The sequence below is a fragment of the Paraburkholderia lycopersici genome, from assembly GCF_900096975.1.
Taxonomy (GTDB): Bacteria; Pseudomonadota; Gammaproteobacteria; order Burkholderiales; family Burkholderiaceae; genus Paraburkholderia; species Paraburkholderia lycopersici.
Window position 1 is genome coordinate 1 of the sequence record NZ_FMYQ01000031.1, and the last position, 99,922, is coordinate 99,922.

89 protein-coding genes and 8 pseudogenes are annotated in these 99,922 nt (G+C 64.3%); 66 read left to right on the plus strand and 31 right to left on the minus strand.

Annotated elements, in window-relative coordinates:
• From BLU17_RS32680 to BLU17_RS26480, 21 genes and pseudogenes are all read left to right on the plus strand, one after another.
• Positions 1 to 144 (plus strand): annotated as a pseudogene (locus BLU17_RS32680) (electron transfer flavoprotein subunit alpha/FixB family protein); the annotation flags it as partial.
• Positions 145 to 221: 77 nt separating this feature from the next.
• Positions 222 to 1,382 carry a fumarylacetoacetate hydrolase family protein gene (locus BLU17_RS26390; protein ID WP_092003634.1) on the plus strand — a complete coding sequence of 387 codons (1,161 nt, stop codon included), beginning with the start codon at positions 222 to 224 and terminating at the stop codon, positions 1,380 to 1,382.
• Positions 1,383 to 1,720: 338 nt separating this feature from the next.
• The gene (locus tag BLU17_RS26395; protein WP_092003637.1) at positions 1,721 to 2,896 is read left to right on the plus strand and encodes an ABC transporter substrate-binding protein; all 1,176 of its coding nucleotides are present in this window, start codon (positions 1,721 to 1,723) and stop codon (positions 2,894 to 2,896) included.
• A 51-nt stretch (positions 2,897 to 2,947) separates the two neighbouring features.
• A complete protein-coding gene (locus BLU17_RS26400; protein ID WP_245747020.1) occupies positions 2,948 to 3,775 on the plus strand; it encodes a branched-chain amino acid ABC transporter permease in 828 nt (275 codons plus the stop codon).
• Positions 3,776 to 4,813: a branched-chain amino acid ABC transporter permease gene (locus BLU17_RS26405; protein ID WP_092003645.1), complete on the plus strand. Its 1,038-nt coding sequence runs from the start codon at positions 3,776 to 3,778 to the stop codon at positions 4,811 to 4,813.
• Positions 4,800 to 5,588 carry an ABC transporter ATP-binding protein gene (locus tag BLU17_RS26410; protein WP_092003648.1) on the plus strand — a complete coding sequence of 263 codons (789 nt, stop codon included), beginning with the start codon at positions 4,800 to 4,802 and terminating at the stop codon, positions 5,586 to 5,588. Before BLU17_RS26405 ends, BLU17_RS26410 begins: the two co-directional genes overlap by 14 nt.
• On the plus strand, positions 5,575 to 6,267 hold the full coding sequence (locus tag BLU17_RS26415; RefSeq protein ID WP_092003651.1) for an ABC transporter ATP-binding protein: 693 nt from the start codon (positions 5,575 to 5,577) through the stop codon (positions 6,265 to 6,267). Before BLU17_RS26410 ends, BLU17_RS26415 begins: the two co-directional genes overlap by 14 nt.
• 95 nt (positions 6,268 to 6,362) lie before the next feature.
• The gene (locus BLU17_RS26420; protein ID WP_092003654.1) at positions 6,363 to 7,538 is read left to right on the plus strand and encodes a CaiB/BaiF CoA transferase family protein; all 1,176 of its coding nucleotides are present in this window, start codon (positions 6,363 to 6,365) and stop codon (positions 7,536 to 7,538) included.
• A 10-nt stretch (positions 7,539 to 7,548) separates the two neighbouring features.
• Complete coding sequence (locus tag BLU17_RS26425) at positions 7,549 to 8,343, plus strand: enoyl-CoA hydratase/isomerase family protein (RefSeq protein WP_092003657.1); 795 nt, start codon at positions 7,549 to 7,551, stop codon at positions 8,341 to 8,343.
• Between the two features lie 9 nt (positions 8,344 to 8,352).
• Positions 8,353 to 9,276 (plus strand): hydroxymethylglutaryl-CoA lyase, encoded by a 924-nt coding sequence (locus tag BLU17_RS26430; protein WP_092003661.1) that lies wholly within the window; start codon positions 8,353 to 8,355, stop codon positions 9,274 to 9,276.
• Between the two features lie 34 nt (positions 9,277 to 9,310).
• Entirely contained in the window at positions 9,311 to 10,513 is a 1,203-nt protein-coding gene (locus BLU17_RS26435) for an acyl-CoA dehydrogenase family protein (RefSeq protein ID WP_092003664.1), read from the plus strand.
• A gap of 195 nt (positions 10,514 to 10,708) precedes the next feature.
• Positions 10,709 to 11,770 carry an amidohydrolase family protein gene (locus BLU17_RS26440; RefSeq protein WP_342713869.1) on the plus strand — a complete coding sequence of 354 codons (1,062 nt, stop codon included), beginning with the start codon at positions 10,709 to 10,711 and terminating at the stop codon, positions 11,768 to 11,770.
• A gap of 100 nt (positions 11,771 to 11,870) precedes the next feature.
• Positions 11,871 to 12,803, plus strand: a complete 933-nt coding sequence (locus BLU17_RS26445; RefSeq protein ID WP_218137046.1) for a dihydrodipicolinate synthase family protein — start codon at positions 11,871 to 11,873, stop codon at positions 12,801 to 12,803.
• Between the two features lie 35 nt (positions 12,804 to 12,838).
• A complete protein-coding gene (locus tag BLU17_RS26450; protein ID WP_092003670.1) occupies positions 12,839 to 14,422 on the plus strand; it encodes an aldehyde dehydrogenase (NADP(+)) in 1,584 nt (527 codons plus the stop codon).
• Between the two features lie 146 nt (positions 14,423 to 14,568).
• Positions 14,569 to 15,720: an NADH:flavin oxidoreductase/NADH oxidase gene (locus tag BLU17_RS26455; protein ID WP_092003673.1), complete on the plus strand. Its 1,152-nt coding sequence runs from the start codon at positions 14,569 to 14,571 to the stop codon at positions 15,718 to 15,720.
• 179 nt (positions 15,721 to 15,899) lie between these two features.
• Positions 15,900 to 17,285, plus strand: coding sequence for an MmgE/PrpD family protein (locus BLU17_RS26460; RefSeq protein WP_092003676.1), 1,386 nt, complete (start codon positions 15,900 to 15,902; stop codon positions 17,283 to 17,285).
• Between the two features lie 99 nt (positions 17,286 to 17,384).
• Positions 17,385 to 17,495 (plus strand): annotated as a pseudogene (locus BLU17_RS33995) (IS3 family transposase); the annotation flags it as partial.
• A 214-nt stretch (positions 17,496 to 17,709) separates the two neighbouring features.
• Positions 17,710 to 17,961 (plus strand): hypothetical protein, encoded by a 252-nt coding sequence (locus tag BLU17_RS33335; RefSeq protein ID WP_092003680.1) that lies wholly within the window; start codon positions 17,710 to 17,712, stop codon positions 17,959 to 17,961.
• 17 nt (positions 17,962 to 17,978) lie between these two features.
• Complete coding sequence (locus BLU17_RS26470) at positions 17,979 to 19,328, plus strand: MFS transporter (RefSeq protein ID WP_092003683.1); 1,350 nt, start codon at positions 17,979 to 17,981, stop codon at positions 19,326 to 19,328.
• Between the two features lie 134 nt (positions 19,329 to 19,462).
• Entirely contained in the window at positions 19,463 to 19,828 is a 366-nt protein-coding gene (locus BLU17_RS34465) for a hypothetical protein (RefSeq protein ID WP_092003686.1), read from the plus strand.
• 202 nt (positions 19,829 to 20,030) lie between these two features.
• Positions 20,031 to 20,768 carry an aspartate/glutamate racemase family protein gene (locus tag BLU17_RS26480; RefSeq protein WP_143189344.1) on the plus strand — a complete coding sequence of 246 codons (738 nt, stop codon included), beginning with the start codon at positions 20,031 to 20,033 and terminating at the stop codon, positions 20,766 to 20,768.
• Between the two features lie 1,005 nt (positions 20,769 to 21,773).
• Here the strand turns inward: BLU17_RS26480 and BLU17_RS26485 are convergent.
• Positions 21,774 to 22,342, minus strand: a pseudogene (locus tag BLU17_RS26485) (transposase); the annotation flags it as partial.
• Between the two features lie 171 nt (positions 22,343 to 22,513).
• Between BLU17_RS26485 and BLU17_RS26490 the strand changes: the two are divergent.
• The 9 genes from BLU17_RS26490 (at position 22,514) to BLU17_RS33340 (ending at position 31,085) form a co-directional block, all read left to right on the plus strand.
• Positions 22,514 to 24,022 (plus strand): amidase, encoded by a 1,509-nt coding sequence (locus BLU17_RS26490; RefSeq protein WP_092003692.1) that lies wholly within the window; start codon positions 22,514 to 22,516, stop codon positions 24,020 to 24,022.
• A 34-nt stretch (positions 24,023 to 24,056) separates the two neighbouring features.
• Complete coding sequence (locus tag BLU17_RS26495; protein WP_092003695.1) at positions 24,057 to 25,382, plus strand: MFS transporter; 1,326 nt, start codon at positions 24,057 to 24,059, stop codon at positions 25,380 to 25,382.
• A 465-nt stretch (positions 25,383 to 25,847) separates the two neighbouring features.
• Positions 25,848 to 26,066 (plus strand): hypothetical protein, encoded by a 219-nt coding sequence (locus BLU17_RS26500; RefSeq protein ID WP_176929202.1) that lies wholly within the window; start codon positions 25,848 to 25,850, stop codon positions 26,064 to 26,066.
• A 127-nt stretch (positions 26,067 to 26,193) separates the two neighbouring features.
• Positions 26,194 to 26,925 (plus strand): iron-containing redox enzyme family protein, encoded by a 732-nt coding sequence (locus tag BLU17_RS26505; protein WP_092003699.1) that lies wholly within the window; start codon positions 26,194 to 26,196, stop codon positions 26,923 to 26,925.
• Between the two features lie 101 nt (positions 26,926 to 27,026).
• Positions 27,027 to 28,481: an aldehyde dehydrogenase family protein gene (locus tag BLU17_RS26510; RefSeq protein ID WP_092003702.1), complete on the plus strand. Its 1,455-nt coding sequence runs from the start codon at positions 27,027 to 27,029 to the stop codon at positions 28,479 to 28,481.
• 55 nt (positions 28,482 to 28,536) lie between these two features.
• The gene (locus BLU17_RS26515; protein WP_092003706.1) at positions 28,537 to 29,016 is read left to right on the plus strand and encodes a GlcG/HbpS family heme-binding protein; all 480 of its coding nucleotides are present in this window, start codon (positions 28,537 to 28,539) and stop codon (positions 29,014 to 29,016) included.
• Between the two features lie 15 nt (positions 29,017 to 29,031).
• The gene (locus tag BLU17_RS26520; protein ID WP_092003708.1) at positions 29,032 to 30,060 is read left to right on the plus strand and encodes a 2Fe-2S iron-sulfur cluster-binding protein; all 1,029 of its coding nucleotides are present in this window, start codon (positions 29,032 to 29,034) and stop codon (positions 30,058 to 30,060) included.
• Positions 30,061 to 30,300: 240 nt separating this feature from the next.
• Positions 30,301 to 30,684 (plus strand): hypothetical protein, encoded by a 384-nt coding sequence (locus BLU17_RS34470; RefSeq protein WP_342713870.1) that lies wholly within the window; start codon positions 30,301 to 30,303, stop codon positions 30,682 to 30,684.
• 236 nt (positions 30,685 to 30,920) lie between these two features.
• Positions 30,921 to 31,085 carry a hypothetical protein gene (locus BLU17_RS33340; RefSeq protein ID WP_176929203.1) on the plus strand — a complete coding sequence of 55 codons (165 nt, stop codon included), beginning with the start codon at positions 30,921 to 30,923 and terminating at the stop codon, positions 31,083 to 31,085.
• Positions 31,086 to 31,220: 135 nt separating this feature from the next.
• On the opposite strand, the gene BLU17_RS26530 is transcribed toward BLU17_RS33340, so the two are convergent.
• Entirely contained in the window at positions 31,221 to 32,159 is a 939-nt protein-coding gene (locus BLU17_RS26530) for an ornithine cyclodeaminase family protein (protein ID WP_092003711.1), read from the minus strand.
• Positions 32,160 to 32,413: 254 nt separating this feature from the next.
• On the opposite strand from BLU17_RS26530, the gene BLU17_RS26535 reads away from it, so the two are divergent.
• The 9 genes and pseudogenes from BLU17_RS26535 (at position 32,414) to BLU17_RS26575 (ending at position 39,118) form a co-directional block, all read left to right on the plus strand.
• Positions 32,414 to 32,722 carry a 2Fe-2S iron-sulfur cluster-binding protein gene (locus tag BLU17_RS26535; RefSeq protein ID WP_092003714.1) on the plus strand — a complete coding sequence of 103 codons (309 nt, stop codon included), beginning with the start codon at positions 32,414 to 32,416 and terminating at the stop codon, positions 32,720 to 32,722.
• A gap of 48 nt (positions 32,723 to 32,770) precedes the next feature.
• The gene (locus BLU17_RS26540; protein ID WP_092003717.1) at positions 32,771 to 33,097 is read left to right on the plus strand and encodes a hypothetical protein; all 327 of its coding nucleotides are present in this window, start codon (positions 32,771 to 32,773) and stop codon (positions 33,095 to 33,097) included.
• Between the two features lie 2 nt (positions 33,098 to 33,099).
• Positions 33,100 to 33,378, plus strand: a complete 279-nt coding sequence (locus tag BLU17_RS26545; RefSeq protein ID WP_092003720.1) for a 2Fe-2S iron-sulfur cluster-binding protein — start codon at positions 33,100 to 33,102, stop codon at positions 33,376 to 33,378.
• Positions 33,372 to 34,346: an alpha/beta hydrolase gene (locus BLU17_RS26550; protein ID WP_092003723.1), complete on the plus strand. Its 975-nt coding sequence runs from the start codon at positions 33,372 to 33,374 to the stop codon at positions 34,344 to 34,346. Before BLU17_RS26545 ends, BLU17_RS26550 begins: the two co-directional genes overlap by 7 nt.
• A 171-nt stretch (positions 34,347 to 34,517) precedes the next feature.
• Positions 34,518 to 35,210, plus strand: a complete 693-nt coding sequence (locus BLU17_RS26555) for a GntR family transcriptional regulator (protein ID WP_092003726.1) — start codon at positions 34,518 to 34,520, stop codon at positions 35,208 to 35,210.
• Between the two features lie 291 nt (positions 35,211 to 35,501).
• Positions 35,502 to 36,385 (plus strand): annotated as a pseudogene (locus tag BLU17_RS26560) (integrase core domain-containing protein).
• A 242-nt stretch (positions 36,386 to 36,627) separates the two neighbouring features.
• Entirely contained in the window at positions 36,628 to 37,308 is a 681-nt protein-coding gene (locus BLU17_RS34640) for an amidase family protein (protein ID WP_425434147.1), read from the plus strand.
• A gap of 109 nt (positions 37,309 to 37,417) precedes the next feature.
• Positions 37,418 to 38,500, plus strand: coding sequence for a porin (locus BLU17_RS26570; RefSeq protein ID WP_092003732.1), 1,083 nt, complete (start codon positions 37,418 to 37,420; stop codon positions 38,498 to 38,500).
• A 288-nt stretch (positions 38,501 to 38,788) separates the two neighbouring features.
• A complete protein-coding gene (locus BLU17_RS26575; protein ID WP_245747026.1) occupies positions 38,789 to 39,118 on the plus strand; it encodes a COG3415 family protein in 330 nt (109 codons plus the stop codon).
• Here BLU17_RS26575 and BLU17_RS34005 read toward each other — a convergent pair.
• The 3 genes and pseudogenes from BLU17_RS34005 to BLU17_RS26590 all read right to left on the minus strand — a co-directional run.
• Positions 39,105 to 39,315, minus strand: a pseudogene (locus BLU17_RS34005) (IS5/IS1182 family transposase); the annotation flags it as partial. The gene BLU17_RS26575 and the pseudogene BLU17_RS34005 sit on opposite strands and share 14 nt — an antisense overlap.
• Positions 39,316 to 39,399: 84 nt before the next feature.
• Positions 39,400 to 40,325: pseudogene (locus BLU17_RS26585) on the minus strand (phosphatidate cytidylyltransferase).
• A 35-nt stretch (positions 40,326 to 40,360) separates the two neighbouring features.
• Positions 40,361 to 40,990, minus strand: coding sequence for a lysophospholipid acyltransferase family protein (locus BLU17_RS26590; RefSeq protein WP_092003735.1), 630 nt, complete (start codon positions 40,988 to 40,990; stop codon positions 40,361 to 40,363).
• A gap of 299 nt (positions 40,991 to 41,289) precedes the next feature.
• Here BLU17_RS26590 and BLU17_RS26595 point away from each other — a divergent pair, with 299 nt between their 5' ends.
• From BLU17_RS26595 to BLU17_RS26625, 7 genes are all read left to right on the plus strand, one after another.
• The gene (locus tag BLU17_RS26595) at positions 41,290 to 41,895 is read left to right on the plus strand and encodes a CDP-alcohol phosphatidyltransferase family protein (protein WP_092003738.1); all 606 of its coding nucleotides are present in this window, start codon (positions 41,290 to 41,292) and stop codon (positions 41,893 to 41,895) included.
• Between the two features lie 293 nt (positions 41,896 to 42,188).
• Positions 42,189 to 44,018 carry a DUF2138 domain-containing protein gene (locus tag BLU17_RS26600; protein WP_092003741.1) on the plus strand — a complete coding sequence of 610 codons (1,830 nt, stop codon included), beginning with the start codon at positions 42,189 to 42,191 and terminating at the stop codon, positions 44,016 to 44,018.
• A 2-nt stretch (positions 44,019 to 44,020) separates the two neighbouring features.
• A complete protein-coding gene (locus BLU17_RS26605; RefSeq protein WP_092003744.1) occupies positions 44,021 to 44,698 on the plus strand; it encodes a DUF1175 domain-containing protein in 678 nt (225 codons plus the stop codon).
• A gap of 8 nt (positions 44,699 to 44,706) precedes the next feature.
• Positions 44,707 to 49,467 (plus strand): alpha-2-macroglobulin family protein, encoded by a 4,761-nt coding sequence (locus BLU17_RS26610; protein ID WP_092003747.1) that lies wholly within the window; start codon positions 44,707 to 44,709, stop codon positions 49,465 to 49,467.
• 44 nt (positions 49,468 to 49,511) lie between these two features.
• On the plus strand, positions 49,512 to 51,242 hold the full coding sequence (locus BLU17_RS26615; RefSeq protein WP_092003750.1) for a DUF2300 domain-containing protein: 1,731 nt from the start codon (positions 49,512 to 49,514) through the stop codon (positions 51,240 to 51,242).
• Complete coding sequence (locus tag BLU17_RS26620) at positions 51,242 to 52,063, plus strand: YfaP family protein (RefSeq protein ID WP_425434148.1); 822 nt, start codon at positions 51,242 to 51,244, stop codon at positions 52,061 to 52,063. The genes BLU17_RS26615 and BLU17_RS26620 overlap by 1 nt, the downstream gene beginning before the upstream one ends.
• 2 nt (positions 52,064 to 52,065) lie before the next feature.
• Positions 52,066 to 52,869 (plus strand): YfaP family protein, encoded by an 804-nt coding sequence (locus BLU17_RS26625; protein WP_092003864.1) that lies wholly within the window; start codon positions 52,066 to 52,068, stop codon positions 52,867 to 52,869.
• Positions 52,870 to 53,459: 590 nt separating this feature from the next.
• Here the strand turns inward: BLU17_RS26625 and BLU17_RS26630 are convergent.
• The 4 genes from BLU17_RS26630 to BLU17_RS26645 form a co-directional block, all read right to left on the minus strand.
• Positions 53,460 to 53,705, minus strand: coding sequence for a hypothetical protein (locus BLU17_RS26630; RefSeq protein ID WP_245747022.1), 246 nt, complete (start codon positions 53,703 to 53,705; stop codon positions 53,460 to 53,462).
• A gap of 537 nt (positions 53,706 to 54,242) precedes the next feature.
• Complete coding sequence (locus tag BLU17_RS26635; protein WP_092003760.1) at positions 54,243 to 54,836, minus strand: IMPACT family protein; 594 nt, start codon at positions 54,834 to 54,836, stop codon at positions 54,243 to 54,245.
• Between the two features lie 803 nt (positions 54,837 to 55,639).
• On the minus strand, positions 55,640 to 55,957 hold the full coding sequence (locus BLU17_RS26640) for a hypothetical protein (RefSeq protein ID WP_092003763.1): 318 nt from the start codon (positions 55,955 to 55,957) through the stop codon (positions 55,640 to 55,642).
• A gap of 317 nt (positions 55,958 to 56,274) precedes the next feature.
• On the minus strand, positions 56,275 to 57,945 hold the full coding sequence (locus tag BLU17_RS26645; RefSeq protein WP_092003766.1) for an acyl-CoA synthetase: 1,671 nt from the start codon (positions 57,943 to 57,945) through the stop codon (positions 56,275 to 56,277).
• A 173-nt stretch (positions 57,946 to 58,118) separates the two neighbouring features.
• Between BLU17_RS26645 and BLU17_RS26650 the strand changes: the two genes are divergently transcribed.
• On the plus strand, positions 58,119 to 58,994 hold the full coding sequence (locus BLU17_RS26650) for a Crp/Fnr family transcriptional regulator (RefSeq protein ID WP_092003769.1): 876 nt from the start codon (positions 58,119 to 58,121) through the stop codon (positions 58,992 to 58,994).
• A gap of 161 nt (positions 58,995 to 59,155) precedes the next feature.
• Positions 59,156 to 59,518, plus strand: coding sequence for a DUF4148 domain-containing protein (locus BLU17_RS26655; protein WP_092003867.1), 363 nt, complete (start codon positions 59,156 to 59,158; stop codon positions 59,516 to 59,518).
• A 32-nt stretch (positions 59,519 to 59,550) separates the two neighbouring features.
• Here the strand turns inward: BLU17_RS26655 and BLU17_RS26660 are convergent, their stop codons facing one another.
• The 3 genes from BLU17_RS26660 to BLU17_RS26670 form a co-directional block, all read right to left on the minus strand.
• Positions 59,551 to 60,174: a LysE family transporter gene (locus BLU17_RS26660; RefSeq protein ID WP_092003772.1), complete on the minus strand. Its 624-nt coding sequence runs from the start codon at positions 60,172 to 60,174 to the stop codon at positions 59,551 to 59,553.
• Positions 60,175 to 60,304: 130 nt separating this feature from the next.
• The gene (locus BLU17_RS26665; RefSeq protein ID WP_092003775.1) at positions 60,305 to 62,050 is read right to left on the minus strand and encodes a peptidoglycan D,D-transpeptidase FtsI family protein; all 1,746 of its coding nucleotides are present in this window, start codon (positions 62,048 to 62,050) and stop codon (positions 60,305 to 60,307) included.
• Positions 62,051 to 62,252: 202 nt separating this feature from the next.
• A complete protein-coding gene (locus tag BLU17_RS26670) occupies positions 62,253 to 63,800 on the minus strand; it encodes a methyl-accepting chemotaxis protein (protein ID WP_092003870.1) in 1,548 nt (515 codons plus the stop codon).
• A 348-nt stretch (positions 63,801 to 64,148) separates the two neighbouring features.
• Between BLU17_RS26670 and aepX the strand changes: the two genes are divergently transcribed.
• Genes aepX through BLU17_RS26685 form a run of 3 tightly spaced genes read left to right on the plus strand, consistent with a single transcriptional unit; the run spans position 64,149 to position 68,138 of the window.
• A complete protein-coding gene (gene aepX, locus BLU17_RS26675) occupies positions 64,149 to 65,876 on the plus strand; it encodes a phosphoenolpyruvate mutase (protein WP_092003778.1) in 1,728 nt (575 codons plus the stop codon).
• Positions 65,873 to 67,060, plus strand: a complete 1,188-nt coding sequence (gene aepY / locus BLU17_RS26680) for a phosphonopyruvate decarboxylase (RefSeq protein ID WP_092003781.1) — start codon at positions 65,873 to 65,875, stop codon at positions 67,058 to 67,060. Before aepX ends, aepY begins: the two co-directional genes overlap by 4 nt.
• A 10-nt stretch (positions 67,061 to 67,070) precedes the next feature.
• Complete coding sequence (locus BLU17_RS26685; RefSeq protein ID WP_092003784.1) at positions 67,071 to 68,138, plus strand: 2-aminoethylphosphonate aminotransferase; 1,068 nt, start codon at positions 67,071 to 67,073, stop codon at positions 68,136 to 68,138.
• Positions 68,139 to 68,267: 129 nt separating this feature from the next.
• Here BLU17_RS26685 and BLU17_RS26690 read toward each other — a convergent pair whose 3' ends face one another.
• From BLU17_RS26690 to BLU17_RS26710, 6 genes are all read right to left on the minus strand, one after another.
• The gene (locus BLU17_RS26690; RefSeq protein WP_092003873.1) at positions 68,268 to 69,497 is read right to left on the minus strand and encodes a PepSY-associated TM helix domain-containing protein; all 1,230 of its coding nucleotides are present in this window, start codon (positions 69,495 to 69,497) and stop codon (positions 68,268 to 68,270) included.
• Positions 69,498 to 69,758: 261 nt separating this feature from the next.
• Entirely contained in the window at positions 69,759 to 69,908 is a 150-nt protein-coding gene (locus BLU17_RS33345) for a hypothetical protein (RefSeq protein ID WP_176929205.1), read from the minus strand.
• 160 nt (positions 69,909 to 70,068) lie between these two features.
• Entirely contained in the window at positions 70,069 to 70,656 is a 588-nt protein-coding gene (locus BLU17_RS26695; RefSeq protein ID WP_092003876.1) for a nucleotidyltransferase family protein, read from the minus strand.
• Positions 70,657 to 70,806: 150 nt separating this feature from the next.
• Entirely contained in the window at positions 70,807 to 73,038 is a 2,232-nt protein-coding gene (locus BLU17_RS26700; RefSeq protein ID WP_092003787.1) for a xanthine dehydrogenase family protein molybdopterin-binding subunit, read from the minus strand.
• Positions 73,035 to 74,075, minus strand: a complete 1,041-nt coding sequence (locus BLU17_RS26705; RefSeq protein WP_092003790.1) for an FAD binding domain-containing protein — start codon at positions 74,073 to 74,075, stop codon at positions 73,035 to 73,037. The genes BLU17_RS26700 and BLU17_RS26705 overlap by 4 nt, the downstream gene beginning before the upstream one ends.
• 16 nt (positions 74,076 to 74,091) lie before the next feature.
• Entirely contained in the window at positions 74,092 to 74,820 is a 729-nt protein-coding gene (locus BLU17_RS26710) for a (2Fe-2S)-binding protein (protein ID WP_092003793.1), read from the minus strand.
• A gap of 151 nt (positions 74,821 to 74,971) precedes the next feature.
• On the opposite strand from BLU17_RS26710, the gene BLU17_RS32695 reads away from it, so the two are divergent.
• Positions 74,972 to 75,256, plus strand: coding sequence for a hypothetical protein (locus tag BLU17_RS32695; protein WP_143189346.1), 285 nt, complete (start codon positions 74,972 to 74,974; stop codon positions 75,254 to 75,256).
• A 56-nt stretch (positions 75,257 to 75,312) separates the two neighbouring features.
• Here BLU17_RS32695 and BLU17_RS26715 read toward each other — a convergent pair whose 3' ends face one another.
• From BLU17_RS26715 to BLU17_RS26735, 5 genes and pseudogenes are all read right to left on the minus strand, one after another.
• Positions 75,313 to 76,605: an aspartate carbamoyltransferase gene (locus tag BLU17_RS26715; RefSeq protein ID WP_092003796.1), complete on the minus strand. Its 1,293-nt coding sequence runs from the start codon at positions 76,603 to 76,605 to the stop codon at positions 75,313 to 75,315.
• A 484-nt stretch (positions 76,606 to 77,089) separates the two neighbouring features.
• A pseudogene (locus BLU17_RS26720) lies at positions 77,090 to 77,320 on the minus strand (DUF2866 domain-containing protein); the annotation flags it as partial.
• 223 nt (positions 77,321 to 77,543) lie between these two features.
• A complete protein-coding gene (locus BLU17_RS26725; protein WP_092003801.1) occupies positions 77,544 to 77,741 on the minus strand; it encodes a DUF3562 domain-containing protein in 198 nt (65 codons plus the stop codon).
• Between the two features lie 280 nt (positions 77,742 to 78,021).
• Complete coding sequence (locus BLU17_RS26730) at positions 78,022 to 79,083, minus strand: alkene reductase (RefSeq protein WP_092003804.1); 1,062 nt, start codon at positions 79,081 to 79,083, stop codon at positions 78,022 to 78,024.
• A 76-nt stretch (positions 79,084 to 79,159) separates the two neighbouring features.
• A complete protein-coding gene (locus BLU17_RS26735; RefSeq protein WP_092003807.1) occupies positions 79,160 to 79,489 on the minus strand; it encodes an ArsR/SmtB family transcription factor in 330 nt (109 codons plus the stop codon).
• Positions 79,490 to 79,695: 206 nt separating this feature from the next.
• Between BLU17_RS26735 and BLU17_RS26740 the strand changes: the two genes are divergently transcribed.
• Positions 79,696 to 80,133, plus strand: a complete 438-nt coding sequence (locus BLU17_RS26740) for a hypothetical protein (protein WP_092003811.1) — start codon at positions 79,696 to 79,698, stop codon at positions 80,131 to 80,133.
• A gap of 269 nt (positions 80,134 to 80,402) precedes the next feature.
• On the opposite strand, the gene BLU17_RS26745 is transcribed toward BLU17_RS26740, so the two are convergent.
• A complete protein-coding gene (locus tag BLU17_RS26745) occupies positions 80,403 to 81,236 on the minus strand; it encodes an isocitrate lyase/PEP mutase family protein (protein WP_092003814.1) in 834 nt (277 codons plus the stop codon).
• A 345-nt stretch (positions 81,237 to 81,581) separates the two neighbouring features.
• On the opposite strand from BLU17_RS26745, the gene BLU17_RS26750 reads away from it, so the two are divergent.
• Entirely contained in the window at positions 81,582 to 82,577 is a 996-nt protein-coding gene (locus tag BLU17_RS26750) for a LacI family DNA-binding transcriptional regulator (RefSeq protein ID WP_092003817.1), read from the plus strand.
• 247 nt (positions 82,578 to 82,824) lie between these two features.
• Positions 82,825 to 84,012, plus strand: a complete 1,188-nt coding sequence (locus BLU17_RS26755; RefSeq protein ID WP_092003819.1) for a pyridoxal phosphate-dependent aminotransferase — start codon at positions 82,825 to 82,827, stop codon at positions 84,010 to 84,012.
• On the opposite strand, the gene BLU17_RS26760 is transcribed toward BLU17_RS26755, so the two are convergent.
• The 3 genes from BLU17_RS26760 to BLU17_RS26770 are packed head-to-tail and all read right to left on the minus strand — an operon-like array spanning position 84,009 to position 85,205.
• Entirely contained in the window at positions 84,009 to 84,413 is a 405-nt protein-coding gene (locus BLU17_RS26760) for a nucleotide triphosphate diphosphatase NUDT15 (RefSeq protein ID WP_176929206.1), read from the minus strand. The two genes, BLU17_RS26755 and BLU17_RS26760, sit on opposite strands and share 4 nt — an antisense overlap.
• Positions 84,414 to 84,468: 55 nt before the next feature.
• Positions 84,469 to 84,702 carry a hypothetical protein gene (locus tag BLU17_RS26765; protein WP_092003825.1) on the minus strand — a complete coding sequence of 78 codons (234 nt, stop codon included), beginning with the start codon at positions 84,700 to 84,702 and terminating at the stop codon, positions 84,469 to 84,471.
• A gap of 38 nt (positions 84,703 to 84,740) precedes the next feature.
• Positions 84,741 to 85,205 (minus strand): Lrp/AsnC family transcriptional regulator, encoded by a 465-nt coding sequence (locus BLU17_RS26770; protein WP_092003828.1) that lies wholly within the window; start codon positions 85,203 to 85,205, stop codon positions 84,741 to 84,743.
• Positions 85,206 to 85,342: 137 nt separating this feature from the next.
• Between BLU17_RS26770 and BLU17_RS26775 the strand changes: the two genes are divergently transcribed.
• Positions 85,343 to 85,969, plus strand: coding sequence for a LysE family translocator (locus BLU17_RS26775; protein WP_092003831.1), 627 nt, complete (start codon positions 85,343 to 85,345; stop codon positions 85,967 to 85,969).
• Between the two features lie 73 nt (positions 85,970 to 86,042).
• On the opposite strand, the gene BLU17_RS26780 is transcribed toward BLU17_RS26775, so the two are convergent.
• Positions 86,043 to 86,549: a DUF1993 domain-containing protein gene (locus tag BLU17_RS26780; protein ID WP_092003834.1), complete on the minus strand. Its 507-nt coding sequence runs from the start codon at positions 86,547 to 86,549 to the stop codon at positions 86,043 to 86,045.
• Between the two features lie 268 nt (positions 86,550 to 86,817).
• Here BLU17_RS26780 and BLU17_RS26785 point away from each other — a divergent pair, with 268 nt between their 5' ends.
• Positions 86,818 to 87,525, plus strand: coding sequence for a hypothetical protein (locus BLU17_RS26785; protein WP_342713872.1), 708 nt, complete (start codon positions 86,818 to 86,820; stop codon positions 87,523 to 87,525).
• Positions 87,526 to 87,853: 328 nt separating this feature from the next.
• The gene (locus BLU17_RS26790; RefSeq protein ID WP_092003837.1) at positions 87,854 to 88,123 is read left to right on the plus strand and encodes a hypothetical protein; all 270 of its coding nucleotides are present in this window, start codon (positions 87,854 to 87,856) and stop codon (positions 88,121 to 88,123) included.
• 24 nt (positions 88,124 to 88,147) lie between these two features.
• On the opposite strand, the pseudogene nadE reads toward BLU17_RS26790, so the two are convergent.
• Positions 88,148 to 88,904, minus strand: a pseudogene (gene nadE / locus BLU17_RS26795) (NAD(+) synthase).
• 196 nt (positions 88,905 to 89,100) lie between these two features.
• Here nadE and BLU17_RS26800 point away from each other — a divergent pair.
• The gene (locus BLU17_RS26800; RefSeq protein ID WP_425434145.1) at positions 89,101 to 90,357 is read left to right on the plus strand and encodes a L,D-transpeptidase; all 1,257 of its coding nucleotides are present in this window, start codon (positions 89,101 to 89,103) and stop codon (positions 90,355 to 90,357) included.
• Between the two features lie 32 nt (positions 90,358 to 90,389).
• Here BLU17_RS26800 and BLU17_RS26805 read toward each other — a convergent pair whose 3' ends face one another.
• Both BLU17_RS26805 and BLU17_RS26810 read right to left on the minus strand, forming a co-directional pair.
• Complete coding sequence (locus BLU17_RS26805; RefSeq protein ID WP_092003840.1) at positions 90,390 to 91,310, minus strand: DMT family transporter; 921 nt, start codon at positions 91,308 to 91,310, stop codon at positions 90,390 to 90,392.
• Between the two features lie 219 nt (positions 91,311 to 91,529).
• A complete protein-coding gene (locus BLU17_RS26810) occupies positions 91,530 to 93,101 on the minus strand; it encodes an ABC1 kinase family protein (RefSeq protein ID WP_092003882.1) in 1,572 nt (523 codons plus the stop codon).
• A 192-nt stretch (positions 93,102 to 93,293) separates the two neighbouring features.
• On the opposite strand from BLU17_RS26810, the gene BLU17_RS26815 reads away from it, so the two are divergent.
• The 7 genes from BLU17_RS26815 to BLU17_RS26845 all read left to right on the plus strand — a co-directional run bounded on the left by BLU17_RS26815 (position 93,294) and on the right by BLU17_RS26845 (position 99,812).
• Positions 93,294 to 94,049 carry a DeoR/GlpR family DNA-binding transcription regulator gene (locus BLU17_RS26815; RefSeq protein ID WP_092003843.1) on the plus strand — a complete coding sequence of 252 codons (756 nt, stop codon included), beginning with the start codon at positions 93,294 to 93,296 and terminating at the stop codon, positions 94,047 to 94,049.
• 404 nt (positions 94,050 to 94,453) lie between these two features.
• The gene (phnS, locus tag BLU17_RS26820; RefSeq protein WP_092003846.1) at positions 94,454 to 95,536 is read left to right on the plus strand and encodes a 2-aminoethylphosphonate ABC transporter substrate-binding protein; all 1,083 of its coding nucleotides are present in this window, start codon (positions 94,454 to 94,456) and stop codon (positions 95,534 to 95,536) included.
• A 41-nt stretch (positions 95,537 to 95,577) separates the two neighbouring features.
• Positions 95,578 to 96,687, plus strand: a complete 1,110-nt coding sequence (gene phnT / locus BLU17_RS26825) for a 2-aminoethylphosphonate ABC transport system ATP-binding subunit PhnT (protein WP_425434146.1) — start codon at positions 95,578 to 95,580, stop codon at positions 96,685 to 96,687.
• Positions 96,665 to 97,579 (plus strand): 2-aminoethylphosphonate ABC transporter permease subunit, encoded by a 915-nt coding sequence (locus BLU17_RS26830; protein WP_092003849.1) that lies wholly within the window; start codon positions 96,665 to 96,667, stop codon positions 97,577 to 97,579. The genes phnT and BLU17_RS26830 overlap by 23 nt, the downstream gene beginning before the upstream one ends.
• Entirely contained in the window at positions 97,569 to 98,444 is an 876-nt protein-coding gene (gene phnV, locus BLU17_RS26835; RefSeq protein WP_092003852.1) for a 2-aminoethylphosphonate ABC transport system, membrane component PhnV, read from the plus strand. Before BLU17_RS26830 ends, phnV begins: the two co-directional genes overlap by 11 nt.
• Before the next feature lie 130 nt (positions 98,445 to 98,574).
• Entirely contained in the window at positions 98,575 to 99,201 is a 627-nt protein-coding gene (locus BLU17_RS26840; protein ID WP_245747025.1) for a GntR family transcriptional regulator, read from the plus strand.
• A gap of 56 nt (positions 99,202 to 99,257) precedes the next feature.
• Complete coding sequence (locus BLU17_RS26845) at positions 99,258 to 99,812, plus strand: phosphonate degradation HD-domain oxygenase (protein ID WP_092003858.1); 555 nt, start codon at positions 99,258 to 99,260, stop codon at positions 99,810 to 99,812.
• Positions 99,813 to 99,922: the final 110 nt, after the last annotated feature.

A 99,922-nucleotide genomic window follows, 5' to 3' on the forward strand; every position in this document is an offset into this window, starting at 1 on the left:
ATCCAGCATCTGGCCGGCATGAAGGACTCGAAGGTGATCGTCGCGATCAACAAGGACGAAGAGGCGCCGATCTTCAGCGTGGCCGACTATGGCCTGATCGGCGACCTCTTCGAGGTGGTGCCCGAGCTCGAAAAAATGTTGTGACCAAACATTTTTTTTCACATCTGAAAACATAGGTATCCGAACATATAAGCTGACTTGTAAAGAAAATTACATTCAAGATGAACTCTTTTCTTCCAGAGGATATCAACGATGCTCTGCTTGTTGGCCGGGTGTGGCGTAAAACGGCAACCTTCGAAGGCCCATGCGTGATTGTGATTCGGGACGGTGAGGTACTTGATATCACTGCAACCGTACCGACAACGGCGGACCTTTTCGATATGCCGGACGTCGCCTGCTTCGCGAGACGATGCGTAGGTGAACCCATTGGCGACGTTCGGGACATCGTTAAGGCCCAATTCTCTGACGCAGGTGGGGCAACGCTTAAGATGCTTGCTCCGTGCGATGTTCAGGCGATCAAGGCGTGCGGTGTTACGTTTGCTGTGAGTCTGATTGAACGGGTCATCGAAGAGCAGGCCGGTGGTGATCCGTCCAGAGCCGAGGAAATCAGGCGTACCGTGCGGGAGGCGTTGGGTTCGGATCTGGCGAGAATCGTTCCTGGGTCAGATGGGGCTTTGCGTTTGAAGGCAGCGTTGCAGCGGCGAGGCGCATGGTCCCAGTACATGGAAGTCGGGATTGGTCCGGATGCGGAAGTTTTCACCAAGTCCCAGCCAATGTCATCTGTTGGATTTGCCGACGAAGTGGGCTTGCTTCCGTCTTCAAAATGGAACAACCCTGAGCCCGAAATTGTGCTCGCGGTCAATTCCGGTGGAGTACCAGTAGGGGCGACGCTCGGCAATGACGTGAACCTTCGGGATATTGAGGGGCGATCCGCGTTGCTTTTAGGAAAATGCAAGGACAATAACGCTTCATGCGCGATAGGGCCGTTTATCCGGCTATTCGATGATGGCTTCACGATGGATAGTGTGCGAGGTGCTTCGGTGCGGCTGTTGGTTGAAGGCGAGGACGGTTTCGTACTGGATGCGGTCAGTCGAATGTCTGAGATAAGCCGGGACCCGACGGAACTGGTGAGGCAGGTATGGGGTGAGCATCATCAATATCCAGATGGCTTCATGCTTTTCCTGGGAACAATGTTCTCTCCTGTAAAGGATCGCGACGCGGTGGGGGCCGGTTTCACTCATCATCTCGGTGACCGGGTAACGATATCGACGCCCGCGCTAGGTGCGCTGGTAAATTTCGTCAGCTTATGTACGAAGACGAGCCCGTGGAATTTTGGAGTTCGTAGCCTTTACCGGAACCTCTCCTGTCGTGGGGTGTTATGAGCGTAGTGGCGAACGGTATAGGCCGAGGGCTGGTTGACGCGCGTTCATGACCGGGAGGCCAGCCGAGGGGACCCGGTGCCAGCCTATATTGCGCCAGCCCGCAGTTCTATCCGCCTGGCGACAGTGGTGATCCTGGTGGAGCATGCCGCTGCGGCATGTAATGAAGAAGTGCGTTGGAATACCCCGGGGGAGATCACTTCTGGTCTACGGGGCTCTGGCCAGGGTATTTCCTTAGTATAAAAATGAAACGTTTTATTGATCGCGCAGCCCAAAATCTATAGCATTCATGTGGCGATCACTACGAAAAAAAGTAACGATTTATAAAGGAGACGAGATCGATGGGCAATTTGAGATTCCGCGCCGCTGCGGTATTTGCGGTGCTTTCGTGTGCAGCGCTGCAGGCTCATGCAGCCGCATGCGAAGTCAAGATCGGCGTGGTTGCTGTCCTGTCGGGGCCAGCGGCAAATTGGGGGGAAGCGGACCGGGAGGCCGTGGCGTTCAGTGCTGCGGAGGCTAACGCCGCCGGTGGCCTGCAGGTCGGTCAAGAGCGCTGTCAGGTGACCTATGTTGCCATCGACAGTAAATATTCCACCGAAGCGGCTGCTGCGGCGACGAACCAGATCGCGAGTCAGGGCATCAACATCGTGATTGGTCCCGTCGGGTCGAACGAGGTCGCTGGCGTCAAGCCGATTGCGGTCCGAAATAACATGCTCGTCATGGCGAACAGCTACGGGAAACAGGTAATCGGCCCGAGCTGGCCACTGGTGTTCCACTTTGGCCCTGGTCCGAGCGGATGGGCCGATCCGATCATCAAGGCGGCAAAGGCCCGGTTCGGAATGAAGAAGGTCGCCGTCGTTGCCCCGAACGATCAAGGCGGGACGGATACCGGTTCAGTCGATGCCGAAATTTACAGGAAGAATGGCATCACGGCGACCGAAGAATATTACCAGCGGGGTACCACCAACTTCGCGCCGACGGTGCTGCGACTCCTTTCGTCGTCGCCTGACGCCGTTGAACTGGCGTCAACTCCTGCGGGCGATGCGGGCATTATCGTCAAGCAGCTCCGTCAGGCGGGTTTCAATGGCGCGATTGGCCGGCTCGGCGGCCCAAGCACCGGCGAAATCGCGCGCGTGGCGGGGGGGACTGACGTCATCAGGAACATGTACTGGTACGAACCCGTCGTGCTGGATGACCGGATCAAACAGATCGACGGACAGTACCGGCAGTTCTTCAAAAAGGACCCGCCACCCGTCACGCTTTTCTATCAGTGGATCGCGGCATCGCGCCTTGTTCTGAAGGCGATTACGGTCGCCGGTACGTCGACCGACACCGCGAAGATCGCGGTGGCCTTGCGCGCACTACCGATCGACGATCCGAACATGGGCAAGGGTCTCTGGATCGGCAAGGAGTTCTTTGGTGTCAACCAGGAAATTTCGTTGCCGTTCGGGATGGGTGTGATCGCCGATGGCAAGTACCTGCCGATTCAGCGTTTCGTGGCGGCGACCGGGAAATAGGGTGACGCGGAGATGGGCTCAATTATCGCAACTGGTCTGATCGGATTAAGCATGGGCGCTCAGTACGCGTTGCTCGCGCTCGGCTTCACCCTGATCTTCGGGATCGTCGGTGTCATGAATTTCGCGCACGGAGCGTTCTATGCGCTTGGCGGCTACGTGGCGTTTGCCACTGCGCACTATTGGGGGCTCCCGTATCCCGTCGCCGTGCTGGTTGCAGCAGTTGTTACGGGGGTGGCCGGATACCTGTTCGAACTGCTGTTTCTTGAGCGCACGATCAACGATGGGCTGGCCACGCTCATGTTGACGCTGGGGCTGTCGATGGTCATGACGACGGGTTTTGTGCTCGGATTCGGACCGGAGGCGCAGGAGTTTCAGTTTCCGGTTGCGAGCGTCCTCTCCTACGGCGGTATTTTCGTTCCGGTTGCCAATCTGATCATGATCGGAGTGAGTCTGGCGATCATCGGAGTTGTGTACCTGATGATGTACCGAACTGGACTGGGAAGAGCCCTGCGGGCGCTCGCCAGCGATCGGATGGTGGCGAGTTCCCTTGGTTTGAGAGCACGGTTGTTGTTTCCACTTGCGTTTGGCATCGCGACGGGCCTTGCGGGGATCACCGGTGCGCTTGTCACACCGATACTCTCGCTCGCGCCGCATATCGGTGAATCCGTACTGGCTACGTCGTTTATCGTCGTGATTCTCGGTGGTCTGGGAAGCATGTGGGGTGCAACGGTTGCCGCATTCATTGTGGGTCTCATCGAGGCGTACTCGAGCGTTTATCTGGGTGGCTCGAAGGGCGCGCTCGCGTTGTTTGTCATTGTCCTGGTGATTCTTGTCGTGAAGCCGTCGGGGCTGTTCGGACGTGAAGTGAGGGGTGCCTGAATGCGAACCCAGTTTGAGGGACGTCGGGAAAGTCGCGAGTGGGCGGCTCTGTTCGGTGTGGTTGCCGTTGCGCTGAGCGCGGCGGTTCCATGGCTATCATCCAGTCTCCTGGTCAACTCGATTACCAACCAGATTCTGGTCGCGGTTCCTGCCGCGCTCAGTATTTACCTCATGCTGCGGATGAATCTGATCAGCTTTGCTGCGCCAGCATTCATGTGCATTGGTGGCTATGCTGCTGGCGTGGCGGCGCTTGGTGGATTGACCAACGTGATCTTGCTCACAGGCATCAGTTTCATCGTGCCGGCATTGATCGCATTACCTCTTGGTGCATTGGTTTTACGTCTCAAGGGCGTGTACTTCGTTCTGGTGACGTACGTGTTTACCGAGATCGTGCAACTGCTGCTCCTCGAGTTTCCCGCCTGGACCGGTGGTTCGAACGGTCTGGCTGGGATTCCATCGACGACGCTGTTCCAATGGTCGTTCGTGGACAATCGCGCGGTATTGTCGGTCGCTGCTGTTATCGCCCTGTGCGCAACGCTCATCACGCTTGCAGTGACTGGAGCGTTTCGGCGGCAGTTTGGTGGAATCCAGGAAAACGAATTGCTAGCGCGAAGTCTCGGCCTGGTTGTCTGGCGCTACAAGGCACTCGGCTTTGTAGTAGCAGCAGGTCTTGCTGGACTCGCCGGCTTCTCGCTCGTCAACATGCTGCTCACGGCGAATCCGTCGTCTTTTTCGTCAGCCACAGCAGTCACGTATGTTGCCTATGCATTTGTCGGTGGCGCCGGAACGCTGCTCGGCCCGATTCTTGGGACGGCGGTTCTCGTGTGGGCGGCCAACTACTTCAGTATTGGCGGGGAGTATTCGCAGGGCCTGTTCGGTGTCTTTGTGATCCTTATCGTGCTGATCGCCCCTGGCGGCATTACAGGCCAGCTTGAACGCCTGATCATATGGTTCTGCCGTAGGCGACCGGGGCGTGGCTCCAGTGGCTCGAAGCTCGCGCCTACCTCTGTCCCGGGAGGACGCAATGTCGAAGGTTAAGGGCCCGTTGGAAGTGACGGCACCGAAAGGCTTCGATGACGGTCCGGTTCTCGAGGTTGTCGAGATGACGAAGCGCTTTGGAGGACTAACGGTATTCGAGAAAATATCGTTCAGCCTTGCCCGCGAGGAGACACTCGGAATCATCGGACCCAACGGTGCGGGTAAGACGACTCTCATCAATGTCCTGTGTGGTTCAACTTCGCCGACTTCCGGCGCCGTGAGGCTGCGCGGCCGGGAAATCGGTGGTGTGCCGCTTCACGAGATTAGCCGGCTCGGCTTGATGCGTTCGTTTCAGCAGACGAACATATTCGGAAGCGTGAGCGTCCGGGAGAACCTGCTTTTCGCGCTGGAGTTTTCCGGGCGGCGCGGTCTGGACGAGGGGCTGGAAGGCATGCTGGAGCGGTACGGACTGGCGGAGCGGCTGGAAGAGCGGGCAGACAGCCTGCCATACGGTCTTCAGAAGATGCTCGGCCTGGTTCTGGTCTATGCGTGTCGCCCGACGGTGCTCTTGCTGGACGAGCCTGCGGCAGGTCTTGAGGCACGTGAGCGTGCGAACATTGATGACTTCATCCAGCGCGCAAGGGAGCAGTTGAAGTGCAGTGTGCTGATCGTCGAGCACGACATAGATCTCATCAAGAGATTGTGCGGGCGGGCGATCGTTCTCGATGGAGGCCGGCTAATCGCGGACGGTACACCGTCCGACGTGCTTCAGCGTCCGGATGTACTTCGGGCATACCTTGGTGATTTCGAGGAAGCTACCGATGCTCAAAATTAAGGATCTCGAAGTTCGGTATGGCGGTGTATCAGCATTGCGGCGCGTTTCGATCGACATTGAACGCGGCGAGACGGTTCTGCTCATCGGCGCCAATGGGGCTGGCAAATCCAGCCTGATCAAGTCGATCATCGGCCTGGTTGGCCCGGCAGGCGGGCAGATCGAACTGCAAGGCCGGAATCTGCGTGGACTTCGCCCTGATCAGTGCGCCCGTGCCGGGGTCGGTTACTCTCCGGAGGGCAGACGGGTTTTTGCGGCCATGTCGGTGGGTGACAACGTCTTGGCCGGAGCGCTTACGATGTCGCGCAAAAAAAGCGCCGAAGTTTACGGATGGCTGGGCGAACTCTTTCCCATGCTCAACGAGCGGAAGGATCAACCCGCGGGTCAACTGAGCGGTGGCCAGCAGCAGATTGTTGCGTTCGCGCGCGCGTTAATGACGTCGCCTTCGCTGTTGTTGCTCGACGAGCCGTTTCTCGGTTTGGCTCCGGTCTGGATTTCGCGTATCAGCGACGCCGTACGGGAGATCCAGAGGCGCGGGACCACGATTCTGATGAGCGAGCAGATGGCAAGACCGGCGTTGAAGCTCGCGCACCGCGGATACGTCATCCGGGGTGGCGAAATCCGGCACTCGGGCAATGCGACAGAGCTTTCAGAGCTTGCACTCGATGAGGCATATCTCTGAAATGTCGCGGGAAGTGCATTAATTTTTACGTGAAATAAAACGTTTCATATTTATTGGATGGCGAGGTCCCGGTGAAGTCAGAAAGCAGGCAATTCATGGATAGCGGCGAGCAGGGCGTATGTAGCGATGCGCGGCGGCGTCCGCTCGAGGGCCTCACAGTTATCGAACTGGGGACGAGTGTGGCCGCGCCATATGCGTGCCTCGTCCTTGCGGACCTCGGTGCCCGCGTGATCAAGGTCGAAAATCCGGGCGCGGGTGACCATTCGCGCAGTTGGGGGCCCCCGTTCTGGCGCGGTACCTCCGCCCAGTTCTTTTCGCTCAACAGGGGCAAGGAGAGTGTGGCGATCGATCTTTCCACAGAGGATGGCCAGGCGCAACTGCGATCGCTGATCCTTGAGCAGGCCGACGCCGTTGTACAGAATTTGCGTCCGGGCCTTCTCGCAAAATTCGGGCTGACACCGGAGACGCTGCAGGCGGAGAAACCGTCGCTCATCTGGTGCGACATCGGTGCCTTCGGTCAGCGGGGGCCGCTGAGTTCCAAGCCGGGATACGATCCGCTGGCGCAGGCTACGTCGGGGATCATGAGTGTGACGGGAGAACCCAACCGGCCGCCGGTGCGGGTCGGCGTCTCTCTGGTGGACATGGGATCCGGCATGTGGACCGTGATCGGCCTGCTCGTGAAACTGCTCGAACTGCAGCGGACCGGCAGCGGTGGACGGGTGGAGACGTCGCTCTTCGAGACCGCACTCGCGTGGATGACCACGCCGATGGCTGTCTATCACGCATCCGGTGAGGTTCCAGAGCCTCAGGGGTCCGGTGCGCCACAGATCGTCCCGTATCAGGCATTCAGGACCGCAGACGAGTGGCTGATGATCGCGGCCGGCAACGATAACCTGTTCCGCAAGTTCTGTACGGCCATCGGCCGCGCCGAGCTTGCACAACTTCCGGCATATGCGATGAACGCCGCGCGCGTACAGAACAAGGACCCGTTGATCGCGGAACTGCAGGGGACCATATCGACGATCAGCGCGGCGGATCTTTCCGCAGCACTGGATGCTGTGGGTGTTCCCAACGCGCCTCTGCTGACGGTGGACAAGGCGGCGAGGCATCCGCAGACGCAGGCGCTCGGCATGGTGGGGCCCTGTGCGGGTGACAGCCTGCCGCTCATGGGTATCCCGATTTCTCTGGATGGCACGCGCCCGCGTTCCGATGGGCTGCCGCCGGAGTTGGGCGAACAGACGGAAAAGTGGGTGGGCGAAAAGGCACTGTGAGGACATTTGAATGAAGACCGAATTTGAAACGCTTCTTGTAACGAAGGAGTCGGAGCACGTACTGCTCGTAACGCTGAACAGGCCAGCGAGTGCCAATGCGGTCAATACGCAGATGGGATGCGACATGGTCGAATTCTTCGAGCAGTTCTCCGTGGCGTCCGGCGACGTTCGCTGCATCGTCCTGACGGGGGCCGGTGAGCGGGTGTTCTGCGCGGGGGGCGATCTGAAAGAACGCAAAGGGATGACCGACCAGCAATGGATGGCCCAGCACGCCATCTTCGAGCGCATGGTCCGTGCAATCGTTGCGTGTCCGGTTCCCGTCATTGCGGCGGTGAACGGAGCCGCCTATGGGGGGGGATGCGAATTTGTCGGTGTGTGCGATTTCGCCTATGCATCGACGCAGGCGCGGTTTGCGCTGACCGAGGTGACGCTTGGCATTATGCCTGGCGCCGGTGGTACGCAGACGCTGCCGCGGGCTGTTGGTGAGCGCCGGGCGAAAGAGATCGTCATGACCGGCACGCCGTTTTCGGCACAGGAAGCCCTTGCCTGGGGTTTCGTCAACAAGGTTTGCGAGCCGGCCGATCTGCTCCGTGAAGTTCTGGCCACGGCCGGGCGTATTGCGGGCAACGCACCGATAGCGGTGCGGCAGGCCAAGCAGTCGGTCCACCGGGGGCTTCAGATGTCACTGTCCGACGGGTTGGCGTTCGAGATCGAGGCCTACAACAGGATGGTGCCGACACAGGATCGCCTCGAAGGGGTGCTGGCCTATAACGAGAAGCGCAAGCCCAACTTCCGCGGTCATTGAGAGGCAGACATGAGCGAATTCGTTTCAGTCAGGGAAGTCGGCGTGCGAGACGGACTGCAGATGGTGAAGACGATTCTTCCCGCCGGCAGGAAGGTTGAATGGTGCCGCAGGGAAGCTGCGGCGGGCATCAGCCACATCGAGGTGACCTCGTTCGTGCCGCCGAAGATCGCGCCGCAGTTTGCAGACGCCGAGGAGGTCGCGGCCGGCGTGCTCCGGATCGAGGGGCTCCATGCCAGCGCATTGGTGCCCAACCTGCGGGGTGCCCAGAGGGCCATGGAGATCGGTCTGAAGAAGATCGACTATGTTCTCTCGGCAAGCAACGAACACAACATGAGGAATGTGAGGCGATCCACCGAGGAGTCGATTGAGGATTTTTCCCGCATCGTGTCATACCGCGACGAACTGGGGCGTGCCGATGTCGTCGTTGGTTCGGGAGTGGCGACGGCGTTCGGCTGCACGATTGCCGGAAAAGTGGAGCCGTCGACCGTACTCCAGATCGTTGAGCGGCTGCTCAAGATGGGTGCGGACGAGATCACGATTGCCGATACCGTCGGATACGCCAACCCGGGCCAGGTACGGGATCTGATGAGGGACGTGCTGCGACTGACGGGTGAGACGCCGGTGGCCTGCCACTTCCACGATACCAGGGGCATGGGAATGGCAAACGTCTATGCCGCGCTCGAGGTGGGTGTCAGGGCGTTCGATTCGTCTCTGGCCGGGCTGGGCGGTTGTCCTTTCGCACCCAATGCGACGGGCAATATCAACACCGAGGACTGCGTTTTTCTCCTCGAATCACAGGGATTGCGCACCGGGGTCGACATTAACGCTCTCATTGAACTCAGGCGTGATGTCGAGACGTGGTTACCCGGGGAGCCATTTGCCGGAGCCATTGCGAGGGCGGGGCTGCCCAAGGGCTTCGTTCCCGTCGCCTGACACGTATTGCATTGCTTAACGAGAGATCAACAGCATGAATTCAGCATCCACGACGATTTCCGATGACGAGATTTTTCTCTCGACGACCCGGGAGGATTTTCCCGAGCTCCGCGACGCCGTGCGGCGGATCTGCAAGGACTTTCCCGGCGAGTATTGGCGCAGTCTTGACGAGAAGTCCGGCTACCCGACGGAATTCGTCCAGGAACTGACGGACGCCGGCTTTCTGGGTGCGCTCATCCCCGAGGAGTATGGCGGCTCGGGCATGCCCTTGCGTGCGGCAGCGGTCATTCTCGAAGAGATCAACGCGAGCGGCTGTGTCGCGAGTCCGGCGCATGCCCAGATGTACATCATGGGTACGCTGCTCCGCCACGGGAGTGAAGAGCAGAAGCGCAAATACCTGCCCGCCATCGCGAGTGGGCAGCTTCGGCTGCAGGCATTTGGCGTGACTGAACCCACGTCCGGTTCCGATACAACGCAGTTGAAGACAAGGGCGGAACGACGGGGAGACGTCTACGTGGTCAACGGCCAGAAGGTCTGGACCTCGCGCGCCCTGCATTCCGATCTGATGTTGCTCCTGGTTCGTACAACGCCGCTTGACCAGTGCAAGAAGAAAACCGAAGGCCTGTCGACCCTGCTGGTCGATCTTCGGCAGGCGAAGGGCAACGGCATCGACATCCGGCCCATTCCGGCGATGCTCAATCACAACACGACGGAAGTTTTCATCGAAAACCTGGAAGTACCTGTTGAGAACCTCGTGGGAGAGGAGGGCAAGGGCTTCCGTTACATCCTCGATGGCATGAACGCCGAACGAATCCTGGTTGCCCAGGAGTGTATCGGCGACGGACGCTGGCTGCTCAAGAAGGGCGTCGACTATGCGAACGAACGTCGGGTGTTCGGACGGTCGATCGGACAGAATCAGGGCATCCAGTTTCCGCTCGCCCGAGCCTACATGGAGCTGGAAGCGGCTGACCTGATGTCGCGAAAGGCCGCTGCGCTCTTTCAGGCCGGACAGCCGTGCGGCGCGGAAGCGAACATGGCGAAGCTGCTTGCGTCCGAGGCGACCTGGCATGCGGCTGACACGACGCTTCAAACCCACGGGGGTTTCGGTTACGCGCGGGAGTACGACATCGAGCGCAAGTGGAGAGAGGTCCGCATCTATCAGACTGCCCCTGTCTCGACGAATCTGATTCTCGCTTTCCTCAGCGAGCACGTGCTGGGGTTGCCGCGCTCGTATTGAGAACAGCAGCCCCGCTCTTTGCGCGGCGCGGGCTAACGTCGGCGGCATCGCTGCGTATTCGTGCGCAAGCGAGTGGTTGCTAAAAAGTCGGCAACAAAGATAGTCTGGCACGAGTGGTCCATATCCTGCGCGCGGCGATTCGCGTCGCCGCGCGCATGCGGGCACAGAGGAAATCAAGCCTTGAAAGGAAACGTTGTGTCACTGTTCAATACGGCTGTTCAAGGGCGGCCTGCCAGATTTGGCAGCATCTTCGCGCCTGATTCGACGTGGCTCGCCTTGCAGCCTGCCGAACCGGTTATTGAGCCCGATATTCCCATCGTCGACGCACATCATCATTTGTGGGACCGGCCGCAGTCCGAATACCTGATCCGGCAATACGCGGAAGATGTGGCGGGTGGACACGCAGTTGTAAAGACCGTCTATCTCGAATCGGGTGCGATGTCCCGGGCGCATGGGCCGGCTTCGCTCAGGCCCGTCGGTGAGACGGAGTTTGCCGCCGGAATGGCGGCCATGAGCGAGAGCGGCGCCTATGGGCCGGCGAAGATCTGCGCGGGCATTGTCGGTTTCGCCGATTTGCGTCTGGGAGCCGCAGTGGAAGAGGTGCTGGCGGCGCATCTGGAGGCCGGCAACGGGCGCTTTCGGGGAGTCCGGTTTGCCGCCGGATGGGATGCCAGTCCGGAGGTTGGCAACAGTCATGACTGGTGCGAGTCTCAGATGATGCTGCGAGACGACGTCATTTCTGGCCTGCATGTTCTATCACGCATGGGGCTATCGCTTGACGCATGGGTGTTTCACCCCCAGCTCGGCGACGTTCAGGCGATTGCCGAAGCGCTCCCCGGCCTGGACATCGTCGTTGGCCATTGTGGTGGTCCGCTCGGGTACGGACCATATGCCGGACGCGAGAACGAGGTCTTCGAAGTCTGGCGCGCTTCGATGGCCAGGCTGGCGAAATACCCGAACGTCTCGGTCAAGCTTGGCGGCATGATGATGCGTCTGGCAGCGTTCGACTACCGGACGGCGCCGATCCCTCCATCTTCGGAATTGCTCGCATCCCTATGGCGGCCGTATGTCGAAACATGCGTTGACCTTTTCGGGGCTCAACGATGCATGTTCGAAAGCAACTTCCCGGTCGAGAAGATGGGCACCGGATACAACGTTTTCTGGAACGCCATGAAGCGGGTCGTCGGTGCCGCATCCGTGGACGAGAAGCGGGCGCTGTTCTCGGGCACTGCAAGCCGCTTCTACCGGCTGGATTGACGGGCGCGAGTTACGGAAGAGCTGGTACGACGGTAGTCGAACACACAAATGCGATCGCACGAGAGTCAGGCTCGGGCAACGCTGATCTGTATGCGATGTTATGGGGATAATCTTGGCTGACAAAATCTATCGGGGCGTGTTCCCCGTTGCGCCTACCATTTTCGATGCGAACGGTCGTGTCGATCTCGACGGTCAGCGTCGTGCAATCGACTTCATGATCGATGCGGGCTCCGACGGAATCTGTATTCTCGCCAATTTCTCCGAGCAGTTTGCCCTGACGGACGACGAGCGCGACATCGTCCAAACGACGGTACTCGAACACGTAGCGGGCCGCATACCGGTGATCGTGACGACCACGCACTTCAGTTCGCTCGTTTGCGCCGAACGTAGTCGTGCTGCGCAGGATGCCGGCGCGGCGATGGTGATGGTAATGCCGCCGTATCACGGCGCGACAATCCGCGTTGCCGAGCGCAACATCCATGAATTTTACGGCCGTGTATCGGATGCAATTGATATTCCGATCATGATCCAGGATGCGCCCGTCTCGGGCACACCGTTATCCGCTTCGTTTCTTGCGAAGCTCGCTCGCGAAGTCGCGAACGTATCGTATTTCAAGATCGAAACGGCGCAGGCGGCATCGAAGCTGAGGGAATTGATCGAGCTGGGCGGCGACGCGGTCGTTGGTCCTTGGGATGGCGAAGAGGCGATTACGCTGATGCCGGATCTCGACGCGGGTGCAACGGGCGCCATGACGGGAGGTGGGTACCCGGATGGTATCCGCAAGATCGTCGACGCGTACTTCGCCGGGGACGCAGAAAAGGCCGCTGATCTTTACCAGCAATGGTTGCCGCTCATCAATTACGAGAATCGCCAGTGTGGGCTTGCCGCATGCAAGGCGCTGATGAAGGAAGGCGGTGTGATCGGTTCGGATACGATTCGCCATCCGCTCGCGCCGATGCATCCCTCGGTGCGCGCGGGACTTCTGAAAGTAGCACGCCGCCTTGATCCGCTGGTCCTGCGCTGGGGCAAGTGATGGGTTCGTCACGTCTTTTTTTGGAGAAATCCCGGATGCAGATCGCAGGTAACCTTCTGATTGGACAGAAAGCTGTACGCGGGACAAACGGTTTGATCCGAGGGCTCGACGCCGCCACCGGCACAGCTCTGGAGCCGGCGTTCGGTGGCGCGACGCGTGCCGACCTCGATGCCGCGTGCGAGCTTGCGCGGTCGGCATTCGATATCTATCGGGAGGCGCCGCTCGAAGCACGAGCACGGTTTCTCGAGTCGATTGCACAAAACATCCTCGATCTCGGCGACAGCCTGATTGAGCGCTGCGTGGTGGAGAGCGGGCTGCCTCGCGCGCGCGTAGAGGGCGAACGCGGCCGCACGGTTGGTCAGTTGCGCCTGTTTGCAGCTGTTGTACGCGATGGACGTTTTCTCGGTGTACGTATCGACCCTGCACAGCCGGAGCGCAAACCATTGCCGCGTCCCGATCTGCGTTTGCGTCATATCGCGCTCGGTCCGGTAGCCGTGTTCGGTGCGAGCAATTTTCCACTCGCGTTTTCGGTGGTGGGGGGGGATACGGCATCGGCGCTTGCGGCCGGGTGTCCGGTGATCGTGAAGGCGCATTCGGCGCATCCCGGCACTTCGGAACTCGTTGGGCTGGCGACACAGAAGGCCGTTCGCGATTGCGGCATGCCGGAAGGCACGTTCTCGTTACTCTTCGACAGTGGCCTGGAGATTGGTCAAGCGCTTGTCGGGGATCGCCGGATCAAGGCGGTTGGGTTTACCGGATCGCGCGCCGGCGGCATGGCTCTCGTAAATGTCGCCGCCACGCGTTGCGAGCCGATTCCCGTATTCGCAGAGATGAGCAGTATCAATCCGGTGCTGCTTTTTCCAACGGCGTTGAAGCGTCGTGCGGAGGCGATTGGCGAGGCGTTCGCCGGCGCTCTGGTGCTCGGTGCCGGTCAATTCTGTACTAACCCCGGTCTGGTCCTTGCGGTGGACGGGCCCGACCTCGATCGTTTTGTGGCTGCAGCATCGGCGGCGCTGTCTGCAACGCCCGCCGCGACCATGCTCACTCCCGGCATCCGCAAGGCTTACGAGGCGGCTGTAGGCCGTGCTGCGCAACACGCCGGTGTGAGCGTGCTGGTGCATGGCGGTGAGGCAACCACACAGCATCAGGGCCAGGCGGTACTCTTCTCGACAACTGCGGATGCGTTTCGCCGGCATCCCGAGCTGCACGAGGAAATTTTCGGCGCATCGTCGCTCGTTGTGCGTTGTCCCGATATGGAGTCGATGCGCGACATCGTAGAGTCGCTGGAGGGACAATTGACGACTGCGCTGCATATCGACGATGCCGATCATGCGGACGCGCGCACTTTCCTGCCCGTGCTTGAACGTCGCGCCGGGCGCATTCTGGCTAATGGCTTTGGCACCGGTGTGGAAGTCGGGCATGCGATGGTGCACGGCGGTCCCTATCCGGCGACATCCGATAGTCGCTCGACGTCGGTAGGCAGTCTTGCAATACATCGATTCCTGCGACCGGTATGTTACCAGGACATGCCGGAGACGCTCCTGCCCGTCGAACTGCATCAGGAAAACCCGCTTGAGCTGCATCGATTGATAGACGGTCAACCGGAGACCCGTACGTAATTTCAGCACCGCGTTATCTGAACCCAGTTTGCGGATGCGAAAAGGGGGAGGGCCCGGGTCAATGTTCCCGGTTGCCTCGCCGCCTGAGGAAAAGCGGAGCGCCGATTGTCGAGTGCTCGAAGGTAAGCCAGTGAGAGGAGGCGGTAGTGAAGAAAGGGATCAAGCTGTTTCAGGAGCTGACGTTCCGGTCAGTGACACTGAAGAATCGGATTGTAGTTTCGCCAATGGGGATGTATTCGGCCGAGAACGGGTATGTCATGCCATTTCACCTCGCGCATTACGCGAAGTTTGCGATGGGGGGGGCAGGGCTGGTTTTTGTCGAGCAGACTGCCGTCACTCGCACCGGTCGAGTTTCGAATGGAGAACTGGGTCTTTGGGAAGACAGACAGATCGAAGGGATGCAGCAACTCGCGACGCTGATTAAATCGCAGGGTGCAAAGGCGGCTATCCAGATCGGTCATGGCGGACGAAAGGCAAGTCAGCAACGTGCGTTTCTGGGAAATGGCGAACTCACGGAATTCGATCTGGCAATCGGCGAGGAAAAGTGGGTTCCGGCAGGTCCATCGGCCATAGCCTTTGCCGACGGATGGCAGACGCCCGTGGCGATGTCCACCGACGCAATAAGGGGAATCGTTCACGCGTTTGTCGCGGCCGCACGGCGCGCGCTGCTGGCGGGGTTCGATATCATCGAACTTCACATGGCCCACGGTTATCTGTTGCAGAGCTTTCTGACTCCGCTGGCGAATCAAAGAACCGATGAGTATGGCGGCGCGCTGGAAAACCGCATGCGCCTTCCGCTCGAGGTTGCGCGGGCGGTGCGGTCAGCCATTCCCCATTCCACGCCCCTTTTTGTCCGGATTTCCGCGACGGACTGGATCGAAGGTGGCTGGACAATTGAGGATAGCCTGGTCCTGGCCGGAAAATTGAAGGCCGAAGGCGTCGATCTGATCGACTGTTCTTCGGGTGGGAACATGCAGTCCGGTGCTACCAATTCGAATCTGGCGAGAGGGCCGGGTTATCAGGTCGAATTTGCTCGCCGCATTCGTGCCGAAAAAGGCATCGCGACGGGAGCGGTCGGTCTTATCCGGACCCCAGAGCACGCCGAACGCATTCTCCAGGAAGACGATGCGGATCTTGTCTTTCTGGGGCGGCAGATGCTCTACGATCCGTTCTGGGCGCTGCATGCCGCTGAGCACTTCGGTCTGACCGGGAATTTTGAGGGCTGGCCCCAACAATACGGCTGGTGGTTGCATCGATGGGCGCGCGCCGTCCGAAACGGAGACGAACCGCTTCGTTAATCGCAGCAACCAATCATGGTGGGTTGAGCCCCGGTATTTCCTGGGGCGAAGAAAAAGGGACGCGGAGCGTCAGATTTCCACAGCGATTGAAATTATCGATAAGGATTGCGAAGCAATAATCATTGCTCGCAGGGATTCACATATCGAAGTCACTGTTTTTCATACCTTGAGGATGAGTCGTGGAAAACCAATCGGGCGTCGGCACGGCGGCGCACAAGCTGGGCAGGTTCATCGTGCGGTGTGCGCTGGACGAAATTCCCGAATCCGTTGCTGAAAAGGCGACATGCTGCATGCTCGACTCACTCGGACTGGCGGCCCTCGCAGCGGACGACGGCAGCGTGCGGGCACTTTCGGCGCTTGCGACAACCGTCGATGCTCGACCGGGAACGGCGCGCCTATGGACCGACGGCCGCCGGGTGCCGCTACAGGAGGCGGTGGCTGCCAATGCCTGCGCCGCTCACGCCCATTTTCATGATGATTCGGAATATTCATCATGGACTCATCCTGGCTCTCTTGTGGTGCCGGCAGCGGTATGTACCGGTGAGGCGCTGAACGCTTCGATCGCAACTGTCCTCAGGGCGCTCGTTGCCGGGTACGGTGCGGTGTCGTGGCTCGGCGCGAATGAGGAGGTAGCCATGGCACTGATCAGGCGCGGCGTACGCACGAGCCCGACGCTGGGTACGATCGCTGCGGCAGCCTCGACGGCCGTTCTGCTTGGCCTTGGTGAAGATCAGGCGGCACATGCCGTCTCGATCGCTACCAGTATCACGGGAGGGTTGCTGGAGCCGGTTCGCGCTGGCAGCGATGAATGGCGGCTGCAGAACGCCCATGCAGCACGTGGCGGCGTATTGGCGGCGCAGATGGCTGGTCAGGGAATGAGCGGCGCCCCAACTGCGCTGGAAGGGCCAAAGGGCTTGCTGCGTGCGTATGCGGAATTGAATTCGGAGCCACCATCCTGGGCGAATGAGCCAGACATGGCCGCCATCCTCGGCGTGGTGGCCAAACCTTTCGCAACGCTCGGCGACAACATGGCTGCCGCAATCGCCGCCAGGTTGCTGTTCGAGGATGGTGTTGACGTGGCGTCGGTTGAGCGTATCGACATCACGTTGTGGCGGCCGTATGCGGAGTACCCTGGAACCGGCTATAAGGGACCTTTTGAGCAGGTTGGACAGGCGCTTGCCAGTACGGCCTTCGCCGTTTCGGCAATGCTGGTTTTTGGAGAGCTCGAATACTGTGTCAATCGCGATCGTCGTAGCGACAGTCGCTTGCTGGAACTGGTGAGGTGCATGACGGTTCACGCCCAGGATGGTTGTGGACCCGAAGAAAGTACGGTAACGATCACCATGCGCGACGGATCCAGGCGTGCGCGGCGCGCTAAGGATGCCGCTCCGAATCTGCTGCGGCACGATCGCGGCACTGCTATGCGGTTGCTCGAGACCCGACTTGCGATTTTGGGGAGACCACTGGAATCTGCCGGGTTATTGGAAGCCGACGTATTCGATCGGAAAGTGTTTTCTTCGCCCGTAAATATTGCGGCAGTACTCGATAAGCTCCTGCCGACCTAAAGATAGACACTTTCCCTGTTGACCCTGACCCAGGAGCAGTCCGGTCCAAAAGTAGAGAAATTCGGTGCGATGTTTCCGATCGGACACGAAGGTCATGCCATGAAGACGAGCAGGTTTATGGATGGGCGGATTGCGTTTGCGCTGAAGCAGGCCAGGCTGGGTGCGAAGGTCGAAGAGATTTGTCGCAAGTTCGGAATCAGTGATGCGACGTGCTTGAAGAATCCATCAGCAAGTTGGGCGACGTGAATGCCGGTGATCGCACGATGCTCGGCGCGTTGCTTGCTCGCTGCGAACACCTTCAAAGAAGCGCTGAATGGAGGCAAGCCCGCGAGACAGGCATAGGATGCGGTGGTTCTGGCTGCGCAAAAGGGCGCGCAGATTCACGCTGATATGAATTCGCGCCAGACGGCCAGGCTATCTCGGCATGCAGGCCGATCTGCACACCGGGCTTTACGTGGAGATCGCAGCGTACAACCGCCTGATCCGGACGGCCGACCGGATCGAAGGCATCGGTGCCTATAACGGGAAGCGCCAGCCGTTTTCAACGGACGTTGAGCTTCGATGGCAGCCGACATGCGATGGACCGCTGGACCAGTTGTGGGTTCGGCTGAGGCAACTGTATGCAGCACCTGACGAGGCCACCAGCACAAGATCGGTGGTCCGTGATAACCCGTGAAAAACGGAGGAGACGGTATGAATCAGACTCAGACCAGCGACTTCGCGGAACGCACCTACAGGAAGGTCACGCTCCGGCTGATCCCGTTCCTGTTCCTGTGCTATACGTTCGCGTTTCTCGATCGCATCAACATCGGCATCGCGCAGTTGGAGATGAAGCACGACGTTGGCTTCAGCGACATGACTTACAGCATCGGGGCGGGGATCTTCTTTCTCGGATACGTGCTGATGGAAGTGCCCAGCAATCTGCTGCTCGCACGCATCGGCGTGAAGCGCACGTTCTCGCGCATCATGATCGTGTGGGGGATTCTCGCGGCGGCCACCGCGTTCGTGACGCTGCCGACGCATCTGTACGTGGTGCGCTTCCTGCTCGGGCTTGCCGAAGCGGGCCTGTATCCGGGGGTGATCTTCTATCTGACGCGCTGGTATCCGGTCGAGCGGCGCGCGAAGGTGATCGCGATCTTTACGTGCTCGACGGGCATTGCCGGTTTGCTCGGCGGTCCGATGTCCGGCCTGCTGATGACTTACCTGAGTGGCGCTGCCGGCTTGCACGGCTGGCAGTGGATGTTCATCGTGCAGGGGCTGCCCGCCAGCGTGCTCGGTATCGCCGCGTTCTTCTACCTGCAGGACGGACCGCAAGAGGCTGCTTGGCTCACCGCGCAGGAAAAGCAACTGGTGCTCGACAACTTGAAGCGAACGTCATCGGCCAGCGCGGCGCACGCGGAGCACACGTTCGGGCGTGCGCTGGTCGATCCGGGGGTCTATGTAATGGCGTTTGTCTGGTTCACGCAGATCGCCGGCGTGTTTGCGATCGGTTTCTGGTTGCCACAACTGATCAAGAGCGCTGGCGTCGGCACGCCGCTGGCCGTCGGTTCGTACTCCGCGATTCCGTACTTCGTGAGCTGGATCGCGCTGATCCTGATGAACCGCCATTCGGATCGCACAATGGAGCGCCGCTGGCACTGCGGGATCACGATGCTGTGCGGAGCCGCCGGACTGCTCGCGGCTGGCTTCGTCGGCGGGAATCTGGTGCTATCGCTGGTGGCCCTGTCTATCGCTACCGCTGGCATCCTTGCGCCGAATCCGCTGATCTGGGCGATCTCTACCGATCACCTGCGCGGGCGCGGCGCGGCAGGGGGCGTCGCCCTCGTGAATTGCCTCGGCATGCTCGGTGGATTTTTCAGTCCGATGATCATCGGCTCGATCAAAACGCTGACGAATAGCATGGCGGGCGGGCTCGGCGCGATTTCATTGCTGATGGTCGCGGGATCGGTGGCTGTAGTCGTGCTGGCGCCGCGCACGTCGGGTCGTACAGCGCAGGGAGATGCGGAGATCGGGCAGGGCGAGCCGGTCAATGTCGCGCCGTGAAGAGACGCGGTGCGATTTCGACGGATACGGTCATGACAGGTTCCTGTTTTTCAGGCTACTGCCGGACGACGCATCGTATGCGATGCTTGTTGGGCGCGTCTGGAGGCCGCAGCGGCACCCCGGGTCCGAGTGTCGTGACTGTGCGCAACGGTCTCGTGTACGACATCATTGCTAGCGTGCCGACCACGGTCGACCTGTCCGAGCGCGGCGACTCTCTCGAAGTTGTCTGCGGCGCACCCGGCGAGGCGCTTTGCCCTGTCGACGAACTGCTCGCTGCGAGCCTCTCCGACGCGCCCGCATATCCGGCGAGGACATCACGTTGCTGGCCAGGGGGCGGCGCTACCGGCGCGCTGGGCGGCGGCTATCCGGTTGGTATAGGCACGATCGTCGATGCATATCTGAGCGGTGATGTGGAAACGGCTGTCGCGCAATATCAGGCCTGGGTGCCGCGGATCAACCACGAAACCGTCAATGCGGCCTCGCGGTCTGCAAGGTTCTGATGAAGGAAGGCGCGGCGATTCGCTCGATGCGGTTTGTCATCCGCGTGCGAGTCTGCGTCCGGTGGTGCGCGCTGGGGGCGATAACTGAAGGGACTGGATAAGGTCCATTATTGCGGGGGATCATATGCGGATATGGCATCAATCAAGCACGGAAATCGATGGGCTCGGCGTCTACAAGCGTGCGTTATGCGAGCACGCACGCATGATCCTGGAACCGGGCGACTCGATCGAACTGCACGGTATTCCGCCCGGACGTTATCACGGGCGCGCGCCGTCAGATGCGCTCGGCAACGCGCTCGTTCATCACGTGGTGCTGGAACCGGTGCTGGCCAACGCATTGGCGGCCGAGGAGCAAGGGTTCGACGCGTTCGTGATCGGCTCGTTCAGCGAGCCGTTCTTGCGCGAATTGCGCTCGGCCGTGGACATTCCCGTGGTGTCGCTGACCGAAGCGAGCCTGCTGGTCGGCTGCTCGCTCGGCCGCTATAGCGCGGCGATTTCGAATGCGCCCACGACGGCATGGATGACCCGTACTTCGGTCGACACCCACGGGTTGTCGGGACGCGTGCTGTGTGTGCGCAGTGTCGATCCACCGCTCGACGAACCGGCTCTCGCGCGCAGTTTCGAGAACCCAGCCCCGGTCGTTGACGCGTTCCTGCGGACTGCGTCGGCCGCAGTGGCAGAGGGTGCGGACGTCGTGATTCCGGCGGAGGGTATGCTGGCCGAACTTTTGTATATGAACGGTGTGCGTTCGGTCGATGGCGCGCCGGTGCTCGACGTGTTTGGCACCACATGGGCGTATGCGGCAATGCTGGCGCGCCTGGCCCGTTGCAACGGTTTGAGGGTCGGTCGCCGCTGGCACTATCGAAGGGAGGATCCGCAACTGGTGCGCGAACTGCTCGGCGGGAGTGCCGTGCCAGCGAACGACCACGCGGGGTTGTGAGGCAGTGCGAAACAGGCCGCGCCGACTCGCCGAGCAAGCGACTTGGGGCTGAGGTTAGTGATTGTCCAATGTGCTGGTTGCGGTCGCCCATGAAGTCAAACATGTCGGGCCGCAGCAAATCAGCGCGCGGTTGCGGTGCCGCGAGCGTTGTAATATCACGACATCGCCATCCTGTTATCTCGACGAGAGCGACGACGTGAGACTTGTCGCTTTTTGCGGACCAGTTCCGTCTTGTTCTATCTTTCCGCGGGGGTAGATCGCCACATCGGCCAATCCTATACAGGACGGGCATCGGCGGCCACAATGAGAATCCCACCCGGCGCAACGCTATGGCATCGGTGGTCACCAATCTACAGACGGTAGACGAGAGAACAATTCGGTGTTCGCCACCGGCGAACGCGGAGATTGCTTGTTCATTCCAGTCCGCGCCGCGGGGGGCGGCCCACACGAACCTGCGCTCCTAGCGGAAGTGCCTGGAACGACCCCAAACTGCACCGAAGCTCTCCCGTGCACCGATGACCGGAGAGGTATCGGGTTTGCCACCGAAGTGTTTCTTCCTGAAGGCCTCGAGGTGGAAATTAAAATCGCGCGACCATCCGAGTACGCTTGAAGAAAATCTCGGAATGACGATTGGTCATCGCTTGAGTGCCCGACCGCCTTGTCGTATCCGCGGCTATTGACGACGAACCGCGAACGTTATCTCGACTATGTGCTAACCCATATCGCCGATCACAAATCAATCGCATTTGGTGTGAGGCCGGCAAGCTGCACACGCCAGCCAGTCCGCCAGATCCCTCTACCTGACCGGCAGTTCCAGTTCACCATCATGCTTCACGCGCACGAGAATGGACGAGCGGTCCAGCTGAGCCGCTTACGCGTATCCCGAGTCGGTTTGCATTGATTCGACCGACGGATCGATGGGAAGCGAGGGAGTTCAGTTCGATCGAGCGCCGTAGCGGGCTCGTTTTGTTCTATCGCTGTGCGGGGCTCATACCAGGCAGGTGTTCAAGTTTTCGTTTCTCGATCGAGGCGAGGGTTGTCACGTTGCATCTCGCTGTAGGCGGCCTGAGTCAGCGGGAACACCTGCTCGACTCGCTCGCGGCCACGATACATCACTTGACGAATCCGGCCGACCGTCTTGCCCCAGCCGAAGACCTGCTCGACGCATTTGCGCTTGCGCTGACTGATGGCGTAGCCGGCCCAGCGTGTCGTGCGACCGTCAATCGTCGAGCCACCCGTTTCAGCGCCACATGTGGCGTCGCACAGTTGGCGCGGCGACTCGCCACGAAGTCCGCCGCGTCGTAGTGCTTGTCGTCCCCAACCGTAATGGAGGGCGCAGGTTACTTGCGTTGCGTCTGCGAGCATCTTAGCCGCAGCGCTGTGTTCGGCAGTACCGCTGGCCTGCGTCACCTGCGCGTTCACCACGAGGCCATGCCGGTTGTCCGCGAGCAGGTGCCCGATGTAGCAAAGCAGCGCACCGATGCGCCGGCTCTTGCGAAACAGCTTCGCCTGGCTGTCCGTGCTCGATTCGTGAGTCTCGTTGTACGCCTCTCGCCGTGCCAGTTCTCGCACTCAGGCCATCGAACCAGTCAGCGAAACGCCGTGCTTGCTATTAGAAGCACGGCCAGAAGCACGGCCGGATAAGCCGGTTGCGCGCCCCGTTTGCCTGGCTTCCCCTTTTCTTTCTTGACAACATAAATTTGTCTTGAGACGGTATACAGCATACTAATAACCAAGGCAAAGCTATGTCCGAGTTTCTGGCCGCCGCCCGCCCCACGGGCGCGGCCCCGCAAACACAGCCCGGCGCAGCGCCGTGGCGCCATGCGACGATTGCCGCCGCCGCCGCCGCGATGCGCCGTCAAGAGGTCAGTTCGAGCGCGCTGGTCGACGCCTGCGAGGAGGCGTGGCGCGAGCAGAACCCCGCCATCAACGCCGTCGTGGTCAGCGATTTCGAACGCGCGCACGCCATCGCGCGCGAGCGCGATGCAGAACTGGCGGCGGGGCGCTCGCGCGGTCCGCTCCACGGCGTGCCGTTCACGATCAAGGAGTCGTTCGATGTGGCGGGCTGGCCCACCACGGTGGGCGACCCGGCGTTTCGCGGCAATTTCGCCGCGCGCCACGCGAGCGTGGTGCAGCGCCTGTGCGACGCGGGCGCCGTGCTGCTCGGCAAGACCAACGTGCCGCTCTGGCTGCGCGACTGGCAGAGTTACAACGACATCTACGGCACTACCCGCAACCCGCACGATCCGGCGCGCACGCCGGGCGGCTCGTCGGGCGGCAGCGCGGCCGCGGTGTGCGCGGGCATGGCGTATTTCGACGTGGGCTCCGATATCGGCTCGTCGATCCGCAATCCCGCGCACTATTGCGGCATCTTCTCGCACAAAAGCACGCACGGCCTCGTTTCGCTCGAAGGGCACGGCTTGCCCGGCGGCGTCGCGCTGCCCGACATCAATGTGGCGGGGCCGCTCGCCCGCAGCGCGGCCGACCTCGAACTCGTGCTGGCCGCCATCGCGGGACCGGACGCCGAGGCCGCCTGCGCCGTGCGCTACGAGTTGCCTCGTTGCGAGGCGATGGATCTTCGGCAGATTCGCTTCGGCATACTGAGTAATCATCCGGTGGCGGAAGTGGATGCGGAAGTCGAGCGGTGCATCGTCGCGCTGGGGCAGGCGCTGGCGCAGCGGGGCGCGCAAGTGGTCTGGGATGCGCGGCCGCAACTGGACGCCGCCGAGCTTCTGCGCACCTACACGCTGCTGTTGCGCGCCTCGACCTGCGGCTATCTCGGCGACGACGCCTACGCTGCCTCGCTGCTCGCGGCCGAAGCCGCGCCGCCGCACGACACGAGCTACGCCTCGCTTCAGCACGTGGGCGCTGCGCTGCGCCATCGCGACTGGCTCAAGCTCCAGCCGCTGCGCGAGCGCTATGCCGCCGCGTGGCGCGCGCTGTTCGAGCACGTGGACGTGCTGCTGTGCCCGGCCGCTGCTACGGCGGCGTTCCCGCTCGACGAAGCGCTTGCGCCGTGGCAGCGCACGCTGAGCGTCAACGGCAAGCCCCAGCCGCTTACCACGCAACTCTTCTGGGCCGGGCATTCCGGGCTATGCGGCCTGCCTTCGACGGTCGCGCCCGCCGGACGCACGGCGCTGGGCCTGCCGGTAGGCGTGCAGATCGTGGCGCCCCGCTATCACGACCTGCGCTCGATTCGTGTGGCGAGCCTGCTCGAAGCCGCCGGCTACGCTTACGCGCCGCCCGCGTGCTGACTCCATTTCCCGACTGCTAACGGAGCATACGCTCATGTCCTGGCTTACCTCTCTGTCGAAAAACGAAAAACGGGCTTTCGCCGGCGCATTCGTCGGTCATGCCGTGGACGTCTACGACTTCATGATCTATTCGTTCCTCATTCCCGTGCTGCTACAGACGTGGAACATGAGCAAAGCCACGGCGGGCAGCATCGTCACGTGGACGCTGATCGCCTCGCTGGTCGGCGCGATAGGCGCGGGACTGCTGGCGGACCGCTATGGACGCGTGCGCATCCTGCGCTGGACCATCGCGCTGTTCGCGATCTCGTGCTTCGCTTGCGGCTTCGCAAATTCCCCCACACAGTTCGCGATCCTGCGTGCGGTTCAGGGGCTGGGCTTTGGCGGCGAGTCGTCGCTGTGCATGGTGCTCGTGACGGAGATGATTCGCAATCCGGCACATCGCGGCAAGTTCTCGGCCTTCACGGCGAGCAGCTATTCGTTCGGCTGGGCTGCCGCCGCGCTCGCCTACAGCACGCTATTCAACTGGCTGCCGCCGCAGTGGGCGTGGCGCGTATGCCTGTTCGTAGGCATCTTGCCCGCGCTGCTCGTGATCTGGCTGCGGCGCAATCTCCAGGAACCCGAATCGTTTTCGCAGACGCTCGCGACGCGCTGCGCGGCCGGTCCCGGCAGTGCCTTGCGCACGGTGCTGAGTGGCCGCCTCGCCGCGCGCACGTTCTGGTGCAGCCTGCTTTCGGGCGGCATGCTCGGCGCGTACTACGCCATCGCCACGTGGATGCCGATGTGGCTCAAGACCGAGCGCGGTCTTTCGGTCACGGGCACAGGGGTGTGGCTCGCTGTGACGATAGGCGGGTCGATCGCGGGCTATGCGCTCGGCGCGTGGAGCACCGACCGCATCGGCCGCCGCCCGACCTACATTATTTTCGCGCTTGGCGCGTTTGTTCTGAGCATCGCCTACATGCGGGTCGACGCGCCCACGCCGGTCATGCTCGTGCTGGGCTTCCTGCTGGGCGTGCTCATGCAGGGCACGTTTTCGGGCGTGGCGGCGACCATCGCGGAGACCTATCCGCATGCGGTTCGGGCCACCGGCTATGGCGTAGCGTACAACGTGGGGCGTGTGATCGGCTCGGTGTTTCCGTTCACGGCGGGCTGGCTCGCAAGCGAGCATCTCACGCTCACATTCGCAATACCGCTCGTGGCGGGGGTGGGCTACGTCTTCGTCGTGCTCGCGGCATGGGTGCTGCCCGAGACGAATGGGATCGCGCTCGACGACATCGAACCTGTCGAGCCCGGCGAGGCCGAGCCGCATGCGCAGGCGGGCGGCCAGGCAGTCGCACAAGCGGTGCCGAACGCGCCGCGCTGAACTTTCACGCAAAAAAGCCCGGCGCTGAGGCTTCGAACTGAAGCCTCAGCGCCGGCTTGCGCCGCGAAGGGCGTCGCCCGTTTGCGGTTGCGTCTTCCGCTGGTTCGCCTCGTGGTGCCGAGCGCGAAATCTTTTTGTCGAATTGCGTGTCGCGTTTTTGCATACCGAATACGTAAATAAGTGGGGGCGCCTTGAAGCGAGGCGCTTGCGTCCTGTTGCGGCTCATCTTTCAGCGAAACAAGAATCCCGGATGAAAAGGACTTTCTGGAGTCAGGCAGGGCTCGGGTGCTTCGCGGAGACGACAGCGCATGCGCAGAGAAGGTCACGCTTTATGGCTTGATCGATGTTCCGGCGATCTGCACGAGCAATCAGGGCGGCGGGTTTTGAAGGGCAGGACGTCAACTTCATGAACTACGAAGTGAACGGCATGGTGTTCTTCACCCTGCGCTGTCGGCGGGCCTGGGCGTGACTTACGCGGACGGCTTCGTGGACGCGAACGACGGCGACCTGCGGTACCTCCAGTACAACGCCGCGCTCAATTACGCGCTCTCGAAGCGCACGCGGCGCTATGCGTTCGCCACGATGCAGCGCGCGCTGGGCGACGCGCAGGTCGCACAGTCCATCGCGGCGGCGAGCAGCAACAGGCAGTCGGCGGTAGCGATCGGCTTGCGCCATGCGTTCTAGCCGCACCTGGGATTTTTGCGGGGTTGGCTTCCCCGAGAATTATGTATACAGTGTACCGAAATGAATCGAGTCACTGATCCGCTGGCGTTGTGCGGCGGATTTCCAACCCTGAACGAAGGAGTCACACATGGCAGAGCTGATGGACCGCGAGACCTTCCGCGCGGCACTCGAAGAGGCAATCAAGGGCAAGAGCGCCAACAAGGCGCCGTTCAGCATCGCGTGGGCGAGCGGCAAGCTCACGCGCGCGCACCTCGCCCGATGGGCCGAAAACCATTACCACTATGTCGGGCCGTTCGCCGACTACCTCGGCTACCTCTATGCGCGCACGCCCGACCACATGACCGAGGCGAAGGATTTCCTGCTCGCCAACATGTACGAGGAAGAGATTGGCGGCGACCGCCACACCGACCTGCTGATCCGTTTCGCCGAAGCGTGCGGCACGACGCGCGAGCGCGTGGTCGATCCCGACAACATGTCGCCCACCACGCGCGGTCTCCAGGGCTGGTGCTATTCGACCGCGATGCGCGAAGACCCGGTGGTGGCGGTGGCGGCGCTGGTGGTGGGGCTCGAATCGCAGGTGCCGTCCATTTACCGCAGGCAGACGCCCACGCTGCGCGACCTGTACAAGTTCACCGACGAGGAAGTCGAATTCTTCGATCTCCATATCGTTTCCGACGAGATTCACGGCGAACGTGGTTATCAGATCGTGCTGGAGCATGCGAACACGCCGGAGCTTCAGCAGCGCTGCCTGAAGATCTGCGAGGTGGGGGCGCAAATGCGTCTGCTGTACACCACGGCGCTCTATTACGACTACGTCGAAAAGGAAATTCCGCTGCCGGAACTGGGCCTCGCGGCCTGAGCGCCACGCACGCGCCGGGCTGCCCGTGCGCCGCGCCATCGCGGCGCGAACGCGGCGGCCCGCGCGCGGTCAAGACCTTACTTTGCAGGACCGTTGCATTCATGACTAACGTTCCCACGTTTCTTAACTACATCGACGGCGAATGGTGCGCGAGCCTCGCGGGCGCCACATTCGACAACGTCAACCCCGCCGACACGCGCGACGTGGTGGGCCGCTTTCAGGCCAGCACCGAAGCGGACGCGCTCGCGGCCGTGCGCGCCGCGTCTTCGGCTTTCGGCGCGTGGAAGCGCCTCGCACCGGCCGCGCGCGCGAAGATCCTGCTCGACGCGGCGGCCTACCTCGAACACCACGCCGACCGCTTTGGAGAAGAACTCACGCGCGAGGAGGGCAAGCAAAAGGCGCTCGCGAAAGACGAATTCGTGCGTGCCGCGCAGACCCTGCGCTTCTATGCCGTCGAAGCGCAGTCATACGGCAGCGAAACTTATCCGAGCGACGACGCGGGCATGATGGTCTATACCGTGCGCGAACCGCTCGGCGTCGTGACCGTGATTTCTCCGTGGAATTTTCCGGTGTCGATTCCGGCGCGCAAGATCGCCCCCGCGCTCATCTGCGGCAACACCGTCGTGTTCAAGCCGGCATCGGACGCGCCCCTGAGCGGCCTGCGCCTCGCCGAGGCGTTCGTCGAGGCCGGCATTCCGAAGGGCGTGCTCAATTTCGTTACGGGCAGCGCAGGCGCGATCGGCTCTGCACTCGTCGGTGCGCGTGAAGTGCGGGCGATTTCCTTCACGGGATCGACGGCCGCGGGCGAGCAGATTCACCGCGCGGCCTCGCTTTCCACGCGCACGCAAATGGAGTTGGGCGGCAAGAATCCGCTCATCGTGCTCGACGCGGACGATATCGACCGTGCCGTCGATCTCACCGTCAAGGGCGGCTTTTCGCTCGCGGGCCAGGCCTGCACGGGCACGAGCCGCGTGCTGGTGGCGCGCGCCATCCGAGCGGAATTCGTCGAGCGTCTGGCGGCCAGGGCTACCGCGCTCGTGGTCGGCAACGGCATGACGCCGGGCGTCGACGTGGGCCCGCTCGCCACGGCCGGTCAGTTGCGAACCGTGCTCGACTATATCGCGGTAGGCATGAAGGAGGCCACGCTCGTGTGCGGTGGCGAGCAACTCAAGCACGGCGAATACGCACACGGTTACTTCGTCATGCCGACGATATTTTCCGGCGTGCCGCGCGACGCGCGCATTGCCCGCGAGGAGATCTTCGGGCCGGTGATCGCCGTGATCGACGTGGACGATTACGACGACGCCATTGCCGTGGCGAACGACAGCGAGTACGGGCTTGCCGCCGCGCTCGTCACGCGCGACGCGCAACTCATGCACCGCTTTGCGAACGACATCGAGGCGGGCACCGTGAAGATCAACCGCACGACCACGGGCAACCTCGTCAACGCGCCGTTTGGCGGGCTCAAGCGTTCGAGCACGGCCACGTTCCGCGAGTCGGGGCGCAACGGGCTCGAGTTCTATCTACAGACCAAGACCGTCTATCGCGGCGCGTAACAACGCGTCTGTCACGGTGCGTCACTCTTTTTCTCATCGATATCGTTACCCAGCCATGAAAGCATTTTTTAAACTCGAACTGGCCGAAGCCCGCCACATGATCGCAGCGGCGATCGCACGCTCGCAGCAGATCGGCGTGCTCGAGTCGATCTGCGTGGTCGACGAAGGCGGCTTTCCCCTCGCGCTCGAACGCATGGACGGCGGCCGCATCACCGGCCCGCAGATCGCCTGGAACAAGGCCTTCACGGCTGCGGGCCACAAGCGTTCCACGCATTTGTTCACCACGCCGCCCAACGGCCCCGCGCTGCCCGGCAACGAGGCGTTCGGCATTCAATGGAGCTTCGAAGGGCGCTTTGCGGCTTTCGTGGGCGGCTTTCCGATTGTCGTGGACCAGCAGGTGGTGGGCGGTGTGGGACTCTCGGGCGGCAACGGCGAGCAGGACACGCAGGCGGGTCTTGCCGCGCTCGGCGCGCTGCGCGACCTGTTGCGCGAAAGCGGCCGCGAAGTGCTCGTGCAACCTGACATCAAGCTTTGAGAAGCGAGGCCCGACGTGACGTCCACGAGCTTTCGTGTCACATGGATAGAGGCGCAGAGCAATTTCGTTGCATCCGCAACGGAAACGGTGCTCGAAGCCGCGCGGCGCGCGGGCGTGACGCTGCCGGCCGAATGCGAGTTTGGCGGCTGCGGCACCTGCCGTGTGAAACTGGTGCAGGGGCGCGTGCATTACGACGAGCCGCCGCTCGCGCTCGCCCCCGACGAGGCGGCGCAAGGTTACGCGCTCATGTGCCAGGCCCGCGCGCAAACGGATCTGGCGATCAGCACCGAGCGCGTGCTCGACGCGCCGGCACCCGCGCGGCGGCGCCGCGCAACGGTGGTGCGCACGCAAAAGTTGTGCGGCGACGTCACGCGCCTCGTGCTCGCCTTCGACGATGGCGCGCCTTTCGTCTTCCGGCCCGGCCAGTATCTGAACGTGCTGCTGGGGGAGGCCGGCTCGCGCAGCTTCTCGATGGCCTCGCAGCCCGGCGATACCCACATCGAGTTGCAGATTCGCGAGATCGAGGGCGGCTACTTCACGCAAACGCTCCTCGGCACGCTGCATGAGGGCGACGCGCTCGATGTCGAGGGGCCGCTCGGCGGTTTCGGCTATCACGAGGAGGACTATCGCCCGATCGTGATGGCGGCCACGGGCACGGGCGTGGCGCCGCTCGCCGGCATGCTTGCGGCGATTCTCGCAGCGGACGACGCACCGCCGGTGGATCTCTACTGGGGTGCGCGCACGCAAGCCGATCTCTATTTGCACGAGCACTTTTCGCAACTGGCCGCGCGTCACGAGGACTTTCGTTATGTGCCCGTGCTCTCGCGCGCGGGGGAGGCGTGGGCCGGCGCGCGCGGCTATGTGCAGGACGCCGTGCTCGCCGATCACACCGATCTCTCGGAGCACGCGCTGTACCTGTGCGGCTCGCCTGGCATGATCGCCGACGCGCGGCGCGCGTTTCTCGCGAATGGCGCGAGCGTGCGCTATCTGTACGCGGACAGCTTCACGTTCCAGCATCCGCAGCCCGCGCCGGCCGGGATTTGACACGCCGCGCGCGAAACATGAGGCGCGCTTCGCGCGCGGCGCCCCTTCGAACAAACGCAGCTCGCACGATTTTCGCGGCCGTTTTTTGGGGGGCCAGATGCAATGCCCATTGTATTGAAACCGCGCTCCATCGTCCCCGACACCATCACTAGCTGATGGCATCGTGTTTATTACTTTCCAGTCCTAATATAGTCTAAAAATTTTGGTTATCTGGCTGGCGTCGTCGCGATCATCGCGACGATGATCTTTCGCGCCAACGTCGTCGTGCCCGCGATTCTCGCGACCTTCGCGGTGGTGTTCGCGTGGTCCGGCAAGCTGCTCACCGGCTTTCAGGCCATCTTCATGGTCAGCCTGACCCCCGCTCACGAACTGTTCAATATCTCTCTCGTGGTCGCGCTCATGATGGCGCTGCTCACCGGCCTGCGCGCGCCCGGCGCCGACGTGCGCATGGTGCGCCCGTTCGCGTGCATCATGGTCAACGGGCATGTGGCGTTCTTCATTCTCGTGCTCATCACCTACCTCATCTCCCTGTTCTTCTGGCCAACGCCCGCCGTGCCGCTCGTGGTCGCGATCCTGATTCCGGCCGCCGTGTATGCGGGCTTGCCGCCGCGGCCGCCATCGTGATCGTGGGGCAGGGCATGGCGCTCTCGTCCGATTACGTGATCAAGGTCGCGCTGGCATCAGCGCGAGGGCGGCGGCAGCCGACATGCTCGCCGTGGCGAACACCGCATTCGGCCTCTCGCTCGGCTCGTGGTGAGCGCGGTCGCGCTCACGAGGTTCTTCGTGGTGCCCGGCCGCGTGAAGGCGCCCTCGGCGGCCAACCTCATCGCATGGGAGGCGGAGGATGCGGTCGATGAAGCGTGATCGAGCGTTTTCCGCTGACGATCTGGCTTGGTTCCGCGCTGCTCGGCTGGATGGCGGCCGGCATGCTGCTCGCCGATCCTCACGTGGCGCAGGCGCTGCGCGCGGCGGCGGACGCGCTCGGCGACGGTGCGGCAACGAGCGTTTCGCGCACTGGCTCCTGAGCATTGCGATGGCCGCGCTGGTGGTGTTCGTGCCATTCGCGCAGCGCATGGGCTTGCGGCGCTCGCGGGCCGGATGAGGAGGTGCCAGGGTGATCCGGGGCCGGCGGAAAGCGCCAGCCCGCTGCTTTTCAATTTCTACTTCGCGCGTGCCTCAAAGGCGCGATACGCCAGCGCCGCGAGCGCCGCATCCTGAAGCCCGATCCCCACCGCCTTATAGACGATGATTTCGTCGTCGCGCTGCCGGCCATGTGCGGCGTTCTCCAGCACGTCTCCTAGCTCGACGAGCTTCGAATCGTCCACCACGCCCGGCGCTGCCAGCACGAGATCGCCGGCTTCCTCGCGCGCCTGATCGCGCAACTCCACCACGATGCGGCTCGCGCGCGCGAGTGTCGTGTCGTCGAGTTCGCGAGCGTGCGGCAGGCTGGAGCCGATGGCGGCAACGAATGCGCCCGGCTTTAGCGCCAGGCCGTCGAAGAGCGGCGTGGTGGCGCGCGTGGCCGTGATGATGACATCGGCGTCGTCGAGGACCTCGGCTGCGCACCCGGCCTCGATCGCGCGAGCCTGCACGCCTTGCGCGCCATAAGCAGCGTTGAGTGCGTGAGCCAGTTCTGCGTGACCTTCCATGCCGACAATGCGCAGCGTCTTCAGGTTCGTGAAGCGTGCAATCGCATGCGCGTGGGCGCGCCCCTGTACGCCGGTGCCGAAGATCGTCGCCGTTTGCGCGTCGGTGCGCGCGAGGCGCTGGATAGCAAGCGTGGTAGTGGCGGCAGTGCGCAAGCGCGTGATGGCGTTGGCGTCGAGCGTGGCGAGGCATTGGCCGTCGGAGGCGCGAAACAGCACGATCACGAAATTGAACTGGCCGCGAAGGGTCGTGTAGACCTTGGCGGCTGCGACATCGGCTTCGGGCAGCACCGCACCCAGCGTGGAGAGTTTGGTCGCACCCGCTTCGGTGCGCACGCGCCGCTGTACCGCGGCGTTGCCACGGGCCTGGTCGCGAAAGGCACTTTCGAGGGCTGGCATGGCCTGCTCGAAGTCGATGAGTTCGTCGATCTGCCGATCGGTGACGTGAATCATGGGAGGAGGTCCTTGGTGGTGAGTGAATCAAGCGCGTTACATATGGGAATTTCGGTATGCGATATACGTAAATTGGAACAGTGGCGCCGAGGATAGACCCCTGTCGCGGTGACTGACGCGCGCGTGGCGCTTCGATTCGCACAAGCCAGGTTCCTTTTTTAATACAGTATACAGTGTTCGAATATAGGTTACACTGCGTCCGTGGCCCAAGCAACGGTGCGAGAGGGCCAGTTGCTTTGGTCCGAGGAGGATGCATGCCAGTCGTCGTGTTCCACAGGAACGGGGAAGCCTACAGAGGGGAAGTCAAGGAAAACACCAATCTGGTCGTTCGTGCGGGCATCAAGCAGTTTCCGTTTCCGCATTTGCGCTACGAGTGCGGCATGGGCAAATGCGCGCGCTGCGCGTGCCGCGTGCTCTCGGGCGGCGATCAGTTGCCCCCGCCCAACTGGAAGGAGAAAAAGCAGTTGGGCGAGCGGCTCGAAGCCGGTTACCGGCTGGCGTGCCAGCTATGGATCGAGCACGACATCGAACTGGAGCAGGACGAACTGCCCGTCGAGGCCTGAGCGCCGGGCGCACGGGCCCACAAGAACAGCGCAATAACCGGAGAGCGCATGTATATCGTACTCACGAGCCGGCCCGGCCAGTACCACAGCGAGCCGACCGACGGCATCACACCGATCGAAACGCACGACTACTTCTACGGCGCGCGCCACGTGGCGGCGTTCATGGTGGCGCGTCTGGATGGCGAGGCGCGTGTGCGCATCGTCGAGGAGTCCGCGCCTGGCAGCGGCGCGCAGGGCGTCAACCTCGTGCCCACCCGCTTCTTCGAGAAGTTCGCGAGCTTGCGCGAGGCGTTGGGCTCCATTCAGGACCTCACCGGACACGGGCACAACGAGGCGAAGCTGATTCGCCGTGAAAATCAAGGATTCCCGGATTAACAATGGTTCAGATTACTTTCCTGAGCAATGGCGGCAAGACGGTCGAGGCGCCGGAGAACAGCAACTTGCTGCGCGTGTCGCTGCGCGAGCAGGGCGGTATTCCATTCAAGTGCGGTGGCGGCCTGTGCGGCACCTGCAAGTGCAGGGTCGAGGCGGGCCGCGAGCACACCGACGAAGTCAAGCAAAAGGAGCGGCGCCACCTGAGCGCCGAAGAACTGGCGAGCGGCTACCGCATGGCGTGCCAGACCTTCATCAAAGGGAACGTGAGCGTGTCATGGTGACAGACGATCGAGACGAACAAAGCGAGCTCGCCGCGCACGAGCCGTTCAGCGCGCTGAGCGGCGTGCAGCGCAAGCAGTTGCTGGAGCTCGGCCCGCGCTGGAATGACGACATCGTCGGCAACCGCAAGATCGTGATCGATTGCTATACGCCGGTCGTGGCCGCCGCGCCGAGGGAGAGCACGCAGGTGGAGCGCGAGATCGCCTATGGGCCGAATGCGCGCCAGGTGCTCGACGTCTTTGCACCGGAGTACGCCGCGCACGAGGGCGGCGCACTGCGCGAGGCGGTGCTGTTCGTGCATGGCGGCGCGTTCGTGCGCGGCAGCAAGAGCGTGAACGGCGAGATTTACGACAACGTCTGCCACTGGTTCGCCCGCCAGGGCTGCGTGGCGGTGAACGTGGAATACCGGCTCGCCGACGAGGCTCCCTGGCCCGGCGGCGCCGAAGATGTGGCGTTGGCGCTGGCGTGGGTGCGCGAGCATGCCGCGCGCTGGCGCATCGACACGTCGCGCATCTTCCTGATCGGCCATTCGGCGGGCGGCGCGCATGCGGCGAGCTGCCTGTTCGATCCCGCGCTCACGCCAGGCGTGCCGCCGGAGAGCGTGGCGGGCCTCGTGCTCATCAGCGCGCGCCTGTATGCCGACGTCGATACGCGCAATCCGAACGCGGGCCCCGTGCGCCGGTATTTCGGCGAAGACGGATCGCGCTACGCCGAGCGCTCGCCGCTCACACACGCGGCCCGCTCCGCGGTGCCCGTGATGATCGCCGTGGCCGAGTACGAAAACCGCTTCCTCGACGACTACGGGGCGGCTTTTTTCCTCGCGCTGCTGCGCCATCGCGGCGTGCCGCCGCGCTTCGTGCAGATGCGCGGCCACAATCACACGTCGATCGTCGCGCACTTCAATTCCGGCGAAGAGACGCTCGGGCGGGAGATACTCGCGTTCATGGCGTCGACGCAGCGCGCAACGTAACCGGAAGAAGGAGAAAAAGCGGACCACAAATGCCGCCCGCGCAAATTTGACGTCGCGCAGGCAGAGCGTGCTTCGTATCATGTGTACAGTCTACGAAAACCCCGGGTGCTGCTAGAATTGCGCCAGCAGTTCGGGTGCAACAGTCTGATCGTGGATCGTGGAGAAAGGAACATGGTGCGGGGAGCCGTCGAGGCAAGCGGTGCGAGTGGGGCGGGCGGCCGCAAGCCGATCATGCACAAGCAGCTTTCGGAGCTGGTGATCGCCCGCCTGCGCGAGTCGATCACCTTGGGGCAGTACAAGCCGGGCGACCGGCTGGTCGAGGGCCGCATTGCCGAGGACCTGGACGTGTCGCGCGTGCCGGTGCGCGAGGCGCTACGCGCGCTCGCCGCCGAAGGGCTGGTCGAGGTGCGGCCTCGCCATGGCGCTGTGGTCGCGTCGCTCGACCCGTCGGCGGCGCGCGAAATGGTGCAGATCCGCGCCACGCTCGAAGGGCTCAATGCGCGGCTTGCCGCCGAGCATTGCACGCCAGAACTGGTCAGGCAGATCGGCGAGGTGCTTCAAGCCGGCAACGCCAAGGTGGCCGCCGGCAATCCCGCGGGCCTGCTGGAACTGAACGCGCGCTTTCACGACCTGCTCTACGCGGCGGGCGCCAATTCCATGCTGTCCGACCTCATGCGTTCGCTGCGCGACCGCACCCGCATGCTGTTCGTCAACGCCACGGACGAAGAAGTGCGCCTCACATGGGACGAACATGCGGCCATCCTGCGCGCCGTCCAATCCGGCGATGCGTCGCTCGCGGCGCTGCTGGCCGAGCGCCACGTCACGCGCGCGGCGCAGTACTACCTCGATCACGTAGCCCGCTGAAGCGCCGCCTGCCCGCCGCCATCCGCCCGCAATCAGCCGATTGGCGATTGTCGTTATTTTCGCCCGATTGTCCTGGGACCATTATTTTTCGCCCCGCTTTTGAGCGACCATGAACGCTTACGAAGGAGCGGATCGAGATGGCGCGGGTGACGATTTCGAGTGGATGGCGGGACGCATTTTTGTTGAATCGATGTCCGAGAGTCACACAGCTTGATCTGCTATGGAAAACCTGGCTAGGAATGAGTGTTAGCGTTTCGGAGCAATTTTCCCGATATGAACGGGAGGTTGGTGATGAAACGCAAACAGCACTCGGTGGAGCGGATTGTGGCTGCGTTCAAGCAGGCTGCGCTGGGCATGGCAGTCGCAGACCTGGACCCGTTAACTTTGGGATATCCGAGCAGACCTGTTACCGTTGGAAGAAGCTGTACGCGGGCCTTGAGTCGAACCAGGTTCGAGAACTGAAGCAACGGCAGGACGAGAATGCACGGCTCAAAAAGCTGGTTGCGGAATTCGGCCAGGACAATGCGATCCTGCAGGACGTCGCCACAAAAATGTGGCCCCGCCCGCGCTGAAGAGGTGGGTTGTAACCTGGATCATCGATCACTACAGCTACGCTCAAAGCTGCCCAGGCGACGCAAGATGGTCGTGTCGCGTCGGTAACGTTGCGTGCCGACCCGCCCCAACGAGGTCTGGAGCCTGCTTCGTGGCAGACCAGCTGGCCGACGGCACTCGTCTGCGAGCCCTCACCATCGTGGACGTCTTCAGCCGTGAGGCGCTTGCTATTGAAGTGGGGAAGCGCCTGTGTGCGGACGACGTCGTGTCGGCGCTGAAGCTTCTGGTGGCCTCGCGCGGGGCCCCGCGATTCCTGTTTGCCGATAACGGCAGCGAATTCTCTGGCCGTTTGCTGGATATGTGTGGGCGCACCACTACAAAAGCGCAAATCGACTCCAGCCGGCCGGGCAAACCCACGGCTAGCAGCGTCATCGAGACGTTCGATGGTTCATGCCGGGACGAATGTCTGAACCTGCACTGGTTCGAATCTTTGGCTGAAGCGAAATGCGAGATCGAGGGCCTGGCAGCGGGACTGCGATGAGACCCGACCTCACATGGCACTCAAGCATTTGACGCCGGGCGAATTCGCGCAACTACCTCGAAAACTCCGAATCCAGTCTTGACACGATAAATATGGCCTCACAAAGTATACAGAGTACTTTTGAGGGACATCAGGATGTTTGCTAGCTGTGGATCTAACTCTGGCGCCGTCGGCCGGCACATACTTATGTGGCAGGTCGGGCCGGTTACGCATGAAAATAACGCTTGCTCGCCTGATCTGTTGGAGATATCCCACGTATTGATCACGTGCGACAACTCGTGGGTCAAGACAATCATACTTGCGAATTTGGGCAGGGCCCTTGATATGGCGCGTGGGTGCAAAGCAAGTATCGGGTATTTTTTTCGTTTGACAAACGGAATACTGTATCCAATCGCAACAACTTGCGGTTCTCTGTGGCGCGGCGCTTCCGCAGTCGGCGATTCGAATGCCGTCAGCCATCTGAATAACGCTGGGGTCGTCCTGATCGGTGAAGACAATCCGCGTCTCCATTTCACGGATTGCCAAACCAGTCATGAGATCGGCGGTATTGCGAAGAATCCGGAAGATCATGCGGTCACGCCAGTCGGTTCGCCGGGCGTGACCGCGGCTGCTGCCATGTGCGCTAGCAATCCATTTTTCGACGTTGGGTCGGATATCGGCTCGTCTATCTGTAGCCCGCCGCATTTCCGTGACATCGCCTCCCATAAGAGGAGCCGCGGGATCATATCGCTACAGGTGGCTCCCCCCACAAAGGCAAGTGATCTCGGTTGTGAGACCCTGCAATACATTGGTAGTGCGTCGCGTCACAGCGACTGGCTCGCTCCTCTTGCAGTTGGTTGGCTTGCTGAAAAAATCCCTCTCGGAACATCCATTCCTCTGGCTGCCGGAGTGGGATATCTAATCGTCATCCTGTGTGCCTGCATGATTCCCGAAACAAACGGGATTTCGCTCGATGACATAGTAAGCAGTTCTAGCTCAGGTCGTGACAAGTCACCCAGATCCTAAACTTTTTCGCTGGATTCAAAATTGTGTTAATTGAATTTGTACATTTCTCAGATTAGGAGCTTTGAGAGTAATTTTTTTTATAAATTAACATATAGGAATACTACATAAAATGAAAGGTATTATGAATAATAAAATAACAATCTTCAGCGGTCTACTGATGGCTTCGGTTGGCTTGGCGTCGGGAACTGCATGCGCATCGGGTTCCAGCGTGGTGCTCTACGGCATACTGGATACCAGCATCGAGTACCTCACCAATGCAGGAGGTACGAGTTCTACTCCTCATTCGGTGCTGCGGGAAACGTCCGGGAGCTGGTATAGCGACCGAGTCGGACTAAAGGGGACAGAGGATCTGGGCAATGGCTATGCCGCCATATTCACACTCGAATCGGGCTTCAATATCGGCAACGGGGCGTTGCTGCAGGGGGGGCGCCTATTCGGTCGCCAGGCATTCGTTGGCCTGGATACACCGTTCGGAGCAGTGACCTTTGGTCGGCAGAAAACTGTTTTATATGATTATCTGCTCGGACTTGATCCACTCAGTTGGTCATCATATGGCCTCGACGATCAGGATACGCAGGTGGTGAACAGAGCTGACAATTCGGTAAAGTACGTGACCAATATCGGTCCGTTCAACTTCGACGCGATGTACAGCTTTGGTTACGACTCGGTGAGTGGTAGCGGCCCGTTACCAGGTCAGTTTCGCGTTGGCAAGGAATACGACATCGGTGGCGAATATGCGAGTGGGCCCGCGACCCTGGCCATCATCTTCGAGCAGCGAAATGGTAACTCGAGCGGTACCGGGAACCAGAAGGAGCAGCGCTTCGTGGCTGCGGGCAGCTATGCGTTCAGTCAAATGAAATTCTTTGGGGGTTATGAATGGTATATGAGTAGCGTAATAGCAACTGCCCAGCATCAGAACATGTTTTATGCTGGTGCCCAGTATCGGGTCACGGTTCCGCTGCAGCTTTCAGCGGCTATTTTCTATCACGACATTCGTTCGGCCGATCAGCGTCCAGTCAGTTTTGGCGTTCAGGCGGACTACGCTCTATCGAAGCAAACCCAACTCTATATCGAAGGGACATATGTGAAAAACAGCAACGGGTCTGATCTCGGGGCATCCGGGTTCGGTTCAAGCATTGTCGCTGGCCGGAATCAGACCGCTGTTGCGGCTGGCATCGTGCACATGTTCTAGAAGGTGTTGTGAACTTTCTTTAGCGGACAAAAATATTTTAGGAAGCCTAAAGTAAGAGATAGTTTTGTGGGCGGGTAAGGCCACGGCGTCGCCGCCGCAGCCTTCCCTGGAAGGTGTGATGAACTTTCGGACAGATCCGGTACCCATGGCGACATGAAAAAACTGAGGCTGCCCGGAATTCCGGACTAGTCGGAGTTGGAAAGATCCGGCATGATTCAGGAACTGCGACTAGTCGAATGCGTCATTGAATTAGCACCCCATCTGTGTTCAGATCCAGGTCATGGGTAAATGAATCTGACAGATATGGAGCGGGAGCAACTGCTGTCGGCCGCGCGTAGCCGGACGGTGCACGCGGCGGACGTGCGACGCGCGAAGTTGATCCTGATGCTTGAGGACGGCGAGTCGCGTGACAGCATCATGCGCACACCCGGTTGTGACTCCCGCTTCATCGTGCGCCGGTCGGCGCGATTGCTCAGTGAACGACTGGCCGGCATGTATGCCCGGCACCCCGGGCGTGTGCCCAGGCAGCCGCCCGCGAGACTGGAAGCGCGGGTGCTTAACCGCCCACCATTCGCTTGCTCCAGCGTATTCCGTTGGAGTTTGTGTTGGCAGGCGTAATGTGTACCGCGAGCAGCAGGCCAAACGTACCGACAGTCATATGAATCTTGTTGCCTCGCTTGCGCTTGTTGCCGTCACAGCCCGAGCGGTCCGCTTTCGCACGTGGACTGCAACGTGCGTCCAACCAGAATCACTGCACCGGGCTGGCCCTGGCGCTCCTGCGCCACGCGCAGCACCGAACGCCGATCATTGACCATCGGTTTGGCTGAAAGTACTAACACTCTCCAGGCAATGGTCTGCGTAAAACGCGGTGCTTCTGCTGTTTGCACGTCCGCAGCCGGTCATGCATACGCGAATCGAACGAGGTGGAAGAATACCGGTGCAGCAAAACAGATGGAATCGACGCGATCGAGCGCGCCACCGTGGCCGGCGATCAGGGTGCCCCAGTCCTTTGTGTCGAGCGAGCGTTTGACGGCAGAGAGGACGAGCCCGCCCACGAAGCCGGCGATCACGACTGCGAGCGAGATGCCGAATGCGGCACCAAAGCTGAACGGTGTGACACGATAGAGTGACGCGCCGCACAGCGTCGCGAGCAGGCCGCCTCCCACGAAACCTTCGATGGTCTTCGAAGGCGAGAGGCGCGGGGCTATCTTGCGGCGACCGAATAGCTTGCCGACGACATACTGGAACACATCGCTGATCTGGACAACGAAAAAAAAAACAGCAGCAACGCGTTTTGCCCGGCGTAATGCGGAATGTCCAGAATAAGTACCGCAGGCGCGTGGCTCAATCCATAGACACAGACCATCAGCGCCCAGTTGATTTTCGCGTTTCGGCCAAGGAACTCTTTGGTATCCTGAGTAAGTGCGGAGACAAGCGACATCGCAAAGAACAGGTGCACGGGGACAAAGATCGAATACATCCCATACCAGCCGATTGCGAGCAACAGATACTGGACCGGAATCGCAATGAAGAAGGCGATGAAGAGCGTCGTGTGGTCGCTCGCTGTCGTCGGCGTGAGCGTAATGAATTCGCGCAGCGTCAGGTAAGACAGCAGCGCAAACACGACGTAGGTCACGTTATTGCCCAGGCCGATCGCGACCGCCATCACGGCGATCATCGCCCACCAGGCCCGGATGCGCTGGTTCAGATTTGCGATCGTCGGGTTCTGGCCGCCGCTGCGCACGCTGAGAATTGCACCGATGATGGTTGCAATCGCAAGCGTGGCGGTTACGCCTGCAACCAGTTCCCAGAAGAGGGTATGCATATGTCGATGTCCTGGTATGGAAGGAAAAGCTGCGTTTAGCTTGCCGGCCGTTGTGGCGCGAGTCTGACGACCGCATTGCGCATGCGGGCGAGGAACGATGTCTTGTCTTCGTTCTGGCTACGCCGCTCATCTTCGCCAAAGTGCACCTTGCAGATCAGCGGTATGGGCCAGACCGCGCCTTTCGGCATGATTCGCTGGAGGTTCTCGAGGTACACAGGCGAAAGCGCGGCGTCCGGGAATTCTGTCGCGAGATGAAACAGGCCGCTCCTGAACGATTGGGGCAATGCATCCGTGCTACGCGTGCCTTCGGGAAAGAGAATGATCGAATGGCCTTGTGCGAGCGCTTCGCGCACTGGATCAAGCGGATCGTTGCCGGTCTCGCGGTGGCGGTCGATCAACACGACGTTCAACAGCTTCTGTGCGACGTGACGCCTGAACCTGTTGCTGTCCCAATAGTCGCGAGCGGCCACTGGCCGGATAGTCGCGCGCACATTTCGGGGTAGCGCAGCGAGAATCGCCAGCGTGTCAATATGACTTGTATGGTTCGAAAAGTAGATCTTCTGTTGCGGCGACGGTGCATCATCGTGCCAGACAGGATAGGCGCCTGCGACGAGACGCACGACACTGAGCAGGAAATCACGCTGCCAGATGTGACAGATTTTCATGAGAAGACGGATTTAAAAGATAGCTAGCGATCAGCATCCGCCGTTTGAGCAAATGACTGATCGACAAAAGATCAATTCTCTCTGATTGTTGACGTGAATTAAATGAATTTCGAATTTAATAAATTTTGCAAAATTCATGTATATCTCGTAATTACAGGCATCCTATTGATGCAATTCGTATTGAAAACTATTGACGTTTTCAAAGTCGCCGATAATATATCGGCTTTCTCGTGCTCCGCGGGCAAATCTGGCACCTGATCTTGCTGGATTGCAAACTTGATCCTCTTACGTACTCCAAAATGAGCCTCTATGCCATCAAACCACGTTTCCAGGATCTGCTTCGGCCGCTGACCGATACTCTTGCGAGGCGCGGCGTAACGGCCAATCAGGTCACGCTCTTTGCAGCGGGCGGCTCGATTGTTGCTGGTGCGATCGCGGGACTCGGCATGTTCGCGCGGCCACTGTTTCTCCTGATTCCCTTGTGGCTGCTTGTTCGCATGGCCCTTAACGCGATTGACGGCATGCTGGCGCGCGAGCATGGGCAGAAGAGCACACGCGGCGCTTACCTGAACGAACTTGGCGACATCGTGTCGGATGTGGCGCTCGTATTGCCGTTTCTCGCGATACCGGCGTTATCGACGGCAGACGTCTGGCTGTTTGCGCTCATCGCCGTGGTGGTCGAATGTGCCGGCTTGATCGGCCCGCTCACCGGGGCGAGCCGGCGCTACGATGGCCCATTCGGCAAAAGCGACCGGGCATTCGCACTTGGCGCATTTGCACTGTGGATCGGGATCGGGCTGCCGGTTGGCGCTATCGCACCCTGGTTGTGGCGGCTGTGGATCGTGCTTTCGATCATGACGATTGTTCGACGCGTGCAGGCGGGAATTGCCGAAGCTGATACTTGAGCGATACGTTGCTTGCCTGACGGCCCAATAGTTCGGATATGCCCGCAGGGACCGGTAGCTATTCACTGCACAGTTTCCGGCACGAACCTGGTTCACGCAGAATTCTGATGCTTGTAACAAGTATCGGAGAAATATTATTGGATTTTTTTAACAAAATTTTCGTAAATTTTAATCAATTTTCCATTGCGAAGTGTTCATGTTTTTAAGAAAAATATAACATTAGCGACTTTCTGAGTCGGGCTGCAAAAAGCTGGAACAACAAAATCAGCAAACCGTTGAGGGCAGGTTATTCCATGAAGTTAACGCGTAGGAAGATTGCGCTGACGATTGCCGTTCTGATAGCGGGGCTAATCGCTGTTCAGGCAATCTGGAGACCCTTTGGCGGAAGGTTGGAGATCCAGCCACACGCGGTGGCATTCGATATCCACTATCCCGACGCAATGATCGACAGCGTCGCGCTTTCGCATTTGCCCCGCGACATCGTTCGCGTGCCGTTGTTGCAGACGTTGCTGACGCAGGATTTCGTCGATTACTACGAATCGAACAGCACCCGGCTTTCCGCCGAAGGCGCACTGCGCCGGCTCGCGTTCGAGCACGATCTCGAATGGCGCGACGAGCTCATCAAGCGCGTGCTCGACGAGCCGTCGCGCGTGCTGCTATGGCGCTCGCCGGACGGCCGTCTCGGCTATTGGGTGATGACGATGCGCCGCAACGGCCTCTTGAAGCTGATGCAGGCCATGGGCAATGTAGCTGCGAGCGACAGCCAGCTTAGCAAGGTCGCCACGCTGTCCGGCGACGTGCCGGTTTATGCACTCAAGCTCGCGGTCGGCCATACGCTGCTCTTTGCTGCAAAAGGCGAGCAGTTCATCGCGATGTCGGAGCCGGGCATTCTGCTCGACGAGAACGGCAAGACCATCGGCGAACGCGCGAAAGCATTGGCGCAGATGCTCGACGACGGCGGCGCCGATGCGATGCGCGCCTGGCACCTCGACGCCGTGCCGGCCAACGGGAACGGGCATCGCCTGATCGTCTCGGTCAATTATCTGTCGTTCGGTTACCAGGGTTTTTTCCCGGGCATCGATGCGGTGCGTTTCGATTTCTCCGCTTCGGGCAACGGCAAGTGGAACACCGCCGCGCTGATCGATCCGGGACGCTTGCCGCAGCACTGGGACAGCGCCGAACTGTGGCGCGCGTTGCCCTCGAACGCGGCCGCGTGCGCAAGCGTGCCGGTCGACTGGAGCGACGCGGCCGATATGCTCGGCGAACTCCGCAACGGCGAACAGGCGGCCGCGAATGTGCTGCGCGAGCAGTTCACCGGGCCTGCCGCCGTCTGCTGGTACGCGAAATCGACACTTGTGGCGCCCGTTTTCGTCGCACGCCTGAAGCCCGAAGTCGCGCGGGATCCCGCCCGGCTCGCACAGATCAGGAGCGCGCTGGCGGACGTGTTCCCCGACGCCATCGGCGCGTATGAAGCGAGGGCGAACGACGCCGCCGGCTATCGCCGGCTGCCGGTGCAAACGCGCGAAGCCCCCGGCGGCGCCACGCTCTGGATGCGCCCGGTGAGCGCACGTTCGGGGACCGCGCAAAGCGCCGGCTCACCGTATGCGGCGCAACTTTCGTCGCCGCGCTACTTCCCGGTCACGCTCGCGCTGGCGCACGGCTATGTGGTGTTCTCGCCTGATGCGCGCCTCGTCGACGACACGCTCGCGGTGCTCGACAAGCGTTATCCTGCGATCGCCGACACATTGTCGCCACAGCGTCTTTCGACATCGGTGGTGTCGCTGACGCCTGCCACCGCGGCCGCGCTGGTCGAGCGCGAAGCAGGGCGCACGCTGCCTGCCGATCAGGAAGCCATTTTCCGCAATGCGGCGCGCGCGCATCTGTTGCCGAAGCTGCACGCGGTCGCCAGCTACGCGCCGGTCTCGTTGAGCCTGCCGGACTCGCTGCCGTCGTCGGCCGGGTGGGTGCCGGTGGAATGGCACGTCGAGCCGCGCGCGAGCGTGGGCCCGCGCGACGACAATGCCGCGGGTCGTCCGCTGGGCACGACGGGCGCCGCGGATAGCGGTGCGGCCGTGCCCGGCGCCGACGATCAGTCGGCTCGACCTGGCACGAGCGGCAACTGACGATGCGTCGCCGCTTTCTACAGCGATGTGCTGCCGCATTGGGCGTCGCGCTCGCCGGTCCGGCACGCGCGCTGATGCCGGCTCAGCCGCAACCCGATCCCGATGCGCTCACGCCCGGGCAATCAACGTTCTTTCGTGCGTGGTTCGTGCGCATCGTCGATCAGCAGGTGCAGCGCGGTCCGACGCCACGCTGGACGCAGCGCGACTGCGCGGGCCTCGTGCGTTTCGCCGCGACGGAGGCGCTGCGCGAGCACGACGCGCGCTGGCTCAAGGCCAACGGCATGAACGATGCCGCCAACGCGAGCCGTCTGCCGCCCGAACTGCAATTGACCCCATGGCAACGCATGCTCGCGAACCGCTGGACACGCATCGACGGCAGCGTGGGCGCATATGTGTCGGCCATCGCGCTCGTCCAGCGCAACAGCCGCTTCGTTTCGCGCGACGTCAATCAGGCGCTGCCGGGCGACTTGCTGTTTTTCGACCAGGGCGACGATCAGCATCTGATGATCTGGCTCGATCGCTACATCGCTTATCACACAGGCACCGTTACGCTGTCCGACAGCGGGCTGCGCGCCGTCGCCGTTCCTGACCTGATGCAATGGAAAGACTCTCGCTGGCAGCCGGTCGACGGCAATCCGAATTTCGCCGGTGTGTTTCGTCTCGCATTTTTGACACCATGAGTGCTGCCATGCAACGTTTGCTCGTTTCAGCGCTGATTGCCGTATGTGTGTTGTTCGTCGGCGCGGGATCGCGTCCCGCATGGGCCGACGATCAGGACAAGGCCGACAATACCGCGCAGCAGAATATCGACGCGAATCCAACGCTGGGTGTGCCAAAGCCGAGCGCTTACGACAGCCAGGTCGTGCAGGGGCAGCCGTTCTTCCTGCTTTCCGATACGAGCTACGGCAGCAACCAGCTCGCGCAGGTTCGTCTGGAAGCGCCGGGGCGCGAGTTCCAGTCGCAGCTCGAAGGCTATGGCGGCGCGGACATCGTCGTGTACAAGGTGGCGCATCCGCTCGCATTCCTGAAGGCACAGAAGAACCTGCATCGCCTGAACGTCAAGCCTGACTACCAGGGCGAAGGACTCGCGAACACGCTTGCTTATCTATGGGACCGCTGGGTGAGCGACGCGCGGCGCGCGTGGCAGCGCGTGTTGTCGTTCGCGACGCGCAGCAAGGTGACCGAGGCGAAGCCCGAATTCGGGCTGGGCGAGCAGACAGGCAAGCCGACGCGCTTCGAACCCGAGTCGCGCTTTGCGCCGCTGCCCGGTTACGACGTGATTGGCCGATTCCGCTATCCGGTCTGGAACGCGAAGAGCATTCAGCCGCCCAAAGGCGTGGATCTGGCAGGGAGCAGCAGCAACTTCATCGCGGCATCGTCCGGCAACGTGATGATCCCGGTCGGCAAGCTGGCGCCGGGTCTCTATCTCGTCGAAGCGATCATCGGAAACTATCGTGCGCACACGCTGCTTTTCGTCTCGGACACGGTGGCGGTCGTGAAGGCGGCGTCGAGCGGAGTGCTCGTCTGGACCGCGCGGCGCGACAACGGCAAGCCGGTGCCGAATACCGAAGTCAACTGGACCGACGGCGTGGGTGTGCTGCAGAGCGGCTCGACCGGCGACGACGGCGCGCTGGTGTTGCAGCACCTGTCGCCGGAGCGCAGCTATGTGATCGGCAGCGATCCGCGGGGCGGGGTTTTCGTATCGGAGAATTTCTACTACGACAGCGAGATCTACAACACGAAGATCTACGCGGTTACAGACCGGCCGCTTTATCGCCCGGGCGATGCCGTCCACGTGAAATTCATCGGCCGGGCGTTCCGGAGCGCGAATCAGTCGACGCCGGCCGCGCCCGCGCAAATCAAGTTCGAGGTGCTCGACCCGAACGGCGCGCCGATCATGACGCGCAGCGTGGATTTCGCATCGGAAACGGGCGGCGAAACAGACTTCATGTTGCCGACCACCGCGCAGGGCGGCGGCTACACCATGCGTTTCAACTACAACGGCGACAGCTACGGCAGCGCATTCCGCGTCGCGGAGTATGTGAAACCGCACTTCGACGTGAATCTCACGATGGACAAGCCCGATTATGCGACGGGCGACACGCCGAGGGGCAAGATTTCGCTGCGCTATCCAGACGGCAAGCCGGTCAGGAACGGCCGGGTGTCGGTCACGCTGCGCGCGCAGAAGGTGGCGATCGCCGATGGCGAGCTGCGCTATGCCGGCCTCTTTCCGGTGAAGCTCGAGCAGCAGGAACTGCAGACCGACGACGACGGTAATGCGTCCATCACGCTGCCCGCCGCAAAAGAACCGAGCCGCTATGCGCTCACACTGTTTGCGCAGGACGGCGCGGCGTACCGCGTGCGCGTGACGCGCGAAGTACTGATCGCGCGCGGAGCGACGCCGTATCGCCTGAGCACCGCGAAGTCGTTCTCGCAGCCGCACGAGCCGGTGCCGTTCACGCTCGCCGCGCTGGCGAATTCCGCCGCGGCGGGCAGCAACGCGCCGGGTGCGCACAGGCCGGCGAAGTGGGAGTGGGTGCGCCTCGAATCGCAGACGAAGTCCGATGGCACGCTACCCGCCGCGGGCGCTGATGGCAAAGTGAACTTCTCGCTGGCTTTCGGCGAGCCGGGTTCGTACATGCTGTCGGTGAAGGACGACGCGGGCAACCTGCTCGCGGCCGCAAGCCATTGGGTGGCCGGGGATGGCCTCAAGGTGATACCCGGCAGCGTCGAGATCGTGTTCGACCGCGACCACTATCGGATCGGCGATACGGCCGAAGCACTGATCACGTTCCCGTATGCGGTCGACGACGCACTGCTCACGCTCGAACGCGACAGCGTGGAAGCACATGCATTGCTGTCGAAGGGAGGCGACTGGCTGAGCTTGACGCGCGTCGCGCCCACGCAATGGAAGGGGCGCATCAAGGTCGGCCCCGAGTTCGCACCGAACATGACCTTCTCCGTGGCCTACGTGCACGACGGCGAATACGTATTCCAGAACGCGGGCATCGTGGTCGCGAAGCCTTCGATCGATCTCGCCGTGACGAGCGACAAGCCGGTCTACGCGCCTGGCGAAACCGTCACGCTCGATCTCGGCAGCGCGCTCGGCGGCAAGCCGCTGCCGGCGCACCTGACGGTGAGCGTGGTCGATGAAATGGTGTACGTGCTGCAACCGGAGATCGCGCCGGACATCTCCGACTTCTTCTACCATCCGCGTCGCAACAACGTGCGCACGACGTCGAGCCTCTCGTTCATCACGTACGACCTCGCGGCGTCCGCGATGCGTGGCGCGCCGGGCGGTCCGCAGCGCGGGCAGTATAACGAGCGCGGCGTGAAGGTGCTCGAACGCCCGCGTCGCGACGACGTCGACACGGCCGCATGGCAGGCCGAGCTGCTGACCGATGCGAGCGGCCATGCGCGCATGGCGTTCAAAATGCCCGATTCGCTCGCGCGCTGGCGCATTACCGTGCGTGCGATCTCGGCCGACGGCACCGTGGGTCAGCGGATCGCATACGTGCGTTCGGACAAGCCGCTTTATCTAAAGTGGACCGGGCCCACGAGCTTTCGCAGCGGGGACCAGCCGGTGATCGATATGCTCGCGTTCAATCAGGGCAGCGCCGATGTGGACGCGCAATGGGTGGTGAACGGCGCGGGCCTCGCGAACAATCGCAAGATCACGCTCAAGCCCGGTGCGAACTATCTGTCGCTGCCGCGCGTGTCGCTCTCGCCGGGCCTCGTCGATGCAAGCCTGAGTGTGAACGGCAAGGCGATCGACCGGCTGCGGACCGCGGTGAAGCTCGGCGCGCCGGGCTGGCTCGATCTGCGCGAAGTGCCCGTCACGTTCGACGCGAATCCGAAGCCGCTCGCGCTCGCGCCGGATGCGCAGGACGTACGCGTGCGCCTCGTGTCGAACGGCACGAGCCAGTTCGCGCGCGTCGCCGACGACCTGATCGAATATCCGTACGGCTGCGCCGAGCAGACTTCGAGCCGGCTGATTCCGCTCGCCCTCGCGCACGATGCGTTCAGCAACAACGCCGCACCGCAGAGCGCGACGCAAGGTCTCGATGCGCGTCTGCGCAATCAGCGCCAGCGTCTCGCGCTACTCGCGGGCATCAACGGTGCATTCGGCTGGTGGGGCGACACGACGGGCGGCAGCGCATTCATCACGGCGTATGCGTATTACGCGGACTGGCTCGCGAGCCGCAGCCTCGGCATTACGTTGCCGGACAGCAACTGGCAGCATGCGCTCGACGTTTATCGCGACAACGGCGCGAAGGAACCGCTGCTGCAGCGTGCGCTCGCGCTGTGGCTATTGCAGCAGATGGGCCAGCCGGTCGCGACGCCGGTAGCGGGCGTCGCTGGCCAGCTTGCACAGCGCGCGTCGACGATGTTCGATCGGGATGCGAAAGGGGCAGCCCGCGCGTATGTGCCCCAGGACAGTCTCGTGTTCGCCGGGCCGGATTCCGCGCGCGGATTGCAGGCAGCGGTGGTGCTTACGGCCTGGACCGCGCGGGTGACGCACGCGAGCTTGCCCGAAGGTTTCGATACGCTCGAGGCGCTCGCGCGCGCTTCGCTGATGTCGACTCCGTCGCCGCTGATCCAGAGCCTGCTTGCGATGGTCGGCGACGCGGGCGCGCCGGTCGACGCGAACGCCGTGCTGTCGCAAACCAGCGCGTCGTATCCGACCGTGGATCGCGCGTTCACGCTGCTGTGGCTGCGCCGGGCGATGGCGGGTTCTCGCTCGGGCGACGCGGGACAACCGTTGCCGACGACGCTGCAAGGCGGCGGCTGGACGGGCGCGACGACGCCGACTGGCGCGAGCGTCTGGACGTGGACGGGCGCCGGACTCCCGAAGTCGCTCGATATTGGCGGCGCGCGTCCGGACGTGTCGGCGCTAGTCTCGTATCGCAGCCGCGCGGCACAGGAAAGTCGCCTGCCGGTGAAGGTCGAGCGCACGCTGTATCGACTCGATCCGGTCAAGCCGTCGACCGATGCCGACAAGGCGGAAGGGCATTTCACGTTCGTCGCGCACAGGATGAAACCCGGCGACGCGATCGACAGCAACGCCCTGTACGTCGACGAAGTCAGGCTCACACCGCCGCAAAACGCCGCGTTCCATTACGGTCTGCTCGATGTGCCGCTGCCGCCGGGCGGCTCGGTCGAGGCGACGAGCTGGGGCGTCGGCATCTCGGGGTTGCCTGGTCCGGGCGAAGGCGGCAGCGGCCCACAGCCGTTCGGGCGCGCGGCGACCTATGAAATGGGCGATCTGAGCTATCACCAGCCCGTGCCGCTGCTCGACCGTCCGGTGACGTTGCGCCAACTCGTGCGCTTTGCGTTGCCGGGCACGTTCACAATGCCGCCTGCACACTTCTTCCGCATGTATCAGCCGGACCAGAAAGCATACGAAGGCGGACGTAGCGACCGCATGGTCACGCTGCGCATCGAGTGAGGTCTGACGTGAGAGCCCGCATCGTCGGATGGGTCGCGGCCTGCATGATCGGCCAGGCGGCGCTTTCTCCGACGCCCACGTACGCGGCGAACACGAGCAAGGACAGGAGCAAGGACAGGAGCGCGCGTCCGACGCTGTCCGCTCAACCGACGTTGCTCTTCGCATGGCGGCGCGGCGACGACGCGCGCTTGTGGACCTTCGGTCCTTCCGTCGATGCCGGCGCCGACGCGTCGCGCCAGGGCAATCCGCTGCCGCCGGCGCTGGAAGCGCCGCTCGGCAGCGTGTGGAAGCTGTTCGTCTACGCTTATCTCGTCGACCGGCAGATTCCCGCATCCGATTACCAATGCGATGGGCATGATCGCGACGAGGTGTACTGCTGCCTGGCCGGCGGGCATATCGACCGGGACCGCGCGCTGGTGCAATCGTGCGGTCTGTTCTTCGAGCCGCACCGGCTGCAACTCGACCCGGCCGGCTGGCGCCAGTATTGGCGCGCGCGGAAGGCGCCGGCGTGGCTGCAGGATCTGCATGCGCTGCGGCCCGAACGCCGCGTGCGTGTGAGCGAGTTGCTGGACGCGTTGCAGGCGGTGCCCGCACGCGCGCGGGACGACACCGCGAGCACGCTGGTGTCGGTCGTCACGAGCGGGCGGGGCGAGGGGACCGTTTCGTTCTACGGTGGTCTTTTGCGGGCGAAAACGTGGACCATGTCCGATCTGTCGAATGCGGGCGGCTATGAAGGCGGCGCTGCGGGATGGCTCGCGGATGGCACGCCGGTCTGGCTCGGCGGCCGTGGCGGCAGCGCGAACGTGCTGGCCGCCGCCGCGCCGCGCATCGCGCCGCTGGTCGCGCAAAGCGCGGTACCCGACGATCGTGCGTGCGTGGTGGTCGATTTCTTTTCCCGCTATCCGATACGAAAAGTGCTCGATACGCACGCCAATGGCAGGCCCGCGCAGCCCGGTCTCCTCGAAGGCGCCTTCAGCGTCGGCTTTGAAAGCGGCAACTGGTTGCCGATCGAGAGCCGCGGAGAGTTGCTGCTCGATCGCGATGACGCCGGCAAGCTGCACATTCGCGGGCGCTTCGGCATGAACGACTACGTGGCGCGCGTGGTGGAGCGCGAGGGCGACACCGCGCAACCGGAGGCGGCGCGTGCACTGGCCATTGCTGCGCGCAGCTATCTCGTGCAGCACGCCGGGCGCGAGCGCGGTTGCTACCGGATCGACGACAGCAGCCGCACGCAGCGGGTGTTGCCGCAAGCACCTCGCGCGGCGTCGCGCGAGGTCGCCGACTTCACCGACGGTCTCGTGCTCGCCGGGACGCCGGTGCAGTTTCATCACGACAAGGCGGCGCCCGGACAGATGAGCTGGCTGGACGCGAAGGCCGCCGCGCAACGCGGTCTCGCGTTCGACGCGATTCTTGCCCGCACCTGGCCGGCGGCGGCGCTTACGTCGTTTTCAAGCCCGCTCGCGGGCGATTGCGAGCCGGTGATTGCCGCGCACGCCTGGCTGCAACACGAGATGCCGAAGTGGGACCGGCGCCTGGCGGGCGAGGCAGGATACGAAGAGCCGGCATTGCCTGCGGTGTGTGAAGTGACGGCGGGCCGACCGTATGCCGATGCGGGGCGCAACCGCATCTATATTCGCCGTCTGCAGTCCGACGACGACCGCATCGCGCTTGCGCACGAATACCTGCACCTCGCGTTCGAACATCATCCGCGCGGACTGGACGAAGTGTTCATCGAGCAGGCCGCTCGCGACCTGATTCTTAAGGAACCCAAATGATGCTGAAATCGCTGGCCTGCGTGGCATGCGGCGCGGCGCTTCTCTCGGCCCATGCGCTTGCCGCGGCGAACGACGCGGATTCCGGCACGCTTGCACGGCTCACCGGCGCGTTCAACGGCTGGCGTCACAGTGGGCTGACGAACGAAGGCGAGCAGTACGTGGCCGCCTATCCGCGCCCGCCCGTCGATCGCGGGGCGCAGCGCTTTCGTACGCTGATCCAGGGCCAGCTCAAACGGGTCGACCTCCATGTGCGCCGGCCGCCTGCGCTGGTCGTAAACGGTAACCCGACGCCGCTTTACACCGACGAGCAAGGCTGGTTCGCGCGGCCGTGGGCGTTCGGCGCGGGCTCGAACAGCATCGAGCTCATCTCGGCGGATGGGGCGAAGCGCCAGCGCATGCAGTTTTACGAAGCGGATCGCACGAAGCCGCAGGCAAAGCTGCGTGCGGTCGTAACCTGGGACGATCCGCACGCGCAGGTCGATCTGCACGTGATTACACCGGGCGGTCTGCACGCGTTCTTCGCGAATCCGACGCTCGAAGATGGAAGCGGCTTCGACGTCGACTCGGTGGACGGCGCGGGGCCAGGGATCTTTTCTTCCGCGGCGCCGGAGCACGGCATCTGGCTTTTCTTCCTCAATTACTGGGGCAACTTCGATTCGACCGGTTATAACTTCGATTCGGGTGCGCACGATCGCGACGTGATTACCGCGACGCTCACGCTCGTGTTCGACGAGAACACGCCCAACGAGCGCCGCGAAACGCGCGTGGTGCCACTGCGCAAGATCGGCGACCTGGTCCTCGTGAAGAGTGAGCAGCTATGAGCATGCGTTTTCCTCGTTGCAATTCGGGCTGGCTCCGCAGGCTGGCGTGCGGCGTGACGCTGTCGTGCGGATGGGCCGGCCTCACGCATGCCGATACGATCGACTTCTCCGTGCCGCTAAACGGCTGGCGCAATTCAACAGGCAACACCGAGCGCTACACCCAGGACGTGCACTATCCGGCGGTGGCGGTGAACACGCCGGAAGGTCAGTCGGTCAACGCGATGATCGCCGGGCAGATCAAGGCCGCGCCGAAGGCGAAGGCGCGCAGTCCGGTCGGCACGCTCGTCGTGAACGGCACGCCGATGCCGCAGCGTATCGAGGAGGACGGGCGGTTTTCGCGACCGTTCTCGTTCGATACGGGCAGCAATGCCGTCGAGTTGCGCACTGCGGATGGCGCGCGCAAGCGCGTGCAGTTCTATGACGCGAATTCGGGCAAGATTCATCCACGTCTGCGCATCCTGCTGGCCTGGGACACCGATGGCACTGACCTCGATCTGCACGTGATCTCGCCCGATGGCTACCACACGTGGTACGGCGACCGCGTGGTGCCAAACGGCGGCGCGCTCGATGTCGACGTGACGACGGGTTATGGTCCGGAAATCTATTCCAATGCTGCGCCGTTGCCGGGAACGTACCTCGTCTACGTCAACTATTTCGGTCAGGGTGGGAGCGAGGCCGACATGACCGTAGCGCAGGTCACGATCATTACCAACGAGGACACGCCAAGCGAAAAACGGGAGATCGTGGTCGTACCGATGCGCGGGGCAGGAGAACTCACGCTGGCGAAACGATTCGAGTTTCCCTGAACTGGAAGTAGTTGAACTGGAAGCCGTCACGCGATTTCCAATGTGCGCGCCCTGACCCTTGTCATCGCCAGTTTTTGGCATCATCTTCTGGCTGGGTCGTCGGCAGTCCAGACGACTATAGATGCAAATATGTGCACGCTGGTACTGTTGGCGCTCATGCGCTGCGCTATCCGTTCGCGAGTCCCTCCGATAATCAGGCCGCCTTGGTGCAAGTAACGTCGGCCACTATTGGAGGCCGACTACGACCCTCAAATTGTCGCGGTGCATGATCGGTGTGACGTGCTATCCCTCTCCGCACTGGGATGATGCAACGAAAGATCACCCAGTTACGGTGCGCCGCGACAGGAGTCGGTCCGCTTGCTGTTCGAGTTCCCTGTCAGCCACCGCGATGCGCTTCTGGATGCTTCAGTGTTGAACAGATGGTGGCCGTGCTGAAACAGGCCGAGGCGGGGATACCGGTCGCCGAATTGATTCGCCATGTCGGCGTATCGGAACAGACTCGGTCAGCGCCTGCAATGAGGTGCGGCGCCGGAACGCGTGGCGCCGCGCGCTTTAATGCGGCTTGGCGGTCGCGCCGACGCCGAAGCGCGCTAATCGACGCGATTGCGGTCGCGCACGAGGATCGAGATGTAAATCGCCGTGCAGACGACGATGATGACCACGCCAGCGATCACCTTCTGATGGTCGAAATTGATAAGGCCGATCACCGCGATGGCAATGCCCGCAGCGGAGCCCAGCGTGCCCATGGCTGCAACGAAGATGCGCACCTTGCTCCACACGCGATGGCGCCGCTCGGGGCCTGCGCCTTCCATAAACTGATGCAATCGATCAAACATGGCGGCTCTTCCGGGTTGGGTAACGGGTGGTCATGCGGCGCGATTGAGCGGGCTGCCAGCCCAAAATCATTATAGCGAGGCAATTATTACGCATTCTTTCCTTTGCCCGTGCAATATCGCACGGGAATCCGCGTTGCTTTTTTGCGCGCGTTTAAGTTTGTCTTAATTTTGGCTCGCCATTATGAGCCGGTCGGGTCGATTCGATAGTTCGATTCGCGGTTGTTCTTCACGTCCCCTGTTGGCCGCCGATTTCATCGGCGGCCTTTTTTTTGCCTCCCGATGTTTGCTAGCGTCAAGTCGCGTCCGGGTTTCATGATCGGTCGCGCGCGTTCTCTGGCGCAATGCCTTGTTCATGATTGGTCCCGAGTGCGCCCCGTTATTCGCGCCGCCGAAAAGCTGCGTCAGATATCGCTTGTTGTTGTTCGTCGTCTTGAGCGTATCGATCTCCCGTTTGGCGCTGTCGCGTAGCTCGATGCCGTGACCGAAAAGGCGCTGGGAAAATTCGCGCGGCGTCGCGGCGGCGGGTCGCCAGTCGGCTCACACGTGCTCGGGAAAGCCCGCGCGGCCTTGCGTGAGGTCGCGCAGCGCGAGGCGGGCGGCATCCACGGCGCTGGCGGGAAGCTGGATCGTGAGGCGCACCGTCATGGCGTACTGGCTGTCGGCGAGGACGAACTGCGCCTGCTCGATCCAGTGGCGCACGCGCGTTTCGTCCGGGTAGCCGAGTTCGATCGTGAGACGCGCCTGTGCAATGCGCTCGACGCGCGTCGCACCCTGCAGGGCCCTCGCGATGGCGTCGGTGTAAGCGCGCACGAGACCGCCCGCGCCGAGCTTCACGCCGCCGTAGTAGCGCACGACGGCGGCTAGTACGCCGTCCAGATCGTGGTGGCGCAGCACTTCGAGGATCGGCCGCCCGGCGGTGCCAGATGGTTCGCCGTCGTCGGACATGCCGGACTGGCCGCCCGCGAGCAGCGCCCAGCAAACGTGGGTGGCGGCGGGATGCTCGTCTCGCAGGCGGCGCAGTTCGGCCATGGCCGCTTCGCGGTCGGCAACGGGGATCGCGTGCGCAATGAAGCGGCTCTTGCGGATATCGAGTTCCGCGCTGACAGGATGGGCAAGGGTAAAGGTTGGCACAGCAGGTTGGCAAAACCGCGGATCGGCGGTTAATGGCAGGCTAAACCGCCATGTTAACCGATGCGGGCCAGGGACTTTCCACGTCCGTCCCCATATCTTGCCAGTTTCCGTAATGGTTTTTTGCGCTGAAGGCTAGTGACGGTCCGTCCGGCGGCATCGATAATGCTTGGCATGACGGATCTAGCTCTGGCTGGAGCGACGCCGAACTCCTCATTCGGTGATCCGTCATTCGCTTTCCCTCGCGACGCCGTTCTGGCGGGCGCGATGTTCCACAAGTCCAGGCGCAAAAAAATCCCCGGTCGGAATGTTTCACGACCGGGGGTCACAAGGCTCGCCTGTTCTCAAGAGGCGACTCCACCTTACGTCCGCAAAATTGCGCCGGCAATTGGAAAAAAAACGGGTAGGCGTTGCACCAGGGAAGCGCTAGCGAGCGCGCAAAAAAATCCCGGCCATCGCTGGCCGGGCAATGAGAATACACCGTGCGCTCCGGGGAACGAAACGCCCAATCACGTTACTCGCGGGCCGCGCAGCAAGCAACGCTTGCGCATTACCTGCCATTACTGACGGCCGCCTTTCGTGCAGGGCCCGCCCGGGCCTGGTATGAGGCATTGCGTGTGGAATCGGCGGCGCTACGGGCATTTTCGGCCTGGCCGATCCTTATGCGCGACGGGTTGCGTGCTCTTGCGCACCGCGAAGCAAGGCGGTGAAATGCACCGAGGCCGGTTTCCCTTCGGGGGAGAAACCGGCCTCGGTATGCTGCTTCAGCGGGACCTGACGATATCAGATCATGCGTATTCGACAGATCAGTAACGCGGCGGGGGCGGCGGACGACGGTCGTCCTCGCGGTAGCGCGGGGGACCCGGATCGTGCGGATGGTGGTGCATCCACTCGTCGTGTTCCCAGTACCGATGGCCGTCCCAGTAGCGGTTGTCGTGCCAGCCGATGGACAGTTGCACGCCCACCGGCATCATGTGCGGTTCACCGTATTGCGGCGCCGAATCGGCGCGCAGCGCGAACGGTGCGGATTGAGCGAAAGCGCTCGATGCGCCCATCAGTGCGCCGCCGGCGATCATTGCGGCAGCAAGGGCGCGGGCAGGGGTCTTCCAGCTCTTCGTATTCATGCGGTTACCTCCTCTTTGGTTGCGTCGTCACGCGGCATCGGATGCTTTGTGTTTCGACCACGGTTCAAAGCTTATCGGCCGGAGGAGGCGGAATACGTGACGACTTGTAAGCTTTCGTTTCACACGATCCGTCACACAAAAAAGGCCAATCTGACAATTGGCCCTTGATGTGAAACAGTTCAGGCGGCGCAGTTGACAAATGATGCGATGGATTTAAGGGTCACGTTGTCAACTGAGGTTACATTCGGGCGGCGCGGGCCGCCCGAATGGGTCGCGTTATCGCGCCGTCGGGGTCGCGAAACGCCATTCAGCGCGCGCTAGTCCTGCGTTTTCGTCGTTGCCGGGGCGCCGCTCAAATCAATTGCGCTTTGCGAACCCAATTGCGTGCGCAACTCGTATTTCTGGATCTTGCCGGTGGCCGTGCGCGGCAACTCGCCGAATCTCACGACGCGCGGCACCTTGTAATGCGCGAGAAACAGACGGCAGTGCGCGATGATCTCCTCGGCCGTGGCGCTCGCGCCGGGCCGCAACTCGACGAACGCGCAAGGCACTTCGCCCCACTTCGGATCGGGCATCGCCACGACGGCCGCGAGCGCGACGGCCGGATGGCGATACAGCGTGTCCTCGACTTCGATGCTCGAAATGTTTTCGCCGCCCGAGATGATGATGTCCTTGCTGCGGTCGGTGATGCGCACGTAGCCGTCGGGCGTCATCACGCCGAGGTCGCCCGTGTGGAACCAGCCGCCGCGGAATGCTTCCTCGGTGGCGCGCTCGTTCTTCAGGTAGCCCTTCATACAGATGTTGCCGCGGAACATGATCTCGCCGAGCGTTTCGCCGTCGGCCGGCACGGGCTCCAGGGTCTGGGCGTTGCGCACGCTTACGCCGCTTTGCAGGTGATAGCGCACGCCCTGGCGGGCGGCGAGGCGCGCCTGTTCGTCTTCGGGCAGCGTCTTCCAGTGCTCCTGCACGGCGCACACCGCAGCGGGACCGTACACCTCGGTAAGGCCATAAACGTGTGTGAGTTCGATGCCGATCGACTTCATCTTCGCGATCACGGCCGGCGGGGGCGGTGCGCCGGCCACCATGGTGCGCACGGTGTGCGCGATGCCTTCGCGATATTCGGCGGGGGCGTCGGCGAGCGCGCCCTGCACGATCGGCGCGCCGCAATAATGGGTGACGCGCTCGTTGCGAATGAGGTCGAACACGAGCTTCGCGTCGAACCTGCGCAGGCACACGTTCACGCCCGCGCGCGCGGCGATCGTCCACGCGAAACACCAGCCGTTGCAGTGAAAGAGCGGCAGCGTCCAGAGGTACACGGCGTGCTTGGGCAAGTCCCATTCGAGGATGTTGCTTACCGCGTTCAGGTACGCGCCGCGATGGTGATAGACCACGCCCTTCGGGTCGCCCGTGGTGCCCGAGGTGTAGTTGAGCGCGATGGCGTCCCACTCGTCATGCGGCGGCGCCCAGGCGAACTCGGGGTCGCCTTGCTCGAGGAAGGCTTCGTAGTCGGTGGCGCGCGGGAAGTATTCGGGATCGGCGGGCGCGACGTCGGCCACGCTGATGATCTTGAGATTGGGAAACGCGAGCGCCGCGCGTTGCGCAAGCGCGCCGAACTCGGTATCGACGATCAGCGCCTTGGCTTCGCCATGACGCAGCATGAACAGCATGGTGGCGACGTCGAGCCGCGTGTTGAGCGTGTTGAGCACCGCGCCGAGCATGGGAACGCCGAAATGCGCTTCGACCATTGCGGGGATGTTGGGCAGCAGCGCCGCCACAGTGTCGCCGCGGCCGATGCCGGCCTGCGCGAGCGCGCTCGCGAGCCGGCGTGTGCGGGCGTAGGTTTCGCGCCAGTTGCGGCGCACGTTGCCGTGGACCATCGCGAGGCGATCGCCATAGACTTCGGCTGCGCGGGCGATGAAGTCGATGGGCGTGAGCGGTACATAATTGGCTTCGCGTTGCGCGAGTCCGTCTTCGTACGGATGCAACATGACAGTGTCTCCGGTATCGATCGCTGGGCCCGGGGGGGCCGGTTATCGGTTTATAGGTATGATTCGCGCTACCGTAGCAGGGCTGTGCATGCCAGTCTGTCACTGGCGCGACAGAGCGGGGCCGCGATGAACGATCCCGCACCATACGATTGACCCAACACCAGGAAAGCGCGATGTCGCAGTCCATTATGCCCCCGGAAGGTACTCCGCCCACTCGCGATCCGGCCGCCGATGCCGGCCGCGCCGCTTCTCAAGCCGCCTCTCAAGCCGCTTCCCGGTCCGCCTCCCAGTCCGATTTTCAGGCGGCGTCTCACGCCGCTTCGCACGGCACATGGCGCGAAGGCGAGCGCATCGACGGAGCGAACGCCCCGCGCCTTGCCGCGCTATTCGAGCGCTGCGCGTGGTTTCGCGCGCTCGCGCCCGAGCATCGCGCGTGGGTGCTCGCGTCCTCGCACGCGCAAGGCTATGCGGCGGGCGCGATCGTCGCCGCGCGCGAAGCGCCTTCGGACTGGTGGCTCGGCGTGAGTTCGGGCCTCGTGAAGTTAGCGATCTTCAACGCCTCGGGGCGCGGCTGCACGTTTTCGGGCGTGCCGCATGGCGGCTGGTTCGGCGAGGGCAGCGTCATCAAGCGCGAGCCGCGCAGGTACGACGTGATCGCGCTGCAGCCTTCGCTCGTGATGGCCGTGCCCGCCGACACCTTTCACCGGCTCATGGACTGCAGCCTGCCGTTCAACCGCTTCGTGATTCATCAGCTCAACAACCGCATGGGCGAGTTCATTGCGCTGATCCAGAACAGCCGGTTGCTCGACGTGGATGCGCGCGTCGCGCAGTCGCTCGCGCAGATGTTCAATCCCGACCTCTATCCCGAAACGGGCCGGGCGCTCGAAATTTCGCAGGAGGAGATCGGCATGCTGGCGGGCGCGTCGCGGCAGCGCATCAATCAGGCGCTGCAGATGCTGGAGCGGCATGGGCTCGTCGCGCTTTCGTACAACCGGGTGGACGTGCTGAATCTCGACGGCCTGCGTGCGTTCGGCCGCGACCAGATTTGAGCCGCGCAGAAGTCCTTACCAATCTTGCGAAGAATGGAAGGCTCTCTCCCGCGCCAAGCCGTTTTTGCGCGCAGCCTCGCTGCGTAAGCTTTGCTTATCGACTCGCATGGCGAATTTGCCGCGAGCGTGTTGATAGCAAAGGAAAGCACGTGAAGAACGCAATGCAACGCATGGCGCTGGTTTCGATGATGGCGATCGTTCCCGCGGTGTCGTTTGCCCAGTCCAGCAGCAACAACAACGGTCCGGTGACGCGGGCACAGGTGATACAGGAGTTGATCGATCTGGAGTCGGTGGGCTACCACCCGGCTTCGGCGAACGACGCCACTTATCCGGACGATGCGCAAAGCGCCATGCGCCGTCTCGCCGCGAAGCGTGCCGATGAGGCGCGCCTCGCGCAGGAGCGCCAGCAGCAGGAGCCGGCCGCGCAATCGGGTTATGGCGCGCCGCCCGCGCCGAGCGGCGAATCGGGCGCGCCCGCGGTCGTATCAGGCGGTGCGACGCCGTCTGTGTATCGCCATCATTAACGCCTGCGGCGTGACGCAAGCGGCCGTGCCGCTCAGCGCTTGAGCGCGAGCCGCGCGCCGATGCCGACGAGCACGGCGCCCATTACCGCGTCGATCGGACGGCGCAGCTTGCGGTAGCCGCGTTGAACGCGGTCGGTAGAGAACAGCAGCGCCATGGCGCTGAACCAGCAGACCGATACGCCCGCAACGGTCGCGATCATCGCGCCGTGCGCCCACATCGGCGCGTGGGCAGGCAGCAGCGTCACGAACAGGCTGCCGAAGAACGCCGCCGCCTTCGGGTTGGTGAGGCCCACGAGCAGACCACGACGGTAGGCATGCGCGGCGCCGGTTTGCTTCGCTGCCACGGCGGGCCCGGCGGCTTTCGCGCCTTGGCGCAGGCTCAGCAGAATGCGCGCGCCGAGGTAGAGCAGATACGCCGCGCCCGCCATGCGGATGCCTTCATAGAGCCACGCGAGCTGCGCGAGGATCAGACCCAGACCGAAAACGGCCAGTGTGGCCCAGAGTGCGTGCGACGTGGCGATGCCCGCCGCAGCGAAAAGTCCGGCGCGGCGGCGTGCGAAAGCGTGCGAGGTGACGGCCAGCATGTCCGGGCCGGGACTGGCGCAGGCAAGCAGCATGACACCGGCGATGGCGGCGAGTTGGGGCAGGAAATTCATGGCGATGACGGCGGGGTTCCGAAACGATGAAGGCGGGCGCGCAGGCCATCGACATCGCTGCCCGGCGCGGACGAAAGTCCCGAGAATAACGCGAATGCCCGCGCCGCGCTAACCGCGCCTTCGGGCGCGCTCACGCACCTTCGGCGCCGGCCGGCGTATCGGGCGGAACGCCGAGCAACTGCAGCGTGCCGGCCGTCACGCCCGAGAACACCGGCCCCGCCACCGTGCCGCCATAGAACGCCTTGCCCGCCGGGTCGTCGATCATCACGGCCACTATGACGCGCGGCGCGCTCATCGGCGCCATGCCGACGAACAGCGCGCGATAGCGGTTCTTCGCATAGCCCGCGCCGACCTGTTTGCGCGCGGTCCCTGTCTTGCCGCCCACGCGATAGCCTTCCACGCTGGCGGCGCGGCCCGTGCCGCCGTCGCCCGTTGCCATTTCCAGCATGCCGCGCATGGCGGCCGCCGTGGCCGGCGTCGTCACCGCGCGCGGCGCCAAAGCCGGCGTTGCGCCAGAGCCGCCTTGCGGATCGCGCAGCAGCGTGGCCGGATGCAGCGTGCCGTTGCCAGCGTAGGCCGTATAGATCTGCGCCATCTGCAGCAGCGACGCGGAAAGGCCGTAACCGTATGCCATCGTCGCCTGCTCGATGGGGCGCCAGCGCGCCCATGGCCGCACGCGGCCCGGCGCCACGCCCGGGAACGTGACGCCGGGCTTCTGCCCGAGGCCGTACTCCTGATACTTGTCCCAGATGGTCTGCGCGGGAAGATTCAGCGCGAGCTTCGCGAGGGCGATGTTGCTCGACTTCTGGATGGCCTCGGCCACGGTCATGCGGCCGTGGTTCGAGGTGTCGTGAATCGTCGCGGGGCCGATGCGGTAGGTGCCCGGCGACGTGTCGACGATCGTGGTCGCGCTGACCTTGCGCAGGTCCATCGCAAGCGAAACGACCACGGGCTTGATCGTCGAACCGGGCTCGAACGTGTCTACCACGGCTCGGTTGCGCAACTGCCTGCCCGTGAGCCGCGCGCGGTCGTTCGGGTCGAACGACGGCCAGTTCGCGAGCGCGAGGATCTCGCCGTTCTGCGCGTCGAGCACCACGACGCTGCCCGCTTCCGCGTGATGCTTCGCCACGGCCGCCCTGAGCTGCGTGTAGGCGAGTTGCTGCACGCGCCGGTCGATGGTGAGCTGCACGGTCTCGCCGTTGCGCGGCTGCACGCGCTCGCCCGGCTCCGAGACGACGCGCCCGAGCCGGTCGCGAATCACCTCGCGCTGGCCCGGCGTGCCGCGCAGGCGCGCGTTCGCGGCTAGCTCCACGCCTTCCTGGCCCGTGTCTTCGATGTCGGTGAAGCCCACCACGTGCGCGGCGGATTCGCCTTCGGGGTAGTAGCGCTTCGCGTCCGCGATCAGGGTGATACCGCCCGTGCCCATCTCGTCGATGTGCGCGGCGGTTTCCGCGTCCACCTGGCGCTTGAGCAGCACGAAGGAGCGGTCGCTGCCAATGCGCCGCTCCAGTTCCGCGAGCGGCATGTCGAGCAGGCGCGCGAGCGGCGCGTGCGCGGCGGCATCGAGCAGCCTGGGATTCGCCCAGACTTCGAAGGTCGCGAGGCTCACCGCGAGCAGCGCCCCATTGCGATCGACGATGCGCCCGCGCATGGCGTCGAGTTCCAGCGTGCGCTGGTAGCGCTTTTGCCCCTGCTTCACATAGAAGCCGTGATTGGCGACCTGAATCCAGAACGCGCGCCCCGCCAGCGCCGCGAAGGCCGCGAACATGATGAACACGATGAATTTCGAGCGCCACATGGGCAGGCGCGGCGCGAGCATCGGGTGACGGGTCGCGGCCGCGTGCGGGTCGCGCGGCGGTTTCCTGGAACGGATCATCGGCAAGGCAGGCGGGAGGGCTTGGCAGCGTCACATTGTAAACATGATGTAATTTAATTGAAATGATGGGTGCGCTGGTCGCAGGACGATGGGCGCGCGTTGGGCGCCGTCATGCGCGGCAAGCGGGTGGGAAAGCGGAGGGGGTGGAAAGCGAACCGGGCCGCGAACGCGGCCCGGTGAAGACGTCACGAAACCGGCGACGTTACGCGTGCGCAGGCAGGCGGAAGCTCGAAATCGACTCTCGCAGCGCGCTCACCTGATCCTTGAGCGAGTGGGCCGCGGCCGCGGCTTCTTCGACGAGCGCCGCATTTTGCTGCGTCACCTGGTCCATCTCGCCCACGGCGCGGTTGACCTGCTCGATGCCGGCGCTCTGCTCGCGCGAAGCGTTGCTGATCTCTTCGAGGATCTCGTGCACGCGTCGCACCGACTGCACGATCTCGGTCATCGTCGAGCCCGCGTTGGTCACGAGCTGCTGACCTTCGGTCACGGTGCCCGTCGACTTCTCGATCAGCGCCTTGATTTCCTTCGCGGCGGTTGCGGAGCGTTGCGCGAGGCTGCGCACCTCGGCGGCCACCACGGCGAAGCCGCGGCCCTGTTCGCCCGCGCGCGCCGCTTCCACGGCTGCGTTCAAGGCGAGGATGTTGGTCTGGAACGCGATGCCGTCGATCACGCCGATGATGTCGCCGATCTGCTGCGAGCTCGTCGTGATGTCGCCCATGGTGCGCACCACGTCGTCCACGACGGCGCTGCCGCGCGTCGCGACGTCGGCGGCCTGGCTGGCGAGCGACGCCGCGTGCTGGGCGCTGTCCGCGTTGTTGCGCACGTTTGCCGTCATCTGGTCCATGCTCGACGCGGTCTCCACGAGCGCCGCAGCCTGTTGCTCGGTGCGCTGCGAAAGATCGGTGTTGCCCGCGGCGATCTCGTTCGCGCCCACGTTGATGTTCTCGGCGCCGCTGCGCACGCGCGACACGGTTTGCACGAGCGAGGCCTGCATCGTTGCGAGCGCGCGCATCAGGCTATGGTCGCTCGAACCCTCCGCCTGCACGCGCAGCGTGAGGTCGCCTTGGGCGATGCGGTTGGCCGCGCCCACCGCGACCTCCAGTTCGCCGCCGATGCTGCTGCGCACGCTGCGCACCACGAGCACCATCACCGCGGTCGCGGCGGCGCCCAGCAGGAACGTCACGCCGAGCCAGCGCAGCAGGCTGCCGTAGAATTCGGCGCGCACGTCGTCCATGTACATGCCGGTCACGATCACCCAGTCCCACGGCGCGAAGCGGCGGCCGTAGCTCGTCTTGGGCACGGGCTCGCTGTGGCCGGGCTTGGCCCACAGGTAGTCGAGGAAGCCGCCGTTCGGCCCGCTCGCCGCCTGCACGAGTTCGGTGAACACGCGGGTGCCCGCGGGATCGGCGAAGTCGGTGAGCTTCTTGCCGTCGAGCTCAGGCTTGATCGGATGCATCAGCATGACTTCCTGCGAGTCGTTGACGCTCAGATAGCCGTCCGTGCCATATCGCATCGAGCCGATCACGGCGAGCGCCTGCTTCTGCGCGTCGGCTTCGGGCAGGACGTTGCGTTGCGAGAGGGCGTGGTAGTAGCTGGCGATGCTCGTCGCCTCTTCGACGAGGGTCGAGAGCTGCGCGCGCCGCTCGCGGATCATGGACTCGCGGCTTTGCCAGGCGCCAAAGGCGACGATCAACAGCAGGCCGATCCAGAGGATCGCGATCATCGAGCGAAGCTTCTTGTTGAGTGTCATCTTCTGCATGTTCGGTCGGTATTCCACGTGGGCTGCATGATTGGCGAAACGAGGCCGCCAAAGTGTGTTAACGGCGCACGCAAACGTGAGCGACACCCAGGGCGAACCCTGCCCAGGCAGTCTTTTGTCATACGAAACAGGCCGCTGACCGCGCAGATGACGGCGCGCTGAAAAACCGGCGAATCGGCCGATAAAAGCCACAAATTTCACTGCAACTCCATGATTTGCCACTATTTGCGGCGATTAGCTGCGGATGCGAATCATTTTCGATATAGTCGCGATTTTGGTCCTGCGCCGGCCTGCCCCGCGGCCGGCGACGACGCCGGGACGTCCACTGGAGTGACAAGAATGAATGCACGCGAACCCGCACCGGTTCTCGCCGCGGCTTCCGCCTCTCGCAGCGCACGGCTGCGCCAGATGCTGATCGGCAGCGAACTCGAATTCCTGATGGAAGCGCACAACGGCCTCTCCGCGCGCATCGCGCGCGAGGCGGGTTTCAAGGCGATCTGGGGCTCGGGCCTCTCGATCTCCGCGCAGTTCGGCGTGCGCGACAACAACGAGGCGAGCTGGACCCAGGTGGTCGACAACCTCGAATTCATGGCCGACGCGAGCGACCTGCCGATCCTGCTCGACGGCGACACCGGCTACGGCAACTTCAACAACGTGCGCCGCCTCGTGCGCAAGCTCGAACAGCGCGGCATCGCGGGCGTGTGCATCGAGGACAAGCAGTTCCCGAAGACCAACAGCTTCATCAAGGGCGAGGCGCAGCCGCTCGCCGACATCGACGAGTTTTGCGGCAAGATCAAGGCCGGCAAGGATTCGCAGACCGACGAGCACTTCTCGATCGTCGCGCGCGTGGAGGCGCTGATCGCGGGCTGGGGCATGGACGAAGCGCTCAAGCGCGCCGAGGCCTACCGCCTCGCGGGCGCGGACGCGATCCTCATCCACAGCAAGCTCTCGAAGCCCGACGAAATCCTCACGTTCGCGCGCGAATGGGCCGGCCGCGGTCCGCTCGTGATCGTGCCGACCAAGTACTACAGCACGCCGACCGACGTGTTCCGCAAGGCGGGCATCAGTTGCGTGATCTGGGCGAACCATCAGATCCGCGCGGCCGTTTCGGCGATGCAGGCCGTGACGAAGACGATTCACGATACGCAGACGCTCGTCGACGTCGAAGACCGCATCGCCGCGGTCAACGAGATTTTCCGGCTGCAGGACGCCGACGAATATTCGGAAGCCGAAAACCGCTATCTCTCGGCCACGCGCTCGGCGGGTTCGGCGATCGTGCTGGCCGCGAGCCGCGGCTCGGGCCTCGACGCCGTCACCGAAGACAAGCCCAAGGTCATGCTGCCCGTGGCGGGCAAGCCGCTCCTGCGCTGGCTTGTGGACGCCTTCAAGAAAGAGGCGATCAACGACATCACCGTGGTGGGCGGCTACCGCGCCGACGCGATCGACACCGCGGGCATCAAGCTCGCGCGCAACGAGCGCTATGCACAAACGAACGAGCTTGCCTCGCTCGCCTGTGCCGTCGATGCGCTCGAGAACGACACCGTGATCTCGTATGGCGATCTGCTGTTCCGCAGCTACATCTTGCGCGACCTGGTGGAAAGCGAAGCCGAATTCAGCGTGGTGATCGACTCGTCGCCGGATTCGGAGAATGCGAGCGTGCGCGATTTCGCGTGGTGCACGGCAGGCGACGATCGCGGCCTCTTTGGCGGCAAGGTGTTCCTCGAGCGCGTGTCGTCCGGGCCGGCTACGCCGGGCGAGGCTCGTCATGGCCGCTGGATCGGCCTCATGAACGTGCGCGGCGCGGGCCGCGCGAAGCTTGCGAAGAAGCTCGCGCGACTGCAGACGCGCGCCGATTTCGACACGCTCGACATGCCCGCGCTGCTCAACGCGCTGATCGAAGACGGCGAACAGATCGAAGTGCAATACGTGCGCGGCCACTGGCGCGGCGTGAACGACCTCGAAGACTTCCGCCGCGCGGGCGACTTCGCGCATGCACAAACGCCGATCGGCAGCGATGCGACGTCCGCATCGGCCGCGTCGGGCGGCAAGGCCGGGGGCCGCGCATGATCGAAGCCGCACAGTTCGTCGAAGCGGCGCGCACGCGCGGCTTCGAGTGGTATGCCGGCGTGCCGTGCTCGTTTCTCACGCCGTTCATCAATTACGTGCTGCAGGACGAATCGCTGCACTATGTGAGTGCCGCGAACGAGGGCGACGCGGTTGCGCTGATCGCGGGCGTCGCGCTCGCGGGCAAGCGCGGCATCACGATGATGCAGAATTCGGGCCTCGGCAACGCGGTGAGCCCGCTCACCTCGCTCACGTGGACGTTCCGCCTGCCACAACTGCTGATCGTGACGTGGCGCGGCCAGCCGGGCGTCTCCGACGAGCCGCAGCACGCGCTCATGGGCCCGGTCACGCCGCAGATGCTCGACACGATGGACGTGCCTTGGGAGCTGTTTCCGACCGAGGCCGACCAGATTGCGCCGGCGCTCGACCGCGCGATCAGGCACATGGACGAAACGGGCCGTCCGTATGCGCTCGTCATGCAAAAGGGCAGCGTCGCGCCGTACGAGCTGAAGGGCGGCGGCGCGATGCCGCAGAAGCACGCGTTGCCCGTCGCGCAGGCAAGGTGGAACGCACGGAGTCCTGATCAACTGCCGACGCGCCGGCAGGCGCTCGAGCGCGTGGTCGCCGCGACGCCCGCGCAATCGACGGTGGTCGTGGCATCGACGGGATTCTGCGGCCGCGAGCTCTATGCGCTCGACGACCGTTCGAACCAGCTCTACATGGTCGGCTCGATGGGCTGCGTCACGACGTTTGCGCTCGGCCTCGCGCTCGCGCGGCCCGACCTCAACGTGGTCGCGCTCGATGGCGACGGTGCGGCGCTCATGCGCATGAGCGCGTTCGCGACGCTCGGCGCCTATGGGCCGCCGAACCTCACGCACGTGCTGCTCGACAATGGCGCGCACGACTCGACGGGCGGCCAGGCCACCGTCTCGGCGCAGGTGTCGTTCGCGAACGTCGCCGCCGCGTGCGGTTATGCCGATGCCGTGGAAAGCGACGATCTCGCCGCGCTCGACGACGTGCTCGCCGCCGCGCGCGAACGCGCGAAGGGCGCATCGGGTGTGGAAGGCACACGCTTCGTACGCCTGACGATCCGCCGCGGCACGCCCGACGGCCTGCCGCGCCCCACGGTCACGCCGCCCGATGTGAAGACGCGTCTCATGCGCCATATCGGCGCGCTCGCCAACTAAGGAAACGCCGATGCTTTTGCTCAACCCCGGTCCGGTCACGCTCACCGAACGCGTGCGCCGCAGCCTGCTCCAGGAAGACCTGTGCCATCGCGAAAGCGAGTTTTTCGACGTTCAGGAGGAAGCGCGCACGCGCCTCGTGGCCGTCTACGATCTCGATCCCGCCCAATGGCAGGCTGTGCTCATGACGGGCTCGGGCACCGCCGCGGTCGAGAGCATGATCTCGACGCTCGTGCCCGCGAACGGCAAGCTGCTGATCGTCGAAAACGGCGTGTACGGCGAGCGCATCACCGCGATCGCCAAACAGTACGGCATTGCGCACGACATCGTCAGGCACGACTGGATGCAGGCGCCGGACCTCGCGCGGATCACGGCTGCGCTCGACAACGACAAGTCGATCACGCACGTCGCGATCATTCATCACGAAACCACCACGGGCCGCCTGAACGATCTGCGCGCGCTGGGCGAAGCATGCCGCGCACGCGGCGTGCAGATGCTCGTGGACGGCGTGAGCAGCTTCGGCTCCGAAGCGATCGACTTCGGCGACGCGAGCATCGCCGCGGTGGCCGCGACTGCGAACAAGTGCCTGCACGGCGTGCCTGGCGCGGCCTTCGTGGTGGTGCGCCGCGCGGCGCTCGCGCAGGCGTTCAGCCGTACGTATTATCTCGACCTCAAGCGTCTTGCCTCGCTGCAGGATCAGCGCAACACGCCGTTCACGCCTTCCGTGCACGCGTACTACGCGCTCGTCGAGGCGCTGCGCGAGCTGGCCGACGAAGGCGGCTGGCAGGCGCGTCACGCGCGCTATGCGGCGCTTTCGGAGCAGGTGCGAGCGGGGCTCGCGGCGCGCGGCATGGAGAGCGTGCTGCCGAAGGACGCGTCGTCGGTGGTGCTGCGCGCGTTTCGTTTGCCCGCCGGCGTCGACTATCCGAAGCTGCATGACGCGCTCAAGGCGCGCGGCTTCGTGATCTACGCAGGGCAGGGCGGCTTGTCGGCGGAACTGTTCCGCATCTCGACGATGGGCGACATTCATGCCGCCGACGTCGAGCGATTGCTGGCGGCGTTCGATGAGGTGACGCGCTGATCCTGCGCGGTGCCTGAATTCGGGCTCATGCACGAAAAGGCCTTGCGGCGATCGAATAACCGGTCGCCGCAAGGCCTTTTGCCTTATCTCGCGCACGCGTGCGGTGCGTGATGCGCTTTCGTTTGCAGGTCAGTTTGCCGCCCGCTCGCGCGTCCGCACCGTGCTCGCCGCCTTTCCCCCTTTCGCAGTCTTGCGCCGTGCGCGCGCCTTCTTGAGCCAGATGAGCACACCCGTCACGCTGAGCATCGCGACGACAAGGCCAGTGAAGCTGATGGCGATGCGGCCCGGCAGCCCTGCGATGCGGCCCGAATGTAGCGGAAACTGCGCCTGAATGAAGATGTCGCCTGCGCTGCCGTGGCCGGGAATCTGCCTTCCGAGCACCGCGCCCGTGCGCGCGTTCATGACGAGCCAGGGATTGCCGAGGCCCGCGTCGCCGTGGTCGTCGCCCGCCGCGTAGTAGCCCACGCCGTACACGCCGGCCGTCGGCACCGCGAAGAATCCTCCGGGCGGCGCGGTGATGCCTTCGCGGCGTCCCACGCTAGCGGCGGCGGCCACGATGCGCTCGCGCGCCGCGGCGTCTTCGGCGGGTGTGAGCGCGGGACCGGGCGCGACGCTGCGGAACGGGTCCGGCGCGAGCGTCGAGAAGACCGACACCACGGGGCGCACGACCTGCGTGCCGAGGTTCATCGAAATCGACGTGACGGCGATCACCATCAGCAGGCCCCAGAGCCACACGCCGCCCGAGCGGTGCAGGTCGAAGGTGAGTGCGTACCCGCCGCGCTTCACGCGAAAGGCAAGCGATTTGCGCCAGCTTTTCAGGCTCGGGAATGCGAGCACGATCGCAATGAAGCCGTCGAGGAGCCACACGATCCCCACCACGCCCATCGTCCATACGCCGAAGTCAATGCCCATCTTCGTCGGCAGGAACAGCGTGTAGTGGAGCTGGTAGAGAAACGGGATCAGGTTCTGGCGCGCGAGCGACGGCTTGCCCCACATGCGGCGGCCTTGCTCCGCGCCAGTTACCGGATCGAGCGCGACCTGGTTGAAGTCGAGTGTGAAGGGCTGCCCCGTTTGCGGGTCGATGCGCGGCGCCACACGCGCAATCCAGGTCTGGCCCGGCCCGACGGACAGCGGCATGAAGGTCACGACCGCATGCGGCTCGCCGGCTTCGAGGCGCTTCGCGAGTTCGAGCGCGGGCAGCGGCGTGCCCGGTGTCGCGCCACGGAAGAACGACGGGTTCAGCAGGGCGTCGAGCTCGTGGTCCCATGCGATCACCGCGCCGGTCAGGCCGGCGAGGAACAGGAAGGCGGCGGCGCCGAGACCCAGCCAGCGGTGCAGGCGCACCAGCAGCGGTCTCATGCGAAAACCCGGCTCGCCGGCCGGCATGCGGGGGCGAACGCGATCACGATTGGGCTCACGGCGATTTAAAAAAATGCAAATAGGAATCGTTTGCATTTTACGGATCGGCCGTCGATGGCGCAAGCCAGGCGAAAGGTGTGAATGGGGGGCGGAAGGGCGCGCGAGGCGCGCATGCCGAACCGCGGCGTCCGCGCAGTGCATGCGCCGACGCCGCCCGAGCTGCTGCTGGACCCGAGCCCGGCATGAAGCCGGGCCTGCGGGTCAGACGGGATCTTTGTCCGGCGGGCCTTCGGGCTGCTGCGGCTCGTCGTTGTGATGTCCCGGTGACGGCGGGGTGAGCGGGTCGCGTTCCGGGTCCCGCGTCGGATCGGCGAGCGGATCGGGAAGCGGAGTCGTATGCGAACAGATCATCGCGAAGTCCTCTTGCGCTGAAAGCGTATGGCCGGGTGGCGCGCGTCACTTTATAGCCTAGGCGATCGGTGTCGTGTGTGGCGGACATTCATTCGGACGTTTTCTATCGAATTCGCGTGCGATTTCCATTCAATCGCAATCGAAGAATCCAAGCCCGTTATCAAAGCCGGTTGAGGTCGGCCGGTGTGTCGATGTCGCGCAGGATGCCGGGATCGTCCACGTCGACGCGCGTGAGCGGTTGCGAGCCGAGGAGCGCGCGCGCGCCCGCGTCGCCGTCGAGCGCGACGAGCGCCGCGCGATGCGCGTAGCCGAAACCCACCGGATGCCCGCGCTGCCCGCGGTAAAACGGCGCGACGAGCGATGCGCCCGCATCCAGCGTGCGCGCCACGGCTTCGATCGATTCGACCGCGATGCGCGGCATGTCGGCGAGCGCCACGATCCAGCTTTCCGCTTCGTGGTCGATGTCCACGCCGGCCGCGAGGCTCGCGCCCATGCCGCGTTCGGCGTCGGGCGCGAACACTACGTCGCAGCCCGCGTCGTTGAGCACGTGGGCGAGCGTCTCCGCGCCAGGGCGCACGACGGCGATCACTTTCGGCACGACGCGCAGCAGGCGCTGCGCGGACTCGCGCGCGACGCAGTTGCCTTCGGGGAGCGGAGCGAGGAGCTTGTTGCGCAGACCGAGAGGATCGAAGCGCGAGCCGGTGCCGGCGGCGAGCAACACGCCGGTGGCGAACGAAGCATAGGCCATGGTGTGTGATGCCCGCGAGAAGGGGGAATCGTGATTGTGCGGCGCGAGCGTGCGCGAGGCAAGTCCCGCGCGCGCCATTCGCGCGGCGTTTGCCGACCGTTCATGCACTGTGCGAGTGCAGGACCCGCGTTGCAGGTCCTGCGGTGCGGATCAGGCAATCGGATTCATTTGCGGGACGGCCTTGTCGAGCGTGATCGGCAGATCTCGCACGCGCACGCCCGTAGCGTGATACACGGCGTTGGCGATGGCCGCCGGCACGCCGGTAATGCCGATCTCGCCAATGCCGCGCACGCCGAGCGGATTGAAGCGCAGATCCGGCTCGCCGACGAACAGCACGTCCAGTTCGCCGATGTCCGCGTTCACGGGCACGTGGTATTCGGCGAGATTGTTGTTCGCGAAGCGGCCCATGCGCGTATCGAAAAGGCCCGCCTCGTGCAGGGCCGTGCCCACGCCCCACACCATGCCGCCCATCAGCTGGCTGCGCGCCGTCTTTTCGTTGAGCACGCGGCCCACGTCGTAGACGCCGACTATGCGCGCGACCCGGATCGTGCCGACATCGGCATCGACGTGCACTTCGGCGAATACCGCGCCGAACGAGTGAAATGCGTACTGCTGCTTTTCCGCGCCCGGCTTCGCCGCGACTTGCGCTTCGATCGGCTGCCCGCCCGCGCGTGCGATGACGGCGGCGGCCGGGTCGCGACGCGAGGGGTCGCTGCGGCTCACGACCCAGCCGTCCTGCACGGTCACGTCGTCGTCGGCGAGACCGTAGACGGGCGAGCCGCGGTCGGCGCGGGCGAGCGCGACCAGCTTGTCGCGCGCCGCGGCGGCCGCGGCCTGCACGGCGGGCGAAACGCTCGCCGCCGACTGCGAGCCGCCCGACACCGGCGCGCTCGGCAAGGTCGAATCGCCCAGCGCGAAGCGAATGCGTTCGGGCGGGAAGCCGAGCGCGTCGGCGGCGACCTGCGTCATCACCGTGTAGGTGCCCGTGCCGATGTCCTGCGTGCCCGATGCAACCATCGCGGTGCCGTCGGGGAGAATGCGCGCCATGGCGCCCGCCTCGCTGCGATTCGCGGGATAGGTCGCGCTCGCCATGCCAAGGCCGATGAGGGTGTTGCCGTTGCGCATCGCGCGCGGCGTGCCCACGCGCCGCGACCACCCGAAGCGCTGCGCGCCTGCTTCGTAGCATTGGCGCAGCGCCTTCGACGACCACGGCTTGCCCTCTTGCGGCTCGTTCTCCGCATAGTTTTTCAGGCGCAGCGCGACCGGGTCCATCTTCAGGCGCCACGCAAGCTCGTCCATTGCCGATTCGAGCGCGAACGACCCGGTCGTCTCGCCTGGCGCGCGCATGAAGGTCGGTGTGCCGATATTCAGGGGTACGACACGATGGCTCGTGCTGCAATTGGGCACCGCGTACATCATGCGCGTGACGAGGCCGCAGGTCTCGAGCCAGTCTTCGAAGGTGGAGGTATGCGCGAGCGTGTCATGGCGCAGGCCCGTGAGCGTGCCGTCCGCGCGCGCGGCGAGCGAGAGGTGCTGCTCGGTGTGAGGGCGCGAGCCGACCGCTCCGAACATTTGCGGCCGCGTGAGCGCGAGCCGCACGGGGCGTCCGGTCTGCTTCGCGGCCATGGCGCACAGGCTCACGTGCGACCACGACGAGCCCTTGCAACCGAAGCCGCCGCCGAGAAACGGCGAGATCACGCGCACGTTGTCGGGCGCGATGCCGAACACCGCCGCAACGGCGTTGCGCGATCCGCTCACGCCCTGGGTGGCGTCGTAGAGCGTGAGGTCCGGGCCGTCCCAGTGTGCCATCGTCGCGTGCGGCTCCATTGGATTGTGGAACTGCGTGGGCGTGGTGTACACGGCGTCGAGGCGCACCGCGCCCTCGTGCAGGCCGGCCTCCACGTTGCCGCGCGCCGACTCGACAGGGCGGCCCATCGGACTCGGCGGCGCGTGGGCCTCGCGTTTCGCGCTGTCGAAGTCGAGCGTGGCCTGGGTGGGAGCGTAGGCGATGTTGATGTGACGCGCGGCGTCGGTGGCGTGTTCGAGCGTGTCGGCCACCACGACGGCAACGGGCTCGTTGCTGTAGCGCACGACGTTGTCCTGCAGCAGCGTGAGGTGACGTCCCGCCGGCGGCTTGAGCGGCGAGCGGCCGCCGTTGGGCAGGCGCATGGCGTTCTGGTACGTCATGACTAGCAGCACGCCCGGCATGGATTGCGCACGGCTCGTGTCGATCGACGTGATCGTGCCGCTCGCGATCGTACTCGTCACGAGCACCGCATGGGCGAGCCGCGTTTCGGGGAAATCGCCCGCATAGAGGGCGCCGCCCGTCACCTTGAGCATGCCGTCGATGCGGTCCATCGGCTGTCCGGTCAGCATGGTCATGCGAAATCTCCCGCGTTGTTTTCCGCTGCGTTTTCCGCTGTAGTGCCCTGCGTGCCCGCGGCCGCGAGCATCGTCGAACGGATGATCGCGCGCTGCGCGAGCCCGACTTTGAACGCATTGCCATTGAGGGGCTTCGCTTGCGCAAGCTCCGCCGCGGCCGCCTCGCGCAGCGTGGCCGCGCTCAGCATCTTGCCCGTGAGATGGTGCTCCGCCACGCTCGCGCGCCAGGGCCGATGCGCCACGCCACCCAGCGCGATGCGTACGGCGCGGACATGGTTGCCGTCGAGTTGCAGCGCGCTGGCGACCGAAACGAGCGCGAATGCGTAGCTCGCCCGATCGCGAACCTTCAGATAGTGCGAGTGTTCGCTGAAGAGCGGCGGCGGCAGATCGACCGAAGTAATCAGCTCACCTGATTGAAGCGTCGTATCGAGATCGGGCCGGTCGCCCGGCAGGCGATGGAACGCACCGAACGCGATCGCGCGCGACCCGCGCGGCCCGTTCACCTGCACCGTTGCTTCGAGCGCCGCGAGCGCGACGCTCATATCGGAGGGGTTCACGGCGACGCACTGGGCGCTCGCGCCGAGAACGGCATGCATGCGATTGAAACCGCCGATGGCCGCGCAACCGCTGCCGGGCGAGCGCTTGTTGCATTGGGCGAATGCGGTGTCATAGAAGTAAGCGCAGCGCGTGCGCTGCATGAGGTTGCCGCCCACGGTCGCCATGTTGCGCAGTTGCGGCGAAGCGCCCGCGAGCAATGCCTGCGAGAGCAGCGGGTAACGGGTGCGCACGAGCGTGTGGTTGGCCGCGTCGCTGTTGCGCACGAGCGCGCCGATGCGCAGTCCCCCGTTGGGCAGCGTTTCGATGGTGTCGAGCGCCGCGATGTGCGTGATGTCGACGAGCGTCACCGGATGCGCGATGCCGCCTTTCATGAGATCGAGCAGATTCGTGCCGCCGCCGATGAAGGCCGCGCCGGGGCGCTGCGCGGCCGCGATGGCGCCGTTCACGTCGGCGGCGCGCTGGTACGAGATGGCGTCCATGACGGTGCTCCCGAACTCACGCGCTGGCCGAGTGCGCGTCGCGCACCGCGGCCACGATGTTGACATAGGCGCCACAGCGGCAGATGTTGCCGCTCATGCGCTCGCGTATTTCAGCTTCGCTCAGTTGAGCGGGGCGCGTGCGCACATCGGGTGTCGCGGCGCTGGCCGTGCCCGCGGCGAATTCCGTGAGGCACGCCGTCGCCGAACACACCTGGCCCGGCGTGCAGAAACCGCATTGGAAAGCGTCGCGTTCGATGAAGGCGCGTTGCACGGGGCTCAACGCATTCGCGCTCGCGAGGCCTTCGACCGTGGTGATGCGCTGGCCCTCGTTCATCACCGCGAGCGTGAGGCAACTGTTGATGCGCCGGCCTTCCACGAGCACCGTGCACGCGCCGCACTGCCCGCGGTCACAGCCTTTCTTCGTGCCGGTGAGGCCCGCATAGTCGCGCAGCGCGTCGAGCAGCGTGACGCGCGGCTCGATATGCAGCACATATTCGCGGCCGTTGATGTCGAGCCTGACCGGTTGGGCCGGCGCGGGTGGCGGCGCTTCGGTTTCCGTGCTGCCCGGCGGCGCATTCTGCGCATGCAGATGAGGTGTCGCGCCCAGTGCGGCTGCGGCAGCGGCCGATTGCAGGAAGCGTCGGCGCGTGACATCGACGGGAGCGCGCGAGGCCGAAGCAGGAGGGGAACTTGGGGAGGCGTCGTCGCTTTCGCACGGCGCATCGAGGGGACGTTCGTTGGACATGGCGTTCTGCGGACTCCAGGATGAAGACGGAACGTAAAGAACGTAAGCCGGGACTTCAAGCGCTGGCCGCGCGAGTGGGCGCAGGGCTTCGTCGCGCAGCGGCGGGCCTCATTCGTGCAGCAATTCCGATGCCTCGGTCCACAGGCCGGGCATGCCAGAACTGCAAAGTGCACTTCTCGAACGCGAAAGTAAAGCGCTTACGCGTGAATTTTTCGCTGCGCCTCGGCTTGCCGGCATTTCGTGGCGCAACGCTGGCGCATGGCTGACGCCAGCCCGGCGCGAAGCTGGCGCGCTGGACAGGATTGCGAAAATTCCGTTTCCGACGCGGCGCGCGTCGAACGGTCAATCGGTACACACTCCGCGCGATCTTCGTGAAAGTAGCGAGCGTGACGTATCGCGAGCGCTAAAAAGCCAATCGGCCCGCAAGCGCGATTGACGCTTGCGGGCCGATCAGGTTGTGGGCGCAACCAGCAGGCGCGCCGTTCGACACCTTCAGTCGATGCCGTGGAACACGGCGTCGTCCGGACCGAGGTAGGCAGGCGGACGCCACACCGCATCGCGCATCGAGTGCTGCACGAGATTCTCCACGCCGAGCAACACCGCGAAGATCGCCATGCGCACCGGAATGCCGTTGTCGGTCTGGCGGAAGATGGCGAGGCGCGGATCGTGGTTCAGGTCGGTCGAGAGATCGTTCGCGCCGGGGCGGCTGTCACGCGGCAGCGGATGCATCACGAGCGTCTCGGCGCTGCAGCACTCGTCCATCAGCGCCTGATTGATCTGGAACTCGGGCGTGTAGCCTTCGAACGATTCGTCGGCAAAGCGCTCCTTCTGGATACGCGTGGCGTACACGACGTCCGCGCCGCGCAGACCTTCGCGCAGGTCGTGCGTCTGCTCGACCACGTGGCCGTTGGTGGAGATCTTGTCGACGATGTACGCGGGCATTTCGAGCATCGGCGGCGAAATGAGCGTGAACTTGATGCCGCGATAGAGCGCGAGCAGCTTCACGAGCGAGTGCACCGTGCGGCCGTACTTGAGGTCGCCGACGAGCGCGATATGAGCGCCGTCGACGATCTTGCCGAGGCGCGAGAATTCGCGCTGGATCGTGTAGAGGTCGAGTAGCGCCTGGCTCGGGTGCTCGCCGGGACCGTCGCCGCCGTTGATCACGGGGATATTCACGGCGCGCGCGAATTCGGCCACCGAGCCTTGATCAGGATGCCGAATCACCATCGCATCCACGTAACCGGCCATCACGCGGCTCGTGTCGTAGATCGATTCGCCCTTCGCCATCGAGGAGAACGTGAAGCCGGTCGTGTCGCACACCGAACCGCCCAGCCGGCAGAACGCCGCGCCGAAGCTTACGCGCGTACGCGTGCTGGCCTCGAAGAACAGGTTGCCGAGCACCGCGCCTTCGAGCACGCGCGAGATTTTCCGGCGGCGCGCAATGGGCTGCATGATGTCGGCCACGCGAAAGAGGGCCTCGACGGAGTCGCGCGAGAACTGGTCGACGGAGAGCAGTTGCGGCTTGCCCTCGAACTGCATCTGGCTCGCGAGCGAGCGAGCGTCTACGCTTTGCGTATAGTCTTCGCGCGGCTCGCCGCTCCCGACAATTTCCGAGACGAAGCGCTCGACGATCTCGGGCATCGCGCGCGATTCCTGCGACTCCTCTGGCAGCAGCCACGTGTCGAGCGCCCGGCGCGACACGCCGATGCGGCTCGCGAACGCGTCGCGGGTCATGTTCAGACGCCGCATGGCGTCACGGAGGAAGGCTTGTTGCGGAACGCTCATGCTGGCACCCGTGATTTCTGGTTGATGTACGCGGTGCGTATATTAGATCGACGGCGCGAGAAGTCAAGTTCTTTTGCCGCAAGCGAGTGACGCGGCGGCGCGAGCGTCTACTGGCAATGGCGAGAGCGCTGCGCGAAAGACGTCTTGCCGATGCGTGCTCGATCTGGCACACGCTCGTGCGCGCTTCGTTCGCGAAGCCGAATCGGGGGAGGGGGCCGTGAAGGCGGGCTTGCGGCATGCGGGCTGATCCGCAACGAGTTGCGCGCGCGCCGACGACGCCCGCGCGCGACGAACTGGAGGAGGAACCCGCGCGGCTGGTGGCGTGACGCGGCGCGGTGAAGCGCCGGCGCAGAGGGACATGCGGCGAGGATGAGCTCGCGGGGTGATGCTTCTAACGCGCCGCGCGTGCGCTTGCCCCGCTGCGCGAGCGGCGGCGCGTGCGCGGACGCTCAGCGGCGGCGGGTTCGCCGTTGAGCAGAATGCGCCTCCCGGGTACGTGCTGCGCCACGAGGCGCGCGATTTCCAGCGCCGTGCTCTCGGCCGGGACGACCTGGCGTCGGGCGCCTTCGTCGAGCGGCGTCGTCCATTCGACGAGCCGGTAGGCGCGGCCCCAAGGGTGCTGGGGCGGCGTGGAGACCCGGCACGACGCGACCGTCGAAGCCGCGCCGTCGCGCAGCAGGGACTGCAGGTGCACCAGCACGTCGTCTTCAACCATGACCTCGCTCCTCCTCGGTTTACCGTGCAAAAAAACGCCGCCGATGTTCCGGCGGCTCAACAGGGGTTGAGCTTATGGTTGCAGCAAAGAATTAAACCAGCCTTAAGAGCCAAGGGCGTGCGGTGGATGCACAGACATGCCAAGGTAGCGCGCCGGAAGGAAGCGTGCGGCGGGGAGAGCAGCCGGCCTCGATCAGCCGGCGCGAAAGCGCGCGCCGTGAAGATCAGTGCGGCGTCGGAGCGCTTTGCCGCAGCGTCGCACGCACCTTGCGCGCGGCGAACAGCGGGAGATAGTCCTGGATGCGCGCTTCGGCGCGATATTGATCGAGGGTGTCGGCGTAGATGCGCGCCACCGTTTCTTCAGGCGTGTTGGTTTCTTCGGCGATAGTATGGACGATCTGGTCAACGTCGGTCTTCGGCATGACTTGGCTCCGGTCAGCGGGGAAGGGGCGGCAGACAAGGTCTGAATTCAAGGATATCCGCGCCAGGGTTTCCAATTGAATCGCACTATCGAATCGCACTATCGAGGGCGCCCGCCGACGGGCGCCGAGCGCGGGATCCGTCTGAATTTTGCCGCCCGTGCGTGCGTCCGCCAGGTTCGGATCGTTCAGAGAAAAGCGGCCGCGGCGAGGCAGGCTGCCTCAGCCGTGGCCGCACGTCGGCGTGCGGCGATGCTGTGCGCCCTTTATGGCGGCGTCGCGGTCATGCCGCGCTTTCGAGCGACGGATAGTCCGTGTAGCCCGTCTCGCCGCGCGCGTAATACGTCGAAGGATTCGGCGCGTTGAGCGGCGCGTTCAGCTCGAAGCGGCGCGGCAGATCGGGGTTCGCGATGAAAAGCTGGCCCCAGGCGACCGCATCGGCTTCGCCGGCTTCGAGCACGGACTGCGCCGATTCCAGCGAGAACTTCTCGTTCGCGATGAACGGACCGCCGAATTCGGCCTTCAGTTGCGGCCCGAGGCGGTTGTCGCCGAGCGATTCGCGTGCGAAAAGGAACGCGATCTTGCGCTTGCCGAGTTCGCGCGCCACATAGCCGAACGTCGCCGCGGGATTCGAATCGCCCATCGTGTGTGCGTCGCCGCGCGGCGCGATATGCACGCCCACGCGGTTCGCGCCCCAAACATCGATGCACGCGTCGGTGATTTCGAGCAACAGGCGCGCGCGGTTCTCGATCGAGCCGCCGTAGGCGTCCGTGCGCTGGTTGGTGCTGTCCTGCAGGAACTGGTCGATCAGATAGCCGTTTGCGCCATGGATCTCCACGCCGTCGAAGCCCGCGGCCTTCGCGTTGACCGCGCCCAGGCGGAACGCCGCGATCACGCCGGCGATTTCGGCGGTTTCGAGCGCGCGCGGCGTGACGTACGCGCGTTGCGGACGCACGAGGCTCACGTGGCCCTGCGGGGCGATCGCGCTGGGCGCGACCGGCAGATCGCCGTTCAGGAACACGGGATCGGAAACGCGGCCCACATGCCACAGTTGCAGGAAGATGCGACCGCCCGCGGCGTGCACGGCGTCCGTCACGATTTTCCAGCCCGCCACCTGCTCCTGCGACCAGATGCCCGGCGTTTCGGCGTAGCCGACGCCTTGCGGCGTTACCGAGGTCGCCTCGCTGATAATGAGGCCGGCCGATGCGCGCTCGGCGTAGTACTTGCCCATGAGCGCGTTGGGCACGCGCGCTTCGCCCGCGCGCTGACGCGTGAGCGGAGCCATGATGATGCGGTTCGGCAGCGTGAGGTCGCCGATCTGGATAGGGTCGAAAAGCGTTGCCATGTGTTCACCTTGTCTGCGGGCGCGGCCCGCGGGCTGAGAAGCGATACGGGAATCGAAACGCACGATGCGTCGAGGATCACAACTGCGCGTTCATGTGGGCGATGAACGCCTCGATGACCGGCTCGTTGCGCTTGAAGAACACCCACTGCCCCACACGCTTCGACGTGACGAGTCCCGCCTTCTGCAGTACGGCCAGGTGCGCGGATACCGTGGACTGCGACAGCGCACAATGTGCGTCGATCTTGCCTGCGCAGACGCCGTGGTCCAGCGGCAGTTCCTGGTCGCCGAAATGCGCCTGCGGCTCGCGCAGGCAGGCGAGAATCTCGCGGCGCACGGGATTCGCAAGCGCCTTGCAGATCGCGTCGATATCCAGATCTGGCAGTGGAGTGGGTGGGGGTTTCTTCATCTCGGCTGCATCGTAACTGTCCGAATCATATATCGTAATTGTACGATATGGTTGATGACACTCATTTGAACAGGGTTGTCTCTGCGCTGCTCGTCGCCGTCGGCCATTTTGTTACACCTCTTACGGAGCGCGCCGCGTGGCGTTACAAAGTGCTTTCACGTTGACCGCTATACTCGGTGCCGTCTTAAAAACGTAAGAGCACAACTATGTCGAAGAAAATCATCCAGATGGTTGCCGTTGCCGCGTTGACCGCTGCGGCATCGCTGCCGGCGCTGGCCGGCGATATGAACAACGCACTGGGTGGCGCGCTCGGCGGCGTGGCTGGCGCGGCCCTGGGCGGCGCGGTGGGCGGCAGCACGGGCGCGGTTATCGGCGGCGCGGTGGGCGGCGGCGCGGGTGGCGCGGTTACGTCGAATCGTCGCGAGCGCACGGGCGCAATCATCGGCGGCGCGCTTGGCGGCGGCGCGGGAACGGCTGCGGGCAACGCCATGGGCGGCCGCACGGGCGGGCTGATCGGCGCGGCGGTGGGCGGCGGCGCTGGCTCGGCGCTTGGCGGCAACATCTCGCGTTCAAACTCGTACGCCGACGACTATTCGCGCGGCTATCACGGCAAGCGCCATCACAAGTACCGTCACTACGATTAAAGACGGCTGGCCGGGCGGATCGGCTGTGCGCCGCGCCGCCTCCTTCCCGCTAGCTGCTTCTGCATACACGATTCCGTCGGCAGTCGGGTTGCCTGCTTCGCGCATGAGCGGGGGGGGGGGCGATCATTGCGGCTTTCGTTAGATTGATTTGGCATGCGAATCAATTCGCCCGCCTTTCTGCTTGCGGGCGTAGCGTCGGCTCTCTACGCGGACACCACGAGGCTCGCGTAGCGTCAGTCCGGCAGCCCATTCGTGGCGCTGGCGCTGGCTTACGTCCCGCTGCGGAAAAGACCGTTGAGCGTCGCGCCGGGCGCGGCGCCTTCGAAGCCGTCGAAGCGCCCATCGGCGAGCCGTTGCGCCGCGCGCATGAAGCTCCCCCAGGCAGTGCGTGCGAGCGCGCCGCCCACGCTCACGCGTCGCACGCCGAGTGCGGCCAGATCGTCCAACGTGAGGGCCGAATTCGCGCCGATCAGCACGTTCACCGGCTTCGGTGCGACTGCGGAGACGACGGCCGCGATTTGTTCGCGCGTCTGGATGCCGGGCGCATAGAGGCAATCCGCGCCTGCCTGCGCATACGCCTGCAACCGCGCGATGGCGTCGTCGAGGTCCGGCATGCCGGCCACGAAATTTTCCGCTCGGCCTGTTAACAAGGTGTCTCCGCCACGCTCGTCGATCGCGCGGCGCGCCGCGCGCATGCGCTCGACGGCCACGTCGAGCGGCAGTAGCGGCGCCGCAGCGTCTCCGGTCGAATCCTCGACGGAAAGGCCGGCGACGCCGGTCTCGACGGCGAGGCCCACGCTTTGCGCTACGCCCGCGGGATCTGCGCCGAAGCCGTTTTCGAAGTCGGCGTTTACGGGCAGGTCGGTGGCCGCCACGATCTCGCGCAGATGGGCGAGAATCGCTTCGCGCGGCAGGGTGTTGTCTGCATGGCCGCGCGACCATGCGAAGCCGGAACTCGTGGTCGCCAGCGCCTTGAAGCCGAGGCCCTGGAGATAGCGCGCGCTTCCCACGTCCCAGGGGTTCGGCAGCACGAAACAACCGGCGGCATGCAGCGCGCGAAATTCGGCGCGTTGCCTGGCTGTGTTGCGGGTAGGTTCTGACATGGCACGTCTCCTTGTGGCTCTTGAGTGGGCGGCGAAGCGTCTTCGCCGGAATGGGCGCAGCGTCGCGCCGTTGTTCCGCTGTTATTCCGCTGTTATTCCGCCGTTATTCCGCCGTTATTCGATTGTGACCGAATTCGCGGATCTGCGAATCCGGCGGCTCGTATCCGCACGGCGGCTCCGCATAAAAATCAGTATGCCGAATTAAATGAATGACGACGCGCCTCAGCGGCCGTAGACCCGAAACGCGTGGGAAAAAGGGACTTAGCCGTTATCATATGCGCTCTTCCATTCTGCCGTTTCGCCGTGATGTCCAAAACCACCGCTCCGAAAGCCACGCCGCCCCGCATGTCCGATGTCGCCCGTCTCGCGGGTGTCTCGAAGATGACGGTGTCACGCGTGATGGCGGGGCGCAGCGCGTCGGAGACGACACGCGAGCGCGTGCAGCGCGCCATCGAAGAACTCGGCTACGTAGCCGACGCGGCGGCGGGCGCGCTTTCCTCGGGGCGCTCGTCGTTCGTTGCCGTGCTCGTGCCTTCGCTCTCCAGTTCCAATTTCTCGGACACCGTGAGCGGCCTCACGGCCGTGCTCGAACCGCAGGGACTCGAGTTGCTGATCGGCGATACCGACTATTTTCTCGACCGCGAGGAGCGCCTCGTGCGCCAGATGCTGCGCCATCAGCCGCGCTGCATCGCGTTGACGGGCTCGCAGCATACGGATGCCACACGCATGCTGTTGCAGCGCTCCGGCGTGCCCGTCGTCGAGATGTGGGACCTGCCCGCAGAGCCGATCGACATGGCTGTGGGCTTTTCCAACGTGAGCGCCGCGCGCGAGATGGTGCGCTATCTCGCGGGCAAGGGGCATCGTCGCATCGGATTTCTCGGCGGCGCGGGCGAACTGGACCGGCGCGGCCTCGACCGGCTCAAGGGTTATCAGACGGAGATGAAGGCGCTCGGACTCGACAGGCATCGCGTGGTGCGGCTAGGCGAATCGCCGGTCACGATGAGCCACGGCGCGCCGGCCATGGCCGAACTGCTCGAGCGCTGGCCCGACACGCAGGCTGTGATGTGCGTGAGCGACATGTCGGCGTTCGGCGCGATCATGGAATGCCAGCGGCGCGGCCTCAGCGTGCCCGGCGACATGGCCATTGCGGGCTTCGGCAACTTCGAGATCGCGGCCTGCTGCCATCCGACGATCACCACCGTTTCGGTGGACGCCTATGGCATTGGCCAGCGCACGGGCGAGGCGATCGTCGCCGCGCTCGCGGCGGCGGACGGCGGGAGCGTGCCGCATCCGGCGAAAACGCGCATTCAGTATACCGTCGTGCCGCGCGAGAGTGCTTGAGCGCACAGGCGCCTCGGCGCGCGTAGTCAGCACGCTTTGCCCGGCGCTGTTGCGGACAGCGGCGATCCGGATCGGCCTCGTGAAAGGCACATGCGCGTGTCGGTCGTGGCTCTGCGGCATCGTTCCCTGTATCGTTGTGGACGCGTCGAAATGTGCCATGGCGCGGCGCGTGCAGTACGAATCAACATGAACGGTTTGAACGCCGCGGCGTGAGAGATTCGCCGGGCGTTCGGGGGAGTCGCGGAAGATGAAATATTCGAGTCTGGTCGAGCGGTTGCAGGGCCGTCGCACGACGGCGTGGGAGATCCATCATACGGCGGTGCAGGCCGCGGCGCGTGGCGAGGACGTGATCGTGCTGAGCGTGGGAGACCCCGAGTTCGGTACACCCGCGCCGGTTGTCGAGCGCGCCGTGGCCGCGCTGCGCGAAGGCGACACGCATTACACGGCCATCATGGGCCGCGAGCCGTTGCGCGAAGCGATCGCGCGCGTGCATGCGCTGCAAAGCGGGCGTCCGGTTGGCGCGCAGAACGTGATTCTGTGCGCGGGGGCGCAGAACGGCCTGTTCGCGTCGTCGCTATGCCTGCTGGAGGCCGGCGATGAAGTGCTCGTACCCGAGCCGATGTATCTGACCTACGAGGCCGCGATCCGCGCGTCGGGCGCTACGCTCGTGCCCGTGCCTGTCGATCCCGCGAGCGGTTTTCATCTCGACTGCGACGCGCTCGAGGCGGCCCTCACGCCGCGCACGCGCGCGATCTTCTTCGCGACGCCGTGCAATCCCACCGGCGCCGTGATGCCGCGCGCGCACCTCGAACGCGTCGCGCAACTGGCGAGGCGGCACGACCTGTGGGTGCTGTCCGACGAGGTCTATGCCGACCTCGCGTTCGAACGCGAGCACGTGAGCATCGGCGCGCTCGAAGGCATGGCGGAGCGCACGGTCACGCTCGGCAGCCTTTCGAAGTCGCATGCGATGGCGGGCTGGCGGCTCGGCTGGGTGATCGCGCCCGAAACGATGATCGCGCATCTGGCGCGGCTCGCGCTCTGCATGCTCTACGGCTTGCCCGGCTTCGTTCAGGAGGCGGCGCTTACGGCGCTCGATAACCGCGCGCAGATCGTTTCGCAGATGCGCGAGATCTATCGCCGCCGCCGCGACATCGTCTACGAGCGGCTGGCGAAGGTGCCGGGGCTGAAGTGCCTGTTGCCGGAAGCCGGCATGTTCATGATGATCGACGTTCGCGGCACGGGTCTGGATACGCACGCATTCACCTGGCAGCTCTTCGAGGCGCAGAAGGTTTCCGTGCTCGACGCGAGCGCGTTCGGCGAAACCGCCAACGGTTATGTCCGGCTTGGTTTCGTCGTGGACGAGCCGCGGCTTGTTCAGGCATGCGACCGTATCGCGGCGTTCGTGCAGCAGCGCGCGGAGGCCGGGGTGCGCTAGCGGATCTCGAAGTAGAGGCGGGTCGGCTCGAACAGGTTCGCGGGCAGCGCGTCGCGCGCGAACCACGCCCAGCGCACGCACTTGTCGGGCTCGGCGACGATCGGCGTGCCAGATGCGCCAGCCTCGACGAACAGCGTCACGTGGCGCACGCGGCCGGCTTCGAGCCAGCCGCTGGCCCAGCCGGCCGCTTGCGCGGCAGTCAGTTCGAGGCCGGTTTCCTCGCGCAGTTCGCGCGCGGCAGCGGCAAGCGGATCTTCGCCGGGATCGACCTTTCCGCCTGGAAAGGCCCACGTGTCGCGTCCCCACGCGCTCTTGCGCAGACCGAGCAGCCACGCTCCGCCGTTGCGCACGACGACGCCCACGCCGAGCACGGTGACGGGCGTGTTCAACGGATCTGTCATGTCCTGCGATGGTTGATCTGGAATCCGAATCATGTGCTCAAATTGGGGGCGGGTTCTAGCGCTCGCCGTCGAGCAGATCGTTGAGCAATTCGTCGAAAGCAGCCTGGGCGTCTTCCAGCTCCTGTAGCGCCGCGTCAAAAGTCTGCAGCGCGAACTGGGACGGACGGCCGTCTCCTTCCGGCGGAAATTGCGACTGCAGCGAGGTGAACGCCGTCTTGACGCGCTGGGTTGCTGTCAGCACGCGGTCCATTGCGGCGGCTTCCTCGGCTCGTGCCTGTTCTGGGGTCATCGAAAGCTCCGGTTATAGGTGAGTGCGGTTGAATGCGTTCAGGGCAGAGGTAGTCCGCCCTCGGCCTTCACTTCGCGCAGCGACAGCGCCGATTCGACCGACGTGACACCGGGCAAGCTGCGCAACTGGTCGCGCATGAAGGTGCCGTAGTCGTCGAGATCGCGGGCCACCACCTGCAAAATATAGTCCGCCGTGCCGGACACGTTGTGGCAGGAAAGAATGCGTTCGATCGCGAGGACTTCGCGCTCGAAGCGGTCGGCGAGCGCACGGTCGTGCACGGCAAAGCGCACCGCGACGAATCCCACCACGCCGTAGCCGAGTGCGCGGCGCGAGAGCACGGCGCGGTAGCGCTCGATATAACCTTCCTGTTCGAGGCGCTTGAGACGCCGCGCGCAGGGCGTTTCGCTCAGTCCCACCGTTTCGGCCAGCCGTGCATTCGGCATGCGCCCGTCGGCTTGCAGCGCGCCGAGGATTGCCCGGTCGAGTTTGTCGAGGTCGCTCATCGTGGTTAGGGGGGATTCTCGTCAGAATCCGGGAATTCTAGCGCATTCCGCCAACTTTTTGAGAAAGGGTTATGAAAAATGCCCGAAATCGCTCCGCATGGAGCGGCATGATAGAGCCTCTTTCACGCGAGGCCAACATGATTTCCGCCCACTTGCTGTTGATGTTCATCGTCGCCCTCATCATCGTATGCGCGCTGCCCGGCGCCGATATGGCGCTGGTGATGCAGACCAGCATGAGCCGTGGCACGCGCAGCGGATTCGCGGCGGCCTGCGGGCTCGGGCTCGCGCGCGCTACCCACGTGACGCTTTCCGCGTGCGGTCTCGCGGCCTTGCTGCGCAATGCGCCGTGGCTCTACGAGGTCGTGCGTTACGCGGGCGCGGCATATCTCACGTGGATCGCCGTGCAGATCTTCCGTGCGCCCGCGTTCACGATGCCCGAACAGGCGGGCATGACCGTGGCGCGACCGCGCCGCACCGATTTCGCCAAGGGGTTGCTCACCAACCTGCTAAACCCGAAGGCGCTGCTGTTCTGCTCCGTGCTGCTGCCGCAGTTCATCCGGCCCGAGGCGGGCTCGGTCTGGTTGCAGGTGTCCGTGCTGGGCGTGGTGCTGGTCGCCGTGTGCGCGCTCTTCGACGTGATTTACGTGCTGGGCGCTGCGCGCATCGCCGTGTGGCTGCGCGGTCATCCGCTCGCGCAGACGGTCCAGAAGTGGGCGTTTTCATCGGCGTTGATCGGCTTCGCTCTGAGGCTGTCGCTCGACTGACGCTTCCCGCGGATGACGTTCGTGTGAACGCGTGCGGAGCGCAAGGCGCCGCACGCCGGTTTGCGCTCGCGCGTTAGCGGGAGCCCAGATAGTCGAGCTTGCCCAGCTCCACGCCGTTGTGACGCAAGATGTCGTAGGCAGTGGTGATGTGGAAGAAGAAGTTGGGCAGCACGAACCCCAGCAGATAGCTTTGGCCGGTGAACTCGATCGGGCCGCTGCGCATTTTGAGCGTGATGCTGCGCGCTTCCGTGCCGTCGATCTGTTCGGGCTTGAACGTGTTCAGGTAGTCGATGGTCTTCTGGATACGTCCGTGCAGTTCGTCGAAGGTGACCTCGACATCTTCGAACTTCGGCGCCTCGACGCCGGCGAGGCGCGCGGCGCAGCCCTTCGCGGTGTCGGTGGCGATGTGGATCTGGCGCGCGAGCGGCAGCATGTCGGGAAAGAGCCGCGCGCCCGTCAGCACGGAGGGGTCGATCTGCTTCTCGGCTGCGTGCGCCTGCGCCTTGCCAATGATGTTTTGCAGATTGGTGAGGCCGCGCACGAGCACGGGCATCGATGCTTGATACATGGAAATGGACATGGGGTTTCCTCGTTTCTTCGAATGCGCGCGATGCGCTCCGCGTCGGAGCTAACCGGGCGGCTCATTATGCGCTATCGCGTGGTGCGCTGCCATCGGCCGATCGGCATACCGCAAGTGCCGCGGCCAGCTATCTTGTGGCGCGCATCCATTGCCTGGGAATCCAGATCAAAAATTCCTTGTGAAACCCTGAGGTTGCGAGCGGACGCCGCCTGAGCGCCGGGGTGCGCGCCGGGTGTGTGCCGGCTGCGCGGGAAAGCACGCGGCGCAGGTGCGCCTGTACGCCGATGTGCGCAATCGCCCCGACAAAATTCGAATGTGGTCTAATAAGCCGGCATCAACCATCCAATCCGCATCGTGCCGCACGATGCGCTCAACCATGAACGCAGAAAAGGCAGCAAGACGCCGCATCGCGCGCCGCATGGCAGAAGGTATTGCTTGTTGCACAGGCGTGCAGCGGTGGTGTCCGCGAGCGCAGCGCCTGTCGCTGCTGGTGCTGGCCGCAGCCAGCGTGGCGCAGCAGGCCGCAGTCGCGCAAGATCCGCGGCTCCTCGATACGCGCGTCACGCAGGAGTCGGTGGCGGAAACGATTTGCCGCCCGGGTTATGCCGACACCGTCGCGCCGCCGTTCGACCAGACGATGGCGCTCAAAGGCCGCATGCTCGCGTCGCGCGGCATCGACGCCGACGAAGGCGTGGGCTACGCGCTCGACCGGCATGTGCCGATCGTCCTCGGCGGCTCGCCCGATGCCGCTGCCAACTTCGACCTGCTGCCGTGGGGCGGCCATGCCGGCGAGCGCCGCAAGTCGCTGCTCACGGTGCGTCTGAAACGGTGCGTGTGCGCGGGGCGGATGACACTGGCTCAGGCGCAGGCCGCGATCAGCGGCAACTGGGTGCACCAGTATGACCGCCTGACTCGCATGGACTGTGGCGGCGCGGCAGACGAGACGACGTCGGCGAGCCGCGACGACGGCTCCTGATGCGGCCTTTAGAAACGCCATTTCGGCCGCAACCGTTCTGCTTCGGGCATAGTGTTTGCATGCCGAATCAGTTACGCGCGACCGGCAGACAATATGCCGCAGCGCGCCGCTGGGCAAATGCGACTATGCTGACATTGATCAACGAGAGGGAGTCACAATAATGCTTACGTCCAGCCTTTTATTGCTTGGCGTCGCCGCCGTGCTCGGTCAGGTAGCGTGGACTCGCGCTCGCGCGAGCTTGCAGCCCGTCCGCGTGCGCGCGACGCAACCCCGCCGGTTCCGCTAAACGCGGTCCATCGAATTCAATTTTCTCGCCAGGTAGGCCGTCATGCACCTGACTGTGTGGAACGTTCCCGAAACCTGCAGCGAGCAGGATGTGCGCAGCTTTTTCGAGCGCGAGCTTGGCCATTACGCCAAGGGCATCACCGTCTATGACGCGGGTACGCCGAACGCGCACGCCGATCTCGAACTCGATTCGGAAGTGCCTTACGTGGCCGACGCCGTGGCGCGCGAGCTTCAGTTGCGCCGCCTTGCAGGCGTCGCGCTCAGGGTAAGCGCGGCGCCGTTCGACGACGAAGAGCCTGCGCCGCGCAGTTGATTCTCGCGCGGCGGTCGCGGTGATTCACGCAGCCGCGTCCGGCGCGTCGTAGGGCGTAGCAGGCAGCAACCGCTTGTGGCGTGTCGCGTCGTAGAAGCGAAAGATCGTCTCGTACGCGTTCTCGCTCACCGCCTTGCCTTCTCCAGAAAGTCGTCGATCTCATCATAGCCGATTCCAGAGGCGTCCTCGTCCGGATGCAGGGGGCGCAGCGTCTCCCGATCCGCGGTCGGCGTTTTCTCCACCAGCGCGGCAGACGCGCCGAGCCCCGCGCGAGCGCACGCACGCGCCGCCTGCTCAGGCCCGCGAGCGGCAGCACGTCGGCGCCGCCGTCGCCGAACTTCGTGAAAAACCCATCAGCGATTCCGCCGCGTGGTCCGTGCCTGTACGAGACGAGGCCCGAGCGGGCGCCCGCCACCGCCTATTGGCGATCATCCGTTCGCGCGCCTTGACGTTGCCGTGAACCCGGTCTTGCGTGCTTTCGTCGGCGAACGTGAGACCGCCCGCAGAAAGCGAGGCGAGCATGGCGGCGTCCGCTTCGTCGCGCTGCGTGCCATCGGGCAGCCGCATCGCAACGAAGCGGGCCGACCATGGCCTTGCGCGCGCGGGGCTTCCACGCTCGGTTGCGCGAGGCGGCCGGCCGTTGCGGAGTCGATGCCGACGCCGACGCCGGGCACGAGTGTCTGCGGACGCTTGCCCGCAGGCGCTGCGCGAGAAAGCGCACGCGGCGCTCGTTCCCGGCGTGCACGTCGAAACTCGCGATGACGTTCTGTTCGGCGATGATGCGTTGCTGGCGGGCGAGCCGGCCGGCACCGGGTTGGGGTAGGGGCGGTTCCTTTTTGCATGATGCTTGCGACGAGTGCGCGCATCGAGCGTTGTCTGGTCTAATGGCGGGTGGTCGTTGCGCTGCCGCCGACGCCGCACTGGACGGCGTCCGGCACATCCGACTTCAACAAGACGCAAAATCAGCCGGACTTACGATGAACGACAATTTTTCGCGGCGCCAAGGTGCTCGCGTGCAGGGCGGCGTCCGGGGCGACGCGCCGCAACTTTCCCATCATAGGTTGCCGCGTTTCGGGGCGCGTCCGCGCCGAGCGGTGGCGGTGGCGGCTGCGCTCTGCGCCTGGGTTTGCGCATCGTTGGCGGCGCGCGCCGCCTGGGCCGCGGACGACGTGCCGGCTTCCGGCGCACACGGTACGTCGGGGGCGGTGATGGGCGCGTCTCCGCATGCCGCGTCGAGCCCAACTGCTTCGGGTGCGTTGGCGGCTTCCGGCGCGCCGACGGTGCGCCCGGCTTCGCAGGCGGCTTCGTCCGGGGCGGCATCGGCTGCCTCCGCGTCGGCGCGTGCTTCGGCGGTCCCGGAGGCATCTGGAGGCGCAGAGGCGTCCGCCGCGCCGGCCGCCTCTGCGCCTCCCGCGCTGACGCTTCCCGTTCACCCAGCGCTCACGCCCGAGCAGGCGGCCGAGGAAACGCGCGACGCGCTCGAAATGCGCAAGCGCTTCGCGCGCGACGTCGACCGGCGCCTGCGCGTGCCGCTCGCCGACCAGCGCGCCTACGGCGAGCGTCTGCAGGTCGCGCTCGAAGAAGAGGATCTCGGCGCGCTGGCGGGCGAATTCGTCATCCTCGTCGATCGCAGCGCGAACGTGCAGGCGCTCTTCATCTATTTCCGCGCCTTGCCTGACGAGCCCTGGCAGTTGATCGGCGCGTCGCCGGTCGCGACGGGCCGCCCCGGCGAGTTCGACCACTTCCTCACGCCGCTCGGCGTGTTCGAGCACACGCCGCTGAACATGGACTTCCGCGCCGAAGGCACCATGAACCAGAACGGCATACGCGGTTACGGCCGCCGCGACATGCGCATTTACGATCTCGGCTGGGTGGACGGCGAGCGCGGCTGGGGCAAGGGCGGCTATTCGCAGATGCGCTTCCAGATGCACGCCACCGATCCCGACCGGCTCGAGCCGCTGCTCGGCATCCGCCACTCGAAGGGCTGCGTGCGGATTCCGGCGCAGCTCAATGCGTTCATCGACCACTACGGCATCATCGACGCCGGGTACCAGGCTCTCGTCGACGCGGGTAAATCGCTGTGGGTGCTCCACTCCGACCGTGAAATCACGCCGTGGGCGGGGCGCTTCATCGTCGTGATCGATTCCGGGCGCAAGACGCGTCCCGCATGGTCGCCGGCGCCCGGCGGCAAGGCGCGCGCGAAGGTGCCGGCCGGCGCGGACACCGCGGACTGAGCGTCTGGCCCGGCGAGGGCGCGGCCGCCGCGTCAGGCCGATTCACCGCGCCAGGCGCGTCGGGCAATCAGCACGCCTGCGAGCGCGACGCCGAAGCCCGCCATTTGCGTGGGCGTGAGCGTTTCGCCGAACAGCAGCCAGCTTTCGAGCGCCGCGAGCGGCGGCGCGAGAAAGAGCAGCGCCGTGGCGCGCGCGGCGTCGCCGTGGCGCACCATCCAGACGAGCAGCGTCACGCCCGCGCCCGAGAGCATCGCAATACCCCACGCCAGCGAGAACCATAAGGTCGGCGACGCGGTCCAGCGCGTCTCGCCGAGCACGAGCGCGAGCGCGGCGGCGACGACAGCCGCGCCGGCGTTCTGCACGGCGCTCGCGCTGCGAATGTCGGCTCGGGCGAGCGAGGTTTTCTGATAAAGCGTGCCCGCCGTGATCGAGCCCACCGCCGCCACCGCCACGATCACCACAAGTAGCGGATTCGCGTGACCATGCGCGGCGTTGGTGCCGGCGAGCGCGCCGCCAGTGGCATGCAGGGCGGCGCGCAGCTTTGGGCTCAGCACGAGCACGACGCCCGCGAGGCCGAGCGACATGCCTGTCCAGCGCCTCGGCGGCAGGCGCTCGCCGAACAGGCGCGCCGCGATCGCGGCCGTGAGCAGGGGCTGGAGCGCGCCGAGCAGCGCCATCACGCCCGCGCTCAGGCCTTGTGCGACCGCCCAGTATCCCGCGCCGAGATACACGCCCTGAAGCAGCGCGCCGGCGAGCAGATGCTTGCCGATTTCGCGTCCGCGCGGCCAGGGTGCGCGCAGGGCCAGCGCCACGATTGCGAACAACGCAGCCGTGCCGGCGAAGCGGGCGAGCAGGAACAGGTTGGGATCGGCGTAGGGCGCGATGGCGCGCGCGACGACGAAACCCGTCGACCACAGGGCGACGAACAGGGCGGGGGCGATTGAGGCGAGCATCGGTGTCGGAAGCGGGCATGCGCTCGCGCGGCGCCCAGGAGTCGCGAAAGGCTCGGAGTATGGCGTGACGCCCCTGCTGCGGTCTTGTTCAGGACTGCACTGCTGTGCGAGCGCGCTACATCGGGCGCGGTCGTCGGCTCACTGTTAGTGTGCAACTAACGGCCAGCCCCGCGCTGCGCTCGCCAATGCAAACATCGCGTTGCGGCATGCCGACGAAGATCAGCCGCCAAAGAAGACTGCCGTCGCGCCTATCAGGCCCCCGCACAATGCGCATGCAAGCAGCAGCGCACGCGTGCGCCGATGCTCGCGGCGCCATGCAGCGAGCAGGGCGGCCTGCGAGGCCTGGCCGGGCGCGGTGCCGGGGCCCGTTTTCGCGCGATGCTCGAAGTAGCGAAACAGCGTTTGCGGTACGCGTGGCGCGATCTGCGCGAGGTGCGGCAGCTCCTGCGAAAGCCGCCGGATCCAGCCGTGGCGCCCGAGATCGCGCCGCGCGATCCCGGCGAGCGTGTGCTGGGCGATGCCCCAGGCATCGACGCCCGGATGGATCGAGCGCGCCAGTGCCTCGGCCTGGCCAAACGCGCGTTGCGCCGCCACGAGGCGCGGCGACACCTCGCCTCCGAACGGCTGCACCGAATGCAGCAGATGATGGAACAGCGCACCCGCGCTGCGCTCGTCCGTGTTGCTCGCGAAATGCGCTTCGCTGCGCGTGCGCAACTCGGCCTCGATCTGCTCGGTGCGCGCGTGCGCGGGCACATGGCCCGCCACGTGGTGCAATGTTGCCAGCCGCCCGTAATCCTGTTCGAACAGCGCCGTTGCGCCGTGCACGAAGAATTCACGCTCGGGCGAGGATAGACTCGTCATCAGCGAGGCGCCCGCGAGCACGAGCCGGCCGCGCGTTTCGGGCTCGACGCTCACGGCGACGCGCCGGGCATCGAGCGCCGCATGGAAGAAACCGTGCTCGAACGCCTGGCGCGTGACCACTTCGATCAGATGCGCAGCCACCTGCGTGACGTTGATGTGATGCCCGGCGAGCCCGGCGATGTCGGTTGCGCGCACGGTGTCGATGTGCTGCACGGCGATCGTCTGCGCGGTGCAGAGGTCCCAGATCACGTCGGGAACGACGATGCGCGGATCGTCGCCAAGCTGATGCCCGCTCTGGCTCAGGTTCGCAGCCTGGGCGCGCAGATCGAAACGGCGCTGCAGATCTTCGCGCAGCGCCTGCGCGAGCGCGCGCAACCGGAGCCTGCGCGCGGCGCGCGAAAAGCGCTCCATCCACCGGGCCACGGCGCATAGCAGCGCGGCGTCGTCGTCGGCTTCCTGGACCTGTTTCGTGCGCAGCAGGCGCAGCGTGATCGTCTGGTGACCGTTCACCGGCAGCGCAAGCCGCGCGATGTGCGTCTGTTCGCACCAGCCGTTGTGAGCGGGCGTGGGGCCGATCCACGTGAGCAGCGTTTCGGGCGGCTTGCCGAGCGCGGCGCGCAGCGCGGCATCGAGCGCTTCGCCGGCAAGCGGTTCTTCGAAATGTTCGATGGCGTCGATGGCGTCGTGCAACGTCGCGCCCGCGAGTTCGGGGCGCGTGGCGAGCGTTTGCGCGAAGGCTGCGGCGAGCGGCGCGAGACGTGGCAGCGAACCTTGAAGACGCGAGGCGAAGCGCGGGTTGCCGTGCAGGCTCGATGCGAGCGTGACGAACCAGTGCAGCTTGTGATGCTCGGGCGCGGCGAGCCAGAACAGCCTGATGCCATAACGCAGCGCACAAAACAGCAGACGCAATTGACGAAATCGTGAACGCATGAATTCCAGGATCGGCCCCATGTTCGGCAAAGCGGGCGTCGCGCAAGCGCGCGCGGTCCCCACGAGATTAGCAGGGATGCGCGGGCGATGGCAGTGCACGCTCGTTCGGCGCGTGCGTAATACAATACGGCGGCTTTTACGAATTCAAGCGTTCCCCACGCGTTTTTCCACGCACGACCCGCGCCCACCGAGATGCTCGCAGAACAACGTCACCAATACATCCTCTCGCAAGTGAACCGGACCGGCGCGCTCTCAGTGGCGGATCTCGTGCGCGAACTGCGTGTTTCGCGCGAGACGATCCGGCGCGACCTCAATACGCTCGCAGCGCGCGGCCTGCTCGTGACGACTCATGGCGGCGCGCTCTCCAGCGACCGCCGCGAGCCCGATCTCGACGTGCGCGAAGCCGCCAACGCGAGCGCCAAGCGCGCGATCGGCGAGCGCGCGGCGGAGTTCGTGCCCGATGGCGCCTCTCTCATCATCGATTCGGGCAGCACTACGCATGCGCTCGCGCGCGCGCTCACCGACCGTCATCGGCTCACGGTCTATACCAACGACTGGCGCATCGCGCTGTTGCTCGGGCGCCGCAACGAGAACCGCGTGACGCTGCTGGGCGGCGAGCTGTCCGATCACGAGGAAGCGACCTTCGGCCTCGACACCGTGCAGCAGCTTTCCCAGTATCACGCCGATTTCGCGTTCGTCGGCGCGGGCGGCATCACGGCCGACGGCTGGCTCACCGACTACTCGCGCATGGTCGCCGAAGTACGCAGCCGCATGCTCGCGGCCGCGGCCTGTCCGGTCATCGTCGCCGACCATTCGAAGTTCGGGCGCGTGACGCCCGTGCGCATCAACGGCTTCGAGCACGCGCGCTACGTCATCACTGAGCTTGCGCCCGAAAAGGGCGTTGCCCGCGCGATTGCCGCGCGCGGGCCAGAGCTCGTCATCGCCTGACCGTTCCCCCCGCCGCGGCTGCCGCCGCTTTTGCCTGCCCCCGGACCGTCTGCATGCCTGCCCTTGCCGCGCCGGCAGGACGCTTTCGTCGCGATGCGACTTGTCGAATATTGGCGATTTGTGGACTTTTTTGCAAAACGCCACAATCGTCATGCGCGTGTCATCAAAACCTGTGATTCTTGCGGGGCCCGTCCAGACGGGCCGGCAAGCGAGGCGGACGGCAACTCCGCACCTCGCCGCGCCGGCCGGTTGCAGGCGGAACGCGTCGGATTGCAGACAATCTGCAATCTGCGGCGCGACACCGCCAGGCGGCGCGGTCCGCTGACGTTCGAATCGTTCGATCCATTCAATCACAAACGCATCGGGTATCCCCGAGCAACTGGTTTTTGCCTTCGGAGAGTGACATGAACCACACGAAAATCCATCGCGCGGGTTTTGCACGCAAGCTGCTGCCGATGGCGGCCGCCGCGGCGCTGCTGGGCGCGGCAATGAGCGCGCACGCCGCCGACGCCGTCGTGCTGTACACGGCCGACGGCCTCGAAAATCTCTACCGCGACGTGCTGCCGGCCTTCGAGAAGAAAGAAGGCGTGAAGGTCAACATCGTGACGGCGGGCAGCGGCGAAGTGGTGAACCGCGCGAACGTCGAAAAGGATTCGCCGAAGGCCGACGTGATCGTCACGCTGCCGCCGTTCATCCAGCAGGCGCAGCAAAGCGGCCTGCTCGAGCCGTACCAGAGCGTGAACTACAAGAACGTGCCGGCGATCGCGAAGGCGACGGACGGCTCGTGGGCGACGTTCGTGAACAACTACTTTTCGTTCGCGATCAACCCCGACGTCGTGAAGAACCAGCCGAAGACGTTTGCCGACCTGCTGCACCCGGACTACACGGGCAAGGTCGCCTACTCGAACCCGGCCACGGCCGGCGACGGCATGGCCGTGATCATCCTCACGACTTCGCTGATGGGCGAGGACAAGGCGTTCGACTACCTCAAGAAGCTCGAGCAGAGCGCGAAGTTCCACACCAAGGGCACGGGCTATCTCGACGTGCTGCTCTCGCGCAACGAAATCGCGGTGGCCAACGGCGACCTGCAGATGGATCTCGACGACGCAGCCAACGGCGGCCTTTCGCTCAAGCCGATCTTCCTCGCGGCCGATTCCAGCGGCCATCCCACGACGTTCCAGCTGCCGTACGCGATCGGCCTGATCAAGAACGGCCCGAACCAGGCCGAAGGCAAGAAGCTGATCGATTATCTGATGTCGACGGACGTGCAGTCGAAGGTGCCCGACATCTTCGGTATTCCGGCCCGCACGGACGTGGCGCTCACGGGCAAGAACGGCGCGGCGGTCAAGCAGGCCATCGAGGGCGTGAAGCTGATTCCGGTGGACTGGAACCAGGTGATGGCGAAGAAAGCCGACTGGACGACGCGCTGGAAGAATGAAGTGATCGGCTCGTCGGGCAAGCAGACCGAAGTCGTGAAGCCGAAATAAGTACATGTCATCGAGCAATACCTGAGCAGGAGATGAACCCGGTGAATACCGCAAGCCTCGCGCCGGCCGGCATGGCCCGCGCGCTACCGGATGTGTCCGGACTGACCGATACGACGGACGCGCGCGGCGCGGCGGGCGTGCGGATCGATCACCTGAGCGTGCGCTTCGGCGCGCGCACCGTGCTCGACGATCTGTCGCTCACGATCCGGCGCGGCGAACTGTTGACCGTGCTGGGCCGCAGCGGCTGCGGCAAGACCACCTTGCTGCGCTTCATCGCCGGGTTCATCGAAGCCGATGGACTTGCGGGCTCGCTCACCGTGGCGGGCCGCGACCTGACCCATGTGCCGCCGCATCGGCGCAACCTGGGTCTGCTGTTCCAGAGCTACGCGCTTTTTCCGCACCTCTCGGTGTTCGAGAATGTCGCGTTCGGGTTGAAAGCGCGCCGCGTGCCGTCGCGCGACATCGCCCGGCGCGTGGCCGACGCGCTCAAGCTCGTGCAGCTCGGCGACGCGGGCCACGTCATGCCCGCGCAGCTCTCGGGCGGCATGCAGCAGCGCGTGGCGCTCGCGCGCGCGCTCGTGATCGAGCCCGACGTGCTGCTGCTCGACGAGCCGCTTTCGGCGCTCGACGCCAATCTGCGCGCCTCGGTGCGCTCCGAACTGAAGGCGCTGCACGAGCGTCTGCCCGATCTGACGATCGTCTGCGTGACGCACGATCAGGACGACGCACTCGTGCTCTCCGACCGCACGCTGCTGATGCGCGATGGCCACATCGCGCAACTCGGCACGCCGCAGGAACTCTACGACACGCCCAACGACGCCTACGTGGCGCGCTATCTGGGCGCCGCGAACCTGCTGCCGCCGAACGTCGCGTTCCCGGTGGGCGACGCGCGCCACGACGCGCGCGACAAGCTCGCGTGCCTGCGCCCCGAAAGCCTGCGCATCGTGCCGCTCGGCGAAGGGGCGCTACACGGCACGATCGAGTCGGTCGAATGGTATGGCTCGGTGCTGTCGGTCCCGGTGCTGCTCGACGCGATGCCCAATGAACCGGTGCTCGTCACCATGCAGCGCGGCCACGGCATGGCGCCGGCGAAAGGCATGCGCGTGTCCCTGCGTTACGAGGCTGACGATGTCGTCCTTATCAACCCCTGATTCCGCCCTGACGTTGCCCGGCGCCGACGCGCACGCAGCCGCCGTGCGTCGTCGCGAACGGCGCGCGCAATGGCATATCGCCTTCCTGCTCGTGTTCGTGCTCGGGCCGCTCGTCGTTTATCCGCTCGTGCGCCTCGTGCTGCTGAGTCTGTCGGGTGCGCACGGTCTGGGTTTCCACGCCTACGGGACGTTCTTCGGCAACCCCGATTCGCGCGGCGTGATCGTCACGACGTTGTGGATCCTGTTCTTGAGCGCGGGCCTCGCTTCGGTGCTTGGCGTCGCGCTTGCCGCGTTGCTGTTCTTCAAGCCGTTTCCCGGCGCGCGGCTCGTCACGCGCTTTCTCGAGCTGTTCGTGGCGTTTCCGTCGTTTCTTGTCGCGTTCACGCTGATCTTTCTATACGGCTCGCAGGGCTCCGTGAGCATCGGGCTGCAGCGGCTCTTCCATCTGCAGGCGCCGCCGCTCGATTTCCTGTTCGGCATCGGCGGCGTGGTGCTCGCGGAAGTGGTGTTCTACGCGCCGTTCGTCGTGCGTCCGACGCTCGCCGCATTCGCGCTGCTCGACATGCGCCTGGTCGAAGCCGCACGCAGTCTCGGCGCGAACGGCCGCATGGTCGCCCTGCGCGTGATCTTGCCGCTCGCGTGGCCCGGCATCGCAGCGGGCACGATCCTGTGCTTCCTGCTCACGTTCAACGAGTTCGGCATCCTGCTCGTGCTCGGCAGCGCGCACCTCGTCACGCTGCCGGTCGCGATCTACAGCTCGGCCACGGTCGATCTCGATCTGCCGACAGCCGCCGCCGGCGCCGTGGTCATGCTCGCGATGTCGCTTTCCCTGTATGCGCTATATCGGCGCGTGAATCGCCGCAGTCATGGAGGCGCGCGCAATGTCAACTAATCCCGTCGCCGGTTCGGACCGCATCGCGCTGCCGCCGAAGCATCTTCGGGCGCGGCCTGTCGAGCGCGGCCTCTTTGCGCGTATCGTCGGCGGCGCGCTGCTGGCTTTCGCCGCGCTGCTGTGCGTCTGGCTCTTCGTATTGCCCGTGCTCGTCGTCGCGTTGTCGAGCGTCGCGTCGCACTGGTCGGGCACGATCTTCCCCGACGGTTTCAGCATGCGCTGGTTCGAGCGCCTCGGTTCGAGCGATTTCGATGCGCTCGCAACGAGTCTCGAAGTGGGTTTCGGTGTCGCGGTGCTCGGCACGGCGCTCGGCCTGTGGCTTGCGCTTGCGCTCGAAGGGCGCGACCGGCGCGGCCTCGGCGCAATCGTCGACACGCTCGCGATGGTGCCCAACGGTGTGCCGAGCGTGGTGCTCGGTCTCGCGGTGCTGATCGCCTATCACAAGGCGCCCGTGGATCTGTCGAGCTCGGCCGCCATCGTCGTGTTCGTGCAGCTCGCGCTGGTGCTGCCGTTCTGCTATCGATGCGCCGCGGCGGCGCTGCGTCCCGAGCTGACCGTGCTGCGCGAAGCGGCCGCGAGCCTCGGTGCGCCGCCCTCGATGGTGCTGCGCCGCGTGGTGCTGCCGCAGCTCGTGCCGGCCATCCGCGCGAGTCTCGCGCTGGGTTTCGCGCTTTCGCTCGGCGAACTGGGCGCGACGCTCACGGTGTATCCGCCGGGTTTCGCGACGGTGCCGATCGTCGTGGTGGGCGCGGTCGAGCGCGGTTACTACCTGCCGGCCTCGGCGCTCTCGCTGATCCTGCTGATCGTCTCGCTGGCGGCGCTGCTGTTGATCGCTGCGCGCGTGCCGCGTCGGCGAGCGGACTGAGCGGATGGGTGCCGTGCGGTTCGATGCGCCGCAGGCGCGCAACAGACGGGCAGAGCAGGACGTGAGGGAGAGGGACGATAGCCGTACGCGTGGCGCGTCGGACGCAGTATCGGATTCGACGCCGCTCGCGATGGTGCGCCAGCATTCGCTCACCGCACTGGTGCGCGACGAGATCGAGCGCCGCATCGCGGCGGGCCAGCTCGCGCCGGGCGACAAGCTCAACGAAGCCGACTGGGCGGCTCGCCTCGCTGTCTCGCGCGGACCCGTGCGCGAAGCATTTCGCGCGCTGGAGCAGGCAGGCCTCGTGCGCAACGAGAAGCACCGGGGCGTGTTCGTGCGCAGCGTCGGCGCGGCGGAAGCGCGAGAACTGCACGAGGTATGCGCTGCGCTGCGCGAAGCGGCGTGCCGGATGCTGGCGGCGCGTATCGACGCGGCTCAGGTCGCGCAACTGCGCGAACAGCTTAATGCAATGCGCGACGCCGTGGTCGCCGAAAACGGCGAAGTTTTTCTGCGGGCGCGCGACGCGTTTCACGCGACGCTCGTCGCGGCGGCGGGCAACGCGAGGCTGCGCGAAACCTACGAGAGAACCGTGCGCGAACTGCGGCTCTCGCCGGATCGAGGGGTGCCGGCGCACAGCGCGATGGACGCTTCGTACGCGGAACATCGGGCGCTCTTGAGCGCGCTTGCGTCGCGCGACGCCGACGAGTCGGCCAGACGCATGCGCGAGTCCTGCGGCGACCACGGGCAAAAGGAATGATGGGGACGTGCCGCCACGGCCGTCGCCGTATCCACGTACTAGAGGAGTAGCGGAAGATGGCACTGAGCCTCGCGGATATTCGTGAGCTGTTCGAGACGTACGGCGCGCTGGCCTATAGCGGCGAGCCGGTCACACAGCTGGAACACGCGCTGCAGAGCGGCGCGCTGGCGGAAGAAGAAGGAGCGAGCGAGGAACTGACCGCCGCGGCGTTCCTGCACGATCTCGGGCACCTGCTCAATCGTCAGGGCGAAACGCCGACCGAGCGCGGTATCGACGATCTGCACCAGTACTATGCGTTGCCGTTTCTGCGTCCGGTTTTGCCCGATAGCGTGCTCGAACCGATCCGCCTGCACGTCGATGCAAAGCGTTACCTCTGCGCGATCGACGAAGCGTATTTCGGTTGCCTTTCCGCGGACTCGGTGCGCAGCCTCGAATTGCAGGGCGGCATCTTCAATGCGGACCAGGCGCGTGATTTTGCGGCGCGTCCCTACGCTGAAGACGCGGTGCGCCTACGTCGTTGGGACGATCTTGCGAAGGTCGCGGGCAAGCCCACGCCGGATCTCGCTCACTATCTTCAGCTTGTCGGCCGCGTAATGCAGCGCCATGCTTGAGGCGATTTCACTTAGCACTACAGCCGTAGTTATTGTTTCGTATACTAAGTTAGTACTACTACTGTGTATATGGCTATGAAAGAGATCGCTAAAGCATGGGAACGTGAACT

What these genes read in the sequence shown, in the direction of transcription:
- BLU17_RS26545 (WP_092003720.1), top strand. Translation starts at nt 33,100, where the DNA reads ATGGTTCAGATTACTTTCCTGAGCAATGGCGGCAAGACGGTCGAGGCG.
- BLU17_RS26595 (WP_092003738.1), top strand. Translation starts at nt 41,290, where the DNA reads ATGAGCCTCTATGCCATCAAACCACGTTTCCAGGATCTGCTTCGGCCG.
- BLU17_RS26400 (WP_245747020.1), top strand. Translation starts at nt 2,948, where the DNA reads ATGGGCGCTCAGTACGCGTTGCTCGCGCTCGGCTTCACCCTGATCTTC.
- BLU17_RS26690 (WP_092003873.1), bottom strand. Translation starts at nt 69,497, where the DNA reads ATGAGACCGCTGCTGGTGCGCCTGCACCGCTGGCTGGGTCTCGGCGCC.
- BLU17_RS26555 (WP_092003726.1), top strand. Translation starts at nt 34,518, where the DNA reads ATGGTGCGGGGAGCCGTCGAGGCAAGCGGTGCGAGTGGGGCGGGCGGC.
- BLU17_RS26425 (WP_092003657.1), top strand. Translation starts at nt 7,549, where the DNA reads ATGAAGACCGAATTTGAAACGCTTCTTGTAACGAAGGAGTCGGAGCAC.
- BLU17_RS26570 (WP_092003732.1), top strand. Translation starts at nt 37,418, where the DNA reads ATGAAAGGTATTATGAATAATAAAATAACAATCTTCAGCGGTCTACTG.
- BLU17_RS26730 (WP_092003804.1), bottom strand. Translation starts at nt 79,083, where the DNA reads ATGGCAACGCTTTTCGACCCTATCCAGATCGGCGACCTCACGCTGCCG.
- BLU17_RS26755 (WP_092003819.1), top strand. Translation starts at nt 82,825, where the DNA reads ATGAAATATTCGAGTCTGGTCGAGCGGTTGCAGGGCCGTCGCACGACG.
- BLU17_RS26435 (WP_092003664.1), top strand. Translation starts at nt 9,311, where the DNA reads ATGAATTCAGCATCCACGACGATTTCCGATGACGAGATTTTTCTCTCG.
- BLU17_RS26660 (WP_092003772.1), bottom strand. Translation starts at nt 60,174, where the DNA reads ATGAATTTCCTGCCCCAACTCGCCGCCATCGCCGGTGTCATGCTGCTT.
- BLU17_RS26760 (WP_176929206.1), bottom strand. Translation starts at nt 84,413, where the DNA reads ATGACAGATCCGTTGAACACGCCCGTCACCGTGCTCGGCGTGGGCGTC.
- BLU17_RS26775 (WP_092003831.1), top strand. Translation starts at nt 85,343, where the DNA reads ATGATTTCCGCCCACTTGCTGTTGATGTTCATCGTCGCCCTCATCATC.
- BLU17_RS33345 (WP_176929205.1), bottom strand. Translation starts at nt 69,908, where the DNA reads ATGATCTGTTCGCATACGACTCCGCTTCCCGATCCGCTCGCCGATCCG.
- BLU17_RS26605 (WP_092003744.1), top strand. Translation starts at nt 44,021, where the DNA reads ATGCGTCGCCGCTTTCTACAGCGATGTGCTGCCGCATTGGGCGTCGCG.
- BLU17_RS26620 (WP_425434148.1), top strand. Translation starts at nt 51,242, where the DNA reads ATGCTGAAATCGCTGGCCTGCGTGGCATGCGGCGCGGCGCTTCTCTCG.
- BLU17_RS26840 (WP_245747025.1), top strand. Translation starts at nt 98,575, where the DNA reads ATGGTGCGCCAGCATTCGCTCACCGCACTGGTGCGCGACGAGATCGAG.
- BLU17_RS26615 (WP_092003750.1), top strand. Translation starts at nt 49,512, where the DNA reads ATGATCGGCCAGGCGGCGCTTTCTCCGACGCCCACGTACGCGGCGAAC.
- phnS (WP_092003846.1), top strand. Translation starts at nt 94,454, where the DNA reads ATGAACCACACGAAAATCCATCGCGCGGGTTTTGCACGCAAGCTGCTG.
- BLU17_RS26725 (WP_092003801.1), bottom strand. Translation starts at nt 77,741, where the DNA reads ATGCCGAAGACCGACGTTGACCAGATCGTCCATACTATCGCCGAAGAA.
- aepY (WP_092003781.1), top strand. Translation starts at nt 65,873, where the DNA reads ATGATCGAAGCCGCACAGTTCGTCGAAGCGGCGCGCACGCGCGGCTTC.
- BLU17_RS26705 (WP_092003790.1), bottom strand. Translation starts at nt 74,075, where the DNA reads ATGGACGCCATCTCGTACCAGCGCGCCGCCGACGTGAACGGCGCCATC.
- BLU17_RS26610 (WP_092003747.1), top strand. Translation starts at nt 44,707, where the DNA reads ATGCAACGTTTGCTCGTTTCAGCGCTGATTGCCGTATGTGTGTTGTTC.
- BLU17_RS26630 (WP_245747022.1), bottom strand. Translation starts at nt 53,705, where the DNA reads ATGTTTGATCGATTGCATCAGTTTATGGAAGGCGCAGGCCCCGAGCGG.
- BLU17_RS26470 (WP_092003683.1), top strand. Translation starts at nt 17,979, where the DNA reads ATGAATCAGACTCAGACCAGCGACTTCGCGGAACGCACCTACAGGAAG.
- BLU17_RS26600 (WP_092003741.1), top strand. Translation starts at nt 42,189, where the DNA reads ATGAAGTTAACGCGTAGGAAGATTGCGCTGACGATTGCCGTTCTGATA.
- BLU17_RS26715 (WP_092003796.1), bottom strand. Translation starts at nt 76,605, where the DNA reads ATGAGCGTTCCGCAACAAGCCTTCCTCCGTGACGCCATGCGGCGTCTG.
- BLU17_RS26505 (WP_092003699.1), top strand. Translation starts at nt 26,194, where the DNA reads ATGGCAGAGCTGATGGACCGCGAGACCTTCCGCGCGGCACTCGAAGAG.
- BLU17_RS26650 (WP_092003769.1), top strand. Translation starts at nt 58,119, where the DNA reads ATGTCGCAGTCCATTATGCCCCCGGAAGGTACTCCGCCCACTCGCGAT.
- BLU17_RS26845 (WP_092003858.1), top strand. Translation starts at nt 99,258, where the DNA reads ATGGCACTGAGCCTCGCGGATATTCGTGAGCTGTTCGAGACGTACGGC.
- BLU17_RS26770 (WP_092003828.1), bottom strand. Translation starts at nt 85,205, where the DNA reads ATGAGCGACCTCGACAAACTCGACCGGGCAATCCTCGGCGCGCTGCAA.
- BLU17_RS26490 (WP_092003692.1), top strand. Translation starts at nt 22,514, where the DNA reads ATGTCCGAGTTTCTGGCCGCCGCCCGCCCCACGGGCGCGGCCCCGCAA.
- BLU17_RS26685 (WP_092003784.1), top strand. Translation starts at nt 67,071, where the DNA reads ATGCTTTTGCTCAACCCCGGTCCGGTCACGCTCACCGAACGCGTGCGC.
- BLU17_RS32695 (WP_143189346.1), top strand. Translation starts at nt 74,972, where the DNA reads ATGCCAGAACTGCAAAGTGCACTTCTCGAACGCGAAAGTAAAGCGCTT.
- BLU17_RS26480 (WP_143189344.1), top strand. Translation starts at nt 20,031, where the DNA reads ATGATCCTGGAACCGGGCGACTCGATCGAACTGCACGGTATTCCGCCC.
- BLU17_RS26700 (WP_092003787.1), bottom strand. Translation starts at nt 73,038, where the DNA reads ATGACCATGCTGACCGGACAGCCGATGGACCGCATCGACGGCATGCTC.
- BLU17_RS26390 (WP_092003634.1), top strand. Translation starts at nt 222, where the DNA reads ATGAACTCTTTTCTTCCAGAGGATATCAACGATGCTCTGCTTGTTGGC.
- BLU17_RS26450 (WP_092003670.1), top strand. Translation starts at nt 12,839, where the DNA reads ATGCAGATCGCAGGTAACCTTCTGATTGGACAGAAAGCTGTACGCGGG.
- BLU17_RS26510 (WP_092003702.1), top strand. Translation starts at nt 27,027, where the DNA reads ATGACTAACGTTCCCACGTTTCTTAACTACATCGACGGCGAATGGTGC.
- BLU17_RS26445 (WP_218137046.1), top strand. Translation starts at nt 11,871, where the DNA reads ATGGGGATAATCTTGGCTGACAAAATCTATCGGGGCGTGTTCCCCGTT.
- BLU17_RS26625 (WP_092003864.1), top strand. Translation starts at nt 52,066, where the DNA reads ATGCGTTTTCCTCGTTGCAATTCGGGCTGGCTCCGCAGGCTGGCGTGC.
- BLU17_RS26430 (WP_092003661.1), top strand. Translation starts at nt 8,353, where the DNA reads ATGAGCGAATTCGTTTCAGTCAGGGAAGTCGGCGTGCGAGACGGACTG.
- BLU17_RS26415 (WP_092003651.1), top strand. Translation starts at nt 5,575, where the DNA reads ATGCTCAAAATTAAGGATCTCGAAGTTCGGTATGGCGGTGTATCAGCA.
- BLU17_RS33335 (WP_092003680.1), top strand. Translation starts at nt 17,710, where the DNA reads ATGCAGGCCGATCTGCACACCGGGCTTTACGTGGAGATCGCAGCGTAC.
- BLU17_RS26420 (WP_092003654.1), top strand. Translation starts at nt 6,363, where the DNA reads ATGGATAGCGGCGAGCAGGGCGTATGTAGCGATGCGCGGCGGCGTCCG.
- BLU17_RS26780 (WP_092003834.1), bottom strand. Translation starts at nt 86,549, where the DNA reads ATGTCCATTTCCATGTATCAAGCATCGATGCCCGTGCTCGTGCGCGGC.
- BLU17_RS34640 (WP_425434147.1), top strand. Translation starts at nt 36,628, where the DNA reads ATGGCGCGTGGGTGCAAAGCAAGTATCGGGTATTTTTTTCGTTTGACA.
- BLU17_RS26710 (WP_092003793.1), bottom strand. Translation starts at nt 74,820, where the DNA reads ATGTCCAACGAACGTCCCCTCGATGCGCCGTGCGAAAGCGACGACGCC.
- BLU17_RS26640 (WP_092003763.1), bottom strand. Translation starts at nt 55,957, where the DNA reads ATGAATACGAAGAGCTGGAAGACCCCTGCCCGCGCCCTTGCTGCCGCA.
- BLU17_RS26750 (WP_092003817.1), top strand. Translation starts at nt 81,582, where the DNA reads ATGTCCGATGTCGCCCGTCTCGCGGGTGTCTCGAAGATGACGGTGTCA.
- BLU17_RS26530 (WP_092003711.1), bottom strand. Translation starts at nt 32,159, where the DNA reads ATGATTCACGTCACCGATCGGCAGATCGACGAACTCATCGACTTCGAG.
- BLU17_RS26810 (WP_092003882.1), bottom strand. Translation starts at nt 93,101, where the DNA reads ATGCGTTCACGATTTCGTCAATTGCGTCTGCTGTTTTGTGCGCTGCGT.
- BLU17_RS26800 (WP_425434145.1), top strand. Translation starts at nt 89,101, where the DNA reads ATGAACGACAATTTTTCGCGGCGCCAAGGTGCTCGCGTGCAGGGCGGC.
- BLU17_RS26410 (WP_092003648.1), top strand. Translation starts at nt 4,800, where the DNA reads ATGTCGAAGGTTAAGGGCCCGTTGGAAGTGACGGCACCGAAAGGCTTC.
- BLU17_RS26740 (WP_092003811.1), top strand. Translation starts at nt 79,696, where the DNA reads ATGTCGAAGAAAATCATCCAGATGGTTGCCGTTGCCGCGTTGACCGCT.
- BLU17_RS26495 (WP_092003695.1), top strand. Translation starts at nt 24,057, where the DNA reads ATGTCCTGGCTTACCTCTCTGTCGAAAAACGAAAAACGGGCTTTCGCC.
- BLU17_RS26665 (WP_092003775.1), bottom strand. Translation starts at nt 62,050, where the DNA reads ATGATCCGTTCCAGGAAACCGCCGCGCGACCCGCACGCGGCCGCGACC.
- BLU17_RS26590 (WP_092003735.1), bottom strand. Translation starts at nt 40,990, where the DNA reads ATGAAAATCTGTCACATCTGGCAGCGTGATTTCCTGCTCAGTGTCGTG.
- BLU17_RS26655 (WP_092003867.1), top strand. Translation starts at nt 59,156, where the DNA reads ATGCAACGCATGGCGCTGGTTTCGATGATGGCGATCGTTCCCGCGGTG.
- BLU17_RS26670 (WP_092003870.1), bottom strand. Translation starts at nt 63,800, where the DNA reads ATGACACTCAACAAGAAGCTTCGCTCGATGATCGCGATCCTCTGGATC.
- BLU17_RS26735 (WP_092003807.1), bottom strand. Translation starts at nt 79,489, where the DNA reads ATGAAGAAACCCCCACCCACTCCACTGCCAGATCTGGATATCGACGCG.
- BLU17_RS26790 (WP_092003837.1), top strand. Translation starts at nt 87,854, where the DNA reads ATGCACCTGACTGTGTGGAACGTTCCCGAAACCTGCAGCGAGCAGGAT.
- BLU17_RS26575 (WP_245747026.1), top strand. Translation starts at nt 38,789, where the DNA reads ATGAATCTGACAGATATGGAGCGGGAGCAACTGCTGTCGGCCGCGCGT.
- BLU17_RS34470 (WP_342713870.1), top strand. Translation starts at nt 30,301, where the DNA reads ATGATCTTTCGCGCCAACGTCGTCGTGCCCGCGATTCTCGCGACCTTC.
- BLU17_RS26540 (WP_092003717.1), top strand. Translation starts at nt 32,771, where the DNA reads ATGTATATCGTACTCACGAGCCGGCCCGGCCAGTACCACAGCGAGCCG.
- BLU17_RS26550 (WP_092003723.1), top strand. Translation starts at nt 33,372, where the DNA reads ATGGTGACAGACGATCGAGACGAACAAAGCGAGCTCGCCGCGCACGAG.
- BLU17_RS26515 (WP_092003706.1), top strand. Translation starts at nt 28,537, where the DNA reads ATGAAAGCATTTTTTAAACTCGAACTGGCCGAAGCCCGCCACATGATC.
- BLU17_RS26745 (WP_092003814.1), bottom strand. Translation starts at nt 81,236, where the DNA reads ATGTCAGAACCTACCCGCAACACAGCCAGGCAACGCGCCGAATTTCGC.
- BLU17_RS26805 (WP_092003840.1), bottom strand. Translation starts at nt 91,310, where the DNA reads ATGCTCGCCTCAATCGCCCCCGCCCTGTTCGTCGCCCTGTGGTCGACG.
- BLU17_RS26405 (WP_092003645.1), top strand. Translation starts at nt 3,776, where the DNA reads ATGCGAACCCAGTTTGAGGGACGTCGGGAAAGTCGCGAGTGGGCGGCT.
- aepX (WP_092003778.1), top strand. Translation starts at nt 64,149, where the DNA reads ATGAATGCACGCGAACCCGCACCGGTTCTCGCCGCGGCTTCCGCCTCT.
- phnV (WP_092003852.1), top strand. Translation starts at nt 97,569, where the DNA reads ATGTCAACTAATCCCGTCGCCGGTTCGGACCGCATCGCGCTGCCGCCG.
- BLU17_RS26695 (WP_092003876.1), bottom strand. Translation starts at nt 70,656, where the DNA reads ATGGCCTATGCTTCGTTCGCCACCGGCGTGTTGCTCGCCGCCGGCACC.
- BLU17_RS26815 (WP_092003843.1), top strand. Translation starts at nt 93,294, where the DNA reads ATGCTCGCAGAACAACGTCACCAATACATCCTCTCGCAAGTGAACCGG.
- BLU17_RS26765 (WP_092003825.1), bottom strand. Translation starts at nt 84,702, where the DNA reads ATGACCCCAGAACAGGCACGAGCCGAGGAAGCCGCCGCAATGGACCGC.
- BLU17_RS26395 (WP_092003637.1), top strand. Translation starts at nt 1,721, where the DNA reads ATGGGCAATTTGAGATTCCGCGCCGCTGCGGTATTTGCGGTGCTTTCG.
- BLU17_RS26830 (WP_092003849.1), top strand. Translation starts at nt 96,665, where the DNA reads ATGTCGTCCTTATCAACCCCTGATTCCGCCCTGACGTTGCCCGGCGCC.
- BLU17_RS26535 (WP_092003714.1), top strand. Translation starts at nt 32,414, where the DNA reads ATGCCAGTCGTCGTGTTCCACAGGAACGGGGAAGCCTACAGAGGGGAA.
- BLU17_RS26645 (WP_092003766.1), bottom strand. Translation starts at nt 57,945, where the DNA reads ATGTTGCATCCGTACGAAGACGGACTCGCGCAACGCGAAGCCAATTAT.